Origin of the sequence: Kitasatospora sp. NPDC097643, assembly GCF_040302625.1 — a bacterium.
Taxonomy (GTDB): Bacteria; Actinomycetota; Actinomycetes; order Streptomycetales; family Streptomycetaceae; genus Kitasatospora.
On record NZ_JBEOSA010000019.1, the window covers coordinates 1 to 115,343 of the forward strand.

General features: G+C 75.1%; 61 protein-coding genes and 1 pseudogene (1 of these 62 running past the window's edge). 39 read left to right on the top strand and 23 right to left on the bottom strand.

The window, feature by feature from the left end:
• From ABTY15_RS14940 to ABTY15_RS14950, 3 genes and pseudogenes are all read left to right on the top strand, one after another.
• Window positions 1–572, top strand: a pseudogene (locus tag ABTY15_RS14940) (SCO0930 family lipoprotein); the annotation flags it as partial.
• Window positions 569–1,132, top strand: coding sequence for a hypothetical protein (locus ABTY15_RS14945; protein ID WP_350582580.1), 564 nt, complete (start codon window positions 569–571; stop codon window positions 1,130–1,132). The pseudogene ABTY15_RS14940 and the gene ABTY15_RS14945, both read left to right, overlap by 4 nt.
• A gap of 576 nt (window positions 1,133–1,708) precedes the next feature.
• On the top strand, window positions 1,709–2,554 hold the full coding sequence (locus ABTY15_RS14950; RefSeq protein ID WP_350582583.1) for an RNA polymerase sigma factor: 846 nt from the start codon (window positions 1,709–1,711) through the stop codon (window positions 2,552–2,554).
• Window positions 2,555–2,608: 54 nt separating this feature from the next.
• Here ABTY15_RS14950 and pdxR (ABTY15_RS14955) read toward each other — a convergent pair whose 3' ends face one another.
• Entirely contained in the window at window positions 2,609–4,009 is a 1,401-nt protein-coding gene (gene pdxR / locus ABTY15_RS14955) for a MocR-like pyridoxine biosynthesis transcription factor PdxR (protein WP_350582589.1), read from the bottom strand.
• A gap of 242 nt (window positions 4,010–4,251) precedes the next feature.
• Between pdxR (ABTY15_RS14955) and ABTY15_RS14960 the strand changes: the two genes are divergently transcribed.
• The 14 genes from ABTY15_RS14960 to ABTY15_RS15025 all read left to right on the top strand — a co-directional run bounded on the left by ABTY15_RS14960 (window position 4,252) and on the right by ABTY15_RS15025 (window position 18,675).
• A complete protein-coding gene (locus ABTY15_RS14960; protein ID WP_350582595.1) occupies window positions 4,252–5,766 on the top strand; it encodes an anthranilate synthase component I family protein in 1,515 nt (504 codons plus the stop codon).
• Complete coding sequence (locus ABTY15_RS14965) at window positions 5,763–6,350, top strand: anthranilate synthase component II (protein WP_350582599.1); 588 nt, start codon at window positions 5,763–5,765, stop codon at window positions 6,348–6,350. Before ABTY15_RS14960 ends, ABTY15_RS14965 begins: the two co-directional genes overlap by 4 nt.
• A 98-nt stretch (window positions 6,351–6,448) precedes the next feature.
• Window positions 6,449–7,870: a phenylacetate--CoA ligase family protein gene (locus ABTY15_RS14970; protein WP_350582608.1), complete on the top strand. Its 1,422-nt coding sequence runs from the start codon at window positions 6,449–6,451 to the stop codon at window positions 7,868–7,870.
• Window positions 7,860–8,468, top strand: a complete 609-nt coding sequence (locus ABTY15_RS14975; protein ID WP_350582612.1) for a hypothetical protein — start codon at window positions 7,860–7,862, stop codon at window positions 8,466–8,468. The genes ABTY15_RS14970 and ABTY15_RS14975 overlap by 11 nt, the downstream gene beginning before the upstream one ends.
• 57 nt (window positions 8,469–8,525) lie before the next feature.
• Window positions 8,526–9,815 carry an amidohydrolase family protein gene (locus ABTY15_RS14980; protein ID WP_350582619.1) on the top strand — a complete coding sequence of 430 codons (1,290 nt, stop codon included), beginning with the start codon at window positions 8,526–8,528 and terminating at the stop codon, window positions 9,813–9,815.
• Window positions 9,815–11,014 carry an MFS transporter gene (locus tag ABTY15_RS14985; RefSeq protein ID WP_350582648.1) on the top strand — a complete coding sequence of 400 codons (1,200 nt, stop codon included), beginning with the start codon at window positions 9,815–9,817 and terminating at the stop codon, window positions 11,012–11,014. Before ABTY15_RS14980 ends, ABTY15_RS14985 begins: the two co-directional genes overlap by 1 nt.
• Window positions 11,015–11,137: 123 nt before the next feature.
• A complete protein-coding gene (locus ABTY15_RS14990) occupies window positions 11,138–11,905 on the top strand; it encodes a B3/B4 domain-containing protein (RefSeq protein ID WP_350582659.1) in 768 nt (255 codons plus the stop codon).
• Window positions 11,906–11,937: 32 nt separating this feature from the next.
• The gene (locus tag ABTY15_RS14995) at window positions 11,938–13,155 is read left to right on the top strand and encodes an ATP-grasp domain-containing protein (protein WP_350582666.1); all 1,218 of its coding nucleotides are present in this window, start codon (window positions 11,938–11,940) and stop codon (window positions 13,153–13,155) included.
• A gap of 27 nt (window positions 13,156–13,182) precedes the next feature.
• Window positions 13,183–14,406: an MFS transporter gene (locus ABTY15_RS15000; protein ID WP_350582716.1), complete on the top strand. Its 1,224-nt coding sequence runs from the start codon at window positions 13,183–13,185 to the stop codon at window positions 14,404–14,406.
• Between the two features lie 57 nt (window positions 14,407–14,463).
• Window positions 14,464–15,768 (top strand): TrpB-like pyridoxal phosphate-dependent enzyme, encoded by a 1,305-nt coding sequence (locus ABTY15_RS15005; protein ID WP_350582725.1) that lies wholly within the window; start codon window positions 14,464–14,466, stop codon window positions 15,766–15,768.
• A gap of 73 nt (window positions 15,769–15,841) precedes the next feature.
• On the top strand, window positions 15,842–16,525 hold the full coding sequence (locus tag ABTY15_RS15010; protein ID WP_350582751.1) for a flavodoxin family protein: 684 nt from the start codon (window positions 15,842–15,844) through the stop codon (window positions 16,523–16,525).
• A 28-nt stretch (window positions 16,526–16,553) separates the two neighbouring features.
• Window positions 16,554–16,904, top strand: coding sequence for a cupin domain-containing protein (locus ABTY15_RS15015; RefSeq protein WP_350582772.1), 351 nt, complete (start codon window positions 16,554–16,556; stop codon window positions 16,902–16,904).
• The gene (locus ABTY15_RS15020) at window positions 16,901–17,197 is read left to right on the top strand and encodes a chorismate mutase (protein ID WP_350582813.1); all 297 of its coding nucleotides are present in this window, start codon (window positions 16,901–16,903) and stop codon (window positions 17,195–17,197) included. The genes ABTY15_RS15015 and ABTY15_RS15020 overlap by 4 nt, the downstream gene beginning before the upstream one ends.
• Window positions 17,194–18,675: a UbiD family decarboxylase gene (locus ABTY15_RS15025; protein ID WP_350582847.1), complete on the top strand. Its 1,482-nt coding sequence runs from the start codon at window positions 17,194–17,196 to the stop codon at window positions 18,673–18,675. The genes ABTY15_RS15020 and ABTY15_RS15025 overlap by 4 nt, the downstream gene beginning before the upstream one ends.
• Here ABTY15_RS15025 and pdxR (ABTY15_RS15030) read toward each other — a convergent pair.
• Window positions 18,599–20,137, bottom strand: a complete 1,539-nt coding sequence (gene pdxR / locus ABTY15_RS15030) for a MocR-like pyridoxine biosynthesis transcription factor PdxR (RefSeq protein ID WP_350582871.1) — start codon at window positions 20,135–20,137, stop codon at window positions 18,599–18,601. The genes ABTY15_RS15025 and pdxR (ABTY15_RS15030) overlap by 77 nt on opposite strands.
• A 446-nt stretch (window positions 20,138–20,583) precedes the next feature.
• On the opposite strand from pdxR (ABTY15_RS15030), the gene ABTY15_RS15035 reads away from it, so the two are divergent.
• The 3 genes from ABTY15_RS15035 to ABTY15_RS15045 all read left to right on the top strand — a co-directional run bounded on the left by ABTY15_RS15035 (window position 20,584) and on the right by ABTY15_RS15045 (window position 27,884).
• Window positions 20,584–26,796: a DNRLRE domain-containing protein gene (locus tag ABTY15_RS15035; protein WP_350582931.1), complete on the top strand. Its 6,213-nt coding sequence runs from the start codon at window positions 20,584–20,586 to the stop codon at window positions 26,794–26,796.
• Window positions 26,797–26,908: 112 nt separating this feature from the next.
• Window positions 26,909–27,148 carry a hypothetical protein gene (locus tag ABTY15_RS15040; RefSeq protein ID WP_350582953.1) on the top strand — a complete coding sequence of 80 codons (240 nt, stop codon included), beginning with the start codon at window positions 26,909–26,911 and terminating at the stop codon, window positions 27,146–27,148.
• Window positions 27,149–27,242: 94 nt separating this feature from the next.
• Window positions 27,243–27,884, top strand: coding sequence for a DUF4360 domain-containing protein (locus ABTY15_RS15045; RefSeq protein ID WP_350582963.1), 642 nt, complete (start codon window positions 27,243–27,245; stop codon window positions 27,882–27,884).
• Here the strand turns inward: ABTY15_RS15045 and ABTY15_RS15050 are convergent.
• The 9 genes from ABTY15_RS15050 to ABTY15_RS15090 all read right to left on the bottom strand — a co-directional run bounded on the left by ABTY15_RS15050 (window position 27,844) and on the right by ABTY15_RS15090 (window position 38,022).
• Entirely contained in the window at window positions 27,844–28,263 is a 420-nt protein-coding gene (locus ABTY15_RS15050) for a hypothetical protein (RefSeq protein WP_350582971.1), read from the bottom strand. The two genes, ABTY15_RS15045 and ABTY15_RS15050, sit on opposite strands and share 41 nt — an antisense overlap.
• A gap of 139 nt (window positions 28,264–28,402) precedes the next feature.
• A complete protein-coding gene (locus ABTY15_RS15055; RefSeq protein WP_350582977.1) occupies window positions 28,403–28,807 on the bottom strand; it encodes a hypothetical protein in 405 nt (134 codons plus the stop codon).
• Window positions 28,759–30,192 (bottom strand): vWA domain-containing protein, encoded by a 1,434-nt coding sequence (locus ABTY15_RS15060; RefSeq protein ID WP_350582986.1) that lies wholly within the window; start codon window positions 30,190–30,192, stop codon window positions 28,759–28,761. Before ABTY15_RS15060 ends, ABTY15_RS15055 begins: the two co-directional genes overlap by 49 nt.
• Complete coding sequence (locus ABTY15_RS15065; RefSeq protein WP_350582995.1) at window positions 30,189–31,640, bottom strand: hypothetical protein; 1,452 nt, start codon at window positions 31,638–31,640, stop codon at window positions 30,189–30,191. Before ABTY15_RS15065 ends, ABTY15_RS15060 begins: the two co-directional genes overlap by 4 nt.
• A 64-nt stretch (window positions 31,641–31,704) precedes the next feature.
• Window positions 31,705–34,341: a hypothetical protein gene (locus ABTY15_RS15070; RefSeq protein WP_350583001.1), complete on the bottom strand. Its 2,637-nt coding sequence runs from the start codon at window positions 34,339–34,341 to the stop codon at window positions 31,705–31,707.
• Window positions 34,338–35,513, bottom strand: coding sequence for a hypothetical protein (locus tag ABTY15_RS15075; protein WP_350583014.1), 1,176 nt, complete (start codon window positions 35,511–35,513; stop codon window positions 34,338–34,340). The genes ABTY15_RS15070 and ABTY15_RS15075 overlap by 4 nt, the downstream gene beginning before the upstream one ends.
• Before the next feature lie 26 nt (window positions 35,514–35,539).
• A complete protein-coding gene (locus ABTY15_RS15080; RefSeq protein ID WP_350583027.1) occupies window positions 35,540–37,324 on the bottom strand; it encodes a hypothetical protein in 1,785 nt (594 codons plus the stop codon).
• 264 nt (window positions 37,325–37,588) lie between these two features.
• Window positions 37,589–37,750: a hypothetical protein gene (locus ABTY15_RS15085; protein ID WP_350583036.1), complete on the bottom strand. Its 162-nt coding sequence runs from the start codon at window positions 37,748–37,750 to the stop codon at window positions 37,589–37,591.
• Window positions 37,751–37,770: 20 nt separating this feature from the next.
• Complete coding sequence (locus tag ABTY15_RS15090; RefSeq protein ID WP_350583041.1) at window positions 37,771–38,022, bottom strand: hypothetical protein; 252 nt, start codon at window positions 38,020–38,022, stop codon at window positions 37,771–37,773.
• A gap of 615 nt (window positions 38,023–38,637) precedes the next feature.
• On the opposite strand from ABTY15_RS15090, the gene sbnA reads away from it, so the two are divergent.
• From sbnA to ABTY15_RS15175, 17 genes are all read left to right on the top strand, one after another.
• Window positions 38,638–39,711, top strand: a complete 1,074-nt coding sequence (gene sbnA, locus ABTY15_RS15095) for a 2,3-diaminopropionate biosynthesis protein SbnA (protein WP_350583050.1) — start codon at window positions 38,638–38,640, stop codon at window positions 39,709–39,711.
• A 19-nt stretch (window positions 39,712–39,730) separates the two neighbouring features.
• Window positions 39,731–42,874 carry a non-ribosomal peptide synthetase gene (locus ABTY15_RS15100; protein ID WP_350583057.1) on the top strand — a complete coding sequence of 1,048 codons (3,144 nt, stop codon included), beginning with the start codon at window positions 39,731–39,733 and terminating at the stop codon, window positions 42,872–42,874.
• Between the two features lie 62 nt (window positions 42,875–42,936).
• Window positions 42,937–43,254, top strand: coding sequence for an AzlD domain-containing protein (locus ABTY15_RS15105; RefSeq protein WP_350583069.1), 318 nt, complete (start codon window positions 42,937–42,939; stop codon window positions 43,252–43,254).
• A gap of 34 nt (window positions 43,255–43,288) precedes the next feature.
• A complete protein-coding gene (locus tag ABTY15_RS15110) occupies window positions 43,289–44,116 on the top strand; it encodes an AzlC family ABC transporter permease (RefSeq protein WP_350583089.1) in 828 nt (275 codons plus the stop codon).
• 144 nt (window positions 44,117–44,260) lie between these two features.
• Entirely contained in the window at window positions 44,261–50,761 is a 6,501-nt protein-coding gene (locus tag ABTY15_RS15115; RefSeq protein WP_350583096.1) for a non-ribosomal peptide synthetase, read from the top strand.
• Between the two features lie 116 nt (window positions 50,762–50,877).
• The gene (locus ABTY15_RS15120) at window positions 50,878–52,425 is read left to right on the top strand and encodes an argininosuccinate lyase (RefSeq protein ID WP_350583101.1); all 1,548 of its coding nucleotides are present in this window, start codon (window positions 50,878–50,880) and stop codon (window positions 52,423–52,425) included.
• The gene (locus ABTY15_RS15125) at window positions 52,422–53,348 is read left to right on the top strand and encodes a GHMP family kinase ATP-binding protein (protein ID WP_350583110.1); all 927 of its coding nucleotides are present in this window, start codon (window positions 52,422–52,424) and stop codon (window positions 53,346–53,348) included. Before ABTY15_RS15120 ends, ABTY15_RS15125 begins: the two co-directional genes overlap by 4 nt.
• 56 nt (window positions 53,349–53,404) lie before the next feature.
• A complete protein-coding gene (locus tag ABTY15_RS15130; RefSeq protein WP_350583116.1) occupies window positions 53,405–55,666 on the top strand; it encodes a pyridoxal-phosphate dependent enzyme in 2,262 nt (753 codons plus the stop codon).
• Between the two features lie 67 nt (window positions 55,667–55,733).
• Complete coding sequence (locus ABTY15_RS15135) at window positions 55,734–56,909, top strand: hypothetical protein (RefSeq protein ID WP_350583122.1); 1,176 nt, start codon at window positions 55,734–55,736, stop codon at window positions 56,907–56,909.
• A complete protein-coding gene (locus ABTY15_RS15140; RefSeq protein ID WP_350583129.1) occupies window positions 56,909–58,231 on the top strand; it encodes an ATP-grasp domain-containing protein in 1,323 nt (440 codons plus the stop codon). Before ABTY15_RS15135 ends, ABTY15_RS15140 begins: the two co-directional genes overlap by 1 nt.
• Window positions 58,232–58,300: 69 nt before the next feature.
• Window positions 58,301–59,329 (top strand): dipeptide epimerase, encoded by a 1,029-nt coding sequence (locus ABTY15_RS15145; RefSeq protein WP_350583136.1) that lies wholly within the window; start codon window positions 58,301–58,303, stop codon window positions 59,327–59,329.
• Window positions 59,326–60,621, top strand: coding sequence for an MFS transporter (locus ABTY15_RS15150; protein WP_350583143.1), 1,296 nt, complete (start codon window positions 59,326–59,328; stop codon window positions 60,619–60,621). The genes ABTY15_RS15145 and ABTY15_RS15150 overlap by 4 nt, the downstream gene beginning before the upstream one ends.
• 69 nt (window positions 60,622–60,690) lie before the next feature.
• A complete protein-coding gene (locus ABTY15_RS15155) occupies window positions 60,691–61,923 on the top strand; it encodes an ATP-grasp domain-containing protein (protein ID WP_350583153.1) in 1,233 nt (410 codons plus the stop codon).
• Window positions 61,924–61,975: 52 nt separating this feature from the next.
• On the top strand, window positions 61,976–62,998 hold the full coding sequence (gene sbnB / locus ABTY15_RS15160) for a 2,3-diaminopropionate biosynthesis protein SbnB (RefSeq protein WP_350583163.1): 1,023 nt from the start codon (window positions 61,976–61,978) through the stop codon (window positions 62,996–62,998).
• A 72-nt stretch (window positions 62,999–63,070) separates the two neighbouring features.
• On the top strand, window positions 63,071–63,997 hold the full coding sequence (locus ABTY15_RS15165; protein WP_350583175.1) for a hydroxyacid dehydrogenase: 927 nt from the start codon (window positions 63,071–63,073) through the stop codon (window positions 63,995–63,997).
• A gap of 138 nt (window positions 63,998–64,135) precedes the next feature.
• Entirely contained in the window at window positions 64,136–65,935 is a 1,800-nt protein-coding gene (locus tag ABTY15_RS15170) for an HSP90 family protein (protein WP_350583188.1), read from the top strand.
• A complete protein-coding gene (locus tag ABTY15_RS15175; RefSeq protein WP_350583194.1) occupies window positions 65,932–68,055 on the top strand; it encodes a hypothetical protein in 2,124 nt (707 codons plus the stop codon). Before ABTY15_RS15170 ends, ABTY15_RS15175 begins: the two co-directional genes overlap by 4 nt.
• Before the next feature lie 67 nt (window positions 68,056–68,122).
• Here the strand turns inward: ABTY15_RS15175 and ABTY15_RS15180 are convergent, their stop codons facing one another.
• The 6 genes from ABTY15_RS15180 to ABTY15_RS15205 all read right to left on the bottom strand — a co-directional run bounded on the left by ABTY15_RS15180 (window position 68,123) and on the right by ABTY15_RS15205 (window position 71,553).
• Window positions 68,123–69,100, bottom strand: a complete 978-nt coding sequence (locus ABTY15_RS15180; protein ID WP_350583204.1) for a pirin family protein — start codon at window positions 69,098–69,100, stop codon at window positions 68,123–68,125.
• Window positions 69,093–69,596 carry an OsmC family protein gene (locus ABTY15_RS15185; RefSeq protein ID WP_350583213.1) on the bottom strand — a complete coding sequence of 168 codons (504 nt, stop codon included), beginning with the start codon at window positions 69,594–69,596 and terminating at the stop codon, window positions 69,093–69,095. Before ABTY15_RS15185 ends, ABTY15_RS15180 begins: the two co-directional genes overlap by 8 nt.
• Window positions 69,593–69,898, bottom strand: coding sequence for a GNAT family N-acetyltransferase (locus ABTY15_RS15190; protein WP_350583223.1), 306 nt, complete (start codon window positions 69,896–69,898; stop codon window positions 69,593–69,595). Before ABTY15_RS15190 ends, ABTY15_RS15185 begins: the two co-directional genes overlap by 4 nt.
• A 216-nt stretch (window positions 69,899–70,114) precedes the next feature.
• Complete coding sequence (locus tag ABTY15_RS15195; RefSeq protein WP_350583230.1) at window positions 70,115–70,486, bottom strand: hypothetical protein; 372 nt, start codon at window positions 70,484–70,486, stop codon at window positions 70,115–70,117.
• A 190-nt stretch (window positions 70,487–70,676) separates the two neighbouring features.
• On the bottom strand, window positions 70,677–70,910 hold the full coding sequence (locus tag ABTY15_RS15200; RefSeq protein WP_350583242.1) for a heavy-metal-associated domain-containing protein: 234 nt from the start codon (window positions 70,908–70,910) through the stop codon (window positions 70,677–70,679).
• 295 nt (window positions 70,911–71,205) lie between these two features.
• Entirely contained in the window at window positions 71,206–71,553 is a 348-nt protein-coding gene (locus ABTY15_RS15205) for an XRE family transcriptional regulator (protein WP_350583248.1), read from the bottom strand.
• Window positions 71,554–72,050: 497 nt separating this feature from the next.
• On the opposite strand from ABTY15_RS15205, the gene ABTY15_RS15210 reads away from it, so the two are divergent.
• Together ABTY15_RS15210 and ABTY15_RS15215 are read left to right on the top strand one after the other, a co-directional pair.
• Entirely contained in the window at window positions 72,051–72,881 is an 831-nt protein-coding gene (locus ABTY15_RS15210) for a DUF8686 domain-containing protein (RefSeq protein WP_350583256.1), read from the top strand.
• A gap of 129 nt (window positions 72,882–73,010) precedes the next feature.
• Window positions 73,011–74,357, top strand: a complete 1,347-nt coding sequence (locus tag ABTY15_RS15215) for a DUF2254 domain-containing protein (RefSeq protein ID WP_350583265.1) — start codon at window positions 73,011–73,013, stop codon at window positions 74,355–74,357.
• A 36-nt stretch (window positions 74,358–74,393) separates the two neighbouring features.
• On the opposite strand, the gene ABTY15_RS15220 is transcribed toward ABTY15_RS15215, so the two are convergent.
• From ABTY15_RS15220 to ABTY15_RS15245, 6 genes are all read right to left on the bottom strand, one after another.
• On the bottom strand, window positions 74,394–74,897 hold the full coding sequence (locus ABTY15_RS15220) for a nuclear transport factor 2 family protein (RefSeq protein WP_350583274.1): 504 nt from the start codon (window positions 74,895–74,897) through the stop codon (window positions 74,394–74,396).
• Window positions 74,894–86,542 (bottom strand): SDR family NAD(P)-dependent oxidoreductase, encoded by an 11,649-nt coding sequence (locus ABTY15_RS15225; protein ID WP_350583282.1) that lies wholly within the window; start codon window positions 86,540–86,542, stop codon window positions 74,894–74,896. Before ABTY15_RS15225 ends, ABTY15_RS15220 begins: the two co-directional genes overlap by 4 nt.
• Complete coding sequence (locus tag ABTY15_RS15230) at window positions 86,542–96,318, bottom strand: type I polyketide synthase (RefSeq protein WP_350583295.1); 9,777 nt, start codon at window positions 96,316–96,318, stop codon at window positions 86,542–86,544. The genes ABTY15_RS15225 and ABTY15_RS15230 overlap by 1 nt, the downstream gene beginning before the upstream one ends.
• Before the next feature lie 38 nt (window positions 96,319–96,356).
• Entirely contained in the window at window positions 96,357–113,519 is a 17,163-nt protein-coding gene (locus ABTY15_RS15235) for an SDR family NAD(P)-dependent oxidoreductase (RefSeq protein WP_350583304.1), read from the bottom strand.
• 216 nt (window positions 113,520–113,735) lie between these two features.
• Window positions 113,736–114,440 (bottom strand): SDR family oxidoreductase, encoded by a 705-nt coding sequence (locus ABTY15_RS15240; protein WP_350583309.1) that lies wholly within the window; start codon window positions 114,438–114,440, stop codon window positions 113,736–113,738.
• A 103-nt stretch (window positions 114,441–114,543) separates the two neighbouring features.
• Window positions 114,544–115,343, bottom strand: the 3' portion of a protein-coding gene (locus ABTY15_RS15245; protein ID WP_350583315.1) for a ketoacyl-ACP synthase III family protein. Its footprint extends 250 nt past the window's final position; the window shows 800 of its 1,050 coding nt (coding positions 251–1,050); its start codon lies off the right edge, out of view — the gene reads right to left on this strand; its stop codon occupies window positions 114,544–114,546.

Below are 115,343 nucleotides of genomic sequence, written 5' to 3' on the forward strand. Positions count from 1 at the left end.
GCTACGCGCAGGACACCGCGGCCGGTGACACCAAGGGCCAGGGCGTCGGCGGCATCTGGTTCGCCGTGGCGCCCGACGGCAAGAAGGCGGCCGCCGCCGGTGCCGCCGCGACCGCCGGTGCCACCGGTGCGTCCGGCTACCCGTCGGAGCCGTCGACCGGTGCGGCGACCGGTGCGGCGCCGATGCCCCAGCCGGCGCAGCCCGCCCCGGGCGGGGCCCAGGTCTCCGTGACCACCAACCCGCAGCTCGGTCAGATCGTGGTGGACGCGCACGGCACGGCGCTGTACCAGTACGCCAAGGACCCGTCCTGGCCGATGCGTTCGCTCTGCGAGGGCCAGTGCGCGATGACCTGGAAGCCGGTGCCGGCGGTCGACGCGAGCCAGGTCAAGGGCGTGGACCCGAAGCTGATCGGCAAGGTGCAGCGCTCCGACGGCAGCTGGCAGCTGTCCGTCAACTGCAAGCCCGTCTACACCTACACGGGCGACAGCGCCCCCGGTGACGCCAACGGGAACGGCAAGGACAACCTGTGGTCGGCCATCAACCCCGCAGGGAAGCCGGTGGGCGGTAAGTGACGGCCGGGGGCGCCGTCGTGGCGGCCGCGCGGCCGCGGCGGACCGTCCGCCGCAGGCTCCAGTGGCTCGCGCTGACCGTCCTGCTCGTCCTGGGCGTCGTCGAACTGCTCGGCGGGGCGGGAGGGTTGATCGCCCCGACGCGGACGTCGACGGGCGCCGCCCGGACCTCGGTGGAGGACCTGGCCCAGCGGATCGGCTGTGCGGTGGACATCACCGCCGACACCACGGACCTCCGCCAGGGGCTCTGCACCCTCGGTGAGGACGAGGTCTGGATCGCCACCTTCCCGACCACCGGGGCCCAGACGGCCTGGACGTCGGACGCCGAGGCCTACGGAGGGTCGTACCTGGTGGGTGACCGCTGGGTGGTCGTCCTGTCCGACACCACGGCGGACCTGCTGCACGCGAAGCTGGGCGGGGTGATCACGAGCGGCGCCGACCACACCAGGCACGCCGATCACGGCGGGCACGGCGACCCCAGTGGGCCCGCCGACCCCGGCGGGCACGGTGAGCACGCCCCCGGGGCCGGTGGCACCGGCCACGATCCGTCCGGGGCCGGCTGACCTCGGCGGGCGTTCGACCGACACGGCGGTGGCGTCGCCACGGAACTCCCCGGGCCTGGGCCCGGGAGGGTCTCCGTGGCGACGCCACCGCCGTTCGTGCTTCTCGGGCGTGCCCCGCGGTGGCTGTCGTTCGTCCGTCACGGTGTCAGCGGTTGCGCTGCGCTGCCGATTCGGGACATACCAAACCCGAATCGGCATTTCTGTTACGCCCGCGGCGCCGGTGGTGCGCCTGGGACTGATGGGGCCAGTGGGGTCTGCGCAGACGCGGGCCGCCGGGCGGCCCGGTACCCGTACGCCCCGCCCGACGGGCGCCGCCCGCTATTCGGTTTGGGAATGGGAGGCCGGCCGGCGGGCCGGGAGGCGATTGCCCGAACGCCGTCAGGCTGGTGTGCTGTGGACCACCCTCCACCGCCGCCCGACGGCCCGGCAGCCGTCCGCCACCGGTGTCGCCCGACCCGGGCAGGCAGGCAGAGGGCATCGACAGACGGCACGCCCCGCGACCGGGCGCCCCCCGCCCCCTGGTGCACGCCACCTTCCCGTCCCGGGGCAAGCAGACCTGAGGAGACCACATTGACCGTGCGTTCCGACCATTACGGACCGGGTCTGAGCACCTTGAGCGACGTCGAGCTCTCCGCGGTCCTTCCCGCCGCGACCGCCACCGACACCTCCCGGATCGGAGAGGTGATGGCCGAGGTCTTCGCCCGCTACCACGGCGCGGTGCTGGCCTACGCGCGCGGCTACTGCCGCGACCCGCAGACCGCGCAGGACCTCGCCGCCGAGGCCTACGCCCGTACCTACGTGTCGGTGGCCCGCGGCCACGGACCGCGCCACGCCTGGCGCCCCTACCTGATGGCCTGCGTCCGCCGCACCGCGATGGAGTGGAGCAGGAGCTTCACCCGTCGGGTGCTGCTGCCGGAGGACTTCGAGACCTGGGTGGAACACCTCGCCGGGGACGCGGAGACCGAGGCCGCGCTGCTCGCCACCGAGGAGAACGCTCTGGTCGTCAAGGCCTACCGCTCGCTTCCCGAACGGTGGCAGGCGCTGCTCTGGCTCACGGTCGTGGAGGGGGAGCCGGCGGCCGCCGTCGCGCAACGGATGGGGATGACCCCCAGCGGGGTGCGCTCGCTCGCCGCACGGGCTCGGGAGGGGCTGCGCGAGGCCTACCTGCGCGAGGACGTGGACGAGGCGGCCGCGCCGGCCTGCCGCTACTTCACCGCCCGGCTGGCCAACGCCATCCGGCGCCCCGGGCGGCGGCGCGGCCCCGACCTGGCCCGGCACCTGGCGGACTGCGAGGGCTGCGCCCGGGTGGCCCGGGAGGTCGAGCACGCCAACCACCGCGCGGTGGAGGCGGCGGCTGAGGCGATGGCCGCCGCCCCCGGCCCCGAGGCCGCACGGCGACGCCGGCGCCCGGCGCGGCGGTGAGCGGCCGCCCTCGACCGGGTCGCCCGCGTCAGCCCCGCATCGTCCGACGATCAGTCAGCGCAGCAACTCGCGGTAGGCGGTGCCGATTTCGGCGAGGCTACGGGCCAGGCCGGCGCAGCCGACGGTCGCGTAGCTGACCACCAGGGCGGGGGGCCTGGTGGTGTCGGTGAGGGTGTAGAAGCGGCCGCCGCGGACCAGGACGGAGCGGGAGCGGGCGGCCCGGACGAGGGCCTCCTCGTCGATGCCGTCGGGGAGTTGGAGGTAGGCCTGGAGGCCGCCCTCGCCGCCGAGGAGCCGGGCGCCGGGGAGGTGGAGTGCGGTCTGCTCGCGGACGACCTCGCGGCGTTTGTGGAACTCGGCGCGCAGCCTGCGCTGGTGGCGGTCGAGGGCGCCGCTGTCGATGAAGCGGGCGAAGGCGAGCTGTTCGAGGCCGGAACAGCCGATGTCCCAGCCGGCGCGGACGTGTTCGACCGAGGCCATCAGCTCGGAGGGGGTGGCGAGCCAGCCCAGCCGCAGGGCGGGGGCGAGCACCTTGCTGGCGCTGCCCGCGTAGACCACGCGGTCGGGGGCCAGGCTCTGCAGGGCGGGCAGTTGGCCGGTCCGGCGGAGGTAGGCGTTGTCGTAGTCGTCCTCGATCAGGTAGCCGTCCACCGCGCGGGCCCAGGCGATCAGGCGTTCGCGGCGGGCCTGGCTGAGCCGGGCGCCGGTCGGGAAGTGGTGGCCGGGGGTGGTGAGGACGGCCCGGGCCCCGCTGGCCTCCAGGAGGTCGACCCGCAGGCCGTCCGCGTCCACCGGGATGCCGACCGGGACCAGGCCGGCGCTGGCGATGAACTCCCACTCGCCGGGGTGGCCCGGGTCCTCGACGGCCAGGGTGCGGTGGCCGCGGTCGCGCAGCACCCGGCACAGCAGGGCGAGGCCCTGGGCGAAGCCGGAGGTGACCATCACGTCCTCGGGGCGGGTGCGCACGCCCCGGACCCGGCCGAGGTAGCCGGCCAGCAGCTGCCTGGTCACCGGGACCCCGGCGGGCGGGGAGTAACCGAGGTCCTGGCGGCCGGCGTCGTTCAGCGCGGCGGTGACGCAGCGGATCCACTCCTGGCGCGGGAAGGCCTGCACGTTGGAGGTGCCGGTGCGCAGGTCCCAGGCCGCCTCTGCGGGTTCGTGGTCGACGAGGGTGAGGGCGGAGCCGACCGCGGCGGCGGGCTGGGCGCACTCGGCGACGGTGGTGCCGGAGCCGCGCCGGGTGGCCAGGTAGCCCTCGGCCGACAGCTGCTCGTACGCCTCCACGACCACGCTGCGCGACACCGCGAGGTCGGCGGCGAGCTGCCGGCTGGAGGGGATCCGGGTGGCGGGCCGGAGCGCCCCCTCCTCGATCAGGCGGCGCAGCGAGTCGCGCACCTGGACGGCGAGCGGCACCCGCGACTCCCGATCGACGCTCAGGGCCAGGTGCCAGGTCAAGTGGTCTTCTCTCCGGGAGCCGAAGTGGCATGGACCATACATTCAAACATTTGGTGGACTCCTATCGCACAGGCATTCGCCGCGCGGGGGGATCGCGAGGGGGGACGGGGCGCCGCGATGGAGCGGTCGGCCGCGTCCGCGGATGCGGAGTCAGGGCAGGTGCGTCCACACTGCATCAGGCCCGTTGACATGCGTTCACCTGACGCGCCGACGGCTCAGGTGGACCGGAAAGGCCCAAGCCCGTGTCTACGACAGCAGCATCGAGCATTCCCGTACGGGTCCGGGTGACCGCGACCGGCCTTCCGCCGGTCGATCCACTGCGGCTGTACCAGGCCCTGGCGCGCACCCGGGCCCAGCGCGACCTCTACCTGATGGAGAGCCTGGACGGGCCGGACGCGGACCGCCACTCGGCCGTCGTCGGCTGGGGCCTCCTCGCCGAACTGCGCTTCTTCGCGGACCGGGTGGAGCTGACCGCGGACGGGGAACTGGGCGCCGCCCTGGCGGCCGCCGTCTCGACCGCCGCCGGCCGGGCCGGCACCGCGGCGCGCGGCACCACCCGGGTCTGGGAGACGCCGGAGCCGGAAACCCTCTGGCGGGTGCTGCGCGCCGTCCAGGGGGCGTTCACCGTGGACACCGAGGTGCCGACCGACACCTTCGCCTTCGGCTTCCTGACCACGCTGGCCTACGAGGCGGCCTGGTCGATGGAGCAACTCCCGCAGCACCAGACCGAGTCGGAGCAGCCGCGCGGCACCCTGGCGCTGTTCCGGGACACCGCCTGGTACGACCTGCGCAACGGCGAGGTGCGCCATCTGACCGCGCACGGCGAGCAGTTGCCGGCCGGACCGGCCGGCCTGCCGGCCGAGGTGCTCGCCGAGGCGACGGCACCCGGGTACCGGGCCGTGGTGCCCGAGGCGCCCGCGCCGCGCGCCGTCCGCGACAACGTGGACGAGGAGACCTTCAGCACCCGGGTGAAGCGCTGTCTCGGGCACATCGAGGTGGGCGACAGCTACCAGATCCAGATCGGCCACCGGATCGACGTCGAGAGCGAGTTGACGCCGCTGGAGGTGTACCGGCGGCTGCGGCACCGCAACCCCTCCCCGTACATGTACCTGGCGCCCTGGGCCGGCCACACCGTGATCGGCGCCAGCCCCGAGCTGTTCGTGCGGATCCAGGACGGCCGGATCTCCATGCGGCCGATCGCCGGCACCGCGCCCCGCGCCGCCGACCCGGCCGAGGACGCCCTCCGGGTGGAGGGACTGCGCGAGAGCGCCAAGGAGCAGGCCGAGCACGTGATGCTGGTCGACCTGTGCCGCAACGACATCGGGCGGGTCTGCGTGCCCGGCACGCTGTCGGTGGACACCATGATGGAGGTCGAGCCCTTCGCCTACGTCCACCACCTGGTCTCCACCGTGTCCGGCGAGGTCAGGGACGGTACGGACGTCTGGGCGGCGATCTGCGCCACCTTCCCGGCCGGCACCATGACCGGCGCGCCGAAGCTGCGGGCGATGGAGATCATCAACGAGATCGAGGACAGCCCGCGCGGCATCTACGCCGGCGCGCTCGGGCTGGTCGACGTCCGCGGCTTCGCCGTCCTGGCGCTGTGCATCCGCACCGCCGTGTACGACGGCGAGCGGTACACCACCCAGGCCTCGGCCGGCGTGGTCGCCGACTCGACGCCCGCCGCCGAGTGGCGGGAGACGCTGGCCAAGATGAGCGCCACCTACTGGGCGCTCACCGGTGAGGAGCTGCTGCCGTGAAGGTCCTGTTGGTCGACGCGTACGACAGCTTCAGCCACATCATCGACCAGTACCTGCTCACCCTCGGGGCCGAGACCGAGGTGGTGCGCTCGCGCACCCGCTCGGTGGAGCAGCTGCTGGACTCCGCCCCCGACGCGGTGGTGCTCGGCCCCGGCCCCGGGCACCCGGCCGCCTCCGGACACGTCGAGCTGGTGCACGCCTTCGCGGGCCGGGTCCCGCTGCTCGGCGTCTGCCTCGGCCACCAGGCGATCGGACTGGCCTACGGGGGCCGGATCGCCGTCGCCAAGCACCTGATGCACGGCAAGACCAGCCCGGTCGAGCACGACGGGGCGGGGCTCTTCGAGGGCGTCGCCGCGCCGCTGACCGTCACCCGCTACCACTCCCTGATCGTCACCGAGCCCGTGCCGGCCGAGCTGGTGGTCACCGCGACCTCGCTGGACGACGGCTACGTGATGGGCGTACGACACCGCACGCTCGACGTCGAGGGCGTGCAGTTCCACCCGGAGAGCGTGATGACCGAGCACGGCCTGCGGCTCTTCGACAACTTCCTCGGCCGGGTGCGGACCCGGGCCGCCGCGCACTGATCACGGATCGCGCACCGATCACCGATCGCGCACCGATCACCGGTCGCGCACCGATCACCGATTCACCGATGAACGACCCCGAGAGGACCCTCGCGCCCATGTGGCTGCCCACTCACGGCCCCGCGGCGGAGTTCGCCGCGCGCTACCTCGAACTCCACCGCTCGTTCTACGACCGCACGCTCACCCAGGACCGGCTCGACGGCTGGCGGGAGGGCCAGCTGCGCACCGTGCTCGACCAGGTCAGCAGCGGATCCCCGTTCTACGCACGGCACCTGAAGGAGGTCGAGCTCGCCGCCGTCACCCCTGACACGCTGGAGCTGCTGCCCTTCACCACCAAGGCCGACCTGCGCCGCGAGATGCTCGACGTGCTCAGCCGCCCGCTGGCCGACGCCGTCTTCTTCTACGAGACCACCGGCACCACCGGACCGGCCACGCCCTGCCCGCGCGACGGCCGCGAGGTGGTCGCCAGCAACGCGCACATCACCGAGTCCTGGGCGTCGATCTTCCGGCACCACTTCGGCACCCACGCCCCCCGGATCGGGCTGATGGGCCCCACCGAGGTGCACTCCTTCGGCGACACCCTCGGCGACGTCGCCCGCAACACCGGCTCGATGAACGCCAAGATCTGGCCGTACTCCCCGGTCATCGGCTTCGCCAAGGCGCTCCAGCTGATGAAGGAGCTGGAGCTGGAGGTGATCTGCTGCACGCCCGGCGTCGCCCTGACCCTGGCCAAGGCCGCCGAGCACTTCGGCTACGACCTGCGCCGCGACTTCGCGGTCAAGCTGCTCTTCGTCACCGGCGAGATGTGCACCCCGGCGCTGGCCCGGAACCTGGAGACGGTCTGGGGCGCGGACGTCTACAACATCCTGTACGGCTCGCAGGAGGCGTTCGTGATCGCCACCGCCTGCCGCAACAAGCGGATGCACCTCTCCCAGACCAACTACCTGTTCGAGGTGGTGGACCCGGAGACCGGCGAGTCCCACGGGCCGCGCGGCAGCGGCGAGTTGACCGTCACCATGCTGGTCGACGGGGTCAAGCCGCTGGTCCGCTACCGCACCGGCGACGCGGTGGTCGTCGAGCCGTCCGACTGCGGCTGCGAGCTGCCCGGCGACCTGGTCCGGATCGTCGGCCGCACCCTGGACCGGCTGGAGCTCGGCGGGCGGCGCTTCACCGCGGGCCAGATCGAGACCGCCGTGCTGACCGGGGTCACCGGCTCGGCCGGCTACCAGGTCGTCATCGAGCAGGACGAGGCCGGCCAGGACCGGCTGACGGTACGGCTGGAACTGCTCCAGGGCCTGGTCGAGGACCCGGCCGCGCTCGCCGCGGCCGTCCGGGAGCGGGCCGCCGCGGAGCTCGGCGTCCCCGTCGAGGTGGAGCTCAGCAGCGGCCTCGACCCGATCGTCTCCACCGGCGCCTTCGTCAGCTGGAAGGCGGCCCGGATCGTCGACCGGCGCACCGACCCCGACCACGAGACCCAGGTGGCCCAGAAGATGGCGGCGAACCGTGGGTATGAGCGCTGACACCCTCACCGAGGAGTACACCGCGCGCTGGCGCGACCTGGCCGACCGCTGGGCCGAACGGCCCGGCACCACCCTCGGCACCCTCGGCCCGCTCGGCACCTCCAGCCACCTGGCCGCGAACTTCCTCGCGGAGCGGCACGGACTGCGGGTCGAGCTGTTCGCCAGCTTCGACCAGGTGCTCGCCGAACTGGTCGAGCGCCGGGTGGAGTTCGCCCTGGTGCCGAGCGCGTACAAGGGGCTGACCTCCTTCCACTGGCACCGCGACCTGCGGCTGTCGGCCTACTTCTCGCAGGCCACCCCCGAGTACGGGATCGCGGCCCCGAAGGAGGACGGCGCCCCCGACGGCGCCGGGCCGGTCGAGGTCGCGGCCATGTGGGAGGTCCGCCGGATCTACGCCGAGGTGGCCCCGCCCGCGCTGAGCGGCCGGGAGGTGCGCTGGGTGGACGCCACCTCCACCCAGCACGCCGCCGAGCTGCTGGCCGACGGCCACGCCGACCTCGCCGTCACCAACGCCCCCGGCGTCCGGGCCCACAACCTCCACTGGGTGGCCACCCGCCCCGGCGCCGAGATCCTCTGGACCCTCTTCGGCCACGCGTAGCGCGTGCCCCGCACGCCCGCCAGGCCGTCCACCGAACCAACCGGAGCACCTTTCGCCATGCCACGGAAAACCCTGTTGCACCGCGTCACCGTCCAGGAAGGGCTGGGCCGGGCCTCGTTGCCGCACCGCAGCCTGCTGCTGGACGGCGACCGGATCGAGGCCGTCCTGCCCGAGGCCGAAGCGCCGCTGAACTCGCCCGGGATCGACGTCCTCGACCTGGCCGGCCGCACCGTGATGCCCGGCATGACCCTCGGGCACACCCACATCGCCTACCTGAACGTGCTCGACGGCCGGGAGATGCTCTTCAAGCACTCCGTCCCCGAGGTCACCCTGGCCGCCGCCGAGAACGCCACCAACCTGCTCGCGCTCGGCTACACCGCCTTCGTCGGCGCCGGCTCGGTCGCCGGGATCGACATGGCGCTGCGCCGGGCCGTCGACTCCGGGCGGCTGCGCGGCCCCCGGATCACCCCGTGCAGCCGCGACCTGATGGTCTCCGGGCCGCCCGAGCGGCGCAACCCGGAGGTGCGCAAGCGCATCCCGTCCGACCTGATGCGGCTGGCCGACACCCCGGAGGAGATGGCCGAGTACGTCGCCAAGGAGATCGCCGAGGGCGCCGAGATCGTCAAGGTCTTCTCCTCCGGCGACGACACCTTCCCCAACGGCCGGTCGCACGAACTCCTCTTCACCGCCGAGGAGTTGGTCGTCGCCGCCCGGACGGCGCACGAGCACGGCGCCAAGGTCCGGGCGCACTCCCGCGGCCTCGCCGGGATCCGCAACGCGATCGCCGCCGGGGTCGACGTCATCGACCACGCCACCTACGCCGACGACGCGGCACTGGACGCCATCGCCGAGCGCGGCATCTTCGTGGTGCCGAGCCTGCACCAGCCGCACCGGCTGCTGACCCGCGGCGTCGAACACGGCAAGACCCCGGAGTACCTGGAGACCCTGGAGTTCCAGGCCGAGATCGAGAACACCCTGCGGATCCTGCCGCTGATGGTCGAGCTGGGCATCCCGGTGGTGGCCGGGGACGACTTCGGCTTCGCCTGGACGCCGCACGGCAGTTACGCGGAGGAGCTGGAGACCTACGTGACCATGGCGGGCATCCCCGCCCCCGTCGTGCTGACCTGGGCCACCGCCAACGGCGCCCGGCTGGCCGGGCGCGGCGACGACGCCGGGACGGTGCAGCCGGGCCGGCTCGCCGACCTGGTGGTCACCGACGGCGACCCGGCCGCGGACATCACCGTGCTCAGCCGCCCCGGCGCGATCGAACTGGTACTGCTCGGCGGCGAGTTCGTCGCCGGCGAGCCCGACCGCCACCGTACCCGCACCCCGATCGGAGCCGTGTGATGGCACAGACCGGAGCCAGGCTCCCCGTCCTCCCGGTGCTCGCCCTCGGAGCGTTCGCGATCGGCACCGACACCTTCGTGGTGGCCGGCGTGCTGCCCGAGGTGGCCGGCGACCTGAAGGCGGACTACGCCGACGTCGGCTGGGTGTCCACCTTGTTCGCCCTCACCTACGCGGTCTTCGCGCCCGTGCTCGGCGCGCTCACCGGCCGGCTGGAGCGCCGGACCGTGCTGGTGATCTCGCTGCTGGGCTTCACCGCGGGCAACGTCGCCTCCGCGCTCGCGCCCGGTCTCGGACTGCTGCTGCTGGCCCGGGTGTTCACCGCCGCGAGCGCGGCGATGTACATCCCGGCGGCCTCCGCCTGCGCCGGGGCGCTGAGCGCGCCCGAGCGGCGAGGCCGGGCGCTGGCCGTGGTGCTCGGCGGGCTGTCGGCGGCGACCGTCGTCGGGGTGCCGTTCGGCACCTGGCTGGCCGCCGACCTCGAATGGCGGGCGACGTTCTGGCTGGTCGCCGGGCTCGGCCTGCTCTGCGCCGGCGCGGTGGCCTTCGGTCTGCCGGAGGTGCGGCTGCCCGCCGCGCCCGGGCTGGCCGCCCGGCTCGCCCCGGCCCGGGACGCCCGGGTGCTGTTCACCGTGCTGACCACGCTGCTCTTCATGACCGGCGGCTACCTGGTGCTCACCTACATCGGCGCGGTGCTCGCCCCGGCCACCGACGGCAACGGCACCACGCTGGCGCTGCTCCTGCTGGTCTTCGGCGTGACGGCGGTCGCCGGCACCACCCTGGGCGGGCGGGCCACCGACCGCTGGGGGCCCGTCCCGGTGCTGGTCGGCTCGGTGGCCGGGCTGGCCGTCGTGCTGGCGGTGCTGCCGCTCACCCGTGACCGGCTGGTGCCCGCCGCCGTCACCATGGCGGTCTGGGGCCTGGCCGCGATGGCCACCCAACCGCCCCAGCAGCACCGGCTGTTCGCCATCGCGCCGACCTCCGGACCGCTGCTGCTCTCGCTGAACTCCTCGGCCACCTTCGCCGGGATCTCGCTCGGCGGCTTCCTCGGCGGCCGGGTGATCGACCACGGCGGCGCGGACGCCCTGGACACGCTCGGCCTGGTCGGCGCCGCCCTGGCGGCACTGGCGCTGGTCACGGTCGCGGCGGCGGTCCGCACCGAACGCGCCCGGGCCGCCACCCTCGCCGCCGAGACCGGCTGAGGGCCGGCCCGCGAAGTGGCACCACGAGATCGTCGGGAATTGGCCACAGCCGGGCCCCGGTCACCTCGCTAGCGTCGGACGGGTCATCAGCCGTCCCCGATCCCAGGCACGAAGGACACGAACATGGACCGGACCACCAGCACCGTGGACACCCTCACGGTCACCATCGACGACGGGCTCCTGGAGCGGGTGCCCGGCTATGTCCTCGGTCTGATCGCCGTGCCGGAGATCGAGGTCGGCAAGGACGACGCCGCCGTCGACGCGCTGCTCACCGCCGCCGAGGACGAGCTGCACCGGGCCTCGCTCGGCAAGGCCGAGGTCTCCGCGCTGCCGGCCATCGCCGGCTGGCGGGACGCCTACCGGGCCGTGGAGGTCAACCCCAACAAGTTCCCCTGCGCGGCCGAATCGGTGCTGCGCCGGGTGGCCAAGGGGGACCGGCTGCCGCGGATCAACTCCCTGGTGGACCTCTGCAACGGGGTGTCGCTCGGCAGCCGGCTGCCGGTCGCCTCCTGCGACGTGGGCGACATCGCCGGCGAGCTGACGGTGCGGTTCGCCGACGGCGGCGAGACCTACCTGCCGCTCGGCGCCCCCGAGGCGCCGGAGCACCCCGAGCCGGGCGAGGTCGTCTACGCCGACGGCAGCGGCCGGGCGCACTCGCGGCGCTGGAACTGGCGGCAGAGCGACGTCATCAAGACCGACGTCGGCCGGCGGCGGCTGCTGATCACCGTCGAGGCGGTGCACGCCGACGGCCGCGCGGTGGTGGAGCAGGCGCTCGCCCGCCTCGCCGAGGCGCTGGACGGCCTCGGTGCGGACCGGAGGTCGCCGGTGCTGCTGGACGCCGCCACCCGCCGCGCCGAGCTCTTCGCCGCCCAGCCGGCCGCCGCGCGTTGAGCAGCCCGATCGCCACTTCCGAGGAGACCCCCATGACCCGCTCGATCCTCATCGTCTACCGCCCGGCCGCGGGCCGCTACCTCGCCCAGTTCCGGAGCGTGGTCGCGGCCGCGACCGACCTCGGCGTCCAGCCGGTCGTCCTGCTGCCGAGCGGGCAGGAGGCGCCCGAGGCCGACGGGCTGCCCGTCTTCCAGGCGGACCTGGAGGACACCGCGGCCTTCCGCGCCGCCGTCGACGCGATCGTCGCCGAGCACCCGATCGAGCGGATCTTCCCGCTCTTCGAGGGGGACGTGCTCCCCGCCAGCCGGGCCCGCCGGGACCACGGCATCCCCGGGCTGACCCCGGACCAGGCGCTCAACTTCCGAGACAAGAACGTGATGCACCGCCGGGCCGAGGAACTCGGGGTCCGGGTGGCGCGCTCCTGCCGCCCCGACACCCTCGGCGCCGTCGAGGAGTTCGCCGGCCAGGTCGGCTACCCCGTGGTGATCAAGCCGTACGCGGGCTGGGCCTGCGGCAGCACCTACCGCGTCGACGGGCCGGCCGAACTGGCCGAGGTCTGGGCGGAGATGGGCGACGACCGGCACGAGTACCGGGTGGAGGAGTTCATCCGCGGCACGGAGTTCCACGTCGACTCGCTGCTGCGCGACGGCGAGGTGGTCTTCGAACAGCTCTCCCAGTACACCTACTCGGTGCTGGAGTACCGCGACGAGCCGGGCGGCACCATCTCCCGCAAGCACCACCTCAGCCCGCAGGAGCAGCGGATCCTGGAGCTGAGCGCGGACGTGCTGCGCGGCTTCGGGATGAGCACCGGGGTCGCCCACGCGGAGTACTTCCTGCTGGACGACGGCGAGGTGGTCTTCGGCGAGGCCGGCGCGCGCGCCGGCGGCGGCTCGATCGTGCCGGCCGTCCAGGCCGGGCGCGGCATCAACCTGGCCGGCGAGTGGGCCCGCCTGGAGCTCGACCCGGACCACCGGACGGCCGCCCGGCTCGGCCCGGAGATCGGCACCGAGTACCTGTCCTCCGGCAAGTACGGGCGGATCACCGACATCAGCACGCCCGAGGACCTCAAGGCGCTCGACGCGGTGCTGGACGCGGACGTCTGGAAGAGCGTCGGCGAGGTGCTGGCCCCGCCGGTCGCCTCCAACGACGTGCTCGGCTGGTACGTCTGCGAGGGCACCGACTTCGACGACGTGCTCGCCCGCTTCAAGACCGTCCGCGACGCCTTCCGGGTCGAGACCGAGCAGGGCTGACGAGCCGTCGGAGAGGAGGCCGGCCCGATGTGGCTGACCCGGTTCAAGGAACTTCCGCTTCCCCTGCGCGTGCTCTTCCTCGCGTCCTTCATCAACCGCGCGGGCATGTTCGTCTTCCCGCTGCTCGCCGTCTACCTGGTGCGCGGCAAGGGGCTCAGCACCGGGGAGGCCGGCCTGCTGATCTCGATCGGCAGCACCGGCCTGCTGGTCGGCAGCCTGCTCAGCGGTCCGCTGTGCGACCTGCGCGGCCGCCGCACCGCGCTGGTCTCGGCCCTGCTGCTCAACGCCGCCGGCTACCTCGGCCTGGCGGCGCTGGACGGGCCGCCGTGGACGTACGCGGTGCTGCTCTTCGTCGCGCTGGTCGGGATGGGCATGTTCAGCCCGGCGGCCAACACCCTGATCGCCGACCTGGCCACGCCCGAGCAGCGGCCGTTCTCCTACACGGTCAGTTACATCGGCAACAACCTGGGAATGGGCATCGGCCCGCTGCTGGGCGGGCTGGCGGCCGCGTACTCGACCACGGTGATGTTCGCCGGCAACATCCTGGTCGGGCTGGTGTGCGCCGCCATGATCTGGATCTGGGTGCCGCGGGACGCCCGGGCCGGCGGCGCCGAGCGCAAGGCCGCCGGCGGCACCGGGCCGCTCGGCCACGGCCACGTGCTGCTGCTGGTGCTGGCCTCGTTCTTCTACGTGGCGCCGCTGATCGGCCTGGAGTACTCGCTGCCGCTGGCCGTCACCACCGTGCTGAACGAGTCGGCGGGCCTGGTCGGCGTGGTCTACACGGTGAACAGCGTGGTGGTGGTCAGCCTCGGCCTGCTGGTCGAGAAGCGCATCGCCGCGTACGGGACCAGGGCGATGCTGCTGGTGGCCGGCGCGCTGTGGGCACTCGGGCTGGCAGTGCTCGACTTCGCCTTCTCGCTGACCGCCGTGCTGCTCTCCACCGTGGTCTGGACGCTCGGCGAGATCATCGCCTCGGTCGTGGTGCCCACCTACATCGCCGACCACGTCGACGAGCGCCGGGTCGGCCGGTTCATGGCGCTCAACGGCTTCGTGCTCGGCCTGGCCCGGCTGGTCGTGCCGGTCGGGCTGGGCCTCATCTGGGAGGCGCACGGCGACCGGCCGGTCTTCCACACCATGCTGATCACCCCGCTGATCGGCATCGCCGCCTTCGCGCTGCTGCGCATCCGGGCCTCGGCCCCGAGCGCGGCCGGCGCCGCAGCCGAGGAGCCGGCCGACGCCGTCCGCTCCTGAGGCACCGTCACACCTCCTCTCCTCATGTGCACCCGCAATCCCAACAGGAAGTGCTCAATGCCCACCACGAAGTTCCTGCTGCCCGAGGACCGCATCCCCACCACCTGGTACAACGTGGTCGCGGATCTGCCGAAGCCGCTGCCGCCGATGCTGCACCCGGGGACCCGGGAGCCGATCACCGAGGCCGACCTGGAGCCGCTGTTCCCGCCGGAGCTGATCAAGCAGGAGCTCAGCACCGAGACCGAGATCGACATCCCCGGCGCCGTGCTCGACGTCTACCGCCAGTGGCGGCCGGCGCCGCTGATCCGGGCCCGGCGCCTGGAGAAGGCGCTGGACACCCCGGCCCGGATCTACTTCAAGTACGAGGGCGTCAGCCCGGCCGGCAGCCACAAGCCCAACACGGCCATACCGCAGGCGTACTACAACAAGCAGGCCGGGGTGGAGAAGCTCACCACCGAGACCGGCGCCGGCCAGTGGGGCAGCTCGCTGTCGCTCGCCTGCTCGTACTTCGGGCTGGAGTGCGAGGTCTACATGGTCAAGGTGAGCTACCAGCAGAAGCCCTACCGTCGCGGCCTGATGGAGACCTTCGGCGCCTCGGTCGCGGCCAGCCCCAGCGAGCTCACCGAGGTCGGCCGGGCCGCGCTCGCGGCCGACCCGAACGCCACCGGCAGCCTCGGGCTCGCCATCTCCGAGGCGATCGAGGCCGCCCTGAGCAGCGGCGGCCGGGCCAAGTACGCGCTGGGCTCGGTGCTCAACCACGTGCTGATGCACCAGACCATCATCGGCCAGGAGGCCATCCTCCAGATGGAGTTGGCCGAGGACTACCCGGACATCGTGATCGGTGCGGCGGGCGGCGGCTCCAACTTCGGCGGCCTCGCGCTGCCGTTCCTGCGCGAGCAGCTGGGCGGCGGCCGGTCGGTGCGCGCCATCGCCGTCGAGCCCTCGTCCTGCCCCACGCTGACCCAGGGCTCGTACGACTACGACTTCGGCGACACGGCGGGCCTGACCCCGCTCTCCCTGATGCACACCCTCGGCCACGACTTCGTGCCGCCGAGCATCCACGCGGGCGGGCTGCGCTACCACGGCATGGCGCCGATCATCAGCGCGCTCAAGGAGTCCGACCTGCTGGAGGCCCGCGCCGTCCCGCAGACCGCCTGCTTCGAGGCGGGCGTGCAGTTCGCGCGGAGCGAGGGCATCGTGCCGGCGCCCGAGTCCACCCACGCGGTTCGGGTGGCCATCGACGAGGCGCTGGCCTGCCGGGAGAGCGGCGAGGCGAAGTCCATCCTGTTCACCCTGTCCGGCCACGGCCACTTCGACATGCAGGCGTACATCGACTACTTCGCCGGCAAGCTCCAGGACTGAACGACCGCGCCGGGGCGGGCCGACGGCCACCCGCCCGGCCCGCCCCGGCGCGCCGACCACCATTGGGGGGAACATGCAAGGAGCACAACCGATCATCCTCGGCATATCCGGCTCCGAGCGGGCCGGCGGCAACACCGACCTGGCCCTCGAGTACGCCGGGCGGCTGGTCCACGAGCGGGGTGCCGAGTTCCGCACCATCCACCTGCGCGACCACCGGATCTCGCCGTGCAGCCCGTGCGGCGACTGCAACAGCCGGCTCACCCCCTGCGAGCTGCGGGACGACATGCCGGCCATCGTCGAGCGGATGAAGCAGGCCGACGGCATCATCTACGCGGCGCCGGTGCACGGCTTCGGCCTGGCCCACCTGATGCAGATCTTCATCGAACGGGCCGGCGTGGGCTTCCTGCGCTTCGAACGGCCGCTCGCCAACAAGGTCGGCGGCATCATCGTCACCGGCCGCCGCTACAGCGAAGCCTCGGTGCACAACCAGCTCGTCGACAACCTGCTGCTGAACCGGATGATCCTGGTCGGCAGCGGCTTCCCCGCCCTGCTGCGCAACACCGGCCCGGAGCCCCGGCTCCAGGACACCGAAGGCCTGGAGGCACTGGAGCGGATGGTCCACCGGATGCTGGACATGACCCTCCTGCTGCGCCGCCACCAGGCCGCCACCGGCGAGCCGGTCCTGCCGCTGGACGACCGCAACGAGCGCGTCGCCCGCCCGCCGCGCGAACTGACTCCCGCCGTCAACACCCCTTGATCCACGACCTGTTGAGGAGATTCACCAGATGACCACCGAGACCGACGCCCCCGCCCTGGTCGGCATCGACTTCGACTCGATCCCCTGGGAGAAGTGGCAGAAGCCCGGTGCCGAGGGCCGGGTGAAGATCGCCTACACCGGCGGGCTGCGGGTGCGCCTGATGGAGCTGCCGGCCGGCTTCGACGAGCACGAGTGGTGCCTGCGCGGCCACCAGGGCTACGTCCTCCAGGGCGAGTTCACCATCCACTTCGAGGACCGCTCGGTGCCCTGCCGCCCCGGCATGGGCTTCATCATCCCGGACGGCGACCCGCACCGCTCGCAGGGCGCCGACGGCGAGCCCACCGTCGTCTACGTGATCGACCAGGTGCTCCCGGCGTGATCGACGAACTGCGCCTGTCCATCGACGCCCTGGACCGGCAGATCGTGGCCCTGCTCGCGGAGCGCACCCGGGTGGTGCGGGAGCTGACCGAGTACAAGCGCGACGAGGAGCAGGTCCGCTCCACCGGCCGGGTCGAGCAGGTGATCGACAAGGTGCGCGGCCTGGCCGGGGAGCACGGCATGCCGCCCGGCATCGCCGAGGCCACCTACCGCACCCTGATCGACCAGTTGACCCGGATGCAGCTGGACCGGCTGGCCGAGCGGCAGGCGGTCTCGCCCGGGGACGGCCGGTGACCCGCCGCCGCCCGGCCGACCTGCGGACCACGCTCGCCGCGCTCGATCTGATGCCCGGCGAGCTGGTGCGGGTCCGGGAGGAGGTCCCGGCCCGGTTCGGGGTCTCCTCCCGCTACGCCAAGTGGGCCGGGACGCCCGCCCCGCCGCCGACCGGACCGGGCCCGGCCGTGCTCTTCGAGCAGGTCGTGCCCGAGGCCGGCGAGGCCCGGGCGGTGCTGATGGGCCTCTACGGGACGCGTCACCGGGCCGCCGCGCTGCTCGGCGCCACCCCGGCGGAACTGCCCTACCGGCTGCTCGACGCGGTGGCCGCGCCGGTACCGCCGGTGCGCGCCACCGACGAGGGCCGCTGGGCGCGCAGCGCGTACCCGCCCGACCTGACCGCGCTGCCGGTGCCCGTGCTCACCGAGGAGGACGCGGGGCCGTACCTGACCCTGGGCGCGGTGCTCGCCACCGATCCGGAGACCGGCGTGCGGAACCTGTCGATCCACCGGATGTGCGTGCGCGGACCCGACCTGCTCACCATCTGGATGGTGCCGGGCCGGGACCTGGAGCTCGCCCACCGGTCGGCGCTGCGGCTGGGGCGGCCGCTGCCGGTGGCGATCCACCTGGGCCTCGGCCCGGCCGTGCTGCTGGCCTCCTGCTGCCCGACCTCGCTGGTGCCGACCGAGCTGGACGAGCTGGCGGTGGCCGGGGCGCTGGGCGGCGCGCCGGTGGAGCTGCTGCCCTGCAAGACGGTCGACGCGGAGTACATCGCGCACGCCGAGTACGTGCTGGAGGGCGAGCTGCTGCCCGAGCTGCGGCCGGAGAACCCCGAAGGCCCGGCCGCCACCCCGGAGTTCCTCGGCTACCAGGGCCGTGCGCACCCCGCGCTGCCGACCGTCCGGGTCACCGGGATCACCGCCCGGGAGGGCGCGATCCTCCAGGCCGTGTCCGGGCCCGGCTACGAGCAGTCGGTGCTGCTCGGCTTCGGCATGGAGGCCGCGGTGCTCGACCGGCTGCGGCGGCGCGGGGCGCCGATCCGGGCGGTGCACTGCCACACGGCGGGCGGCGGCCAGCTGATGGTGGTGCTCCAGTGGGAGCGCAAGCGCTCGGCCGCCGACGACGCGGCGGTGCGCGAGGGCTCGCAGGCGGTGCTGGAGGAGTTCCGGATGGCCAAACTGGTCGTCTCGGTGGACGAGGACGTCGACCCGGAGTCCGACCAGGACCTGTGGTGGGCGATGACCACCCGGCTCCAGGCCGACCAGGACGTCGTGGTGCTCCCCGACCGGGAGGGCTTCCCGCTCGACCCGACGCAGTCCCCGGCCTACTCCCCGGCGCTCTCGGCGGAGGGCCGGACGGCCAAGGCGGTGTTCGACTGCACGGTGCCGTACGCGCAGCTCGACCGCTTCCGCCGGCCGCGCTTCACGGATGTGTCGCCGTCGGACGCGCCGCCGTCGACTCCCGGACCGCCGCCGCCAGCAGCGCCACCCCTTCGGTGATCCGCGCGGCGGGCAGCGCGGCGTAGCCCATCAGGAAGGTCGGTTCGGCCGGCGGGTCCTGCACGAAGTACCCCGACGCGGCGTAGATCCGCACGCCCCGGGCCGCCGCCCGGCGGACGATCTCGTCCTCGCCGGCACCGCGCGCCCCGGTGAGGGTGACCAGGACGTGCAGGCCCGCCGCCGCCCCGGAGATCCGCACCCCGGCGCCGAAGTGCTCGTAGAGGCCGTCCAGCAGGCGGCCCCGGCGCTGGCGGTAGAGCCGGGTCATCCGGCTGATGTGGCGGGCGTACGCGCCGGTGGCGATGAAGTCCGCGAGTGCGTCCTGGGTGACCGTCGGGGTCAGCCGGTCGGTGATCCACTTGATGCCGAGGAAGGGCTGCACCAGGCGGGGCGGCAGGACGGCGTAGCCGATCCGCAGCGCCGGGAAGAGGGTCTTGCTGAAGCTGCCGACGTAGACCACGGTGTCCCGGTGGCGGTCGGCGGCCAGGGCGGGCAGCCGCTCGGCGGCGAAGGTGAACTCGTTGTGGTAGTCGTCCTCCAGGACGGTCGCCCCGCGCTCGTACGCCCAGGCGAGCAGGGCGCGCCGGCGCGCCTCGGACATGATGAAGCCGGTCGGGAACTGGTGCGAGGGGGTCACGTACACCACCTTGACCCTGGCCGGGTCCTGACCGTGCGCCCGGACCCGGGCGTCGATGTCCGCGACCCGCAGGCCCTCCTCGTCCACCGGCACGGGCACCACGGTGGCCTGGGAGCAGCCGAAGACCTGGCGGAGCACGGTGTGGCTCGGGTCCTCGATCACCACCACGTCGCCCGGGCCGACCAGTAGCCGGACCAGGATGTCCAGGGCCTGGGTGGCGCCGCTGGTGACCAGGATCCGATCCGGCGTCGCGGTCAGGGCGCGGCTCTGCCGGACCAGGGTGGCGATCTGCGCGCGCAGCGCGGGCGAGCCCTCGGCCGGACCGTAGCCGAGCGCGGCGGCGTCGGCCCGGGCGTACGCCTCGTGCATCGACTGGCGCCAGCGGGAGACCGGGAAGTTGGCGAGGGCCGGGGTGCCGTGCCGGAAGTCCAGGGCCACGCCCGGGTGGTGGGTCGGCGGTGGCTCCCAGGGCTGCCAGAGCGCGTCGCCGCCGTCGGTGGCCCGGGGCGGCTGCGGCCGCTGGTGCTCCCGGGCCGGGCGCGGCCGGGCGGGCTGGGCCGGCGGGGCCTCGGCCTGCTCGGCCACCCGGGTGCCGGATCCCCGGCGGGCGGTCAGCACGCCGTGGGTGCAGAGGAGTTCGTAGGCGCGCAGGATGACCGTGCGGGAGACGCCGAGCTGCTGGGCCAGCTCGCGGGAGGCGGGCACCGCCTCACCGGGCCGCAGTCGGCCCGAGCGCACCAGCGCGGCGATCCCGTCGCACACCTGCTGCTGCAACGGCGTCGAGCTGTCCCGGTCCAGCACGACCAGCAGTTCCGACGATCCCACGGCGCCTCCCCTTCGCTCCCCGATCCGCCGAGTCTCGCACGGTCGCGCCCGGAACCTTCACAGCTGCGGCACGGCTCGTTCAGCCACGAAGTTCACCGCCGCGACCGTCGACATATCGATCTGGTGACGTTCGGATCACCGTGCGGCGCGGTCCTGTGGTGGTGTTGTGTGCCTGGTCACGGACGGTGACCGGGTGGTCGATGCGGCATCTAGATCGTTTGAGCCCCGATCATTTTCTGATGGAGCGTCGGCGAATCGTCGCACGTCAGAAGGGGTGTGGGTGCGGCTCTGACGGGTCGGCGGAGGATCTAGGTTCTTCCAGCATCTCGGACGTCAGTCCGAGGTGTGAACCGAGGAGAACCTGCATGAAGCCAAGAGCGGGCCGCTTCCCCAGCGGCTCTTCTGGCGGTGCCGCACGGCGCCGAATCGCGAGGATCGCGGGTGCCGTGGCACTCGTCCTGGCGGCGGAGACGGCGGTGACGCTCGCCGTCACCGGTCAGGCCGTGGCCGTCGGGGGCAAGAGCGACAAGGGCGCGGCGAACCAGAGCAAGCAGCCCGGCGCGCCGCTGACGGCGCCCGACGTGCCGTCCGCGATCGCGACGGCCCGGCTGCACAAGGCCAAGGTCGAGGTGCTCGACCAGGGCACCGAGCAGACCAAGACCTGGGCCAACCCGGACGGGACGCTCACCACCGACTCCTACGCGCTGCCGTTCCGCTTCAAGCGCGACGGCAAGTGGGTCGACGTGGACACCTCGCTCCAGGAGGCGGCGGACCACTCCGTGACGCCGAAGGGGCACGTCCGGGGCCTGAAGCTGGCCGGCGGCGGGCACAACCCGACCCTGGCCGCGCAGGGCGACGGCGACCGCCAGGTCTCGATCGGCTGGCAGGGCGACCTGCCCAAGCCGTCCCTCAAGGGCGACACCGCGACCTACGCCGACGTCACCCCGGGTGCGGACCTGACCGTCCAGGCGACCCGCAGCGGCTTCGAGCAGAACGTCGTGCTCAGGACGCGTCCGGCGGCGGGCTACCGGGTGACCGTCCCGGTGACCGCCAAGGGCCTGACCGCCAAGCAGGACGCGGACGGCACCGTCACCTTCACCGACAGCAACGGCAAGCCGGCCGGCAGCATCCCGGCGCCGTTCATGTGGGACGCCACGGTCGACGCCAAGTCGCTGGAGCACACCCACAAGGCGCCGGTGGCGATGACCATGACGCAGTCCGGGGACACGGTGAACCTCACCCTGACCCCGGACGAGAAGTTCCTGGCCGACCCGGCGACCAAGTACCCGGTGACGGTCGACCCGTCCGTCAGCTTGTCGCCGGTGCTCGACACCTTCGCGCAGACCAGCTACACCACCCCGCAGTACACCTCCACCGACCTCAAGCTCGGCACCTACAACGGTGGCGGCGACGTCGCGCGGTCGTTCCTGCAGTTCCCGGTGCAGCAGCTGGCCAACACCAAGATCCTCTCCTCCTCGCTCAACCTGTACGAGTACTGGTCGGCCAACTGCGTCCAGAACTCCTGGGAGCTGTGGCAGACCAACGCGGCGAGCACCTCCACGGTGTGGACCAACCAGCCGTCGTGGATGACGAAGTACGCCACCACCACGCAGACCAAGGGCTACCCGTCCTCCTGCGGTGGCTCGATCGCCCCGGGCTGGGTGTCGATCGACCCCAGCTCGTTCCTGCAGTACGCCGGTGACCACGGCTACAACTACGCCAACATCGGCCTGCGGGCGACCAGTGAGACCGACTCCAACAGCTGGAAGCGGTTCTACTCGGCCAACAACGGCAGCAACGTCCCGGTCCTCACGGTGACGTACAACTCGTACCCGATGAGCACCGCCCCCGCGGTCGCCCCGGGCGTCTCCTCGGTGGCCGGCTCGACCACCACGCTGTACACCAACACGGCCACGCCGGAGCTCCAGGCGACCGTCACGGACGCCGACGGCGGAAACGTGATGGCGCAGTGGAACGTCTACGACACCACCGGCGGCGGCAACACCCAGGTCATCTCCAACCTGAACGGCTCCTGGACGGCGTCGGGCGGCGTCTCCGGCGCCACCGTGCCGGCCGGCAAGCTGCTCGACGGCCACCAGTACACCGCGTGGCCCTGGGGCTACGACGGTTCGCTGTGGTCGCGGCAGACCGTGCCCAGCGGCCTGGTCTTCACCGTGAAGACCAGCACGCCCGGTGCGCCGACCGTCAGCTCCACCGACTACCCGTCCGGCGGCTGGGCGCTCGGCGCCGGCCGGACCGGCAACATCACCGTGACCCCGCCGGCCGGCGGCACGGACACCGCCGGCATCGTCTGGCAGCTGGACGCCGGGACCCAGACCACGGTGGCCACCACCGGGTCCGCGGTCACCGTGCCGGTCACCCCGGCCACCGACGGCCCGCACACCCTCACGGTGTTCACCGTCAACGTGGCCGGGAGCCTCTCGAACCCCGTCACCTACGCGTTCAACGCCGGTGGCGGCGCCGTCACCTCGCCCAGGCTGGGCGACCGCACCTCGCGCCGCTTCTCGCTGACCGCGGCCGGCCCGTCGAGCTCGACCGCCGTGAAGTTCCAGTACCGGCGCGCCGATTCGGACGCCTGGACCGACGTCCCGGTCGCCAACGTCACCAACGGCGGCAACGCGCTGTCGGCCTGGCCGGTGGCGATGAGCGGCGGCACCTCCCCGACCCTGGTCTGGGACGCCGCCAGCACCCTCACCGATGACGGATCCGTGCAGCTGCGCGGCGAGTTCACCACCGCCACCACGCCGTACGACTCCTCGGCCGTGACCGCGACCGTGGACCGCAAGTCCTCCGGCGCGGCCACCACGCAGGTCGGCCCGGGCACGCTCAACCTGTCCACCGGTGACTACCAGCTGTCCGCCACCGACGCCTCGGTGCTCGGGCTGGTCGTGTCGCGCACGGTCTCCTCGCGGAACCCGAGCGGTGCCGCGGCGGCCGGCCAGGTCGCGCCGTTCGGCCCGCAGTGGGCCTTCGGCGGTCTGTCGGCGCAGTCGTCCACCGACTACACCGAGATCCGTCCGGTGACCTCCACCGCCGTCCAGCTGGTGCTCGCCAGCGGCGCCGAGGTGGCCTTCACCAAGAACGCCGACGGCAGCTGGGCGCCCGAGCCGGGTGCGAAGCAGTTCGCGCTCGCCTACGACGGCACCGCCGACCAGTACACCCTGACCGACCTCAACGGCACCGTCACGGTGTTCACCAAGTCGGGTGCCACCGCGGGCATCTGGACGGTCGCCTCGACCACCTCCAGCGGCGTCGGCAACACCGCCCGGTACCGCTTCGACACGGTCACCACGGGCGGCACCAGCTCGGCCCGACTGGTCCGGATGGCGGCCCCGACGTCGGCGATCTCCGACCTCGGCGCCTCCTGCCTGACCCCGGCCACCCCGGCCGTCGGCTGCCGCGTGCTGGAGCTCGGCTACGCCGACACCACCACCGCGAACGGCAGCACGTTCGGCGACTACGCCGGCCGGGCCGCCAAGGTCACGCTGTGGGCCACGGACCCGGCCACCGGCACCGAGACCTCGACCGTCATCGCCCAGTACGGCTACGACACGTCCGGTCTGCTCCGCACCGAGTGGGACCCGCGGATCACGCCCAACCTCGTCACGTCCTACGGCTACGACGCGGCGGGCCGGGTCACCTCGATCACCCCGCCCGGCCAGCTGGCCTGGACCTTCGCCTACGGCACGGCCGGCACCGACGGTGACACCAACGCCGGTCGCCTGCTGAACGTCTCCCGCGCCACCCTCACCCCGGGCTCGGCCTCGCAGACCAACGGCACCGCCACCAGCACCGTGGTCTACGGCGTCCCGCTCACCACGGCGGCCGGCGGCCCCTACGCCATGGGCGGCTCCGACGTCGCCGGCTGGGCGCAGACCGACATGCCCACCGACGCCACGGCGGTCTTCCCCGCCGACCAGGTGCCCTCGGCCAACACCGGCGCGGGCAACCTGACCTCCACCTCCTACAACCGGGCCCAGGTCTACTACCTGGACGTGACCGGCCGTCAGGTCAACACGGCCACGCCGGGCGGGCACATCACCACCAGCGAGTACGACGGCCTCGGCAACACCGTCCGGGAGCTGACCGCGGCCAACCGTGAGCTGGCCCTGGCCGGCAGCACCAACGCCGAGCTCAACGCCCTCGGCGTCGCCGCGATGTCGACCGCGCAGCGCGCCACGCTGCTGTCGACGCAGAACGTCTACGACGTCGCCGGCCTGATCAAGACCGACACCTACGGCCCGCTGCACAAGACCACGCTGGAGCACGCGCTCGCCGCGTCCGGCACGTCCGCCGCGCTCGCCGCGGGCGCCGTGGTCAACGCCCGGACCCACGTCCACACCAGCTTCGACGAGAACCGTCCCACCGACGGCTCGGCGAAGACCGCGGACCTGGCCACCACCTCGGTGACCGGCGCGGCGATCAGCGGCTACGCCACCGACGCCGACACCCGCACCGTCCAGACCGTCTACGACTGGACGATCGGCAAGCCGACCCGGAAGGTCATCGACCCGGCGGGTCTGGCGATCACCACGGTGACCGCCTACAACCAGGCCGGCCAGGTCACCGCCACCTCCCAGCCCGCCTCCAACGGGGCGGACGCCGGGACCGTCACCACCGCCTACTACACCGCGACCGGTTCGGCGCCCTGCGGCGGGCACCCCGAGTGGGCCGACATGCTCTGCCAGACCGCCCCGGCCGGGGCGATCACCGGCGGCGGCTCGAACCCGTCCCAGCTGGGCACCACCACGACCACGTACAACCGCTACGGGACCGTGGCCGCGGTGACGGAGGCCGCCAACGGCAGCACCCGCACCGTCACCACCAGCTACGACGGCGCGGGCCGCAAGGCCCAGCTCGCGGTCACCGGCGGCATCGGCCAGGCCGTTCAGACCAGCACGGTCGGCTACGACTCGGCCACCGGTCTGCTCGCCACCGCGTCCACCCCGGACGGCAAGACGGTCACCCGGGCCTACGACCAGCTCGGCCGCCAGATCTCGTACACGGACGCCGACGGCAACACCGCCGCCACCCAGTACGACACGCTGAACCGGCCGACCCAGGTCACCAACTCGGCGCCGTCCACCACCACCTACACCTACGACACCAGCAAGGACCCGCGCGGTCTCGCCACCTCGAAGACCGACTCCAGCGCCGGCACCTTCGGCGTCACCTACGACGCCAACGGCACCCCGGTCACCGAGACCCTGCCCGGCTCGGTCACGCTGACCGAGAGCGTCGACGAGGCCGGCCAGCACACGGCCCGCGTCTACACCGACGCCGGCGGCAACATCCTGGTCTCCGACCAGGCCGGTTACTCCGCCGTCGGACAGCGGGTCACCCGGGCCCTGTCCACCTCCGGTGGTCTGGGCGTCAACGACAGCTACGGCTACGACGCCCGGGGTCGCCTGACCACGGCGAACGAGACCGTCATCCAGAACCAGGCGAAGACCTGCACCGCGCGTTCCTACGGCTTCGACCGGGACACCAACCGGACCAGCCAGAACACCGCGGTCAGCGCCACCACCCTGGACGGCACGACCCCGTCCTGCCCGACCAGTGGTGGCACCACCGTCAACCACACCTACGACAGCGCCGACCGCCTGGTCGACAGCGGCTACAGCTACGACGCCTTCGGCCGCACCACGGCCGAGGCCAACGGCACCACCACCGCCTACTACGCCAACGACCTGGCCTACCAGCAGGTCTCCGGCACCAACCGCACCACCTGGCAGCTCGACCCGACCGGCCGGTTCCGCGCCGCCACCACGGAGGCCAACTCCGGTGGCACCTGGACCCAGACCTCGTCCCGGGTCAACCACTACGACGGTGCCGGCGACTCCCCGTCCTGGATCGTCGAGAACACCGGCACCAACGCGTACACCCGTAACGTCGTGGACATCGCCGGGGACCTGGGGGCCACCTACAGCTCCGCCAACGGCGACGTCGTCCTCCAGCTGACCAACCTGCACAGCGACGTCACCATGGCCCTGCCGATCAACGGCTCCACGACGCCGGTCACCGTGCTGGCGACCGACGAGTACGGCATCGCGCTCGCCGGTACCGGCACCGCCCGGTACGACTACCTGGGCGGCAAGGAGCGCTCCAGCGAGACGCCCACCGGTGACGTCCTCATGGGCGCCCGTCTGTACAACCCCTCGCTCGGGCGTTTCCTGTCGATCGACCCGATCCGCGGCGCCAACGCCAACGCGTACGACTACACCTACGGCGACCCGATCAACCGGGTCGACCTCGACGGTCGGTCGAGCGCACGCAGCTGCGGCTGGGGCTGCCAGTCGATGTTCTGGTCGCTCGACTGGGCCGGCGGCCTGGCACTCGAGTGGGCCTGCGGCATCGCCGGCTACGTCTGCAGCGCCATCTGGTCCGGCCTGCTCGCGGTCGCGAAGTACGCCTACCAGTGCCTGAACCGCTGCTGGAGCTGGGGCACGGCGGGGTGGAAGTTCGCTGTCGCCTTCGCCTACGGCATCGCTTCCGGTCAGGCCATCAACTGGGCGCTGAGAACGTACGCCTTCGAGATCAGGTACCTTCTCACCTACGCGCGCGGCCCGATTGTGAAATACCTCGGGTGGAGCTACTGGAATTACATCGACAACGCCGTCTACGGGATTCTGTACTAGTCCGTAACCCGTAGTCCGTAATCCCCAGTCCGATCCGAGTCGAATGGAGCGCGCCGATTCCGGCGCGCTCCATTCGGCGCACCTCCCCGAAGTACCGTGCGAGGAAGACCCGATGACCGACACAAAGACCTTCTGGCAGCAGCTCACCTTTGCGCGTCCAGGGAATTCATGGTTTGCGCTGGTGCTCAACCTGGCCTTCTGGCTGCTGCTCTACGCGGCCAATCTGGTCATGGTGTTCGGCGGATACACGACCAACTGGCGTGCCGCGGCCGGCGTCCTGGTGTTCCTGCTCCCGATCATGCACGGCCTCGCCGTGGCGAGGCGCAAGATCAGGCTCCGTCGGCGGTTCTGACGCCCGTCCATCACGGTGGGTCACCCCCTGTACACGGATGCGGGAGTGTGCTGACATGGATATGTCAAATCCGCCGCGCTCGAAGGGGAAGCCCATGCTGCTCCGCACGCTGGCCGTCGCGACCACCGTCTCCGCCTCACTGCTCGGCTCGTCGGCCTTCGGGGTCGACGCGCTGCCGACCCCGCCGGACCGGATCGTCATCGACATCGCGACGGTCAACGGGTCCGGCTGCCCGGCGGGGACGACCGCAGTGGCCGTCTCGCCGGACAACACCGCGTTCACCGTGACCTACAGCAGTTACCTCGCCCAGGTCGGGGTGGGGTCCAAGCCGACCGACTTCCGGAAGAACTGTCAGCTGAACCTGCGCGTGCACGTCCCGCAGGGCTTCACCTACGCGATCGCCTCCGCCGACTACCGCGGCTACGCCCACCTGGAGAAGGGGGCGAGCGGCACCCAGCGGGCCGGCTACTACTTCCAGGGGCAGCCCGGGACCACCTGGGCGAGCCACCGCTTCGACGGGCCGCGCGACGACAACTGGCAGGTGACCGACACCGTCGACGTCGCCGCCCTGGTCTGGGCCCCCTGCGGGGAGGAGCGCAACTTCAACATCAACACCGAACTGCGGGTCGGCGCGGGCGGATCGGACCCGACCCGCACCACCAGCTTCATGACCATGGACTCCACGGACGGCGACATCAACACCGTCTACCACCTCGCCTGGAAGCACTGCCCCTGACCGCGGGCGGGCCCCGGCCCGAGGTGCGGCCCCGGCGAGGCTCCCGGCCTCGCCGGGGCCGTTCGGCATCGGCGGTCAGACGGATCCGGCGCGGGCGCGCCAGTAGTCGGCTTCCAGCGGATCGCCCTCGGCCTCGGCGAGTTCGGCGAGCAGCAGGAGCGCCGAGGCCGGGAGGGTGGCGGGGCGGAACCTCCGCCGTGGCGGCGGGAGTCGGCGGGGGCGGGGTCGGCTCGGGCGGTGCCGGGGAGGCCGTGCTGAGGACCTCCCGGGCGCCGGACAGCGTCAGGCCGATCACCAGGGGGTCCGCCAGCAGTTCGGCGGCCAGGTCGTCGGGGGCGACCGCGCGGGCCGGCCGGTCCGGGATCCAGCCCGGGGACATGCACCCGGGGCAGGAGAAGGGGCAGCCCTGCACCCAGACCACCGAGCGCAGCCCCGTCCCCGATCCGCCCGGGTGCCGACCCGGACGGCGGCGACGTTCACCGGTGGCCCGGCGAGGACCTCCGGAGCCTCGGCCGGGGTCACGGCCGCCACCCGGGCGGATCGGGGACGGGGCCGGGCGGGTTCGGGGCGTGTCGGGGCGGGTTCGGCACCGGGCCGCGCGGGTACGGGACGGCGCCGAAGGAGTCCGGGGCGGGGCGGGGCGGGTTCCCGGCGGGGCGGGGCTGGTACCCGGGGCGGGGCGGGTTCCCGATGGGGGCGGGGCGTTCGTCGGGGCCGGGGTGTCCGGTCGGGCCGGGGCGTCCGGTCGGCGCAGGCCGTCCGCTGGGGTCGAGCCGGTAGAGGAACGCGGTGCCGGCGACCACCACCCGGTCCTCGGGGGCGCAGGTGACGGCAGCCGCGCGCTCGGACGAGCCGTCCGGGGTGTAGCGGATCCTCAGGTCGATCCGGGAACCCTGCCCGCTCCGCCGGTGCCGGCCGTGCACCAGCCCCGAACCGCCCACCGCCGGGCGTAGCCGGACCCGGCGGCCGGAGAGCGTGAGCTGTTCCGGGATCTGCCCGCCGAACGCCGGCTCGACCAGCAGGACGCCGCCGAGCGCCGGCCGGTGGACCCGCAGCCACGCCAGCCGAGCACCAGCAGGACCAGCAGCGGCACGCCGATCAGCAGCGGCAGGGCGGCCGCCGAGCCGACCGGTGCGGAGATCCGCACCGGGAGGTCCGGGTGGGTCAGCGTGCCCGGCACGCCGAGCTGGAGGTCCGGGGCGAGGGCGGGCTGCCAGGGCGAGCCGACCGTCCCGGTCAGGTGCAGGACGGCGCTCGCGTGCTCGACGTGGCGCGGGGTCAGCGGACCGTCGTCGAACCCGCCGCTGATCCGCACCGGCACCGGCACGGCCTTTCCGGGCTCCAGGGCGAGCGAGCCGGGCAGGCCGGACACCTGGAAACCCCCGCCGGACACCGAGACGCCGAGGCCGTCGACGGTGAGCGGGAGGTAGGCGGTGCGGGAGGTGAAGGTGATCGTGCCGGCCGCGTCCCCGTGTGCGAGGTCCAACTCGTCGGGCCCGGTCCAGGACGCCTCGACGCCCTGGCCCTGGTCCTTGACCAGCATCCGGCGCGCCTGCCGCAGCCGGGTGTCGTCGCCCGCGCGTTGCAGGTAGGCGCCGAGGTCCTGGATGCTGCCGGGGACCAGCTCCCGGGTGTCGCTCACGACCCGCCGGAGCAGCTGGGCACCGGTGGCGCCGGTGGCCAGCGGGAGCGTGTAGCCGACCAGGTCGGTGTGGCCGGCCAGCTTGGCGGCGCGCTCGTGCAGGGCCGCCGTCCAGGCGTTGGTGGTGGCGACCGGGTACGAGGTGCCGGCCGCCGGGGCGTTCTCACCGTCCGTCATCAGCACGACCGAGGCGATCGGCAGGGCGTCACCGCGTTCGAGTTCGGCGAGGGCCGCGTTCAGGGCCGCGCCGATGTCGGTGTCGCCGTTCGGCCCGACGGTGCCGGGCAGCCGGGCCAGGACGGCCGCCGGGTCCCCGGCGGCGCCGATGTAGCGGGCGACCACGGTGGTGTCGAAGGTGTACAGCGCGACGTGGTCGGCGGGCGTCAGCCCGGCCAGGAAGGTGCGCAGCGTCTGCCGGACCGTCTCGTAGCGGCCCTGCTGGGCCATCGACGGGGAGGTGTCGACCAGCACGACGTAGTCGGCGGGCTGGTGCTGGAGGCCCAGGGCCTGGTAGATCTCGCCGCGCGTCGGGCCGGTGCTCGCGGCGGCGGGTGTGGTGGCGGGCGTGGCGGCGGCTGCGGTGGCGGGCGTGGCTGCGGGCGCGGCCGTCGGTGGGAGCAGGGCCAGCAGCAGGAGGCTCAGCAGCAGGGCCAGGGGACGCTTCAACGGGTCTCTCCCTCAAGGACGCCCGGCAGTTCGCCGAGCGGGTACTCGTGCGGCTCGCCGTGGCCGCCCACCGGCCGGAGCACGAGCCTGGTCCGGCCGTCGGCGGCCATCGCGACCCCGACGTGGAACCGCTCGCCGGCCGCGCTCGCCGGCAGGGCCACCGCGCCGACCCGGACCGTCGGGCCGCCCGTTGCGTCCCGGACCCGGACCTCGGCCTCCCGCGGCCGCCCGCCCGCGCCGCCGACGGCGAGCCGGCGGCCGTCCCGCTCGGCGAAGACCGTGGCACCGCCCGGGACGAGGCGGCCCGGCCCGCACAGGGTCAACTCACTCGCGGCGAGCCGGCCGTGGCGGACGTACCGGGCGCCGAGCAGCACCTCGAACGGGTAGCGGTCGGCGGGATCGACCCGCCCCGCGGCCACCAGGGCGGCGCCCAGGACGGCGGCGAGGGCCGGGTCCGTCCCGGCGGGCAGGGCGGTCTCCCGACCGGCCCCGGCGGCCGCGCGGCGGATCGCGGGCAGCCGGGCCGGGCCGCCCACGGCGACGACCGGCAGGCCGTCCAGACCGGATTCGGCCGCCGCCTCGCCGACCTGCTCGCGCAGCGCGGCGACGGCCCGCCGGGCGGTGCCGGCCGACACCTCCCGCCCGGCGAGCCAGAGGACGGGCGTGTCGTCGTACCGCGCCGGGTGCCGCTCGGCCCGGGCCACGGCCTGTTCCCACCGCTCGGCGGCCCCGGGCAGCGCCCGGGCCGCCCGCAGCGCCTCCAACCCGGCGCCCTCGGCCGGGGCGGCGGGGTGGTGGCCGGTGCGTGGGGCGTGGCGTGGCGGGGTGTTGCTGCCGAAGTGGCCGCTGGCCGCGCCTCCGGGGCGGTGGCCGGTGCGTGGGGCGTTGCTGTGCGGGGTGCCGCCCTGGTGGCCGCTGTGCGGGCCGTTCGGTGTGGGGCTTCCGGTGCCCGGGCGGGTGCCGTGGAGGAGGGCGGTGTCGAAGGCTGCGCCGAGGCCCCCGGCGGGGGTGTGTCGGACGAAGCGGCGGATGCCGACGCTGCGCGGGGCGACGACGCACACGGTGACCTCGACGGTCGTGGTGCCGAGCGCGCAGACGGCCCAGGTGCCCTCGACGGCTTCGCCGTGGCGCCGGAGCAGGGCGAGGACGGCTGCGGCGGGCCGCAGTTCGCGGACCGGGGTCGGGTCGCCGAAGGCTTCGACGACCCGGTGCAGGTGGCCGGGCGGCATCGCCTCGGGTGCCACCAGGACCACCCGGGCGGGGTGTCCGTGGAGTGCCCGGTAGGCCGCGCAGGCGGCGACCAGCACCTGGGCCGGGTCCTGCCCGGGCGGTACGGGCAGGCCCTCGCCGGCCACCGTGCCGGGCAGGTCGGCGAGGGCGGGGTGCCCGTCCGGCCCGACCAGGGCGAGCCGGACGAAGCGCGTGCCGACGTCGATGGCCAGGGTCACTCGCCACGCTCCGGGCGGGCGGTCAGGCCTGGGCGCCGCACTGCCGGTCTCAGCACTGCCGGTCTCATTTGCGGCGCCTCCAGGACAGGAGTCCGCGGCGGTCGGTCGGTGGCTGGTCCGCCGGCTGGGTGGCGGCGGGCGCGGTCGCGGGCTGCCAGCCGTCGTAGCCCAGGACGTCGTAGGCGTACTGGAGTCGCTGGAGCTCCTGGTGGCCGTGCTGGAGCAGGGCGACGCGCAGCTGCGCGGCCTCCCGGGTGCGCAGCAGATCCGGGTACAGCTGTTTCGCCAACGGCTGGGCGAGGTACCAGAGTTCGGCGGCGAGCCGGTCCACCTGCCGGGGTGTCCACCGGGCCACCGCGGGCACCACCTCGGTGGGCAGGTCGGTGGTGTACCGGCCGTGGTAGGCCTCGGCGAGCGCGGCGGCGAGGCCGTCGGGGTCGGCCGGGCCCTGGGCGATGTGGCGGATCTGGGCGAGGAGCAGGATCCAGCGGCGGCCGGGCCGCTGGTCGAGGGCCGCGACCACCCGCGGTGGCAGGTCGAGCTCGAACCAGGCCGGGTCGCCGGTGAGCAGCCGCTGGTCGAGGGCCTTCACCAGTGCCTCCTCGGCCCGCGGCTGACGTTCCACCAGCCGCCGCAGCACCGGCGAGCGGGCGGGGTCGGGGTGGCTGCCGAGCACCTGCTCCACGACGCGCTGCACCAGCGCCTCGGAGGCCGCGCCGGTCATCCGTTCGGTGAGCTGCCGGGCGTAGGAGTCGACCCAGCCGGTGTCCCGGCCCGGCGCCGGCGCGCGGTGGCCCGGCACGCGGTGGGCCGGTGCGGTCGGCCCCTGGGCGAGCAGCCGTTCCAGCCCGGCGAACGGGACGTCCTGGCCGCGGGTCGCGACCAGCCGCAGCAGGTCCAGCTCCGCCGCGCAGACCGCGCGGGCCGACCCGGCGTCCTCCTCCAGGACCTCGGCGCACCCGCTCAGCACCGCCGCGAGCTCCGGGCCCTTCGGACCGGCCGCGACCTCCCAGTACGAGGCCCACAGGTAGGACACCGCGTTCGGCCGGCGGTGCCGCACGGCCAGGTCGAGGATCTCCCGCCAGCACTCGCCCGGGAGGCCGCGCCCGAAGTCCGCCGGGTCGGTGGCGCGTACCAGGTGGTGTTCGTCGAGGACCCCGCACAGGTAGGCGGTGAAGCGCAGCCACCCGGTGGTGCTGGTGAGGCGTTCCCCGGCCGCGACGTGCAGCAGCCGGGCGAGCGCGTCGGGGGCCGGGCCGCCGTGGCCGAACGCGGTGTGCACCCAGGCGCGGCCGCAGTCCGGGTACCGGATCAGGACGAGGTCGACCGGTTCGGCCTCGGCGCCGAACCGCTGCTGGGCCTTGAACGCGACGGCGCCGACCCAGTCCTGCCGCGACAGGGCGCCGGCGGCGGGCCGGTCCGGGTCGGCCACGGCGGCGAGCATCCCGGTGAACGCGGCGGAGCCGGGGCCGTGCAGTTCCCGGAGCAGGTCGAGCCAGACGAAGCACTGGTCGAACCCGTGGGCGACGTCGGGGTCCGCGAGCGCGGCCGCGGCCAGCCAGCGCGGGAGTTCGGCCGGCCAGTGCGTGTGCAGCAGGCCGACGGCGCGCTCGTCGCGCGGGGCGGTGCCGGCGGACGTGCCGGCGGGTGTGGCCACCCGGGCGAGGAAGACGAAGAGGTCGCGCCGGCCGTCGGGGTCGAGCCGGGCGAGGCCGGGCGACCGGAGCACCCGCGCGACGTCCTCGACCCGGCCGCGGCCCTCGCGGATCTGGGCGAGGACGGCGTCGACGACGTCCACCTCGCGCAGGGACCGCAGCATCTCGGGGCCGTCGGCCCGCCGCAGCGGGGCGGTGGCGGCGAGCAGGTGGGTGACCAGTTCGACGGTGGGCAGCCCCTTGGCGTGCAGCCGGCGGAGCTCGGCCAGGTAGGCGGCGGCCCCCTGGCCGGTCGGCTGCGCGGTGGGCGCGCCGTAGCGGACGGCGGTGCGACCGCTGCGGGCGGTCTCGGCGAAGGTGAGCTGCACCCAGTGTTCGGCCTCGCCGGTCCAGTTGGCGGCGCTGAGCCAGCTGCGGCAGCCGTACGGCAGCAGTGCGGCGATGGCGTCGACGATCCGCACCCGCCGTTCCGGGGTGGGCAGGTCGCGGGTGCCGGCGGTGAGGGTGACCCGGTGGCCGTCGGTGAGCAGGGCGGCGACGCAGGCGGCCCAGTCGAAGCCCACGTCGTCGATCACGGCGGCGAGTTCGGCGGGGGAGGCGGGGGCGAGGTCGAGGCGCAGCGGCCCGGCCGGGCCGTCGCCCGGGTCCGGCCAGCGAAGTCCGGTGGCGGCGTCGGCGAGCGCGGACCAGCTGATGCCGGCCCCCACGGCCTGCGGCCATTCGAGCAGGAGCAGGCGGGAGGTGATGATCGGCGCGCCGGTGCCGTCCCGGCTGGTGCCGTCCCAGTCCTGTTCGACCATGGCGCAGGCCGCGGTCCGTTCGCCCTCGACGCCGCTGAGGAAGATCCGCCAGGGCCGCCCGCCGGTCTCCTCGGGGTGGCGGACGTTCGGGGTGCCGGTCTGCGCGCCCCACAGGTAACGCCGGGCGCGGTCCTCGTCGAGGCTGGTGCCGAGGACTTCGTAGCCCATCGCCCGGCCGGGGTGCTTGCCGAGGATGGCCCAGTGCACGGTGGCGGGGGCGGCGGTGGGCTGCTGCATGTCGGTCACCGCACCTTGATCCTGCGGGTGCGGATCCGGCGCTCCAGGTCGATCAGCGGCTCCAGCACGTTGATCGGGTGCGGGGCGGTGGCGATCTGCGGCTGGCCGCCGACGTCCTGGACGTTGGCGAAGAAGCGGTAGTCGAAGATGCCGTCGGGGTTGAGGCGGAAGCCGATGGCGGAGGTGGCGTAGTAGGTGATGCGGTTCGGGTGGAAGTAGGTGTGCAGGGCGTCCCGCACCAGCGCGGCGGTGGAGCCCCGGAAGGTGTCGCAGATCCAGGCGAAGTAGCCGGCGGCGTGCTCGGCCGGGACGCGCGGGATCCGGGCGCCGACGCCGTCCTGGGTGACCCAGTGGGCCTCCACGGAGGGCCGGAAGAGCTCCGGGTCGTCGAACTTGGCGACGCACACCGCGACGTGGTGCGGCAGCCGGCCGCCGGCCATCCCGCGCCGGTCGCGGACCTGGCTGGTGATCGCGTTCAGGGTGGCGTAGAAGAACTCCAGGCTCTGGGTGGCGCGTTCGCGGTCCAGCAGCGGGTCGAAGAGGTAGACGATCCCGCCGGCGGCGGCCAGCTGGCTCACGATCATGGCGTGCTGGGGGTGTTCGGGGAGGAAGGACTCGCCGCTGACGTCGTGGATGTCGAGCACGAAGCCGACCTGGCGGGTGCCGCCGATCATGCGTGGCTCCTCGCCCTGGAACGACCAGCTCATGCCCTGCACGCCGACCGTGGCGTCGGGGAAGCCGCGGTCCACGGCGAGCAGCCGGACGCCGCGGTTGAGGTAGTCGTTGGCCTCCGGGGTCATGCCGCTGATGACCCAGCTGCCCTTGCCGTGCCGGGCGTGCTGGATGGCGGCGATCGGCAGCGAGGAGAGGAAGGTGGTCTTGCCCGAGCGCGGCGCCCCCCACAGGCCGATCCGGACGGTGCCGGACCTCTCGGGGCCGCCCGGGCCGGTCGGGCCGGGGGGCGTGGGCAGCGGCAGCGGGGGCAGGTTGCCGTCCTGGGACATGTAGGAGACGCGGGGCAGGGCGGGGTAGCCGTCCACGACGGTCGGCGGCGGCCCGCCGGACGGGCCGTAGCCGTGCCCGCCCGGCGGGCCGGCGGCGTGCGGGCTCTCCCAGGCCGGGCCGTCCGGGTCGGACGCGGCGCGGTCGTCGCGTACGGGGTCGGTCGGGCGGTCGGACATCGGCGGTCTCCTCGGCGGTGCGGCGGTCAGAGCAGGGGGCGGGCGAGGGCCAGTGGGCAGGGCGGCCCGTCGACGTGCCAGGTCGGGATCAGGTCGAGTGCGGTCGTGCCGGCCGGCTGTCCGGGCGTCAGGGTGCCGCCGGCGCTCAGGGTGTGCCAGGCCTGTTCGGTGTAGTCCCACAGGGCCTGCCGGGCCCGGTCGGCGGGCCGGGCGCCGGTCGGGCCGTCGCGTCGGGTCAGCACCCGGACCCCGGCGCCGCGCAGGGCGGTGAGTTCGGCGCGCCAGTCGACGCCGAGCGGGCAGGCGGGCACCCGGCCGCGCTGGGCGGGCTCGCCCGGGGGCCGGGCGGCGAGGACGAGGGCGGTGCGCTGCGGGCCCGGCCGGCCGGGCGGGGCCCAGCGCGGTGAGGCGGTCAGCTGGCGGACCGCCTTCAGCGCGTCCTCCAGGGCCGAGGCGGTGTCCTGGCCGCGGCGCAGCGGGCGCCACCGGTCGAGCGTGGCGAGGGCGGTGGCCGGCGGGCCGGGCGGCAGGGTCTCCAGCAGGGTGGGCCGGGGCGCGAAGGAGCTCTCGCGGACGTGGTGGTCGTAGTAGCCGACGAGGGCGATGTCCACGCCGGTGCCGGAGCCCTGCGGGCCGGTGAGGGCGGTGATGAGCTCCCGCGCGTACTGGAGGCGGGCGGCGGTCTCGTCGGGCGAGGTCGCGTAGCAGAGTTCGACGGCGAGGTGGAGTTGCAGCCGGGGCGGCCGGGCGAGGCGGCGGGGGAGGGCCGCGATCAGCGTGTCGAGGTCGGCGCGGACGCGTTCGGCGGCGGAGCCGTCGGGCAGCAGCACCTCCACCTCGCCGGGGCCGTGCAGGACGAAGGTCAGCTTCGCGGAGCGCAGCGCGGGCAGCCGGACGCCGTGGGCGGAGACGGCGTCGTGCGGGGTGCCGTGGCCGGCGGTCACCACCGGCAGGGTGATCAGGGTGTCCGCCTCGACGCCGCCGTGCACCGTGACCGGCACGCTGATGGGTTCGCCGGGGCGCACCCGGGCGCCGGCCGGGAACAGCAGTCTGGCCTCGGTCCGGACGGCGCCGCTGAGCGCGTCGACCTCGGCCAGCACCAGGGCGTGGTCCTGGCGCAGCGGTGCGCCGCGCAGCAGCCGGCGCACCCCGGCGAGGCCGCCGGGGGCGGGCCCGAGCTCGGTGACCGGGGTGCGGAGCGTGCGGGCGGCCGCCGCGGCCCGGGCGAGCAGCGGCCAGTCGGGGCGCTGGGTGAGCAGGACGGTGCGGTGGCGCGGCCCGGACGGCAGCAGGGTGGTGAGCAGCTGCCGGACGGCCGCGTCGAGGGCGGTGCGGCCGACCGGGGGGCGGGGGCCGATGCCGCCGGCGAGCTGGACGGCGCGCAGCTTGTGCCCCTCGGCGAAGGCCGGGTCGAGGGTGGTCCAGTCGGCGCCGCCCGCGTCCTCGGCGTGCGGGATGCCGTTGCGGTCCGCCTCGGCCCTGATCAACCCCACGCGCTCGGCGGTGAGTTCGACGAACCACAGGACGGTGCCGGGGCGTTCGACGAGCTCCTCCAGCAGGCGGTCCCACGGCTCGCCGGGCTCCGGGCCGGGTTCGGGCCCGGCGGTGGCGAGGGCGGCGGCGCGTTCGTCCCAGCTGCTGCGGGCCGCGGTCAGGGCCTCCTCCTCGCGGCGCAGGTCGTCCGGCGTGGGCTCGCCGAGGAAGACCTCGCCGGTGAGGTGCCACCGGCAGCAGGGGCAGAACTCGCCGCCGTCGTCCGGGCCGTGACAGACCGGGCACGCCTGGTCGGCGCCGTGCGAGCCCCCGATCACTCCTCTTGACCCCCAGCTCGACGCCTTCGACCCCCGAACGGACACCGGCCGAAATCAGCCGTTCGGGGCCTCATGGTGGCACAACACCCAGGCGTGGAGCGGATGTTCAGGCAAAGGCCGGGAGCGAAATCGAGCCGCCGAGCGCCCCCCGAAAACCACCCCGCGCCGATCTCACGCCGGTCGCGCTCCGGTCGCGCGCCGGTCCGGCCCGGATGGCCGACCACCGCCGGTGCCGGGAGAGCCGGCGCCGGCGGTGGCGGGTGTTCATCGGGGGGCCGCCACGCGGGTCGGGGCGGGAGCGCCGTTCCTGGACGTGGACGTGTTGTCGGAGGCGCCGTTCCAGACCACTGCTCCGACGACGACCAGGAGCAGGAGCAGGGCCAGGACAGCCAGGAGCACCTTGATCAGGCGGGAGACGGAACCCATCGCCCCTCCTTCGGGGTGGGTCAGACGTTCTTCAGGTAACCGCTCTTGAAACCGTCGGCGTCGGCGACGACGTGGTGGCGCTTGTCGATCTCGATGCCGAAGCCCTTGTAGATGATCGAACCCTCCGAGATCACCTCGCCGTTGGCCTCTCCACCGTACAGCGAGGCCTTCGGGACGCTGTGGCTGATCGAGACGGCGGCGTTGAAGTTGCGCTTGGCGCAGTCGGCGTGGTCGACCTTGGTGATGCGGTGGCCGTTGGTGTAGTAGTCCACCCACAGGCTGAACTTGGTGACCGTGACGCCGAGGATCTTCTGCTTGACGGTGTAGGTGGGGCTGAACTCCCGTTCGGTGCGGCCGACTTGCGAGATCAGTGAAGCAGCGCGGGGCGATCTTGATCCTCAAGGAAAGCTCAGAGTTTCGAGCTGTACTCGACATGTCCGGCTCTGGGGCGAATCAGGTGCGATGCCCGACCCGTGAGGTATGTGACGGTCCGTCAAAGGTGAACCGGGTGGGGCCCGATGGGCGTTCTCCGGTAAAGATCGGGTTCCGTGAACGCGATATTGCGGTATTGACGTTACGTCAGCTGTCGAGGTGTCAACATCCTTGACGGGGCGGCCGCATGAGAATTTCGACGCGGATCGAAGAAGCGTTTCCTCAACATTCCGTTGAGGTTTCGTCCGGATCTCGGACGGGGAGCGTGATTGCCGTCACTCTACGCGAGTAGGCAGTGTTGTCATGGTGGGATCAGCCGGAGCAAAAGGGGCGAACCGGACGAATCAAAGTCTTGATGAACATGATCAAACCTGGAATGCTGGCACTCGGCGTTGCGCTTGGCATTTCCAACGAGGAAACATATCTGCGGCTCACCATCGGATTACCCTCCATCGGTGCCGCGGCGGACAATTTGGGGAATTCTCCGTATGGCTTCGCATGGGTCTGGTCATGGTATTGGAGCTGGCGAAACGGTAGGGGTCGGGGCGCCGCACGACCTCCTCCTGGACGAGATTTTCGTCGACCTTTTCCCGGCGCTCGGGCGCACCTTGTCGCTGAAGTGCGAGGGGTTCAACTTCGCCGGGTCGGTGAAGGCGAAGGCGGCCGCCGGAATGGTCCGGGCGGCAGAGGATGCGGGGCGGCTGCGGCCGGGATCGACCATCATCGAGTCGTCCTCCGGCAGTCTCGGGATCGCCCTCGCCATGATCGCCGCGCACAGCGGCTACCGGTTCGTGTGCGTCACCGACCTGCGCTGCAACGAGCGGAACATCCAGCTCATGAGGTCGCTCGGAGCCGAGGTGGTGATCATCTCGGAGCCCGACGAGAACGGCGGCTTCCTCGGCAGTCGGATCCGCTACGTCAAGGAGGCGTGTGCGGCCGACCCGGCGCTGCTCTGGCTCAACCAGTACGCGAACGAGGACAACTGGCGGGCCCACTACCGCACCACCGCGCCGTCGATCGTCCGGAACTTCCCCGATCTGGAGTTCCTTTTCATCGGGGCCGGCACCACCGGGACGCTGACCGGCTGCGGGCGTTTCCTCAAGGAGATCGGGCACCCGGCACGGGTCGTCGCGGTCGACGCCGTCGGATCGATCACCTTCAACCGGCCGTCCGGTCGGCGGCTCATTCCGGGGCTCGGTTCCAGCCACCGGCCGGATATCGTCGACGAGGGTGTGATCGACGAGATCGTGATGGTCGAGGAGGCCGACACGATTCGCATGTGCCGGTACCTGGCCGGGCGCGGCTTCCTTTTCGGCGGGTCCACCGGTACGGTCGTTTCGGGCGCGTACGACCGGCTCCGGGGGGAGCGGCCGGAGGTGCGCGCGGTCGCCATTTCCCCGGATTTCGGTGAGCGGTACCTCGACACCGTCTACAGCGACAGCTGGGTCCTTGAGCACTTCGGTGACATAGGCCGTTTCGACCCGTTGCAGGAGCCGGTGTCCGCGACCGTCGAGCTCGCTCGTGGATAAGGAACAGGGAATACAGGGAATGTCGCACGGTAATCTCGCCACCGCCCGTCTCGACGAACTGTTCACGGCCCAGGTCCGGCGCACGCCGGACGCGCTCGCCCTGGTGTACGGGCAGGAGCGGCTGACCTACCAGCAGCTGCACGCCCGGGCCACCGCGGTCGCGGAGCGGCTGACCGCGCTGGGCGTCCGGGAGGAGTCGCTGGTCACGCTGGCCTTCCACCGCTCGGCGGAGGCCGTCGTCGCGATCCTCGGCACCGTGCTGGCCGGGGCCGCCTACCTGCCGGTGAGCCCGGCCTATCCGCGCGAGCGGATCGCCGGGATCCTGGAGGACTCCGGCTCGTCAATCCTACTGTGCGGCACCGGCATTGAGACCGGCATCGCGGACGCGGTGCCGGCCGGCGTCGCGGTCCGGGAGCTCCCCGCGCTGCTCGCCGGCGAGCCGGGTCGGACGGACGGGCCGGCGCCCGAGCGGCGTACCGAGGCCCGCGCGGCCGACGGGGCGCACAACTCGCCGCTGGCGTACGTGATGTACACCTCCGGCAGCACCGGCCGCCCCAAGGGCGTGATGGTCGAGCACGCGGGCGTGGTCCGACTCGTCCGGGACACCGACTACTTCGACTTCGCGCCGACCGAGCGCTACCTCCAGACCGGCGCCCTGGAGTTCGACGCCGCCACCTTCGAGATCTGGGGCGCGCTGCTCAGCGGCGCCGTCCTGCACCTCGTCGACCAGGAGACGCTGCTGACGCCGGCCCTGCTGAAGCAGGCGCTGCGCGAGGCGGACACCACCGTGCTCTGGCTGACCTCGCCGCTGTTCAACCAGCTGGTCGACGAGGACGTCACCCTCTTCGCCGGGCTGCGCACCCTGATCGTCGGCGGCGACGTGCTCTCCTGCCGTCACGTCAACCTGGTCCGCGAGGCCTGCCCGGAGCTGCGGGTGCTCAACGGCTACGGTCCGACCGAGAACACCACCTTCACCACGATCTTCCCGGTCGAGAAGCGCTACGAGTCCGCCATCCCGATCGGCCGCCCGATCCGCGGCACCGGCGTCGCCGTGCTGGACGCCGAGCAGCGGCCCGTCCCGGTCGGCGGGATCGGCGAGCTGTACACCAGCGGCACCGGCCTGGCCCGCGGATACCTCAACAATCCCGGGCTCACCGCCGAGAAGTTCGTCTTCGTCGACGGCGTGCGCTACTACCGGACGGGCGACCTGGTCAGCAGCGACCCGGACGGGCTGCTCGCCTTCCACGGCCGGGTCGACAACCAGGTCAAGGTCCGCGGCCACCGGATCGAGCTCGGCGAGATCGACAACGCGCTGCTGGAGATCCCCGGCACGGTCGACAGCCACACCCTGGTCGCCACCGGGCCGACCGGCGTCAAGCAGCTGGTGAGCTACGCCGTCCTGGCCGGGGGCCGGAGCACCCAGGAGGTGCTGACCGCGCTGCGCCGCCGACTGCCCGCCTACATGTGCCCCGACGTGCTGGTGGCGATGGACCGCCTGCCGCTGAACGCCAACGGCAAGGTGGACCGGGCGAAGCTGCCCGCGCCCGAGGCGCCGCGCGGCGCCGGCGCCGCACCGGGCACCCCGACCGAGCGGGCGCTGGCCGCCCTGTGGGCCGAGGTGCTGCACGTCGACGCGGACGGCCTCGGGCTGGACGACGACTTCTTCCTGCTGGGCGGGAGCTCCATCACCGCGGGTGTGCTGATCGGCCGGCTGGCCCGCGACCCCGGGGTGACGCTCGGCTTCGCCGAGCTCTTCGCGACCCGCACGCTCGGCGCGATGGCCAAGGCCGTGGACGGCGCCGAGGCGACCGCCCTGCGGCCCGTCCCGCCGGCCACCGGCAGCGGCGTCCTGCACCCGCAGCAGCGGGCGATGTACGCGCTCTGGCAGATGGACCGGGAGAGCCTGGTCTACAACATCCCGGTCCGGGTGGCGGTGAGCGGTTCGCTCGACCCGGAGCGGCTGCGCGAGGCGCTGGCCGCGATGACGGCCCGGCACGACGCGCTGCGCACCCGCTTCACCACCACCGGCGAGGACGTGCGCCGGGTGGTCGAGCCCGCCGTGCCGGTCGAGCTGGAGGTGCGGACGGCCGACGGCGCACCGGACGACGGGCGCCCGCTCGCCCTCGCCCCGTTCGACCTGGAGACCGCCCCGCTGATGCGCGCCGTGCTGGTGCGCGGCGCCGCCGGCCCGGGCGCGCCCGGCGGCGACGTGCTCCACCTGGACTTCCACCACATCGTCTTCGACGGCATCTCGCTGCGCGTCTTCGTGGACGAGCTCTTCGACTGCTACACCGGCCAGACCCCGCCCGCCGCGCCGGTGGACTACGCGGCCGCCGCCGAGTGGGCGTCGGAGCGGCTGACCGGCGAGGCGCCGGCGGCGGACGAGCGGTACTGGCTGGAGCGGTTCGCCGAGCCGGTGCCCGCGCTCGCCCTGCCGACCGACCGGCCGCGCCCGGCGCTGCGCAGCACCGTCGGCACCGTCGCGGCCCGCGAGCTGTCGGCCGAGGACGTCGAGCGGGTGCAGACGGTGGCCGTGCGCCACGGGTCGACCCCGTTCGTCGTCCTGCTGACCGCCTGGACGGCCACCCTGGCCAGGCTCTGCGGGCAGCGGGACCTGACCGTCGGCAGCCCGATGGGCGGCCGGCCGCACCCCGACCTCGAGAACGTGCTGGGGATGTTCGTCAACACCGTGGTGCTGCGGGCCGGGCTGCGGCCGGGTGGGAGCCTCGGCGAGCTGCTGGCCGACCTCGGCACCGAGCACGGCCGGGCCCTGGACCACCAGGAGTACCCGTTCGCCTCCCTGGTCCAGCGGCTGGGCGTGCCGCGGGACCTCAGCCGCAACGCGCTCTTCGACGCCTTCTTCGCCCTGCAGAACATCGAGTTCCACGACTTCCGCAAGGACGGCCGGCGGATCACGGTGTCGCTCCCGCACGCGGGCACCTGCCGGTTCGACCTCAACCTTCAGGCGTACCAGAAGCCTTCGGGCCTGCTGCTGGAACTGGAGTACTCCACGGCGCTGTTCGACCGGGGCTCCGCGGAGTTCCTGCTCGACCGGGTCGTCGAGACCCTGCGCGAGCTGGACCTCGACCCCGGGGGTACGGTCCTGCCGGAGGCCGGTCAGGGGACGGCCGCGCCGGTCGAAGCCGCTGATTTCGCCTTCTGATCCACGCTTCCGACCGATCCAAGCTTCCGACTGATCCACGCTTCTGATCCAAGGCGAGGCCAATGACCACACTGACGATCATCCTGTGCGGAGCGGTGACCTTCGCGGTCCGGTACGCGCTGTTCGGGCCGATCGGGCCGGAGCACCTGCCGGCCCGGATCCGCAGCACCCTGCCCTACGTGATGCCGGCAGTGCTCATGGCGATCATCGTGCCGTCCGTCCTGATGCCGGACGGTGCCGGTGGTGATCTGACGGCGGTGGCGCCCTACCTCGGCGGGGCGGTCTGCGGCTTCGCGGTCGGCGCCTTCCGGAAGAACGCCTTCTTCCTGGTGTTCGCCGTCTCGATGGCCGGATTCGTCCTCACCAAGCTTGCGGTCTGAGCGCCGCCCGACCACGCCCCGGAAAGAGGTCGAAGTGAAGTTTCCCCGACACAGTCGTGGCGGAGAGGCGGCGCAGGGAGTCCTGTCCGTCATCCCGGTCGTGCTCGGCGCGGTGCCGTTCGGGCTGCTGTTCGGCGCGCTCGCCCAGGAGCGCGGTCTCGGGCTCGTCCTGGCCATGCTGATGAGCCTGCTGATCAGCGCCGGCTCCGCGCAGATCATCGGGCTCGGCATGATCACGGCCGGCGCCGCCTGGCCGCTGACCGTGCTGACCGTGCTGCTGATCAACCTGCGGCACGTCTTCTACTCCGCCGCGCTGGCGCCGTACGTCCGGCCGATGTCGTTCTGGTGGCGGTTCGCGATCGCCTTCGGCATGACCGACGCGGTCTACGCGCTGGCCGCCAAGAAGTTCGGCGAGCCGGCGCCGGAGCAGGGGCCGGACCACCGCCGCTGGTACGTGCTGAGCGGCTCGGTCGTGATCTACCTGGCCTGGAACCTCAGCACGCTGTGCGGCTGGATCTTCGGCAGCAGCCTCTCCTCGTTCGGTGAGTGGGGGCTGGACTTCGCGGTCTGCGCCACCTACATCGGCCTGGTGGTCTCGACGTTCACCTCCGTGCGCGCCCTGGCGGTCGGCCTGGTCTCCGGCGTCGGCGCCCTGGTGCTCCAGCACCTGCCCTACCAGAGCGGCCTGTTCACGGCCACGCTGGTGGGCACCGGGCTGGCGGCCTTCCTGGAGAGCCGGGAGCGGGTCGCCGCGGACCCGGTGCCGGCGGCCCAACCGGGGGAGCAGCAGCGGGAGCAGGAGCCGGCGGGGGAGCGGGAGGCCGCGCCCGACCTCGCCGAGGTGCCCGGGGCCAAGGAGTAGCGGTACAGGGGCAAGCGCGACGCGTCGGGGGCATGCCGCACCGGTCCGGACCGGACCGGGCGTAGGCCGACGCGTCCGGCAAAGAGTCAATTCATTCGCACCGGGGGTGGCTTCGCCATGCCCCCACGCCGATACGGAACTTCGATGACGAGTACTTTCCAGCTTCAGCAGGCCCTCAACTCCCACCCCGCGCAGGCGGAGTACTGGAACGCCCGGAAGCCCTTCTGGGCCGAGCCGACCGTGGTGATCCGCGACCACGTCCGGCAGGGCGAGCCCGCCGCCCGGGTCACGGCCGCCCTGGCCGCCGGAACGGTCGAGGCGGTCCGCCGGATCTCCAAGGACGACGCCTTCCTGAACACCGTGGTCGGCACCACCGTGCTGGCCCTGCTGGGCGCGCGCAGCGCCGACCTGGCCACCGTCACCCTCTTCGTCCCGGTGAGCGGGGGCACCGACCGCGCCGTCCCGGTCACCGTCGAGGTGACCGGGCAGGTGACCGGCCGCGAGCTGCTGACCGCCGTCCGGGCCGCCTGCCTGGAGGCCTCGGCCAACCTGGACGTCCCGGTCCGGCAGCTGCTCGCCCAGGCCGGCGCCCAGCCCAGCGACCTGATGTTCGCGCTGGCCGGCGGGCTCACCGGCGAGGACGCCCGGGCGGCCGGCAGCACCCTGCTGTTCGACCTCCACCTGGCGGCCGACGGCGGCGCGCGGGTCGAGCTGGAGTACGACGCCGGGCTGTTCACCGCCACGACCGCCGAGCGGCTGGCGGCCGGCTACGCCCGGCTGCTGGACGCCCTGGTCGCCGACCCGGCGGCGCCGGTCGCCCCGCTGCTGGGCCCGGACGAGCGGGAACTGGCCCTGCTCACCGAGGACTTCAACGACACCGCGGTGCCCTTCCCGGACCAGCGCCTGCTCCAGAGCTTCCTGGAGGAGCGGGCCGCGGCCGAGCCGGACCGGGTCGCCGTGGTCGACGACGGCACCACCTACGGCGAGCTGAACGCCGCGGCGAACCGGCTGGCCCGGACCCTGCGCGAGGCCGGGGTCGAGCCCGGCGAGGCGGTCGCGGTCTGCGTCCCGCGCTCGGCCGACCTGCTGGTGGCGATCTACGGCGTGCTGAAGGCGGGCGGCGCCTACCTGCCGGTCGACCCGACCCTGCCGCGCAACCGCATCGACTACCTGCTGGAGCACAGCCGCACCCGCCTGGTGCTGGCCGTCGAGGGCACCGCCGCGGTCGCCGACGGGCACCGGGTGCTGCGCCTGGACGACCCGGCGATCGCCGCCCAGCCCGCCGGGGACCTGGAGCCGGTGAACACCGCCGAGGACCTCGCGTACGTCATCTACACCTCCGGCTCGACCGGCCGCCCCAAGGGCGTGATGATCGAGCACCGGGCGATCGTCAACCGCCTCTGGTGGATGCAGAGCGCCTACCCGCTCGGCACCGAGGACGTGATCCTGCACAAGACGCCGTTCACCTTCGACGTGTCGGTGTGGGAGATCTTCTGGTGGTCCATCGCCGGCGCCGCCGTCGCCACCCTGCCCAACGGCGACGAGCGCGACCCGGAGCGGATCATCGCCCGGATCGAGCAGAGCGGGGCCACCACCCTGCACTTCGTACCGTCCATGCTGCACGCCTTCCTCGGCTTCGTCGCCGCCACCGGCGAGCAGGGCCGGCTCGACTCGATCCGCCGGGTCTTCGCCAGCGGTGAGGCGCTGGCCGTCGACCAGGTCCGGCTGTTCGGCGAACTCCTCGGCGACCGGCGCGAGCTGGTCAACCTGTACGGCCCGACCGAGGCCGCGGTGGACGTCACCCACCAGCCCTGCACCGACCTGGACACCAGCCGCTCGGTGCCGATCGGCCGCCCGATCAGCAACATCCGGCTGAGCGTACGCACCCGCTCCGGCGAGCTCGCCCCGATCGGCACCCCGGGCGAGCTGTGCATCGCCGGCACCGGTCTGGCCCGCGGCTACCTGCACGCCCCGGAGCTGACCGAGGAGCGCTTCGTCACCGGCACCGACGGCGAACGGCGCTACCGCACCGGCGACCTGGCGCGCTGGCTGCCGAACGGCGTCATCGAGTACCTGGGCCGACTGGACACCCAGGTCAAGATCCGCGGCTTCCGGATCGAGCTCGGCGAGATCGAGCACGTGGCGCAGCAGGTCGCGGGCGTGCTCCAGTGCGCCGTCGCGGCCCGCAAGTTCGACTCCGGCGACGCGCTGGTGGCCTACGTGGTCGCCGGCGAGGGCTACCAGGAGGACGCGCTGCGCGCCGCACTGGCCGCCGAACTGCCCTCCTACATGGTCCCGCAGCACTTCGTCGAGGTGCCCGCGATCCCGACCAGCCACAACGGCAAGCGCGACGTGTCGGGCCTGCCGGTGCCGCTCCAGGACGCCGCCCCGGCCGCGGCCGCCGACCACCGCGCCCCCAGCGGCCCGGTCGAGGAGCAGCTGGCCGCGATCTGGGCCTCCGTCCTGGGCGTCGAGCCGATCGGGGTGGACGACAACTTCTTCTCCCTCGGCGGCGACTCGATCAAGTTCATCACGGTGCTGGCCCGCGCCCGCGCCGCCGGGCTGGACTTCACCTTCCAGGAGCTGTTCGGCCACCCGACCATCGCCGGCCTGGCCGCGTACGTCGCCGAGCGGACCGACGCCCCGGCCGCGGCCGCCGCCGAGCCCACCGCCGAGCCGTTCGCGCTGGTCTCCGCCGAGGACCGGGCGCTGCTGCCGGCCGACCTCGCCGATGCCTACCCGATGTCGCAGCTCCAGATCGGCCTCATCTACGAGGCGCTGCGCGGCGGCACCGAGGGCATGTACCACGACATCCTCAGCTACCGCATCCACGACGTCGTGGACGTCGAGGTCTTCGAGCAGGCCGTCGCCTCGGTGGTGCGCCGGCACGCGCTGCTGCGCACCTCCTTCCACCTGAAGGGCTACAGCGAGCCGCTCCAGCTGGTGCACCGGACCGCGCCCTCGCCGCTGCGGGTGTTCGACCTGCGCGGCCGCTCCGCCGAGGAGCAGGCCGAGGACCTGCGGCTGTTCGCCGAGCTGGAGCTGCGCGGCGGCTTCCGCTACGGCAGCACCGACCTGGTCCGGGTCTACCTGCACCTGCTCGGCGACGACGAGTACCAGTACTCGCTGAGCTACCACGACGCCGCGCTGGACGGCTGGAGCGTCAACACCGTCCACCGCGACGTGTTCTCCGCCTACTTCGACCTGCTGGACGGCGAGCAGCCGCACGGCGGCGTCGAACTCACCATGTCGCACCGCCAGTACGTCGAGCTGGAGCGCGCGGCCGTCGCCTCCGCCGAGCAGCGCGCCTTCTGGCTGGACGTGATGGACGGCGCGGAGAGCACCCGGGTCGTCCCGGACACCGATCCCGAGCCGGAGTTCGGCGGGGTGGGCATCCACGACGTGGTCTTCCCGGCGGAGCTCTCGGACGGCCTGGTGGCCGCCGCCCGCCGGCTGAAGGTCCCGGTCAAGGCGGTGCTGCTGGCCGCCCACGTCGGGGTGCTCGGCTTCGTCGCCGACACCTCGGACGTCGTCACCGGCTACGAGCACTCCGGCCGCCCGGAGGTCGAGGGCGGCCAGGACATCGCCGGGCTGTTCCTGAACTCGCTGCCGTTCCGGGTCCGCGACCTGGGCCGCAACTGGGAGGACCTGGTCCGCGCGGTCTACGCGGCGGAGGCCGGGCTGCTGCCGCACCGCCGCTTCCCGATGGCGGAGATCAAGCGCGCCGTCGGCAGCCGCGACACCCTGTTCGAGACGGTCTTCAACTTCACCCACTTCCACGTGCTGAAGAGCCTCACCGAACGGGACGGCTTCGAGCTGGTCCGCTCGATCGTCAACGTGCAGAGCGAGTTCCCGCTGCGGGCCGAGTTCTCCCAGGACGCGGTCAGCGACGAGGTCATGCTGAGCCTGCACTTCCACACCTCGATCTACACCGAGGAGCAGATCCGGCGGGTCGGCGGCTACTACCTGCGCGCCCTCCAGGCGCTGGCCGGGGACGTCACGGCCGACCGGGTCGGCACCGACCTGCTCGGCGCCGAGGAGCGGGAGCGGCTGAGGGCGCTGTCCACCGGTCCCGAGCACCCGCTGCCCGAGGGGACCTTCCTGGACCTGCTCGCCGAGCAGACCGCCCGCACCCCGCAGGCGATCGCGCTGGAGCACGGCGACGAGCGGCTCGACTACGCCACCCTGGCCGAGGCCTCCGACCGGTACGCGGCCCAGCTGCTGGCCGCCGGGGTCAGGCCCGGCGACGTGGTCACCACCGTGCTGCCGCGCGGCGTCCGCTGGGCGCTCACCATGCTCGCCCTGCTGAAGATCGGCGCGGTCTACCTGCCGCAGGACCGGGCCTTCCCGCTGGACCGGGTCGCCTCGGTGCTGCGCCGCAGCGGCTCCCGGCACCTGATCGCCGAGGCGGCCGACGCCGAGCCGGTCGGCGGGGCGCTGCGCGAGCGCGTGCCGGACCTCACCGTGATCGTCCTGGACGACGCGGCGGACACCACCGCCGTCGAGCTGCCCGCCCGCCCGGCGCCGGCCGACACCGCGTACATCATCTTCACCTCCGGCTCGACCGGTGAGCCCAAGGGCGCCACCGTGCGCCACTCCGGGATGCTTAACCACCTGCTGTCCAAGGTGGTGGACCTGGAGCTGACCGAGGCCGACCGGGTCGCCCAGATCAGCACCCAGTGCTTCGACATCTCGGTCTGGCAGCTGCTGGTCGCCTGGCTGGCCGGCGGCCGGACGGTCATCTACGACCACGACACCGTGGTCGACCTGCCGGCCTTCCTCACCGCCCTGGTGGACGACGGGATCACCATCCTGGAGACCGTCCCCTCGTACACCGACGCGCTGCTGACCGAGGTCGAGCAGCGGCCGGTCGCGCTGCCCGCGCTGCGGTACAACATCATCAACGGCGAGGCGCTGCCCCCGGCACTGACCCGCCGCTGGTTCGCGACGTACGGCGGGATCCCGGCGATCAACGCCTACGGCCCGACCGAGTGCTCCGACGACGTCACCCACTTCTTCATGACGGAGGGCCAGGACGTCAGCCGGGTGCCGATCGGCCGGCCGATCATCAACACCAGCCTGCACGTGGTCGGTTCGGACGGCCGTCCGCGCCCGATCGGCAGCTACGGCGAGATCTGCGTCACCGGCGCCGGCGTCGGCCTCGGCTACATCAACGACCCCGAGCGCACCGCCGCCGCGTTCGCCCCCAACACCCTGGACGACCGCTCCGAACTGCTCTACCGCACCGGCGACATCGGCCGCTGGCTGCCGAACGGCCTGCTCGACTGCGCCGGCCGCCGGGACGGCCAGGTCAAGATCCGCGGCTACCGGATCGAACTGTCCGAGGTGGACGGGGCGTTGGACAAGCTGCCCGGGGTGGAGACCGCGGTGACCCTGGCCCGCGACATCGTCGGCGAGAAGCGCCTGGTCGCCTTCTACACCGGCAGCGCCGAGCCGGACCGCACCGAGTTCAAGCGCCGGCTCGCCGAGCTGATCCCGGACTACATGCACCCGGAGATCCTGGTCCGGCTGGACGCCTTCCCGCTCAACTCCAACGGCAAGATCGACCGCAAGGTGCTCGCCGCGCGGCCGCTCGCCGTGGACGGCGACAGCCACCGGGAGCCGCCCGCCAACGCCGACGAGGAGTTCGTCCAGGGCCTGTTCGCCGCGGTGCTCGGCGTCGCGCCGGCCGAGATCGGCGTCACCGACAACTTCTTCGAGATCGGCGGCCACTCCATCGCGGCGATGAAGGTCGCCGCCACCTCGCAGGGCCGGATAGCGCTGCGCGACCTGCTGGTGCGGCCCACCGCCCGGCTGATCGCGGCCAGCTTCGGCGAGCGGGCGGGCGCCCGCCGCGACCTGCTGGTGGACCTCACCGCCGCCTCCGGCGCCAAGCTCGACACCGCCGAGGCCGTCCTGGTCTGCATCCCGTTCGCGGGCGGCAGCGCGGTCAGCTACGTCCCGCTGGCCCGCCAGCTCGCCGACCGGGGCTCGGCCGTCCGCGTCCTCGGCACCGAACTCCCCGGCCGCACGCTGGCCGACGACCGCCCGATGGTCGCGGTGGACGTGCTCGCCGAGCAGCTCGCCGACGAGGTGGTCCGGGAGGCCGGCGGCCGGCCGGTCCTGGTGCTCGGCCACTGCGCGGGCTCCTCGCACGCGCTGCACCTCATCCGCACCCTGGAGCAGCGCGGCCAGCAGGTCGGCCGGCTGATCGTGGTGGCCAAGCTGCTGCGCTCGGTGGACCCGGCCGACCACGCCGCCAACGAGGTGGTGCACATGAACGAGCAGCAGATCATGGACTGGATGGCCGACAACACCGGCCTGGACGAGGTCCACCGACTGTCCGCCGCCGAACGCGCCGACCTGGCCCGGGCGTTCCGCTACGACACGGTGGAGGCCACGCACGGCTTCCACCTCGCGCTCGGCGACCTCGACCGCTGCACCCTGAACGCCCCCGCCACGGTGGTGTTCGCCGAGGACGACGTGCTGATGGCCGACCACGCGTCGGCGCTCGGCAACTGGAAGCTGTTCGTCCCCGACACCCGGGTGGTCGTCACCGCCGACGGCGGCCACTACCTCAACACCAGCCGGCCGGAGCTGCTGGCCGGGGCCGTCCTGGACGACCTCGCGACCCTGCACCGGTAGCACGAGCCCGGGTGGCGGCGCCGACCCCCCTCCGGGGCCGCCACCCGTTCCCCCTCGGCACGGTCCGCGCCGGACCACCCCCGGCGGAACCCGCACCCCCACCAATCGGAGTGACCATGAGCGCATCGCCAGACCCGGAGCCCACCGCGGCCGCCGGCCGGCTGACCGGACGCATCACCGGCTCGCCCAGCACACTCCTGCACGAGGAGGTGCTCCAGCCCCAGTTCGTCTACGAGGCCGAGCACCTCCTGCCCTGGTACGCCGCGGCCGAGAAGGTGCTCGCCCTGGAGTACCGCCGGATGGGCCTGATCTCGGCGGGCGAGGCCGCCGAGATCGGCCGCCGCCTGCACGAGCTGAGCCGGGACCGGATCCAGGCCGACCCCGAGGGCAACATGTCCGACCTCGCCTTCGCGCTGGAACAGCACGTCGAGCGCGGGCTGAGCGCCCCGGTGACCGCCTGGCACGTCGACCGCAGCCGCAACGACCTCCAGGCCACCGCCCAGCTGCTGTTCGGCCGCGAGCTGCTGCTCGACGGGGCCGAGGCCGTCCTGGAGTTCGGCCGCGCCGCGCACCGGCTGGCGGTGCGCACCGCCGACCTGCCGATGGTCGGCCAGACCCACCTCCAGGCCGCCCAGACCATCACCCCCGGCTTCTACTTCGCCGCCGTCTCCGAACAGGTCCAGCACACCCTGCGCCGGCTGCTCGCCACCTACGACGGGATCGACCGCTGCCCGCTCGGCTCCGGGGCGATGACCGGCCAGGAACTGCCCTGGGACCGCGCCCTGATGGCCGACCTGCTCGGCTTCGCCGGCCCCGGCCGGCACGCCCTGGCCGGGGTCGCCTCCCGCGCCTGGGTGCTCGAACTGGCCGCCGAGATCTCGCTGTTCGGCTCCGCGCTGAGCCGCTTCACCAGCGACCTGATGGACTGGGGCAGCGGCCCGTACGGCTTCCTGGAGCTGCCCGACGAGCTGTCCGGGATCTCCTCGGCGATGCCGCAGAAGAAGAACTACCCGATCCTGGAACGGATCCGCGGTAAGTCCGCGCACCTGAGCGCCTACTACTTCGACATGCTGCTGGCCCAACGGGCCACCCCGTTCAGCAACATGGTCGAGGTGTCCAAGGAGGCCGGCGCCAACCTGCGGCCGATGTTCGCCACCCTCGGCACCACGCTGCGGCTGTTCACCGTGGTCGTCGACCGCGCGCGGTTCGTTGAGGACCGGATGCGGGAGGCCGTCGACCGCGAGTTCACCGGCGCCCTCACCCTCGCCAACCAGCTCACCCTGCGCGAGTCGGTGCCCTGGCGCCGCGCCCAGGTCATCGCCGGGCGGTACGTGCTGGCCGCGCACGCCGCCGGGCTGCGCCCCCGGCAGACCGAACCGGACCTGCTGCGCGCCGCCGCCGAGGAGCAGGGCTTCACCCTGAAGGAGCCGGGGGAACTGCTGGCCGCGGCCTTCCACGGCGACGGCGAGCTGCACCACAAGACCTCCGCCGGCTCGGCGCACCCCGAGGCGGTGCGGGCACTGCTCGCCGACCAGGACGCCGAGTACGAGCGGCTGGCCGCGGTCTGGGCCGGGCACCGGGAGCGGGTGGCCGCCGGGCTGGCCCGGATCGACGAGCAGCTCGGCCTGGCGGACGAGGCGCCCGCCGCGCGGGAGCGCGGATGAGCGGCCCCGGCGGTGGCGCGCCGGCCGGGACCGCCCTGCACGTCGGCGGTGTCACGACGGGCACCGGCACCGCCCCCGGGACCTTCGGCGAACTGCTCCAGGGCGTCACCGCCCGGGACGGGATCGACTTCCTGGTGACCCTGCCGATCGACTCCGGGGCGACCGCGACCTTCACCGCCGAGCCCGGCACCGACACCGTCACCGTGCACCCCCCGCACAAGCACCGCGCCCGCCGGCTGGTCCGCCTGATGCTGGACGCGTACGGCTTCGCCGGGGGCGGGCGGCTGCGGCTGTGCGGCGAACTCCCGGAGGGCCGGGGCCTGGCCAGCTCCTCCGCCGACCTGGTCGCCACCGCCCGCGCGGTGGGGCAGGCCCTGGGCGTCCCGATGGGCCCGGAGACGATCGAGGACTTCCTGCGCCGGATCGAGCCCACCGACGGCGTGATGTACCCGGGGGTGGTGTCCTTCCACCACCGGCAGGTGCGGCTGCGGGAGTTCCTCGGGCCGCTCGCCCCGCTGACGATCGTCGGGGTCGAGGAGGGCGGCGCGGTCGACACCCTGGAGTTCAACCGGCAGCCCAAGCCCTTCACGGCGGCCGAGCGGCGGGAGTACGACGACCTGCTGGAACGCGTCTCGCACGCCGTCCGGACCGGCGACCTGCGCACCGTCGGCCAGGTCGCCACCCGCAGCGCGCAGCTGAACGAGCGGCTGCGGCCCAAGCGGCTGCTGCACCGGATGATCTCCCTCGCCGAGGAGTTCGACGCCCTCGGGGTGGCGGTCGCGCACAGCGGCACCGCGGTGGGCGTGCTGGTCGCCGACTCCGACCCCGAGGCCGCGGCCAAGCTGGCCGGGCTCCGGGAGCGGGCCGCGGCGCTGGCCGGGAACGCCACGCTCTACCGCTCCGAACGCCACCCGGCCGCCTGAGCCCTGACCCTGACGGTCGAGTCTCCCGACTCCCCTTCTCCGAACCGGATGTGATCATGCGTTACGAGAGCGTCGTCGACGCCATCGGGCACACCCCGCTGGTCCGCCTCGCCCTGGACCTGCCCCACCAGGTGGAGGTCTACGGGAAGCTGGAGCTCCAGAACCTGTACGGCATGAAGGACCGGGTCGCCCGCCAGGCCGTCCTGGAGGCCCGCCGCACCGGCGCGCTCGCCGAGGGCGCGCCGATCATCGAGAGCTCCTCCGGCACCATGGCCCTCGGCCTCGCCCTGGTCGGCGCCCAGCTGGGCCACCCGGTGCACATCGTCACCGACCCGCGGATCGACCCGATCACCCTCGCCAAGCTCCGCGCCCTGGGCTGCCAGGTGCACGTGGTGGCGGCGATGAGCGGCGCGGGCTGGCAGAGCGCCCGGCTGGAACGCCTCGACGAACTGATCCGCGACCTCCCCGGCGCCTTCTGGCCCCGCCAGTACAGCAACCCCGACAACCCCGGCGCCTACCGCGCCCTGGCCGAGGAGCTGCTCGCCGACCTCGGCGGCCGGATCGACGTCCTGGTGGCCTCGGTCGGCAGCGGCGGCTCGCTGTCCGGGACGGCCCGGGTGCTCCGGCAGACCCTGCCCGACCTGCGGGTGATCGGGGTGGACTGCGTGGGCAGCGTGCTGTTCGACCAGCCGGACCGCCCCACCCGGCTCCAGGGCGGCCTCGGCAACAGCCTCGTCCCGGCGAACCTGGACCGCACCCTGATCGACGAGGCGCACTGGCTCAACGACCACGAGGCCTTCCAGGCCACCCGCGAACTCGCCGCGGAACAGGGCCTGTTCGCCGGGAACACCTCCGGCTCGGTGTACCGGGTGCTGAAGGACGTCGCCCGCCGCGCCGCACCGGGCACCCGGATCGTCGGCATCCTCCCCGACCGGGGCGACCGCTACGCCGACAGCGTCCACGACGACGCCTACTGGGAGCGGCACGGCGTCCGGGCGCTGCCGGCCGCCACCGCCCCGGCCGAGGTCCCGGCCGGCACCGAGGTCGCCACCTGGTCGTACGCCGCGCAGACCGGCGCGGTCCGGCCGCGCCGCCGGCTGCTGTTCGTCGAGGCGAACACCTCCGGCACCGGCGTGCTCGCCCTCGACCTGACCCGGCGGCTCGGCCTGGAGCCGGTCCTGCTCACCGACAACCCCGGGCGCTACGCCGGGGCGGCGGAGTCCGGCTGCGAGATCGTGGTCTGCGACACCTCGACCGAGCGGGCGCTGCGCGAGGTGATCGGCTCCCGCTTCGCCCGCCAGGAGCTCGCCGGGATCACCACCACCAGCGACTTCTACCTGCCCGTGGTGGCCCGCCTGGCCCGGTGGCTGGAACTGCTGGGCAACCCCCCGCAGGCGATGGCCGACGGCCGGAACAAGGCCCGGACCCGCGAGCTGCTGGCCGCGGCCGGCGTCGGCCAGCCCCGGTTCGCCGCCGTCCGCTCGGTGGCCGAGGCCGAGGCGGCCCTCGACCGGGTCGGGCTGCCCTGCGTGGTCAAGCCCGCCGACGACTCCGGCTCCAACGACGTACTGCTCTGCCACACCGCCGAGCAGGTGCGGGCGCACGTCGCCCACGTGCTGGCGGTGGAGCTGAACGTGCGCGGCCTGCCCACCGCGCGCACCGCGCTGCTGGAGGAGTTCGTCCAGGGGCCCGAGTTCAGCGTCGAGATGTTCGGCACCGGCGGCACCCAGGAGTGCGTCGGCATCACCGCCAAGACCGTCTCGGACGGCCCGTACTTCGTGGAGCGCCGGCACCTGTTCCCGGCCGTGCTCGACCGGACGGACGAGCAGGCGCTGCGAAGCACGGTGGCCGCCGCACTGGACGCGCTCGGCCTCGAACTGGGCGCCACCCACACCGAGGTGCGGCTCTCCGCCCGCGGCCCGCTGATCGTCGAGGTCAACGCCCGGCTGGCCGGCGGCATGATCCCCGAGCTGATCCGGCTCGCCACCGGCGCCGACCTGCTGGAGCAGCAGCTGCGCGCCGCCTGCGGGCAGCCGGTCGAACTCGCGGGCGGGCGCACCGGGTTCGCCGGCATCCGGTTCCTGACGGCCGAGCGCGAGGGCGTGCTCGCCGGGATCGCCGGGGTCGAGGAGGCCGGCCGGATCGGCGGCGTCCACCGGGTGGTGCTCACCGCCGCGCCCGGCCGGGCCGTCCGGCCGCCGCAGAACGCCTACGACCGGCTGGGCTTCGTGATCGCCGAGGGCGCCACCCCGGAGGCCGTCGCCAAGAGCCTGGACGAGGCCGTCGGGGCGCTGACCGTCCGGCTCGACCCCGCCTGAGCAGTCCGTACGAACCTGACCACCCCTGCCCGACCCCTGCCCGACCCCCGAGAGAGAAGGCGCGCCAATGCCACCGCAGAGCCCGTCCCCCCGCGCCGTCTCGGCCTCCATGGAGCAGCTCCGCCAGGAGTACGCCGAGCGGTTCCCGGGCTGGACCCAGCAGTTCATCACCCTGTTCTCCGGCAAGGCCGCCGCCGGGCAGCGGCCGCCGTGGTGGATCACCCCGCCGATCGTCAACTGGTTCCTGACACTGCTCCAGCTGCTCGTCGCCGTGCTCGGCAGCGTGTACGCGGTGCGGCTGCTCGGCTGGTTCTCGCTCGCCGTGCTGCCGGTCACCTGGCTGATGACCGTCAACGCGACGCGCAAGCTGCAGATCACCTGGAGCCACCACGCGGTGCACAAGGAGGTCTCCGGCAACCGGCACGTGGACAAGGTTGTCCAGGTGGTGTCCAGCGCCGTCGCGCTGACCTCCAACTACGAGGACATCTTCGAGGACCACGTCCGCAAGCACCACAGCCGCAAGGTCTTCACCACGATCACCGACCCCGACTCCGGGTACCTGATCTTCCTGGGGTTCCGCCCCGGGACGCCGGTCGAGGAGCTGCGCGGCCGGCTGCGTCGGACGCCGCTGTCGCCCCGGTTGCACCTGCCCTCGCTGGTCTACCGGGTCCGGACCAACTTCATCACCGCCACCTGGACCAGGCGGATCGCCTCGACCGTCTGGGTCGGCCTGCTGGTCGTCCTCGGCGTGCTGATGGACGGGGTCGAGTACACCGCCGCGTTCCTGATCCCGTGGTTCGTGCTGTTCCACTGGGCGGCGCTGTTCCAGACCATCTCCGAGCACCCGTACCTGTCCTTCGACGGCCCGCCCGCCAGCCGCGCCGACTACGTGGCGCGCACCTGGGGCCGGTTCTGCCTGGAGCCGCTGCCCGAGCGCGGCGCGCCGGCCGGCCGGCGGCTCGGCCAGTGGGCGCGCTGGCTGGCCCGGATGGTGTTCGTGCAGACCCCGGCCCGGTTCGCCGTCCTGGCCTCCGACCTGCCCGCGCACGACCTGCACCACGTGGTGCCCGCCGACCACGCCTGGCACCTGGCCTTCTGGCACCGGCAGATCCACATCGACCAGGCCCACGAGAGCCGGATGGACCAGCGCGAGCTGACCCTCGCCGAGGCGATCCGACAGGTGCTGGAGGGCATCAGCCACTCCCCGCTGGCCACCGCCGAGCCGCAGGCCGGAACCGCCTGATGAGCCTGCGCCACCTCATTCCGCTCGTCTCCCACCCGCCGGAGGACCGCCCGATGCCCGACACCCCCGTACGGCCCGAGCCCGCCCCCCGGGGCCGGCTGCTGGTGCTCGAACCGATGTCCTCCGGACTGACCCTGCTCGGCACCGCCCGCGAACTCGGCCTGGAAACCCTGGTGTTCTCGCACGACGCCGCCGACCGGGTGGTGCCCGAGACGGCCCGCGCCGACGTCGACCGGCTCGTCGTGGTCGACACCAACGACTCCGCGGCGCTGGCCGAGGCCGCCGCCCGGGAACACGCCCGCTCGCCGCTGAGCGGCGTCGTCTCCGGCTCGGAGTTCTACACCGACGCGGCGGCCCGGATCGCCCACCGGCTCGGCCTGCCCGGGCTGCCGCTGGACACCGCGGAGGCCGTCCGGGACAAGACCCGGATGCGAGCGATCCTGGAGAAGGCCGGGCTGCGCATCCCCCGGTACGCCCCGGTCGACGGCGCGGACGAACTCGACGCCGCGGCGGCCCAGGTGGGCTTCCCGTGCGTGCTGAAGCCGGCCGCCGGCTCCGGCAGCATCCAGGTCAGCCGGGTCGAGGACCACGCGCAGCTGCGGGCCGCCTACCGGGCGATCGCCGAGGACGCCCAGTACGTCTTCGACCAGCCCGAGGACGGCCGGGCCCTGCTGGAGGAGTACCTCGACGGGCCCGAGTACTCCGTCGAGGGGTACGTCCACCGCGGTGCGGTCGTGGTCGTCTCGGTGACCCGTAAACTGCTCGGCGCCGAACCGTACTTCGTCGAGCTCGGCCACGTCGTCCAGGCGGACCTCGCCCCCGACGTCCGGGCCGGAGTCGTCGCCTACACCGCGGACGCGATCACCGCGCTCGGCATCACCCTCGGCCTCTTCCACGCCGAGGTGCGGATCACCGCCGACGGTCCGGTGCTGATCGAGGTCGGGGCCCGGTTGGCCGGCGACCGGATCGCCGAACTCATCCACCTCGCCACCGGGGTGTCGCTGCGGCACATCGCCGTGGCCGCGCACGCCGGGCTCGACCGGGAGCCCGCCGAGGCCGTCGGCCGGCCGGTGGCCCGCTACGCCGGGATCCACTTCTTCACCGCGCCCGGTCTGGAGGTGTTCCAGCGGGCCGAGGGCCTGGCGGAGGTCGAACGGCACCCCCGGGTGACCGAACTGCGGACGTACTACCAGCCCGGTGACGCCGTCCCCCCGGCCCGGGACCTCCGGTGCCGACTGGGCCACGTGATCTACACGGCGGAGTCGGCGGAGGAGGAGGCCGAGCTGCGGGCCGGGTTCGCGGCGGCCGTCCGGTTCAGCTGACGAGTCGTCAATTCAGCGGTGCCGCCCGGAGGTTCTGCTCGGGCGGAAGAGCAACGGGGGAGAGGGACCATGGAACTGGTACTGCACGAGGTGGACCTGCCGCTGCGGCACCCGTTCGGGACGGTGCACGCCACGGTGGCCGTGCAGCAGAGCCTGATCGTCGAGCTGCGGGACGGCGAGCACCGGGGCTTCGGCGAGGCCGCCGGGTTCACCTTCTTCGGGCTGTCGCTGTCGGACGTCCGGGGATCGCTGGAGCGGGCCCGGTCGGCCATCGAGGCCGACCGGGTGGACGATCCGGCGGCCTTCTGGAGCCGGGTGTCGAAGCTGCTGGACAACAGCTTCTCGCTCTGCGCCCTGGACCAGGCCGCCCACGACCTGTGGGGGAAGCGCCTGGGCGCGCCGGTCTGGCGGCTCTGGGGGCTGACCGCGGACCGGCTCCCGGTCAGCGACTACTCGATCGGCATCGACACCGTCGACCGCATGGTCGCCAAGATGAACGAGTTCCCCGGCTGGCCGGTCTACAAGATCAAGCTCGGCACGCCCGACGACATCGAGATCGTCCGCGCCCTGCGCCGGCACACCGACGCGGTCTTCCGGGTCGACGCCAACACCGGCTGGACCGCCGAGCAGACCATCCGGAACTCTGCCGAACTGCGCAAGCTGGGCGTCGAGTTCATCGAGCAGCCGCTCCCGGTCGAGCAGTGGGAGGAGCAGCGGCAGGTCCACCGGGAGTCCGAGCTCCCGGTGGTCGCGGACGAGAGCTGCCTGACCGAGGACGACGTCGAGCGCTGCGCCGAGGTCTTCCACGGGGTGAACATCAAGCTGGCCAAGTGCGGCGGCCTGACGCCCGCCCGGCGGATGATCGCGAAGGCGCGGGAGTCGGGCCTCACGGTGATGGCCGGCTGCATGGCCGAATCGACCGTCGGCATCTCCGCCATCGCCCAACTGCTGCCGCTGCTCGACCACGCGGACCTGGACGGCGCGCTGCTGCTCGCCCGGGACGTCGCGGACGGCGTCCGGCTGGACCGCGGGCGGGCCGTGCTGCCCGCGGAGAACGGCACCGGCGTCACCTGGCTCGGCGCCGGGGTGCCGAGTTGACCCGGACCACCGGCGCCGCCGCCGACTCCACCACGGAACCGGCCCCGGCCCCGACCCCGGCCGCAGCAGGCCGGTCGGGTCGCTGGGGCATGCCGTCGATCGCCGGGCGTGGCCGGCTGCTGGCCGCCTCCGCCGTGGACGCCACCGGGAACGGGCTGTTCCTCGCCTTCGAGGTCGTCTACTTCCTGCGGCAGACCGGCCTCCCGCTGACCCAGGTGGGTCTCGCCCTGACCCTGACGCACGTGCTCTCCCTCCCGGTGCCGACCCTGGTCGGCTCCCTGGTGGACCGCTTCGACCCGCGCCGGGTGGCGGTGCTCGGGAACGCCGTCTCGGCCCTCGGCTTCGCGGGCTGCCTGGCCGCGCACTCCTTCTGGCAGGTGGTCGCGGCCGGCCTGGTGGTCCAGATCGGCATCAACAGCTACTGGACCTGTAGCGGCTCGCTCGTCGCGCTGGCCGCCGGGCCGGGCGAGCGGACCAGGTGGTTCGGCCTGATCAGGGCGCTGCGCAACGCCGGGATCGGCCTCGGCGGAGCCGTGTCGGCCCTCGCCGTCGGCCTCGGCGGAGCCGGATCGGTGCGGTGGCTGGTGGTGGCGAACATCGCCAGCTTCCTCGCCTCGGCGGTCCTGATCGCCGGCTGGCGGCCGCCGGCCGGCGGCCCGGTCACCGCGGCGGACGCCGAACCGGAGGCCGCCGGCGGCTATCTGACGGTCCTCCGGGACCGCACCTTCCTGGGCGTGCTGGCCGCCAACCTGGTCTTCGTGCTCGCCGCGCTGGTCCTGAACGTGCTGCTCGCCGTCTTCCTGGTGCGGGGGCTGCACCAGCCCGCCTGGATGGCGGCCCTGCTGCTCACCTGCAACACCCTGGTCGTCACCCTGCTCCAGACCGCGGTGGCCGGGCGGGCCGAGAGCCTGCCACGGGCCCGGGTGATCCGCGCGGCGGCGCTGCTGTACGCGCTGGCCTTCGGCGGCTTCGGCGGACTGCTCGCCGCCCCGGGCTGGGCGGTGCTGCCCGGACTGCTGCTCGCGATCCTGGTCTACACGCTGGCGGAGATGCTCCAGTCCCCGCTGATGACCGAGCTCGCCGTGGCCCTGGCGCCGGAGCGGCTCCGCGGGCGGTACCTGGCCCTGGTCCAGTCGACGTGGAGCCTCGGGGGCGCCGCGGCCCCGGTGCTGTTCTCCGTCCTGATGGCCCGGGGGCCGTGGTGGCCCTGGGTGTCGCTGGTGGTCCTGAACCTGCTGGTGCCGGCCGCCCTGGCCGGCCTCGACCGCCGCGTCGCCCCCGAGCCGACCTGACCCTGAAGCCCTGAAGCCCTGAAAGTCCTGAAGCCCCGAAGTCCTGAAAGCCCTGAAGGAAGACCCACCATGAAGAAGCTGTTGCTGATCGAAGGCAACGGGGTGGCCGGTGAGGACCTCATCGACGCCGCCCGGGAGCACGGCGCCGAGGTCCACGTCGCGACGCACCAGGACCTCTACGAGAAGTACCGCCCCGAGCTGATCGCGAAGACCGCGGGCGTGGTGCTGACGGACTTCTCCGCGCCCGAGGCCGCCGTCGCGCAGCTGGCCGGGTACTGCGCCGACACCGGCATCTCCGGCGTCATCTGCGGCTGGGAGTTCCTCTCGCCGGTCGCCACCAAGCTGGCGGCCGCCGCCGGGCTGCCCGGCAACGACCCGGCGCGGGCGGACGCCTGCCGCAACAAGCGCCTGATGAGCCTGGCCTTCGAGGAATACGGCGTCCCCGCGCCCGCCACCCTGGTGGTCGACTCGCTGGACTCCGCGCTCGACCGGATCGCCGAACGCGGGTTCGCCTTCCCCCTGGTGGTCAAGCCCGCGGAGAACGCCGGATCGGTGGGCGTCACGGTGGTCGAGGCCGCCGACGGCCTCGCCGCGGCCTTCCGGCTGGCCACGAGCCAGCCGATGGAGATTCCGCACCGGATCGCCCTGGAGACCACCGTCGTCATCCAGGAGTACGTCGAGGGGCGGGAGTTCAGCGTCGAGACGATCGTCTTCGAGGGGAAGTTCCACCACCTCGCCGTCACCGAGAAGTTCACCACCACCGGCGCGACCCGGGCCGAAATCGGGCACACCACGCCGGCCGACCTCGACCCGGCCGACCGGGACGCCCTGGTCGGAGCGGCCGAACAGGCGCTGGTGGCGCTCGGCTTCCACAACGGCGTCGCCCACGCCGAGATCAAGCTCACCCCGGGCGGCCGGGCCAAGGTGATCGAGGTCGGCGCGCGGCCGCCGGGCGACCACATCCTGAAACTGGTCCGCCACGCCACCGGCGTGAGCGAGGCCCGTGCCTACGTCCAGGTCGCGCTGGGCGAGGAACCCACCGTCGACGGCGACCGGTCCGCGGCCGCCGCGATCCGGTTCCTGGCCCCCGACCGGGCCGGCACCGTCCGGCGGATCGGCCCCGTGCCGGACTCGCCCGCGGTGCTGGCCAGCACCTGGTACGTCGGCGTCGGCGACCAGGTCGACCACGCGCTCGACAACGCCACCAGGCTCGGCTTCGTCATGCTGACCGCCGCCACCGCCGCCGAGGTCAACGCCCTCGCCGACGAGATCGTCCACGCCGTCCAGGTGGAGATCGGCTAGCCGCCCGGCGACCCGGCCCACCCGTTTCACCCCCTCTCCCAAGGAGCAACCCATGTCCACCGCACCCCAGTTCTCCGTCATCGGCGGCGGCGTCGTCAACGAGGTCCTCGACGACCCGAAGACCATCGTCGACATCGTCCGCCGCGCCTACATCGCGCACGGCGAGCAGCAGAGCGTCAACCCGCCGAGCTACTTCCTGCGCTTCCCGGACCGCCCGGACTCGCGGATCATCGCCCTCCCGGCCTCCATCGGCGGCGACTTCGGCGTCGACGGGATCAAGTGGATCTCCAGCTTCCCCGGCAACATCACCTCCGGCCTGCCCCGTGCCTCGGCCGTCCTGATCCTCAACGACCACGAGACCGGCTACCCGTTCGCCTGCCTGGAGAGCTCGATCATCTCCGCGACCCGCACCGCCGCCTCGGCCGCGCTGGCCGCCGCCGAGCTGCACGCCGGCCGGGACACGCCGCGCACCGTCACCTTCTTCGGCACCGGCCTGATCGCCCGGTACATCGAGAAGTACCTGCACGGCAGCGGCTTCACCTTCGACCAGGTGACCATCTTCGACACCGACGCCCGCTACGCCGAGGGCTTCCGCAGCTACCTCACCGGCCAGGGCCGGGAGGGCGAGATCGGCATCGCCGAGACCGCCGAGGAGGCCGTCCGCGCCTCCGACCTGGTGGTCTTCGCCACCACGGCGGGCACCCCGCACGTGCACGAGCTCTCCTGGTTCGCGCACAACCCGGTGGTGCTGCACATCTCGCTGCGTGACCTCTCGCCGGAGATCATCCTCGGCTCCACCAACATCGTCGACGACGTCGAGCACTGCCTGAAGGCCGACACCTCGCCGCACCTGGCCGAACAGGCCACCGGCAACCGCGAGTTCATCGCCGGCACGCTCTACGACGTGCTCCAGGGCACGGTCGAGCTGCCGACCGACCGGCCGCTGGTCTTCTCGCCGTTCGGCCTCGGCGTCCTCGACCTCGCGGTCGGCAGCACCGTCTACCGCGAGGCCCTGCGCCGCGGCCTGGCCGCCCCGGTGGAGAACTTCTTCCACGACCTCAGCCGCTACGCCTGAGCCGTAGGGCACCGCACCAGCACCAGTAACAGCACCAGAACGCACCGCACGAACAGAACGAGAAACACGAACGTGAACACCGAGTCCCAGCCCGTCGTCCTGATCGCGGACCCACTGCCCGCCGAGACCGTCGCCGGGCTCGGCCCCGGCTTCGACGTGCGGCACTGCGTCGGGGCGGACCGCGAGGAACTGCTCGCGGCCGTCCCGGCCGCCGACGCCCTGATCATCCGCAGCGCCACCCGGGTCGACCGGGAGGTGCTGGCCGCCGCGCCCCGGCTGCGGATCGTCGCCCGTGCGGGCGTCGGCCTCGACAACGTCGACGTCGCGGCCGCGGCCGAGGCCGGGGTCGCCGTCGCCAACGCGCCGGAGTCCAACATCACCAGCGTGGCCGAGCTGACCGTCGGTCTGATCATCGCCGCGCTGCGCCGGATCCCGGCCGCGGACGCCTCCGTCCGGGCCGGCGCCTGGCAGCGCTCCGCCTTCACCGGCTCGGAGCTCGCCGGCAAGACCGCCGGCATCCTCGGCTTCGGGCGGATCGGCCGGCTGGTCGCCCGCCGGCTGGCCGCCTTCGACATGCGGATCGAGTGCCACGACCCGTACGTGACCGCCGAGGCCGCCGCCGAGCACGGCGCCCGCAGCGTCCCGCTGGACGAGCTGATGCGCGGCGCCGACGTGCTCACCGTCCACCTGCCGCGCACCCCGGAGACCGTCGGCATCGTCGGCGAGGCCGAACTGCGGCTGGCCAAGCCCACCCTGCTGCTGGTCAACACCGCGCGCGGCGGCATCGTCGACGAGACCGCGCTCGCCGCGGCGCTCAAGGAGCAGCGGATCGGCGGCGCCGCGCTGGACGTCTTCGGGATCGAGCCGCCGCTCGGCTCGCCGCTGGTCGGGCTGGACAACGTCCTGACCACCCCGCACATCGGCGCCGGGACGCGCGAGGCGCAGCTGCGGGCCGGCCAGGACGCCGTCCGCGCCGTCCGGGACGCCCTGCTCGGCTAGAGCTTGTCCGGCCAGGCCCCGTCGCCCCGGCCCGCACGGCCGGGGCGACGGGGGTCCTCGCTCTGGTGCGCGATATTCGCTGCCCCCTGTCGGTGTTCGCCCCTAAGGTGCATCCCAGCCGACCTGGGAGAAGAATTCGTGAGCCAGACCTTTCGCGTCGATCTGCGGGGGATCGTCGACCTGCTGAGCCATCACCTGTACACCAGCCCGCAGGTGTACGTCCGTGAGCTGCTGCAGAACGCCGTCGACGCGATCACCGCCGCCCGGCACGGCGAGGAGGGCTCCACGCCGGTCGGCCGGATCGCGATCTCCTCCGGCGAGGCCGCCGGCGACGGCTCCCTGACGATCAGCGACAACGGCATCGGCCTCGGCGAGGCGCAGGTGCACGAGCTGCTCGCGACCATCGGGCGCAGCTCCAAGCGGGACGACCTGGGCTTCGCCCGGCACGAGTTCATGGGCCAGTTCGGCATCGGGCTGCTCTCCTGCTTCATGGTCTCCGACGCCATCGAGGTGGTCACCCGCCGGGCGGGGGAGCCGACCGTGCTCTGGCACGGCCGCTCCGACGGCAGCTACACGGTGGCGCCCGCGCCCGCCGACCAGCAGCGCCCGGAGGCCGGGACGACGGTCACACTGCGCCCCCGCCCGGGGTGCGAGCACCTGCTGACCCGCCGCGCGGTGACCGAACTGGTCGCCCACTACGGCGCCCGGCTGCCCCAGCCCGTCACCGTGGACGGCGAGCTCGTCACCGGCGGCCCGGCGCCCTGGGACCGTCCGGACGAGGAGAGCGGGGCCGAGCGGCGGGCCCGGCTGGAGGCGTACTGCGCGGAGGTCTTCGGCTTCACGCCCTTCGACGTGCTCGACGTCGCCACCGCGGAGGCCGGTCTGCGCGGCGTCGCGTTCGTCCTGCCGATGCCGGCCAACCCGGCCGTCCCGGCGGCGCACCGGGTCTACCTGAAGCAGATGCTGCTGGCCGAGGGGGCGGAGCGGCTGCTGCCGGAGTGGGCCTTCTTCGTGCGCTGCGTGGTGGACACCGCGGAGCTGCGGCCCACCGCCAGCCGCGAGGCGCTGTACGAGGACTCCCTGCTGGCGGCGACCCGCGACGCGCTCGGCGACCAACTGCGCGGCTGGCTGGTCCGGTTGAGCGTGCAGGAGCCGGCCCGGCTGCGGGCCTTCCTGCGGGTGCACCACCTGGGCGTGAAGGCGCTGGCCCTGCACGACGACGAGATGCTGCGGCTGGTCGCCGAGTTCTGGCCGATGGAGACCAACGTCGGACCGCTCACCCTGGCCGAGTTCACCGCCCGGTACGGGCTGCTGCGCTACACCCCGCAGCTGGACGAGTTCCGCCAGCTGGCGCCGGTGGCCGCCGCGCAGGGGCTCGCCGTGGTCAACGCGGGCTACGTCTACGACGCCGAGCTGATCGACCGGTTCGCCGGCGTGGAGCGGGAGGTGGAGGTCGAGCAGCTGCGCGCCGGGGACCTCACCACCCACCTCCAGCGGCTGGACCCGGCCGAGGAGCAGGCGCTGGTGCCGTTCCTGGCGGTGGCCGACCGGGTGCTGTCCCGGCTGGGCTGCGACCTGCTGGTGCGCTCCTTCGAGCCGGCCGGCCTGCCCGCGCTGTACCTGCTGGACGACGACACCGCCTTCCAGCTGGACGTCCGCGCCACCCGGGAGCAGGTCGACGACACCTGGGCGGCGATCCTCGACACCTTCCGCAGCGAGGTCGAGCCCCGGCCCCGCCTCGTCCTCAACCACCGCAACCCGCTGGCCCGGCAGGTGCTCGCGCTGGCCGAACCGGAGCTCCAGGCGATGTGCCTGGAAGGCCTGTACGTGCAGGCCCTGCTGCTCGGCCACCACCCGCTGCGCCCGGCCGACACCGCGGCGCTCAACCAGTCCTTCCTCGGCCTGATCGGCCGGGCCGTCTCCGGGGGCGTGCAGTGAGCCGTACCGAGCAGCAGGTCCGCGAGCTCTACCGCAACGTCCGGGGCATGCCGGCCGGCCAGGCGAAGTTCGCCGCCCTGGAGGAGGTGATCCGGCACGCCGACGCCCTCGGCCTGGTCGAGTTCGCCTTCGACGTGCGGATGGAGGCCACCCGGGTGTTCGTGCACGGCGGGGTGCCGGCCAAGGCCTTCCTCACCTTCTCCTGGTGCCTGGCCGCCTACGACCGCGAGCCGGGGCGCTTCGCCGGGCACCACGAGCACTCGCTGCTCTGGCAGTTCAAGTGGATGATCTACAACGCCTACCAGTTCCCGGAGATCCCGCTGGCCCGGACGGCGGAGCTGATGGACGACATGGAGCGGCGGTACCGGCGGGGCGGCCACAGCATGCACGCCGTCCTCCAGCACCGCGGGCTGCTGGCGGAGAGCCTGGGCCGGCTGGAGGAGGCCCAGGAGTACTACCAGCAGATGGCGCTCACCTCGCGGGACTCGCTCTCCGACTGCTCCGGCTGCGTCCCGAGCAGCCAGGTCCGCGCCCTGGTCGCGCTCGGGCGGGACGAGGAGGCGATCCGGGTCGGCGAGCCGGCCCGCCGTTCGGGCTGCTCCGAGCAGCCGCAGTGGGTCAACTCCGAGCTGCTGCTGCCCTACCTGCGGACCGGCCGCGGCACCCAGGCGGTCGAGGCGCACCGGGTGGCGTACCGGTGCGTCCGCGACCGGCCGCACCACCTGGGCGAGCTGGCGCTGAACGTGCGGTTCTGCGCGCAGAGCGGGAACCCGGGGCGCGGGCTCGACCTGATCGAGCGCCACCTGAGCTGGCTGGAGCGGCCGCGCAGCCCGCTGAGCGAGATGGAGTTCGCGGCGGCGGCCGTGGCGGTGCTGGCCGAGGTCGAGGCCCGGGGCGAGGGCGGGCGGCTGCTGCGCTTCCCGACCGTCGACGGCGGGCGGCGCCCGGACACCCGGGTGGACCAGCTGGCCGCGGAGCTCCGGGTGCGGGCGCTGGCGACGGCGGCCCGGTTCGACGCCCGCAACGGCAGCGGCTACCAGAGCGACCGGATCCGGGAGTGGATGAGCGCCGGGCCGATCGGCGAGCCGGTGTCGCTCTCCCCGGCCGATCGGGACCTGACCGTGGGCGCCGACGAGCGGATCCGCCACCTGTTCGCGCAGGTCGGGGCGCACCTCTCGGCCGGGCGGCCGGTCGAGGCGGCCCGCGCCCGGGCGGTGGTGGCCGCGGAGCTGCTGGAGGAGGAACGGTTCGCCGAGGCGGTGGAGGCGGCCGAGGAGGCGGTCCGCGAGCTGGACCGGCTGGAGCTGGCGGCCGATGCCGCGGCCTGCCGCTGGCTGCTGGCCCGCGCCTACCGGGAAGTCGGTGAATGGCGGGCGGCCACTGCGGCGCTGCGGGAGCTGCTGGAGTCCGCGGCGGCCAAGACGTCCTGGGCGTCCTGGGCGTCCGCGGCCTCGTCGGCCGGGGGCGCTGGGCTCCCGCCGCGGCCCGAGCTGGAGGCCCGGTTCGGCAAGTGGCTGGGCTGGGGCTCGACCGAGGCACCGGTCTGGTTCCTGTCCGCGGCCCGGGGCTTCGCCGCCGCCGGGCGCACCGCTGACCGGCTGACCGCCCTCGCCGACGCGTTGAACCGTCAGCCGAGCGCCGATCCCGAGCCCGACTCCGGGCCGTTCGCGGAGCTGCTGGCCGAGATCCGCACCGCCCTGGACGGACTCCTCGGCGACGGGCCCGCGGCGGTCGACGACGGCCTCGTGCAGCCGGCCGCCGCCCTCCTGCGCGCCTACGCCTGCCACCTGGACTGCATCGACCGCCACCAGGAGACCGTCGACCGGCTGCGGACGGCCCGCACCCTCCTGGAGCGGCGGCCGTTCGCCGAGGCAGCCGGGGAGCTCGGCAACATCCTCACCGAACTCGCCGAGGCCCACCTGGCGCTCGACGCCCCCGAGGCCGCCGAGGAGGCGGCCCGGGCGGCGATAGCCCTGCTGGGCGACCCCCAGAAGGCCTGGACCGAGGCGATCGTCCTGGTCCGCGCCCTCCGGGCCCGTGGCGCGGACGAGGAGGCCGCCGAGGCGATGGAGCTGTACGAGGTGGACGAGGACGACCTGGGCGAGGACGGGGACGACTGACGCCCCTGGGGAGGCTGCCCGGTGCGGCCTCCCCGGCGGGCTCAACGCTCCCGTTCAGCGTTCCCGTTCAGCGCACCCGGCCGCGCGCCTTCAGCGGCGTGGCCGGGAGCGCGGGGGCGGGCACCCGGGCGCCGGCGTAGCCGTGGACGGTGCCGAAGCGGTCGCTGGTCATCCAGTCCGCACGAGCTCGGGCGATGTCCTCGTTCGACCGGCCGATGAAGTTCCACCACATGACGATCTTCTCGTCGAAGGGTTCCCCGCCGAGCAGCAGCAGCGAGCCGTCGGTCAGGGCACGCAGCGGCAGCTCGCGCCGCCCGCTGCCCAGGTAGAGCATCGAGCCCGGTTCGAGCCGGACGCCGTCCACCTCGGTGAGGCCGGCCATGGTGAGCACGGCGTACTCGAAGTCCGGTTCGACCGGGACGCGGGCCGAGCTGCCCTCGCGCAGCGTCAGGTCGACCCCGACCAGCGGGGTGTGGACGGTGCCGGGGGAGGTGGCGCCGTCGACGGTGCCGAGGATGACGGTGCCGTGCAGGCCGTCGGCGGTCACCACCGGCAGGTCCGGGTGGTGCTCGAAGCGGGGCTCGGTGTGCCGGTGGGCGTCGGGCAGGGCGACCCAGAGCTGCGCGCCGTGCAGCAGACGGGCGTGCGGGCGGGGGGACTCCTCGGAGTGCGAGATGGCCCGGCCGGAGGTCATCAGGCCCAGTTCCCGCGCGCGGACGGTCTGCAGGCTGCCGAGGCTGTCGCGGTGCAGCACCGAGCCCTCGTGCAGCCAGCTGACCGTCTGGAGGCCCATGTGCGGGTGCGGCGGGACCTGCATACCGGGCTCGTCGGCGATGTCGTCCGGGCCGTAGTGGTCGACGAAACACCAGGCGCCGACCATCCGGCGGCCCAGGTTGGGCAGCAGCCGGCGCACCACGGTGTTGCCGCCGAGCGCGGTCTCGCGGGGTTCCAGCAGCTCCCGGACGGGGCCGCCCGGGACGTCCGCGCGTCCGCCGCGCAGGGTGGCGGGGACGGCCTCGGGGGCGGGCGGGGCGAGGTCACTCATGACGGGCGGACTCCTCTGCGCTGGACGGGCCGGTGCTCCTGTCGGCGGGGCGTGCCGGATGGCGGTCCGCGGGGACGATCGGGGTGTTGCCGGACACCGCCCGGGTGACCGGGGTGCGCTCGGCGATGTCCAGCAGCCGGGCGCGCTGGGCGTCGTCCAGGTCGCCGAGCAGGTCGATGCGCCGGGTGATCCGGGCGGCGTGGTCGGCGCCCTTCTCGTAGCCGAGGTGCACCCGGACGGTCTCCAGCCGCCACTGCTTGCGCTGGGCGTACATCCGCAGGGTGATCGCGGTGCACGAGCCGAGCGCGGAGAGCAGCAGGCCGACCGGGGTGGTCGCGGTGTCCGCGCCACCGGCCGAGGCCGGTTCGTCGGCGGTGAGGCGGTGGCGGCCGGAGCGGATGTCGACCCGGTAGTCCTCGGCGGTGCTGGTGGCGACCACGGCGGCGGACCGGACGTACCCCTCGGCGACCGCCGGGGCGGCCGGGTCGGCGCTCACAGGCCGAACCGGGTGCGCTGCGCCTGCGGCACCAGCTCGGCGTACTCGGGGTGCTTGCCGATCCAGCCCCGGATGAACGGGCAGTAGGGGAGGACGGCGAGGCCCTGCTCCCGGGCGCTGTCGAGGGCGGAGCGGGCCAGGGTGCCGGCCAGGCCGCGGCCGCCGAAGGCCGGGTCGATCTCGGTGTGGATGAACGCGATCTCGTTCTCGTAGCGGTGGTACTCGGCGAAGCCGGCGAGGGCGCCGTCCTCGGTGATCTCGAACCGCGACTGCTCGGGGTTGTCGGTCACAGTGGTCGTCATCGTTACCTCCGGGTGTCCGGGCCGCGGGTGGTGGCCCGCTGTCGACATTAGTTTATCCTTCAACTAGATGTCGATCAACCCTCCCCCGATCATGCCCGCAGGTGGGCCGGCGCCGCGAGGACCCCTCGCCACGGAAGGCCCGGAATCCGCCCTCGATGGGCGGATTCCGGGCAGGTGGGGTCGGAGCTCGGCACGGCCGTTCCGGCCGGCTGCTCCTTACGGTGCGGTCGCGTAGCAGAAGAAGTGGGCCTGCCGGGTGGTGGTCGCGCCGGTGCCCAGGTCGGTCACGGTCACCTGCACGCTGGCTGCGTAGTTGATGCGACACTTGCCGTCGGCGGAGTCGGTGGTGGTGCCGGAGACGAAGCCGGCGTTCTGCACCGCCGTCCAGTTGTAGCCGTAACTCCCGCTGCCACCACTGGCGATGGCGCCACAGGAGAACGTGCCGTAGCCGGAGTCGCAGAACGCGGTGACGCTCGGCGCGGTGGCCGCCTGCGCGGGGGTGGCCAGACCGAGGGTGGCCAGCGCGAGCAGCGGCGCCGCGAGGGCCGCCAGCCGGCGGGCCCGGGGCTGGAGTGCGGACCTGATCATCGAACCTCCTGGGAACGGGTGTTCACTTTCGGGGCGGTCCGACTGTGCAGTGATCACCGAGGGGCCCACAAGCCCAAGGTTGACGGAGCCTGGACAAGCTACGTCCGGATCAGTAGTGCCGCACCGGCAGTTCGGCGTGGTCGGGGCGAACTGCCGGTGACAACACCGGGGTCCACCCCGACGGCCCGGTTCAGATCCGGCCGAGGAAGGCGAAGCCGGCCTCGGTGACGGCCTGGCGCACCTGCTCCTCGTCGAGTTCGCGCCCGGTGGCCAGGGTCAGGGTGACCCGGCCGGCCTTGGCGTCGGCCGCCGCCTCGGTGACGCCGGGCAGGCCCGACAGTCCGGCGCTGACCGTCCGCTCGCAGTGGCCGCAGCTCATGCCGTCGACGGCGAAGGTGGTGGTGGGCTCGGTGGTGGTGGACATGCGGGTGCCTCCGGTGCGGGGGTGGATCGACGTGATCAGCCCACGACAGCGCACGGGCGGGGCGCCGGCCCAGCGGCACGCCGTCCGGGTGACACCATCGAGTGGACCCGGGAACCGATCGGGCCGCCCGCCCGACTACGCGCCGGAGACCGAGGCGGCGGCACCAACGCTCCCCGGTTCGGGCCGTTGGCCGTTGAATGAAGCCGCACCGAATTCTCCAGGATATTTCTGGCTTGTGGGCCTCGCGTCGTCCATCGACGCGAGGCCCACAAGATGCTGAGGACAGTGACGTCAGTCAACGGATGACCATCGACTCGTCACCGAAATCTGCGATTATCTTGAGACGTCCCCCGAGAGCGGCGACATAGGCCGCGAGAGTGCTGATCTCGCTGCGCTCCAAGTCGCCCTTCTCGATGACGGAAACTCGCGACTGGCTGACCCCCATGTGAGCGGCGAGCGCAGCCTGTGTGAGGTGCTGGCGCTTGCGGATCTCGGCCAGCCGATACGCGCGAACCTCGGCTCGCAGGACCTCGGTGCGCTCGTCAATGTCGCGCTGTTCCTCGTCGCTGAAGTCGAGTAGGCCCTTCAGCTCCTCCCAGGAACTGGTTTCTGGATCTCCTTGTGGCGTCTGGTGGCGGGACATGAGCGTCACCTCTGATGTGTGGATCTTCGCGGCTGGTCAGACCTGTGGGTCGGCATTGGCGGGGATAGCCGTGACGTGTTGCGCGTGGCGTTGGCAAGTCAATCTAGCTGGCTCATGACTTGAGCCGGTTGAGGTGTTCCTCGTAGACGGAGTCGGCGAGCGGCACATTGGCCTTGTACCACCCGTCCCAGTCTCCTGCCTTAGCGACTCCGGCCCGTTGGTGTGCTCCGGGTGGCGTAGTGGGGGGACGCTCGGGAGGGTTGTGGGCGGGGGTGTGGCTTGCGGGGGGTGAGTGGGGATCGGGAGGGTGGGGGGTCCCCGTTGTCGTGGTCCGAAAGCGGGTCTCCATGCCCTCCCCGTTGCCCCGGGGCGCCGAGCGGCGTCCCCGTCTGCGTGTCCGGCCCGTTCGGCGGGTGCCGGTTCCGCGGCCGACGAGTCGGCGCCGTGAGGAGGTTGCGGGGGCGCAGGCCTGGATCGGGGGGAGCCGGTGGCGGCTGGTGGTGCAGGTGGTGGTGATCGCCGCGATCTGTGCGGCGGGCATCGGGCTGTACCTCAACGAGCGGACCAGCCGGGAGCGGGAGCAGTTCGCCGGGCCGGCGGCCGGGGCGGACTACCTGCTGCTGGAGGTGGTCGTGCAGCGGGTCGATCCGGGGGGACTGTCGATGGCGACGAAGGTGCTGGCCCAGCCGCAGGGGGCGTTGGCCGCGCCGGACAGTCCGTTGGCCCCGGCCGTGGACCTCCAGGTGGAGACGACCTCGCTGGAGCACGCGGCGCTGAGGTTCCCGGCCCGGCAGCGGATCGGGGTGGAGAACGTGCCGTTCAGCCTGCTGACCGGGCGGGTCTCGGACTACCCCTTCGACCGCTACCAGTCGCTGGTCGGCTTCGTGGCCACCGCCGGGGACCGCCCGGTGCCGGTGCGGCTGGAGCTGATCAACGCCGATCCGTTCTTCGTGCTGCGCAACGGCGGCGAACAGGCCGAGGAGGGCTCGGTCCTGGTGACGGAGCGGCTGAGCCGCTCGCGCAGCACCTTCATCCTCGCCTGGTTCATGATCGTGGCGATGTGGGCGCTGGCGCTGGCCGTCCTGACGGCCGCCTGGCTGATCACGGCGCAGCGCCGCGGGCTGGTCTGGCCGGCCCTGGGGTGGATGGCGGCGACGCTGTTCGCGCTGGTGGGGATGCGCAACGCGGCGCCCGGGAACCCGCCGATCGGCTCGCTGCTGGACTACGCGGCGTTCTTCTGGGCCGAGGCGTTGATCGCGGTCGCGCTGACCGCGGTCGTGGTGCGCGGCTCCCGGGTCGAACTGCGGAAGAGCCGGGCGCCGCGCTGACGCTCAGCCCTGCCCGGCGACCCGCTGAGCCGAACGGGTGAGGGCGGGGCCGGTGGGCGGCTCCAGCGGTCGCGGGCGGGGGCCGTGGGCGGCATGATCGACCGGGCCGAGGGACGGGAGGTGGGCGACGTGATCCGTGGGGTCCACCTGGAGGCCCAGTGGCGGCGGGAGGCGCTGCGGACCAACCTGTGGGTCGTGCCGATCCTGGAGGTGGTGCTCGCCGGGGCGCTGTTCGCGGTCACCTGCACGCTCGACCGGGCCGACTACCACGGGGACATCGACCTGCCGGCCTGGGTGATCAGCGGCACCGCCGACACCGCCCGGCAGATCCTCGCCGCGATCGCGGCCGCGCTGATCACCGTGGTCGGCGTGGTGTTCTCGATCATGATCGTGACGCTGACGCTGGCCTCCACCCAGTTCGGGCCCCGGATGCTGCGCACCTTCATCCGGGACCGCCCCACCCAACTGACCCTGGGCACCTTCGTCGGCACCTTCGTCTACGCGATCCTCTCGCTGGTGGTGATCGGACCGGACAAGCACGGCGACTTCGTCCCGCACCTGTCCATCACCGTCTGCATGGCGCTGGTACTGGCCGACCTGGCGGTGCTGATCTACTTCATCCACCACATCGCCACCTCCATCCAGCTGCCCCGGGTGATCGCGAGCATCGCGGCGGAGCTCTCCGAGGCGATCGAGGCGGGCGCGGGCGAGCCGGAGTCACCGGGCGGGGTGGCGGCGGGGCCGTCCGCGGCCGAGCTGCACGCCCGGCTGGACACCGCGGGCGCGGCCGTTCCGGCGCCGGCCAGCGGCTACCTCCAGTTCGTCCGGCACGGGACGCTGGTGCGGATGGCCACCGAGCTCGACGCGGTGATCCGGCTGGACCACCGGCCGGGGCACTTCCTGGTCCAGGGCCACCAGCTGGCCACCGTCTGGCCCGCCGAAGCGGCGCCCGAGGTGGCGCGCAGCTTCGCCCGGGCCCACGTCACCGGCTCGACCCGCACGCTCGCCCAGGACATCGCCTTCGCCGTCGACCAGCTGGTCGAGATCGCCATCCGGGCGCTCTCGACCGCCGTCAACGACACCTTCACCGCCCTGACCTGCATCGACTGGCTCGGCGAGGGCCTGTGTCGGATCGCCGCAAGCTGGCACCCGGACCCGGTGCACCGGGACGCGGCCGGACACATCCGGGTGATGACCGCGCCGGTGAGCTACGAACGGCTGGTCCAGCGGGCCTTCGAGAAGATCCGCCAGGCCGCCGCCGGCATGCCGGCCGTACTGATCCGCCAGCTGGACGCGCTCGCCGAGATCATGGCGGAGACCAGGACCGAGGAGCAGCGCCCGGTGCTGCTGGCCCAGGCCGAGATGATCGAACGCCTCAACCGGGAGTCGGTGCCCGAGGCGGCCGACCGCGCGGACGTCCACCGTCGCTACCTGGCCGTGCTGGCCGCCCACGCGGCGATGACCGGACGGGGCTGAGGGCCGGCCGGTGGGCGGACCGGCCCTCGGCGCCGCTCAGACGTAGCGGCGGTTGCCCTCGCCGTCGAGCGGGGACCACCACTGGTCGTAGTTGGTGGAGCCGTCCCCGAAGAAGCCCGCGTGGCCCTCGACGATCAGGCCGTCCTCCCAGCGGAAGACCTGGACGCCGCGGGCGTCCAGGACGTCGTACGGGGAGGTGCTGCCCTCGGGGGCGCCGGGGCGGACGGCGCGCACCTGGACGACGTCCATGTTCTCGTTGCCGCTGATCATCGAGGTGACCAGCTCGACCTCGAAGTTGCCGCCGGCGGCCGCGGTGAGGGCGCGGCGGAAGGCGAGCAGCGCGTCCAGGCCGACGTGCCGGCCGGCCTGCGCGTGGCGGCCGGGGACGGAGAAGCGGACGTCCTCGGACCAGTACTGGGCGGCCTCGGTGCGGTCGCAGGAGATCAGGGCGAGATAGGCCTTCTCGACCAGCTCGGGGGTGAGGTCGGGGGTGGGGTCGGTCATGGCTTCCGTGATGGGGTCGGTCGTGGCATCGGTCATGGCGTCGGCTCCGGTTCGTCGGACAGCAGGCCGGTCAGCCAGCTGTGTACGGCTTGGGCGGTGGGGTCGGCGTGCTCCTCCAGCAGCGAGAAGTGGTCGCCGGGGGTCTCCCGCACGGTGGCGGCGCCGAGCCAGGACGGTGCCGGGGGCGTGGTGCCGGGCAGCGGGTCGCCGGCGCGCAGGAAGAGGGTGGGGGCGGTGACGGTTCCGGGGGTCCAGTCCTCGAAGACCCGGAAGTAGCCGCCCATCGCGGTGAGCGAGTGCCCGTCGGCGGCCCCGGCGGCTTCGGCCAGCTCGCCGCGGCGGGCGAACAGGCCGTCGGTGAAGGCGGTCGCCAAGGCCTCGTCGGTGTCCTGTTGCCGGTAGGTGTCCAGCAGCACCAGGGCCCGCGGGCGGTGGCCGGCGGCCTCCAGCCGGGCGGCCACCGCGTGGGCGACCCAGCCGCCGGAGGAGTAGCCGAGCAGGGCGACGGGCGCGCCGCCGCCGGCCCGCAGGACGGCGGCGGTCTGGACCGCGACGACGGCCTCCAGGTCGGCCGGGAGCGGTTCGCCCGGCAGGAAGCCCGGGTTCGGCAGCGCCACCACCTCGCGCCGGCCGCGCAGCGCGCCCGCGAACCGGGCGAACTGGTGCGGTCCGGAGTGGGCGACGACGGCGGGCAGGCAGAGCAGCGCGGGGCCGCCCGGGCCTGACCCGGGGTCGGTCCCAGGGCCGGTCCGGGGCCCGGCCGCCAGCCGGACCGGCTGCGGGGGCCGGGCCAGGTCGGCGGAGGTGCGGAAGGACGGCAGGAAGCGGGAGGCCAGGCGCAGCAGCTCGATGCCCTCCAGGGTGCGGCCGGCCGCGCGGGCCTGGGTGAAGAGGGCGTGGACGGTCTGGGCCTGCGGGTCGGTCCGGGCCTGCCGGTCGGGTCGGGCGGGTTGGGCGAGTTGGCCGGTGCCGGGCGGGGGCGTGCGGTCGAGTTCGGTGCGCAGGTGGTCGACCAGCGCCGGGAGGGTGGGGTGGTCGAAGACCACGGTCGCGGCCAGCCGCAGGCCGGTGGCCGCGTCGAGGCGGTTGCGCAGTTCGACGGCGGTGAGCGAGTCGAGGCCCAGTTCGGGGAGCGAGTGGTGCTCGTCGACCGTCTCGGGGGAGGGGAACCCGAGCACCGCGGCGACCTCGGTGCGCACCAGGGCGGGCAGGTCGAGGCGTCCGTCGGGTGCCGGGGCGGCTGCCGGGGAGGGCGGGGACGGTTTCCAGGCCTGGTCCGGGCGGTGGACGAGCGGATGGACGACTGGGTGGACGACTGGGTGGACGAGCGGGCGGAGGAGCTCCGGGAGCGGCTGCTCCCCGGTGCCGGGCGCGGCCGGACCGGTACGGAGCGGGACCACCACCGCCTCGGGGCCGGCCAGCGCCGCGTCGAGCAGGGCGAGGCCCTCCGCGGGGGTGACCGCCCGGACACCGCCGCGGGCGGATCGCCGCAGCTCGGCCGGGCCGGCCATGCCGCCGCCGGCCTGGTCCCAGGGGCCCCAGGCGAGGGCGTGGGCAGGAAGGCCGAGGTGGCGGCGGTGCTGGGCGAGGGCATCCAGGAAGGTGTTGGCGGCGGCGTAGTTGGCCTGACCGGGGGCGCCGAGGACCCCGGCGGCGGAGGAGAACAGCACGAAGGCGGCGAGCTCCTGGTGCTCGGTCAGCTCGTGCAGGTGCCAGGCGGCCAGGGCCTTGGCGTGCAGGGTGCGGGCGAGCCGCTCCGGGGTCAGGTCGGCCACCAGGCCGTCGTCCAGGACGCCCGCGCAGTGGACCACGGCGGTCAGCGGGTGGTGCGCCGGGACGGTGGCCAGCAGACGCGCCAGGGCGGCGCGGTCGCCGACGTCGCAGCCGGCGACGGCGGCGGTGGCGCCGAGCTCTGCCAGGTCGGCGGCCAGCGCGGTCAACCGCGGGTCGTCGGCACGGCGGCCGACCAGCAGCAGGTGCCGCGCGCCGTGCACGGCGGCCAGGTGCCGGGCGGTCAGGCCGCCGAGGGCACCGGCGGCGCCGGTGACCAGCACGGTGCCCGCGGGGGAGAGGACCGGTGCGCCGCCGGGCGTGTGGGCACCAGGTGCGGGTGCGGGGGCCGGGGCGACGGGCTCCAGCCCGGGGGCGCGGGTCGCGCCGTCGCGGATCGCCAGCTGGGTGGCTCCCGCGGCGACCGCCGTCGGCAGCGCCTGCCAGGAGGCCTCGGTGCCGTCCACGTCCACCAGGGCGAAGCGGCCGGGGTGTTCGGCGGCGGCCGACCGCAGCAGGCCCCAGAGCGGGGCGTGCGCGAGGTCCGGGACGTCCTCGGTGGGCGCGGCCGCGACGGCCCGCCGGGTGAGCACGACCAGCCGGGAGTTCTTCCACCGGGGATCGGCCAGCCACGTCCGGACCAGCTCCAGTGCCCGCTCGACCGGGGCCCGGTCGTCGGGCCGGTGCGCGGCCAGGAACGGGGCGAGGACGACCGAGTCGGCCTCACCGGGCACGGCGGCCAGTTCGGCGGCCCGGCGGTAGGGCCCGGGCGGCGGGGTGTCGGCGGGGCCGAGCACCGTCCAGACGTGCACGTCCGGGGCGTCGGGCGTGGCGTCGAGCGGCGCCCAGGCGACCCGCAGCAGGGCGCGGGCGGCGGCGACCACCGGGGCGGCGGCCGGGCGCAGGGTCAGCGCCTCGACGGTGGCGACCGGCGCGCCGGCCGGGTCGGTCAGCTCGACGGCCACCGTGTCGGCGCCGTGCGGGGTCAGCCGGACCCGCAGCGCCCGGGCGCCGGTGCGGTGCAGCCGGACGCCACGCCAGGCGAACGGCAGCACCGCCGGCGCGGGCCGGCCGTCCCGGGGCAGCCCGAGGGCGTGCAGAGCCGCGTCGAGCAGGACGGGGTGGAGGGCGAAGGCACCGGGGTCGGCGGTGTCCTCGGGCAGGGCGACCTCGGCGAACAGTTCGTCACCGGCGCGCCAGGCGGCCCGTAGGCCCCGGAAGGCCGGCCCGTACGTCAGCCCGGCCTCGGCCGGGTGGCGGTAGGCGTCGGTGAGGTCGACCGGCCGGGCGTCTGCGGGCGGCCAGGCGGCGGCCGCACTGGTCCGCAGCTGGTCGGTGGTCGGCCCTGCGGTCGGTGCGGGGGTCGGGCCCGCGGTCGGCCCGGCGTTCGGTTCGGCGTTCGGTTCGGCGGGGGCCAGGGTGCCGGTGGCGTACCGGGTCCAGGCACCGTGCGCGGAGTCGGTGCGGGCGAAGAGGGTGAAGGCGCGTCGGCCGCCCGCCGCCGGCTCCCGGACGGAGAGCCGCACCGGCACCGCAGCCGGGCCGGTCACCGGGAGCGGGGCCTCGACGACCAGCTCGTCCAGGACGGGGCAGCCGAGTTCGCCGCCCGCGTGCAGGGCCAGCTCGACGAGCGCGGCGCCGGGCAGGACGGCGGTGCCGTCGATCCGGTGCTCGGTCAGCCACGGCAGGGCGCGCCCGTCCAGCGTGCCGGTGAACACCGTGCCGTCGAGGTCCGGGGCGGAGACGGCGGCGCCGAGGCCGGGGTGTTCCTGGCCGTCCGGCCGGGGGTCCGCGGCCAACCAGTAGCGGCGGCGCTGGAAGGCGTAGGTCGGCAGCGGCACCCGGCGGGCACCCGAACCGGCGTGCACGGCGGCCCAGTCGACGGCGACGCCGCGCACGTGCAGCTCGGCGACGGCGGCGGCCAGCGCCTCGGGCTCCGCCGTGCCGGGCCGCAGCAGTGCCACGGCGGCGCGCTCGCGGTCGTCCAGGCAGTCCCGGACCAGCGCGGTGAGGGTGGAGCCGGCGCCTAGCTCGACGAAGGCCGTCACGCCGTCGGCCTCCAGCCGGCGCACCGCGTCCCGGAACCGCACCGGCTGCCGCAGCTGACGCACCCAGTACCCGGGCGAGCGCAGCTCGGCGGCGGTGGCGAGCCGGCCGGTCACGGTGGAGACCACCGGCAGCGACGGCTCCCGGAAGGTCAGCCCGGCGGCGATCCGCCCGAACTCGTCGAGCACGCCGTCCATCCGCGGGGAGTGGAAGGCGTGGCTCACCCGCAGCGGGCGGCTGCGGCGGCCGGCTGCGGTGAGCCGGGCGAGCACCTCCCGGAGCGCGTCGGCGTCACCGGACAGCACGACGGAGCACGGGCCGTTCACGGCGGCCAGGGCCACCCGGTCGGTCAGCAGCGGCAGGACGTCCTCCTCCGCTGCCTCGACCGCCGCCATCGCCCCGCCGGCGGGTAGCGCCTGCATCAGCCGGCCGCGCGCGGCGACCAGGGTGGCCGCGTCACCGAGGTCGAGGACGCCGGCCGCGTGGGCGGCCGTGAGCTCGCCGATCGAGTGCCCGGCCAGCACGTCCGGCCGGATCCCCCAGGCCGCGAGCCGACGCAGCAGGGCCGTCCCCACCGCGAACAGCGCCGGCTGGGTGTACTGCGTCTCGTCCAGCAGGGCGGCCGTCAGGGTGCCGGGGTCGGCGGTGAGCACCTCACGCAGGGGCCGGTCGAGCAGCGGGTCGAAGGCGGCGCACACCTCGTCCAGGACGGCGGCGAACTCGTCGTCGACGGCGGACAGTTCGCGGCCCATGGCGGCGCGCTGGCTGCCCTGGCCGCTGAACAGGAAGGCCGTCCGGCCACTGTGGGCCCGGCCGGTCAGCACGCTCGGGGTCGGCCGCTTCAGGGTGGCCCGTTGGCTGCTGTCGGCTTGCTGGGTCGGCGCGCCTGGGGCGAAACCCTGCCCGGCCAGCGACTCCAGGGCGGCCAGTCGGCCGGCCCGGTCGGCGGCGAGCACGGCCGCGCGGTGCGGGAACGCGGATCGGGTGACCGCCAGGCTGAACGCGAGGTCGGCATCGGCGATGTCGGGCCGGGCCCGGACATGGTCCAGCAGACGCCGGGCCTGGCCGCGCAGGGCCTGCTCGGTCCGGGCCGACAGCAGCCACGGCGCGGCGGCCCCGGTGACGGTGGCCCCGGTGGGGGTGGGTGTGGCGGGGGTGGCCTCGGTGACGGGCATGCCGCCGATGCCCGCCCGGCCACCGGCCGCCCCCGCGGGCGTCGCGCCCGGGGTGACCTCGGCCGGCCTGTCGTCGGGGGCCTGTTCGAGGATCGCGTGGGCGTTGGTGCCGCTGATGCCGAAGGAGGAGACCCCGGCCCGGCGGGGTGCGCCGGTGGCCGGCCACGGGGTGGCCTCGGTCAGCAGTTGCACGCCGCCGTCGGTCCAGTCCACGTGCGGGGTGGGCCGGTCGACGTGCAGGGTGCGGGGGAGGGTGCCGTGCCGCATCGCCTGGACCATCTTGATGATCCCGCCGACCCCGGCGGCGGCCTGTGCGTGGCCGAGGTTGGACTTGAGGGAGCCGAGCCAGAGCGGCCGGTCCGAGGTGTGCTCGCGGCCGTACGTGTCGAGCAGTGCCTGCGCCTCGATCGGGTCGCCGAGCCGGGTGCCGGTGCCGTGCGCCTCGACCGCGTCGACCTGGCCCGCCGTCAGCCCGGCGGCGGCCAGGGCCCGGCGGATCACCCGCTGCTGGGCCGGGCCGCTGGGGGCGGTGAGGCCGTTGCTGGCGCCGTCCTGGTTGACGGCGGTGCCGCGGACCACGGCGAGCACGGGGTGGCCGTGGCGGCGGGCGTCGGAGAGCCGCTCGACCAGCAGCACCGCGACGCCCTCGGCCCAGCCGGTGCCGTCGGCGGCTGCCGCGAAGGACTTGCACCGCCCGTCCGGGGCGAGCCCGCGTTGGCGGCTGAACTCGACGAACGGGCCCGGGGTGGCCATCACGGTGGCGCCGCCGGCCAGCGCCAGCGTGCACTCGCCGGCCCGCAGGGCCTGGGCGGCGAGGTGCAGCGCGACCAGCGAGGAGGAGCAGGCGGTGTCGACCGTGACGGCCGGGCCCTCCAGGCCGAGCGCGTAGGCGACCCGGCCGGAGGCGACGCTGCCGGCGGTGCCCGCGCCGAGGTAGCCCTCGACGTCCTCGGGGGTGCGCCGGGCCCAGGAGCCGTAGTCGTGGTACATCACCCCGGTGAAGACCCCGGTGTCGCTGCCGCGCAGCGCGAGCGGGTCGAGGCCGGCGCGCTCGAACACCTCCCAGGAGACCTCCAGCAGCAGCCGCTGCTGCGGGTCCATGGCGAGGGCCTCGCGCGGGCTGATGCCGAAGAATCCGGGGTCGAAGTCGGCGGCGTCGGCGAGGAATCCGCCGCGGCGGGTGGAGAAGGTGCCGCGCGGGCCGGGTTCGGGATGGTAGAGCCCGTCGATGTCCCAGCCCCGGTCGCGGGGCATCTCGGTGGTGGCGTCCCGCCCGGCCAGCACGAGCTCCCAGAGGTCGTCGGGGGAGGCGATCCCGCCGGGGTAGCGGCAGGCCATGCCGACGATCGCGATCGGTTCGTCGGCGGCGCCGACGGGGGTAGTGGGCGCGGCCGGGGCGGCGGGGGTGGCGGCGCCGGGCAGCAGGGCGTGCAGCCGGGCGGCGAGCGCCCCGGGGGTGGGGTGGTCGAACACCGCGGTGGTCGGCAGCCGCAGGCCGGTGGCGGCGCCGAGCCGGTTGCGCAGGTCGACGGCCGCGAGCGAGTCGAAGCCGAGCTCGGAGAACGCGCGGTCGTCGGGGACGGCCTGCGGGCCGCGGTGGCCGAGCACGGCGGCGGCCTCGGCCCGGACCAGTTCGGCGAGTTCGCGCAGCCGCTCGGCCTCGGGCAGGGCGGCGAGGCGCCCGGCGAGACCGGTGTGGTCGGCGCGCGCGGGGGCCGCGGCGCGGCGGCGCTGCCGACGGGGCCGGACCAGTCCGCGCAGCAGTGCGGGCACCGCCTCGCCGTCGAGTCCGCGCGGGTCCAGGTGGAGCGGTGCGACGACCGGCTCGGTGCCGGCCAGGGCCGCGTCGAACAGGGCCAGCCCCTCGGCGGCGGGGATCGGGCGCATGCCGAGCGCGGCGAGCCGGCGCCGGGAGGCGTCGTCGACGCCGGCGACCATGCCGGCGGCGCCCTCCCAGAGGCCCCAGGCCAGCGACCGCGCGGGCAGTCCGGCGGCGCTGCGGTGCTGGGCCAGGGCGTCCAGGAAGCCGTTGGCAGCGGCGTAGTTGGCCTGGCCGGGGGCACCGAGCAGCCCGGCCGCCGAGGAGAACAGGACGAAGGCGGCGAGGTTGTGATGCTGGGTCAGTTCGTGGAGGTGCCAGGCGCCGTGGGCTTTGGGGCGGAGGACGTGGTCGAGGCGTTCGGGGGTGAGGGAGTCGAGGATGCCGTCGTCGAGGACGCCGGCGGTGTGGATGACGGCGGTGAGGGGGTGGTCGGTGGGGATGTCGGCGAGGAGGGTGGTGAGGGCAGCGCGGTCGGCGGTGTCGCAGGCGGTGATGGTGACGTGGGCGCCGGTGGCGCGTAGTTCGGTGGCGAGGGTGTCGGCGCCGTCGGCGGTGGGGCCGCGGCGGCTGGTGAGCAGCAGGTGGCGGACGCCGTGGGTGGTGACCAGGTGGCGGGCGAGGAGCGCGCCGAGCGCCCCGGTCCCGCCGGTGATCAGCACCGTGCCGTTCGGGTCCAGCACGGGCGCGGGGGCGTCGGGGGCAGTGGCGGCGGGGGTGAGCCGGGGCACCAGCAGCCGGCCGCCGCGCAGGGCGACGCTCGGCTCGTCCGTGCCGAGCGCCCGGGCCAGTTCCTCGGGCCGGACGTCCGGTTCGTCGGTGTCCACCAGGACGATCCGGCCGGGGTGTTCGGACTGGGCAGAGCGCAGCAGCCCCCGGTCGGCGGCGCGGGCCAGGTCGCGGACGGGCTCGCCCGGTGCGACGGCCACCGCGCCGCTGGTGACGACGGCCAGCCGGGTGTCGGCGAACCGCTCGTCGGCGAGCCAGGCCTGCACCAGGCCGAGGGTCCGGGCCGTGGACTCGCCGGCCGCGCGGGCGGGGTCCGGCGCGGTCGGGGCGTCGAGCAGCGGGAGCACCAGGAGCGACGGCGGCACGGTGGCAGAGGCGAGCGCCTCGGTGAGCAGGCCGGTCCGGACGGGCTCCGCCGGGGCGGCCGGCGGGGTCTGCGGTTCGGCCCAGACCAGGTGGAGCAGCGGTTCGCGGACCGCGCCCCCGGCGGTGGCGAGTGCACCGGCGGGCCGCAGCAGCAGCGACTCCACGGCGAGGACGGGCCGGCCGGCGGCGTCGGCGGCCTCGATGGCGATCCCGCCCGGCCCGGCCGGGGTGAGCCGGACCCGCAGCTGGGCGGCGCCGGCGCCGTGCAGGGTGACGCCGTGCCAGGCGAACGGCAGGCTCGCCGGGCCGGGGGCACCGAGCCCGAGGGTGTGCAGCGCGGCGTCCAGCAGGGCGGGGTGCAGACCGAACGCGCCTGCCGCGTCGCCGGGTTCGGCCTCCAGTGCGACCTCGGCGAACAGTTCGTCGCCGCGTCGCCAGGCGGCCCGCAGGCCCTGGAAGGCGGGGCCGTAGCGCAGCCCGTCGGCGGCGAGGCGCCCGTACAGGCCGTCCAGGTCGAGCGGGTCGGTGCCGGGCGGCGGCCAGGCGGCGGCCGTGGTCTCCTCGGCGGCGCCCCCGACCGACAGGAACCCCGCGGCGTGCCGCGTCCAGGGCCGCCCGGGCAGGGCGTCCTCCACCCGCGAGTACACCTCGACCGGCCGGCGGCCCGACTCGTCGGGCGCGCCGAGCCGGATCTGGAGCGCCACCGAGCCCTCGGCCGGGACGACCAGCGGGGCGGTCAGGGTGAGCTCGTCGAGCCGGTCGACGTCGGCCTGCTCGCCCGCGCGCAGGGCGAGTTCGACGAAGGCGGTGCCGGGCAGCAGGACGGCGTCGCCGACGACGTGGTCGGCCAGCCACGGCTGGGTGCGCAGGTCAAGCCGGCCGGTGAACAGGAACTCCTCGGAGTCCGCGACCACGATGCTGGCGCCGAGCAGGGGGTGGTCGGGGAAGCCGAGCCCGGCCGGGGTGACGTCGAGCCGGCTCCCCGGCGGGGCCTCCAGCCAGTGCCGCTCCCGCTGGAAGGCGTACGTGGGCAGCTCGACCCGGCGGGGGCCCCCGCCCTGCTGGAAGGCGCCTTGCTGGAAGGCGTCCCGCTGGAAGGCGCCCCGGTGGTAGGCGGCCCGGTCGATGGCGATCCCCCGCGCGTGCAGTCGGCCGAGGGCCTCGGCGGCCTCGGTGGCCTGGTCGCGGTCGGCGCGCTGGGCGGGCACGGCGGCCGAGCCGGTGGCGGCGAAGCAGGCCTCGGCCATCGGGGTGAGGGCGGCCTCGGGCCCGAGTTCGAGGAAGGTGCGGGTGCCCGCGGCCTCCAGGTGCCGGACGGCGTCGGCGAACCGGACCGGCTGACGGGCGTTGCGCACCCAGTACTCGGGGGTGCAGAGCTCCCGGGCGTCGGCGGGTTCGCCGGTGACGGTGGAGACGAAGCCGAGCCGCGGCGGGTGCAGCTCCAGGGCGGCGGCGACCTGCCGGAACTCGGCGAGCATCGGGTCGACCCGGGCCGAGTGGGAGGCGTAACTGACGTTCAGCCGGCGGGTCTTGCGCCCGAGGGCGGCGAAGTGGGCGGCGAGGGCGAGGACGGGCGCCGCGTCCCCGGAGAGGACCACCGCGTCCGGGCTGTTGACCGCGGCGATCTCGGCGCCCGAGGTCAGCAGCGGCCGGACCTCGGCCTCGCCGGCGGCGACCGCGACCATGGCCCCGCCCGGGGCGAGCGCCGCCGTGAGTCGGCCGCGTGCGGCGACCAGGGCGGCCGCGTCCGGCAGCGAGAGCACGCCCGCGACGTGTGCGGCGGCGAGTTCGCCGCCCGAGTGCCCGAGGACGTGGTCGGGCTCGACGCCCCAGGAGGCGAACAGGTGGAACAGCGCCACCTCGACGGCGAACAGCGCGGGTTGGGCGTAGGCCTGCCCGGCGAGCGGCCCGGGGGCGCCCTCGGCGGGCGCGTCGAAGACGGCCGGGCGCAGCGGCGCGGGCAGGTGCCGGTCCAGTTCGACGCAGACCGCGTCGAAGGCCTCCGTGAAGGCGGGCTGGGCCGCATACAACTCCCGCCCCATGCCGGGGCGTTGGCTGCCGCCGCCGGTGAACATGACGGCCAGGCCGCCGGTGCCGGCGCGCTCCTGGAGGAGGCCGGCGGTGGGCCGCCCGGCGGCGAAGGCCTCCAGGTCGTCCAGCAGCGCGCCCCGGTCGCGCCCGGCCAGCACCGCCCGGTGGGCGAGGGCGGCGCGGGTGGTGAGCAGGGCGTGGCCGACCTCGGCCGGGCTCGGCGCCGGGTCGCGGCGCAGCCGGTCGGCGAGCCGCCCGGCCTGGGCACGCAGCGCGGGCTCGGTGGCGGCGGACAGTGTCCACAGCGCGGCCGGCGAGGTGGCGGCGGGCGAGAGCGCGGGAACGGGCGCGGGAACAGGCGAGGGCGCCTCCTCGACGATGGCGTGCGCGTTGGTGCCGCTGAACCCGAAGGAGGACACCCCGGCGCGGCGCGGGGTGTCGCGGCGCGGCCACGGCTGCGGTTCGGTGAGCAGCTCCACCGCCCCGGCGGACCAGTCGACGTGCGGGGTGGGCTCGTCGACGTGCAGGGTCCGGGGGAGTTCGCCGTGGCGCAGGGCGAGGACCATCTTGATGATCCCGCCGACCCCGGCGGCGGCCTGGGTGTGGCCGAGGTTGGACTTGAGCGAGCCGAGCCGCAGCGGCCGGTCGGCGGCGCGGCCCTGCCCGTACGCGGCGAGCAGCGCCTGCGCCTCGATCGGGTCGCCCAGCTTGGTGCCGGTGCCGTGCGCCTCGACCGCGTCGACGTCGGCCGGGGTGAGGCCGGCGTCGGCCAGCGCCTGGCGGATCACTCGCTGCTGGGCCGGACCGTTCGGGGCGGTGAGGCCGTTGCTGGCGCCGTCCTGGTTGACGGCGGTGCCGCGGACCACGGCGAGCACGGGGTGGCCGTGGCGGCGGGCGTCGGAGAGCCGCTCCAGCAGGAGCATGCCGGCGCCCTCGGCCCAGCCGGTGCCGTCGGCGGCGGCGGCGAAGGACTTGCAGCGGCCGTCGGAGGACAGGCCCTCCTGGCGGCTGAAGTCGACGAAGGGCAGCGGGGAGGCCATCACGGTGGCGCCGCCGGCCAGCGCCAGCGTGCACTCGCCGGCCCGCAGGGCCTGGACGGCGAGGTGCAGCGCGACCAGGGAGGACGAGCAGGCGGTGTCGATGGTGACGGCCGGGCCCTCCAGGCCGAAGGTGTAGGCGATCCGGCCGGAGGCGATGCTGCCCGAGGTGCCGGTGCCGAGGTAGCCCATCACGTCCTCGGGCAGCTCGCGCAGCCTGGCCGCGTAGTCGTGGTACATGATCCCGGCGTAGACCCCGGTGCGGCTGCCGCGCAGCGCGGCCGGGTCGAGGCCGGCCTGTTCGAAGGCCTCCCAGGAGGTCTCCAGCAGCAGGCGCTGCTGCGGGTCCATCGCGGTGGCCTCGCGCGGGCTGATGCCGAACGGCGCCGGGTCGAAGTCGGCGACGTCATAGAGGAATCCGCCTGCCTGCGCGGCGCTGCTGCCGGCCGCGTCGTCCGGGCCGCGCAGGGTGTCGAGGTCCCAGTCGCGGTCGGTGGGGAAGGCGGAGACGGCGTCCCGACCCTGGGAGACCAGCCGCCAGAGCTCGTCCGGGGTACGGACGCCGCCGGGGTAGCGGCAGGCCATGCCGATGACGGCGATGGGCTCGTGGGCGGCGTCCTCGGTCTCCCGCAGCTTCCGCCTGGTCTGCCGCAGCTCGGCGGTGAGCCGCTTGAGCGAGTCCAGGACCTTCTCGTCGGTGCCCGTCATCAGGCGTCCCCCAGTTCCTCGTCGATGATGGCGAGAAGTTCGTCGATGCCGGCGGCGTCGAGGTCGTCCCCGTCCGCGCCGTCGTGCGTGGTGCCGTCCCGTTCGGCGGTCGCCTGGTCGGCGGTGGCCTGCTCCCAGGCGGCGAGCAGGGCCTTGAGCCGCAGCCGGACCTGTTCGGCGGTGTCCTGGTCGCCGGCCAGGCCGGGGACGGCCTCGCGCAGCCGGTCGAGGTCGGCGAGGGCGGCCTCGGCGGGGCTCGGCGCGGCCGGGACGAGGAGGTCCCGCAGGTGGGCGGCGAGCCCGGCGGGCGTCGGGTGGTCGAAGACCGTGGTGGCGGGCAGTCGGACGCCGGTGGCGGCGTCGAGCCGGCCGCGGATCTCCACGGCGGCGAGCGAGTCCAGCCCGGATTCGGTGAACGGCCGGTCCGGGGCGACGGCCTGCGGCGAGCTGTGGCCCAGCACGGTCGCGGCCTGGGTGAGCACGAGGTCGAGCAGCAGGCTCTCGCGCCCGGCGGCGTCCAACGGGAGCAGCCGGTCGACGAGCGATCCGGGCGAGCCGGGCGAGCCGGCCGATCCGGGGGAGCCGGGCGAGCCGGCGGCGGTCCGGACGGGCCCGGCGGCGGGCCGGGTACCGGCCGGGCGCACCAGGGCGCGCAGTACCGCCGGGAAGTCCGGGTCACCGCTGCGGGGTTGGAGCAACGGCAGGTCGAACCGGGCCGGGACGAGCAGGGGTTCGGGCCGGCCGAGGGCGGCGTCGAACAGGGCCAGCCCGGCGGCGGGGGCGATCGCCCCGAAGCCGGCGCGGGTGATCCGGCCGCGTTCGGCCGCGGTGAGGCCGCCCGCCATGCCGCCGTCGCTCTGGTCCCACAGTCCCCAGGCCAGCGAGGTGGCGGGCAGTCCGGCGGCGGTGCGGTGCTGGGCGAGGCCGTCCAGGTAGCCGTTGGCGGCGGCGTAGGCGCTCTGCCCGGCGGCGCCGAGGACTCCGGCGGCGGAGGAGAACAGGACGAAGGCGGTGAGGTTGTGATGCTGGGTCAGTTCGTGGAGGTGCCAGGCGCCGTGGGCTTTGGGGCGGAGGACGTGGTCGAGGCGTTCGGGGGTGAGGGAGTCGAGGATGCCGTCGTCGAGGACTCCGGCGGTGTGGATGACGGCGGTGAGGGGGTGGTGGGTGGGGATGTCGGCGAGGAGGGTGGTGAGGGCAGCGCGGTCGGCGGTGTCGCAGGCGGTGATGGTGACGTGGGCGCCGGTGGCGCGTAGTTCGGTGGCGAGGGTGTCGGCGCCGTCGGCGGTGGGGCCGCGGCGGCTGGTGAGCAGCAGGTGGCGGACGCCGTGGGTGGTGACCAGGTGGCGGGCGAGCAGCGCGCCGAGGTCGCCGGTGCCGCCGGTGATCAGCACCGTGCCGTTCGGGTCCAGCACGGGTGCGGGGGTGTCGGGGGTGGTCGGGGCCAGTCGGGGGACGAGCAACCGGCCGTCGCGCAGCGCGAGTTGGGGCTCGTCCCCGGCGAGGGCGGCGGGCAGGGCGCGCCAGGAGGCCTCGGCGCCGTCCAGGTCCGCGAGCACGATCCGGCCGGGGTACTCCGCCTGGGCGGCGCGCACCAGGCCCCAGACGGCGGACTGCGCCGGGTCGACGGGGGCCGGGTCGACGGGGGCCGACTGGTCCGGCGGGCAGCCGACGGCGTTCCGGGTGAGCAGGGCCAGCCGGCCCCGGGTGGAGCGGTCGTCGGCCAGCCAGCCGCGCACCGCGGTGAGCGCCCGGGTCACGGCCGCCCGGGCGGCGGCCGGGTCGGCACCGCCGTCGACCGCGACCGGGACGAGTGCGACCGGGACGAGGGCGGCGGCCCGGTCCCCGGCGGCGGCGAGGGCGAGGGCCGCGGGTGGCGCGTCGGTGCCGAGCCAGCTGAGTGCGGCCGGTTCCGTCGCCTCGGCGGGGCCCGGCACCCAGTCGAGCCGGTACAGCGCGGCGGCATCGGCCGGCCCAGCGGCCCCGGCTGACCCGGCGCCGAGGTCCCGGGCCTGCGCCCGGCGGGCGGTCAGCCGCTCGACGTCGGCCACCGGGTCGCCCCGGCCGTCGGCGACCGCCATGGTGACGGCGTCCGGCCCGGCCGGTGCGATCCGCACCCGCAGCCGGGTGGCCCCGGCGGCGTGCACCCGGACCCCCGACCAGGAGAACGGCACCGCCGCGCCCGTGTCGGAGCCCAGCCCGTCCATCGCGGCCGGGTGCTGGGCGGCGTCCCACAGCGCCGGGTGCAGGGCGAAGGACTGCGGGTCGGCGCCGTCCGGCAGTGCCACCTCGGCGAACAGCACCTCGCCGGCCCGCCAGGCGGCGCGGACGCCCCGGAACAGCGGGCCGTACGCCACCCCCTGGGCGGCGAAGGCCGGGTACAGGCCGTCCACCGGGACGGGTTCGGCGTCGACGGGCGGCCAGCTGCGCAGGTCGGGGCCGGGCGCCGCGGCCTCGCCGGTGGCCAGCGAGCCGCTCGCGTGCAGCGTCCACGGCGCCGCGCCGTCGGGCCCGGCCGGGCGCGCGTACAGCCGCAGCGCGCGGGTGCCGTCGGCGTCGGGTTCCTCGGCCAGCAGCTGGAGTTCGACCTCCTCCCGCTCGCCGAGGACCAGCGGGGCGTGCAGGGTCAGCTCGCGCACCTCCGGGCAGCCCAGGGCCTCGGCGGCCTGCGCCGCCAGCTCGACGTGCAGGGTGCCGGGCACCACCGTGGTGTCGAACAGCCGGTGCTCGGCCAGCCAGGGCGCGGTGTCGGCGGAGAGCCGGCCGGTGCCGAGGAAGCGGTCGCCGTCGCCCAGCCGCACCACCGCGTCGAGCACCGGGTGCCCGCCACCGCCCGGGCCGCGCCGCGCGGCGAGGGCGCGCTGCGGCCAGTAGCGGCTGCGCTGGAAGGCGTACGTGGGCAGCTCCACCGTGCGCGCGCCGCGCCCGGCGAACACCGCCCGCCAGTCCACCGGGACGCCCCGGGCGTGCAGTTCGGCGGCGGCGAGCAGCAGCGCGGCCTCCTGCGGCCGGTTCCGGCGCTGCGCCGCCACGACCGTGCCGCGGCCGGCCAGGGTCTCGGCGGCCAACGGGCCGAGCGCGCCCTGCGGGCCCAGTTCCAGGAACACCGTCGCACCCGCCTCGGCCAGGCTGGCCACGGCGTCGTGGAACAGCACGGCCTCCCGGGCGTGCCGGACCCAGTGTTCGGGCGCGGCGAGCTCCTCGGCGGTCACCAGTCGCCCGGTGCGGGTGGAGACCAGCGGGATCCGCGGGGCGTGGTAGCTCAGCCCCCGCGCGACCTGCTCGAACGCGGCGAGCATCGGGTCCATCAGCGGGGAGTGGAAGGCGTGGCTGACCCGCAGCCAGGAGACCCGGCGGCCGCGCTCGCGCAGCCCGTCGACCACCCCGGTGAGCGCCGCGCGCTCGCCGGACAGCACGGTCGCCCGCGGCCCGTTCACCGCCGCGACGGTGACGCCGTCCAGCCCGGCCAGCAGTGCGGCGACCTCGGCCGGCTCCGCGTCGACCGCGGCCATCGCCCCGCCGGCCGGCAGCGCCTGCATCAGCCGGCCCCGGGCGGCGACCAGTTCGGCCGCATCGGCGAGTGGGAGCACGCCCGCGACCTGCGCGGCCGCGATCTCCCCGACCGAGTGCCCGGCCAGCAGGTCCGGGGCGACGCCCCAGGACTCCAGCAGCCGGAACAGCGCCACCTCGAAGGCGAACAGCGCGGGCTGCGCGTACTCCGTCCGGTCGATCAGCGCCGCGGCCTCCTCGTCCGCCGGCCCGGCCAGCACGACCTCGCGCAGCGGCCGCTCCAGGTGCCCGGCCACATGGGGGTCGAGGGCCGCGCAGGCCGCGTCGAAGGCGGCGGCGAAGACCGGGTACCCGGCGTGCAGCTCGCGCCCCATGCCGGCGGCCTGGCTGCCCTGGCCGGCGAACAGGAACGCCGTGCGCTGCCCCTCCCGGGCCTGGCCCCGCACCACCCCGGCGGCGTCCCGGCCCGCGTGCAGCGCGGCGAGCGCGGCCAGCGCCTGCGGGCGGTCCTCGGCCAGCACGACGGCGCGGTGCCGCAGGGCGGCGCGGGTGGTCGCCAGCGACCAGGCCACGTCCAGCGGCCGGGCGTCCGGGTGGGCCGTCAGGTGCTCGGCCAGCCGGCCGGCCTGGCCGCGCAGCGCCTCGGGGCTGTGCGCGGACAGCGTCCAGGGGACGGCCCGGCCGTCCGGCGCGCCGGACGACGGCTCCGGCGACGGCTCCTGCGCCGGCTCGGGCCCGGCGGCCGGGGGCTCCTCGACGAGGACGTGCGCATTGGTGCCGCTGATCCCGAACGAGGACACCCCGGCGCGCCGGGGCCGGTCGGTGCGCGGCCACGGCTGCGGCTCGGCGAGCAGCTCCACCGCCCCGGCGGACCAGTCGACGTGCGGGGTCGGCTCGGTCAGGTGGACGGTCCGCGGCAGCCGCTCGTGGCGCAGCGCCTCGACCAGCTTGATGATGCCGGCCAGGCCCGAGGCGGCCTGGGTGTGGCCGAGGTTGGACTTCAGCGAACCCAGCCGCAGTGGCCGGTCGGCCGGGCGCCGCGCGCCGTAGGTGGCGATCAGCGCCTGCGCCTCGATCGGGTCGCCCAGCTTGGTGCCGGTGCCGTGCGCCTCCACCGCGTCCACGTCCTCGGGGGTCAGCCCGGCGGCGGCGAGGGCACGGCGGATCACCCGCTCCTGGGCCGGGCCGTTGGGCGCGGTGAGGCCGTTGCTGGCGCCGTCCGAGTTGATCGCGGAGCCGCGCACCAGGGCCAGCACCCGGTGGCCCCTGCGGCGGGCGTCGGAGAGCCGCTCCACCAGCAGGACGGCGACCCCCTCGCTCCAGCTGGTGCCGTCCGCGTCGGCGGAGAAGGAGCGGCACCGGCCGCCGGGGGACAGCACCCGCTGCCGGTTGAACTCGGTGAACAGCAGCGGACTGGTCATCAGGGTGACGCCGCCCACCAGCGCCAGCTCGCAGTCGCCGCGCCGCAGCGCCTGGCCGGCCCAGTGCAGCGCCACCAGGGACGAGGAGCAGGCGGTGTCGACGGTGACCGCCGGCCCGCCGAAGCCGAAGGCGTACGCCAGGCGGCCGGACAGCACGCTCGCGGTGTTGCCCGTCCCGATGTACCCCTCCAGATCCTCCCGGCCGGTGGCCAGCACCCGGGGGTAGTCCTGGCCGTTGGTGCCGACGAAGACGCCCACCGGGCCGTCGGCGGCGGCCGCCACGGGGTCGATGCCGCCCCGTTCGAAGGCCTCCCAGGAGGTCTCCAGCAGCAGGCGCTGCTGCGGGTCCATGGCCAGCGCCTCGCGCGGGGAGATGCCGAAGAAGGCCGCGTCGAAGTCGGCGACGGTGTCGATGAAGCCGCCCTGGCGGGCGTAGGTGGTGCCGGGCCGGTCGGGGTCGGGGTGGTGCAGCCCGGCGAAGTCCCAGCCGCGGTCGGTGGGGAAGTCACCGATGACGTCGGCGCCGGTGTCCAGCAGCTCCCAGAGCTGCTCGGGGGAGCGGACGTCGCCGGGGAAGCGGCAGGCCATCGCGACGATCGCGAGCGGCTCGGCGTCGGCGTCGCCGGTCGGGGCCGACGGGGTTTCGGGGCCCGCGTCGGCCGGTGCCCCGGTCAGGGTGAGGACGTGGTCGACGACCGCCCGCGGGGTGGGGTGGTCGAACACCAGGGTCGCGGTGAGCCGCAGCCCGGTCGCCGCACCCAGCCGGTTGCGCAGCTGGACGGCGGTGAGCGAGTCGAGCCCGAGCTCCTGGAAGCGCTGGTCGGTGCCGATCGCCCGGGCGTCCGGGTGGCCGAGGACGGCGGCGATCTCGGTCCGGACGAGGTCGAGCAGCGCCTCCCGGCGCGCGGCCGGGTCGAGGCCGTGCAGCGGGCCGCCGGTGGCGTCCGTGGCGGCCGGGTCGGTGGCCGGGTCGGTGGCCGGGGCGGCGGTGGGGAGCGGACCGGGGGCGGACGGCAGGGTGAGCACCGCCTGGCCCGCGTGCCGGGCCCGGCCCAGGTGCTCGAACGCCTCGGCGGCCTGCCCGACCTCCCGGACCGGGACGTCCGGCGGCGGCAGCGTGCCGTCCGCGAACAGCACGGCCAGCTCGGCGAGGGCGGCCCGGATCCGCTCCGGCCCGGCCTCGGCCAGGTCGGCCACCAGGTAGCGCACGCCCGGGTGGTCGGCGGCGACCCGCGCGGGCTCGCGGCGGTCGGTCCGGCCGGTCTCCACGAACCGCCCGCCGTCCGCCAGCAGCCGCAGTGAGGCGTCGACGGACTCCCCGGCCAGGCAGTTCAGCACGACGTCGACGCCGCGCCCGGCGGTGGCCGCCAGCAGTCGCGGCGCGAACTCCGGGCCGGTCGAGGAGGCGAGCCGCTCCTCCGGCAGGCCCAGCTCCCGCAGCGCCTGCTGCCGCTCGGGCAGGTCGGTGGCGAGGACGGACGCCCCCCGGTGGCGGGCCAGCCGGACGGCCGCCAGGCCGGTGCCGCCGCTCGCGGCGTGCACCAGCACCGTCTCCCCGGCCCGCAGCCCGGCCAGCCCGAACAGGGCGTGCTGGGCGGTCAGCGCGGCCAGCGGCGCGGCGGCCCCCTGCTCGAAGGTCCAGCCCTCGGGGAGGGCGCAGGCCAACCGGTGGTCGGTGACCGCGACCGGGCCGGCCGCGCCGTCCGGGAACAGGCCCATCACCCGGTCGCCCACGGCGAGGCCGGTGACCCCGGGGCCCGCCGCCAGGACCACGCCCGCCGCCTCCACGCCCACCGGCGTCGGCGCGTCGTCGGTGCCGTCGTCGGTCCCGGCCCCGTCCCCGGTGCCGGCGTGCCGGGTCAGGCCGAGGCCGACCAGGACGTCGCCGAAGTGCAGGCCGACGGCGCGCACCGCGACCCGTAGCTCGCCCGGGCCGAGCGGGCGCCGCGCCTCGGGCGCGGGCACCGGCGCGAGGGTGGCCAGGTCACCCGGCTCGGTGACGGCCAGGCGCCAGGCCTGCTCGGTGGTGGCCACGGCGGCGGCCGGGGTGTCGTCGGCGGGCAGCCAGTAGCGGCTGCGCCGGAAGGCGTAGGTGGGCAGGTCGACGCGGTGCGCCGGGCCGAAGTAGCGGTCGGCGTCCAGCCGGGCGCCGCCCGCCACCGCCGCGGCGACCGCGTCGGCGAAGCGGTCCGGGCCGCCGTCGCCGCGGTGCAGCGAGCCGACCACGACGGCCTCGGTGGCGGCCTCCTCGACGGTCTCCTGGAGGGCCTGGACGAGCACCGGGTGCGGGCTGCACTCGATGAAGAGGTCGAAGCCGTCCGCGAGCATGGCCCGGGTGGCCCGTTCGAACTCCACCGGCTGCCGCAGGCTCCGGTACCAGAACCCGGCGTCCTGGCCACCCGGTTCGAGCAGCCCGCCGGTGGTCGGCGAGTACACCGGGATCCTGGGGTGGTGCACCGTCACCGGGCCGAGCGCGGCGGTCAGTTCCGCCCGGACCGTCTCCACCTGCGGGGAGTGCGAGGCGTACTCCAACGGCACCCGACGGGCCCAGACGCCGTCCGCCTCGCAGCGGGCGCGCAGCCCGTCCAGCGCCGCGACCGGTCCGGCGACCACCACCGACCGCGGGCCGTTCACCGCCGCGATGGTCAACTCGCCTTCCCAGTCGGCCAGTTGCTCGCGGATCCGGGCGGGCGTGTCGGCCACCGCGAGGAGGCCGCCGCCGAGCCCGCCGAGCGTCACCAGGGCTCGGGCGCGCAGCGCGACCACCCGGGCGGCGTCCGGCAGCGACAGCGCGCCGCTGACGGCGGCCGCGGCGATCTCGCCCTGCGAGTGGCCCAGCACCCCGGACACCTCGATGCCGCAGGCTTCCCAGAGGGCGGCGAGCGAGACCATCACCGCCCAGAGCGCGGGCTGGACGACGTCGGTGCGTTCCAGCGTCGGCGCGCCGGGGGCGCCGCGCAGGACGTCGGGGAGCGACCAGTCCACGTACGGGCGCAGTGCCTCGGCGCACTCGGCCAGCCGGTCGGCGAACACGGGGGAGGAGTCGAGCAGTTCGGCGGCCATGCCGGCCCACTGGCTGCCGGTGCCGGGGAACACCAGGGCGGCCCGGCCGGAGCCGGCCGTCGCCCGGGCGACCCGGGCGGCGGGGGTGCCGCTCGCCAACGCGTCCAGCCCGGCCAGGAGTTCGGCCCGGTCGCGGCCGGTCACGGTGGCCCGGTGCGGGAAGGCGGTCCGGGTCCGGGCGAGTGACCAGCCGATGTCCCTGGGGTCGGGGCCCGCCCCGGGCCCGGGTTCGGGCTCGCCGCGCAGCCGGGCGGCCAGCCGCTCGGCCTGGGCGGGCAGCGCCTCGGCGCTCCGGGCGGAGAGCAGCCACAGCGGGGGCAGCCCGGTGGACTGCCGGTCGGTGGGGGCCGTTTCGGAGGTGTCCGGGGCGTCCGGGGCCTGTTCGAGCAGGACGTGCGCGTTGGTGCCGCTGATCCCGAAGGCGGAGACGCCTGCCCGTCGCGGCTCGCCGGAGTCCGGCCACGGGCGGGCCTCGGTGAGCAGTTCCAGCGGCCCGTCCTGCCAGTCCACGTGCGGGGACGGCCGGTCGGCGTGCAGGGTGCGCGGCAGGACGCCGTGACGCATCGCCAGCACCGTCTTGATCACCCCGGCGACGCCCGCCGCGGCCTGGGTGTGCCCGAGGTTGGACTTGAGCGAGCCCAGCCAGAGCGGCCGGCCGGCCTCCCGGTCCTCCCGGAACACCGCCTGGAGGGCCTGGGCCTCGATCGGGTCGCCGAGGGTGGTGCCGGTGCCGTGCGCCTCGATCGCGTCGATCTGCCCGGGCCGCAGCCGGGCGTTCGCCAGCGCCTGCCGGATCACCCGCTGCTGGGCGGGCCCGTTGGGCGCGGTCAGCGCGCCGCTGGCGCCGTCCTGGTTGACCGCGCTGCCGCGGATCAGCGCGAGCACCGGGTGGCCGTTGGCCCGGGCGGCGGAGAGCCGTTCGAGCAGCAGCAGGCCGGCCCCCTCGGACCAGCCGGTGCCGTCCGCGTCCGCCCCGAAGGCCTTGCACCGGCCGTCGGCCGCCAGACCGCGCTGCCGGCTGAAGCCGACGAAGGTCGCCGGGGTCGCCATCAGGGACACCCCGCCGGCCAGGGCGAGGTCGCAGTCGCCCTGGCGCAGCGCCTGGGCGGCGAGGTGCAGGGCGACCAGGGAGGAGGAGCAGGCGGTGTCGAGGGTGACGGCCGGGCCCTCCAGCCCGAAGGTGTAGGCGACCCGGCCGGAGGCGATGCTGCCCGCGCTGCCCGTGCCCAGGTACCCCTCGGTGGACTCGTCGGGGCGGCGGATCCGGCCGCCGTAGTCGTGGTACATCACGCCGGCGAAGACGCCGGTCCGGCTGCCGCGCAGCTGCTCGGCGGGCAGGCCGGCCCGTTCGAAGGCCTCCCAGGCGACTTCGAGCAGCAGCCGCTGCTGCGGGTCCATGGCGAGGGCCTCGCGCGGGCTGATGCCGAAGAAGGCGGGGTCGAAGTCGGCGTAGCCGTCGACGAATCCGCCGTGCCGGGTGGTGGACGTGCCGGGGTGGTCCGGATCCGGGTGGTAGAGCGCGTCGAGGTCCCAGCCCCGGTCGGTCGGGAAGCCGGAGACGGCGTCGGTGCCGTCGGCGACCAGCCGCCACAGCTCCTCGGGCGAGCGGACGCCGCCGGGCAGGCGGCAGCTCATCGCCACGACGGCGATCGGCTCGTGGGCGGCCTCCTCGATCTCGTCCAGGCGCCGGCGGGTCTGCTGGAGGTCGCCCGCCATCCACCGGAGGTAGTCGACGAGCTTCTCGTCCTTCTCGTCGTCGGCCATCGGAACCTCACTCGTCGTCATGTCGTGGGGGTGCTCGGGGTGGTGGGGGGTGCGGCGGTTCAGGGCCGGCGGAGGTGCTCGTCGATGAAGGCGAGCAGCTCGTCCCGGCCGAGCCCGGTCAGGGCGGCGCCGGCGGGCGCCTGGTCCGGGACGGGTGCCGGGCCCGGGACGGGTACCGGGTCGTCTGCCAGGACGGGTCCGGTGGCCGCGTCCCGGTCGTCGGCGAGCCGTTGCCGCAGGTGGGCGGCCAGGCCCGCCGGGGTGGGGTGGTCGAAGACCAGGGTGGTCGGCAGCGGGAGGCCGCAGAGCTCGCCCAGCCGGTTGCGCAGCTCGACGGCGGTGAGCGAGTCGAAGCCCAGGTCGAGCAGCCGGTCGTGGGCCGCGACGGCGGCGTGGGACGGCCGGCCCAGGACCCTGGCCACCTCCTTGCGCACCAGGTCGAGCAACAGCTGCTCGTGCTGCGCGGGGGCGGTGGTCCGCAGCCGCTCCCGCCAGACCGGGGCGGGCGCCGGGCGGGCGGCGGCCCGGCGGCGGACCGGTCGGATCGGGCGGACCGGTCGGACCTCGGGGGCCTCGGGGGCCTCGGGAGACTGCGGAGCCCCGGAGGCGGCCAGCTCGTGCAGGACCGGGGCCAGCACGCCCTGGTCGGCCCGGGCCCGCAGCACGGCCGGGTCCAGCCGGACCGGGGCGAGCGCCGCCGCGTCCCGGTCGAGCGCGGCGTCGAACAGGGCGAGCGCCTCGGCCGGCTCCAGGGCGGCGACGCCGACCCGGGCCAGCCGGGCCCGGTCGGCACCGTCGAGCGCGCCGGCCATGCCCGCCGGGCCGCCCCACCAGCCCCAGGCGAGCGTGGTGGCGGGCAGGCCGAGGCTGCGGCGGTGGAGCGCCAGGGCGTCCAGGAAGGCGTTGGCGGCCGCGTAGTTGCCCTGTCCGGCGGAGCCGAGCGTGCCGGCGACGGAGGAGAAGAGCACGAAGGCCGCGGGCTTGTGGTCCCTGGTCAGCTCGTGCAGGTGCCAGGCCGCGTCGGCCTTGGGGCGCAGCACCTGGTCGACCCGCTCGGGGGTGAGCGATTCGAGCACGCCGTCGTCGAGCGTGCCGGCGCAGTGCACCACCCCGGTGAGCGGCTGGTCGCCGGGCAGGGTGTCGAGGAGCCGCGCGAGGGCGGCCCGGTCGGCCACGTCGCAGGCGGCGATCCGGACCTGCGCGCCCAGTCGGCCGAGCTCCTCGGCCAGCGGCCCGGCCCCAGGCGCGGCCGGGCCGCGCCGGCCGACCAGCAGCAGCGAACGGACGCCGTACCGGGTGACCAGGTGGCGGGCGACCAGCGCGCCCAGGCCGCCGGTGCCGCCGGTGACCAGCACGGTGCCCTCGGGCCCGAACACCGGGGCGGCGGACGGGCCGGAGTGCTCGGGCGCCGCCGTGAGCCGGGGCACGCTGACGGCTCCGGCGCGGACGGCGAGCTGCGGCTCGTCGGAGCCGACGGCGGCGGGCAGGGCGGCGGGATCGGTCTCGGTGTCGGCGTTGGGGCCGGCCGCGGCCTCGGTGTCGGTGTCGGTGTCGAGGAGGACGACCCGGCCCGGGTGCTCGCTCTGGACGGACCGCACCAGCCCCCACACCGCGGCGGCGGCCGGGTCGACCGTCTCGTCCCCGGGCCCGGTGGCCACGGCGTGCCGGGTCAGCAGCACCAGCCGGGTGGCATCCAGCCGCTGGTCGGCGGTCCAGGAACGGAGCAGGGCGGCGGTGCGGTTGAGGACGGCCCGGGTGCGCTCCGGCAGGGGGTCGCCCGCCGCGCCGGTACTCACCCGCAGGTAGACGACGTCGGGCGCCTGGCAGCCCCGGTCGAGGCCGGCGAACAGCGCGTCGAGGTCGGTGTAGCGCAGCGCACGGGCGCCGACCGGGGCGTCCGGCGTGTCCGGCCCGATCGCCGCCCAGCTCTGCGCGACGGGCGCCGCTGCGGCGGGCAGCGGGCGCCAGCTCAGTTGGTACAGCGGCCGGTCGACGGGGGCGTCGGGGGCGTCGGGCGCGCCCGGGGCGGCGGGGCCCGCCGGGCGCAGCAGCAGCGAGCCGACCGTGGCGACGGGGGCGCCGGTGGCGTCCGCGAGGTGGAGCGCGAGGGTGTCGCCGTCGACGTCGATCCGCACCCGCAGCCGGTCCGCGCCGGTCGCGTGCAGGGTGACGTCGCTCCAGAGGAAAGGCAACCGGGGTGCGGTGGCGGCCGGGTCGGGGTCCGGGCCGGGGTCCGGGGTGAGCAGGGCGGCAGCGTGCAGTGCGGCGTCCAGCAGGGCGGGGTGCAGGCCGAATTGATCAGCCGAGGCCGGCATGGGCAGGGCCACCTCGGCGAGCAGCCGGCCGTCGTGGGTCCAGGCCGCGGTCAGGCCCTGGAACGTCGGGCCGTACGCCACCCCGGTGGCGGCCAGCCGCTCGTACAGGCCGTCGACCGGGACGGCGACGGCGCCGGGCGGGGGCCACGCGGTGTCGGCTGCAGCTGAGGTCTCGGCCCCGGCCCCGGCGTCGACCTCGGCCTCGGCCAGGAGGCCGGTGGCGTGCAGGGTCCACGGGGTGCCGCGCCCGGCGCCCTCGGGGCGGGCGTGCACCGACAGCGGTCGGTGCCCGTCGGCATCGGGCCCGGCGACCCGGACGCGCAGCTGGACGCCCTCCTGTTCCCGCGCGGGCAGCACCAGCGGGCTGCGCAGGGTGAGTTCGGCCAGCCGCTCGCAGCCGAGCCGGCCGCCGGCCTCCAGGGCGAGCTCCACGAACGCGGCGCCGGGCAGCAGCACCTGGCCGCGTACGGCGTGGTCGGCCAGCCAGGGGTGGGTGGCCAGCGCGAGCCGACCGGTGCCCAACAGCTCCTCGCCGTCGGGCAGGTCGACCCAGGCGCCGAGCAGCGGGTGGGCCGACGGGCCGAGCCCGGCGTCCGCCAGCTGCGCCCCGGCGGGGCCGGCCGTCTCGGGGCCCGCCGTCTCGGGGGTGACCGGCAGCCAGTAGTGCTCCGGCTGGAAGGCGTACGTCGGCAGGTCGATCCGGCGGGCGCCGGAGCCGGCGAAGTAGGCCGCCCAGTCGACCGGCACGCCGTGGACGTGCAGGCGGCCGAGGGCGTCGGCCAGCGCGTCCGGTTCGGGCCGGTCGCGGCGCAGCGCGGCCACGGCGGCCACGACCGGACCGGTGTCACCACTGTCGGCCCGCTCGCCACCCGGCTGGGCGGCGAGGGCGGCGAGGGTGGCGAGCGAACCGTCGGGCCCGAGGTCCAGCACGGTGCGCACGCCGTCCTCGGCCAGACGCAGTACGGCGTCGTGGAACCGGACGGGCCGGCGGACCTGCTCCGCCCAGTAGTCCGGCGAGCCGAGCTCCTCGGCGGTGGCCGGGCGGCCGGTCACCGTGGAGACGATCGGCAGGGTGGGCTGGTGGAACGTCAATCCGGCTGCCACCGAGCGCAGTTCGTCCAGCATCGGATCCATCAGCGGGGAGTGGAAGGCATGGCTGACCCGCAGCCGGGTGGTCCGACGGCCGCGTTCGCGCAGCTGCTCGGCGACCGCCAGCACCGCGTCCGTCCGGCCCGAGAGCACCACGGCGGACGGGCCGTTGACGGCGGCGAGGGCCGCGCCCTCGGTCAGCAGCGGCAGCACCTCGGCCTCGGCGGCGGCCACCGCCACCATCGCCCCGCCGGCCGGCAGGGCCTGCATCAGCCGGGCCCGGGCGGCCACCAGCACGGCCGCGTCGGCCAGGCTCAGCACCCCGGCGACGTGGACGGCGGCCAGTTCGCCGATGGAGTGGCCGGCCAGCACGTCCGGGCGCACACCCCAGGACTCCAGCAACCGGAAGAGCGCCACCTCGACCGCGAACAGCGCCGGTTGGGTGTACTCGGTCCGGTCGAGCAGCGCGGCCTCCTCGGTGTCCGGCCCGGCGTCGAGCACCTCCCGCAGCGGGCGCGGCAGGTGTCGGTCCAGCTCGGCGCAGACCTCGTCGAAGGCGGCGGCGAACACCGGGTGCCGGGCGCGGAGTCGGCGGCCCATGCCGAGCCGCTGGCTGCCCTGGCCGGCGAACAGGAAGGCCAGCCGCCCGCCGCCCGCCGGGTGCGGCCCGGCCTGCCCGGCCTGCCCGGTCTGCATGGTCTGCCCGGCCGGCGCGTCGGCCGGGCCGTCGGCGATCAGCTCGTCCAGCCGTTCCAGCAGGTCCTCGCGGGTCGTGGCCACCAGGGCGGCGCGGTGCCCGAAGGCCGACCGGCCGGTGGCCAGCGAGTAGGCGACGTCGAGCGGGCGCAGGTCGGGGCGCTGGTCGAGCCGCCCGCGCAGCCGGCGGGCCTGGGCGCGCAGCGCCTGCGGGTCGCGGCCGGACAGCAGCCACGGGACGGCCGAGCCGTCGGCGCCGCCGGCCGGCGCGGCGATCCGCGCCACGGACCGCTCCACCGGGGCCTGTTCGAGCAGGACGTGCGCGTTGGTGCCGCTGATCCCGAAGGAGGAGACGCCGGCCCGGCGCGGGCGGCCGGTGGCGGGCCACGGGCGGCTCTCGGTGAGCAGCGCCACCGCGCCGGAGCCCCAGTCCACGTGCGGGGTCGGCCGGTCCACGTGCAGGGTGCGGGGCAGTGCGCCGTGGCGCATCGCCATCACCATCTTGATCACCCCGGCGACGCCGGCGGCGGCCTGGGTGTGGCCGATGTTGGACTTGACCGACCCGAGGTGCAGCGGCCGGTCCGGCGCCCGGTCCGGCCCGTAGACCGCGAGCAGCGCCTCGGCCTCGATCGGGTCGCCCAGCGCGGTGCCGGTCCCGTGCGCCTCGACCGCGTCGACCTCCGCCGCGGTCAGCCCAGCGGCGGCCAGCGCCTGGCGGACCACCCGCTCCTGGGCCGGTCCGTTGGGGGCGGTGAGGCCGTTGCTGGCGCCGTCCTGGTTGACCGCCGAGCCGCGCAGCAGCGCCAGCACCGGGTGGCCGTGCCGTCGCGCGTCGGAGAGCCGTTCGAGCAGCAGGACGCCGACGCCCTCGCCCCAGCCGGTGCCGTCGGCCGCGGCGGCGAAGGGCTTGCAGCGGCCGTCCGGCGCCAGCCCGCGCTGCCGGGAGAACTCGATGAACGGGGTCGGCGTCGACATCACCGTCACGCCGCCGGCCAGCGCGAGGTCGCTCTCGCCGGAGCGCAGCGACTGCGCGGCCAGGTGCAGCGCCACCAGGGAGGAGGAGCAGGCGGTGTCGACCGAGACCGCCGGGCCCTCCAGTCCCAGCGCGTACGCGACCCGGCCGGACGCCACGCTGCCCGCCGTCCCGGAGCCGAGGTAGCCCTCGACCTCCACGGGCACCCGGCGCGCCCACGAGCCGTAGTCGTGGTACATCACGCCCGCGAAGACGCCGGTCCGGCTGCCGCGCAGGGTCGCGGGGTCGATCCCGGCCCGCTCGACCGCCTCCCAGCTGGTCTCCAGGAGGACGCGCTGCTGCGGGTCCATGGCGAGCGCCTCGCGCGGGTTGATCCCGAAGAACGCGGCGTCGAAGCCGGTCGCGCCGCGCAGGAACGCGCCGTGCCGGGCGTAGCTGGTGCCGGGGGTGGCCGGGTCCGGGTCGTACAGCCGGTCGAGGTCCCAGCCGCGGTCGGTGGGCAGCTCGCCGACGGCGTCGACGCCGTTGGCCACCAGCGCCCAGAGCGCCTCGGGGCTGTCCGCGTCGCCGGGGTAGCGGCAGGCCATCGCGACGATCGCGATCGGCTCGTCGGCGCCGGGGCGCGCGGCGGAGGAGGGGGTGGGCGCGGTCTCCGGCTCCGCCTCGGGGCCCCGGAGGCGGGACGCCAGGTACCCGGCCAGCTCCTGCGGGGTGGGCCGGTCGAAGACCAGGCCGGCGGGCAGGGTGAGACCGGTGGCGGCCCCGAGCCGGTTGCGCAGTTCGAGCGCGGTCAGCGAGTCCATGCCGAACTGGGCGAAGGCCCGGGTGTCCTGGCTCTCGTCCAGGGCGTCGAGCCCGAGGACGGCCGCGGCCTCGGCGCGCACCAGAGCGCCCAGTTCGCGCAGGCGTTCCGCCTCGTCGAGGGCCCGCACCCGGTCGGCCGGCGCGGTGGTGGGGGCGGTGGCCGACGCGGCGGTGGGGGCCGCCGGACGGGCCGCCCGGCGGGTCGGCTCGGGCCGGCGGAGGTCCCGCAGCAGGGGCGGGACCGCGCCGGGCCGGCCCTCCGCCGCGGGGGCATCCGTCGTCGGATCGGCTGGCTGGAGACGCACCGGTGCGAGGAGCGGTTCGTCGGCGGCCAGCGCCGCGTCCAGCAGGGCCAGCCCGTCGGCGGTGCCCAGCGGCAGCACGCCGATCCGGGCGAGCCGGCGCAGATCGGCCTCGCCGAGGCCGGCGGTCAGCCCGCTGCGCTCCGCCCAGAGGCCCCAGGCGAGCGCGGTGGCGGGCAGGCCGAGGCTGCGGCGGCGGAGCGCCAGGGCGTCCAGGAAGGCGTTGGCGGCCGCGTAGTTGCCCTGGCCGGCCGAACCGAGCAGCCCGGCGGCCGAGGAGAACAGGACGAAGGCCGACAGCGGCTGATGCTGCGTCAACTCATGCAGGTGTAGGGCAACATGGGCCTTCGGGAGGAAGGTGCGGGCGAGCCGTTCGGGGGTCAGTGAGCCGATCGCGCCGTCGTCCAGCACCCCGGCGGCGTGCACCACCGCGGTGAGCGGGTGCGCGGCGGGGACACCGGCCAGCAGCGCCGCCAGCGCCGCGCGGTCGGCGAGGTCGCAGCCCGCCACCGTGACCCGGGCGCCCAGCCCGGTCAGCTCGGCCCGCAACTCCGCGACGCCCGGCGCCCGTTCGCCGCGCCGACCGACCAGCAGCAGGTGCCGCGCGCCGTGCTCGGCCACCAGGTGACGGGCGACCAGCCGGCCGAGCAGGCCGGTGCCGCCGGTGATCAGCACGGTGCCGTCCGGGTCGAGCGGGCGGGCCGCCCGCTGCTCGGGGGCCTCGGCCCGGGCCAGCCGCGGCACCCGTACGGTGCCTGCCCGCAGGGCCAGTTGGGGCTCGGTGCCGGTCACCTCGGCCGCCGCGGCCGCCAGTGCGCGGGCCGAGGCGGGGGCGTCGTCGAGGTCGACGAGGACCAGCCGGCCGGGGTGCTCGGTCTGGGCGGAGCTCAGCAGCCCCCAGACGGCGGCCTCGGCGGGGTCCGGAGCCTCGCCCGGAGCCACGGCCACCGCGGACCGGGTGACCAGGACCAGCCGCGCCGGGGTCAGCCGCTCCTCGGCGAGGAACTCCTGGACCAGGGCGAGGGCCCGGGCCGTCGTGCCGAGCGCACGGTCCGCGACGGAACCGGCGTCCGGGTCGTCGTCCGGGTCGTCAGCCAGGCCGGACCGCGCGCCGTCCTCCGAGGCGCGTTCCGAGGCGCGTTCCGGGTCGCGTTCCGGGTCGCGCTCCGGGCGGGGCGGCGGGCCGGTGGTGGCGAACACCAGCGCGGGCACCGGCTCCCCGGCGTCGAGCGCGGTGCGCAGCCCGGCGAGGTCGGCACAGCGGAGCGCGGGCTCGCCGGGCAGCAGATCCGCCGCGCCGAGCACCGCCGCCCGCCCGGGCCGCTCCGGCGCCGCCGGGGCGGTCGGGTGGGGGACGGCCGTCCAGGTGAGGCGGAGGAGCCCGCTCTCCCCGGCGTCGGACCGGCCGGCCGCCAGGTCCGCCGGCGCCGGGCGCAGCACCACGGACCCGACGGCCGCCACCCGGCGCCCCTCCTGGTCGTCCACGGTGAGCGAGGCCTCGCCGGCCCCGGCCATGGTGAGCCGGACCCGCAGGGCGGTGGCGCCGCGCAGGTCCACCGTGACCCGCTGCCAGGCGAACGGCAGCACGGCCGGGGCCTCGCCGCCGTCGCCCCGGGCGGCCAGGTCGATGGTGTGCAGGGCCGCGTCCAGCAGCGCCGGGTGCACCGCGTACCGGTCGGCCTCGTCCTGCTCGGGGCCGGTCAGCGCGACCTCGGCGAGGACGTCCTCGCCGCTGCGCCAGGCCCGGACCAGGTTCCGGAACGCGGGCCCGTAGCCGTAGCCCCGGCGGGCCAGCCGCTGGTACAGGTCGTCGGTCTCGACCGGGACGGCGCCGGGCGGGGGCCAAGCGGCGGGTGACGGCGCGTCGGGCCGGTCCGGGGCGGGTGCCGACAGCGGCGCGAGCAGGCCGGCGGCATGCTGCGTCCACGGCTGGGCCGCCCCGGCGTGCTCGGCGCGGGAGAAGATCCGGACGGTCCGGCGGCCCGCCCCGTCGGCGGAGCCCACCGCCACCTGGAGCGCGACGCCACCGGCGGGCGGCGGGAGCAGCGGCGCGGTCAGGCCGAGCTCGTCGAGCCGCCCGCAGCCGACCTGCCGGCCGGCGCAGAGCGCGAGTTCGACGAAGGCGGTGCCGGGCAGCAGGACGGCGCCCGCGACCCGGTGGTCCCCGAGCCACGGCTGCGCCCGGTCGGCCAGCCGGCCGGTGAGCACGTACTCGTCGGTGCCCGCGAGGTGCAGCACCGAGGAGAGCAGCGGATGCTCCACCGGCCGCTGACCGGCGGTACGCGCGGCGGTGGCCGGGGCGGCGGGGGCGTCCAGCCAGTACCGGGTGCGCTGGAAGGGGTAGGTGGGCAGCTCGACGGCGGGGCCCTCGGCGCGGCCGAGGACGGCCGCCCAGTCCACCTCGGCGCCGGCCGTGAACTCCTCGGCCGCTGCGGCGGCGAGCCCGGTGGCGGCGGTGCCGAGCCCGATGGCGGCGGTGCCGACCACGTCCTCGGCGCCCGCGGCGACGGCTTCGAGTCCGGCGCGCAGCTCCGCCCGGCCGGCGCCCAGGACCACCGCGCGGTGCTCGAAGGCCGACCGGGTGGTGGCCAGGGCGCGGGCCACGGCCACCGGGTCGAGCTCGGGCCGGTCGGCCGTCAGGGCGAGCAGCTGCGCGGCGCGGGCCCGCAGCGCGCCGGGCGTCCGACCGGAGAGCACCCACGGGGTGGCGTCCTCCGCCGTGCCCGGGTGGGGTTCGGGCTGGTCCACCGGTTGCTCATCGGGCTGTTCGAGGATGACGTGGGCGTTGGTGCCGCTGATGCCGAACGAGGAGACGGCGGCCCGGCGCGGGCGGTGGCCGGCGGGCCAGGGGGTGTTCTCGGTGAGCAGGGCGACGGCGCCGGAGGACCAGTCCACGTACGGCGTCGGCTCGTCGAGGTGCAGGGTGCGGGGCAGCAGGCCGTGGCGCATCGCCATGACCATCTTGATCACTCCGGCGACGCCGGCGGCGGCCTGCGGGTGGCCGAGGTTGGACTTGACCGAGCCGAGGTGCAGCGGCTGGTCCTGCGGGCGGCCCTGCCCGTAGGTGGCGAGGACGGCCTGGGCCTCGATCGGGTCGCCCAGCCGGGTGCCGGTGCCGTGCGCCTCGACGGCGTCCACGTCGGCGGTGGTGAGCCCCGCGGCGGTCAGGGCCTGCCGGATCACCCGTTCCTGGGCGGGTCCGTTGGGGGCGGTGAGGCCGTTGCTGGCGCCGTCCTGGTTGATCGCCGAGCCGCGGACCACGGCGAGCACCCGGTGCCCGTTCCGACGCGCGTCGGACAGCCGCTCCAGCACCACCACGCCGACGCCCTCGCCCCAGCCGGTGCCGTCGGCCGCGGCGGCGAAGGGCTTGCAGCGGCCGTCGGGTGCCAGCCCGCGCTGCCGGGAGAACTCGACGAAGACACCCGGGCTCGACATGACCGTCACCCCGCCCGCCAGCGCGAGCGAGCACTCGCCCTGGCGCAGCGACTGCGCGGCCAGGTGCAGCGCCACCAGCGAGGTGGAGCAGGCGGTGTCGACCGAGACCGCCGGGCCCTCCAGCCCCAGGGCGTAGGCGAGCCGCCCGGAGGCCACGCTCGCGGCGCTGCCGGTCAGCACGTAGCCCTCGGCGCCGCCGCTCGGCTCCGCCAGCCGCGGGCCGTACTCGCCGTTGGACGCGCCGACGTACACCCCGGTGGCGCTGCCGCGCAGGGCGGCCGGGTCGATGCCGGCGCGTTCGACCGCCTCCCAGCCGGTCTCCAGCAACAGGCGCTGCTGCGGGTCCATGGCGAGCGCCTCGCGCGGGCTGATCCCGAAGAACGCCGCGTCGAACTCGCCCGCGTCGTACAGGAATCCGCCGTGCCGGCTGTACGTGGTGCCGGGTCGGCCGGGCTCCGGGTGGAACAGCCGGTCGAGGTCCCAGCCGCGGTCCCCGGGCAGCTCGCCGATCGCGTCGGTGCCCGAGACGACGAGGTCCCACAGGCCCTCCGGCGAGCTCACCCCACCGGGGTACCGGCAGGCCATGCCGACGATCGCGATCGGCTCGTCGGCCGTGGCCGGGAGAGCGGCCGGGAGAGCGGTGGCGGTGTCGGTGAGCCGGTCGTCCGCACCGGCGAGCCGGGCCAGCACCACCCCGGCCACCGCGCGGGGGGTGGGGTGGTCGTAGACCAGGGTCGGGGAGAGCCGCAGCCCGGTCGCCGCGTTCAGGCGGTTGCGCAGCTCCACCGCGCTCAGCGAGGTGAGGCCGAGCTCGGAGAAGACCCGGCCCTCCCGCACCTGCTCGGCGGAGGCGAACCCGAGGACGGTCGCGACGGCCCCGCGCACCAGCTCGGACACCGCCTGCGCGCGGTCCTCCGGGTCGAGCCCGGCCAGCCGCCGGGCCAGGTCCCCGCCGTCCGCGTCGGCGGCGGCCGGAGCGGCGGCGACCACCCGGCGCGCCTCGGGGACGGTGTCGAACAGCGGGTGCGGACGGGCCAGGGTGACGGCGGGGACCAGGACGTCCCAGTCGACCCGCGCCACCGTGACGCAGTCGTCCCCGGCGGTCAGCGCCCGCTCCAGCGCGGCCAGGCCCTGCCCGGGGTCGAGCCCGGCCAGGCCGAGCCGCCCGAGCTGCTCGGCGACGGCCGGACCGGCGGCCATCCCGGCGCCGGCCCACGGGCCCCAGGCGATCGAGGTGGCCGGCAGGCCCTCGGCCCGGCGGCGCTGCGCGAGCGCGTCGAGGTGGGCGTTGCCGGGGGCGTAGCCGCCCTGCCCGGGCAGACCCCAGGTGGCGGCAACGGAGGAGAACAGCACGAAGGCGGACAGCTCGGCGCCCCTGGTCAGCTCGTCCAGGTTCCGGGCGGCGGTGGCCTTGGCGCGCAGCGCGCGGTCCAGCCGCTCGGGGGTGAGGTCCTCGAGCAGCGCGTCGTCCAGCTGCCCGGCCGCGTGCACGACGGCCGTCAGCGGCAGGTCTTCCGGCAGCGCGGCGAGGACGGCGGCGAGCGCGTCGCGGTCGGCGGCGTCGCAGGCGGCGAGGGTGACCCGGGCGCCGAGCGCGGTCAGCTCGGCGCGCAGCCGCTCGGCGCCGGGGGCCTGCGCGCCGCGCCGGCTGACCAGCAGCAGGTGTTCGGCCCCGGCCTCGGCGAGCCGGCGGGCCACCAGGGCGCCGAGCGCCCCGGTGCCGCCGGTGACCAGCGCGGTCCCGTGGGTGCGCCACGGGCGGCCGGCGTACGGCGGCGCGGGGGCCCGCTCCAGCCGGCGGGCGAACACGCCGGACGGCCGGACCGCGAGCTGGTCCTCCGGGCCGTCGCCGGCCAGCACGGCGAGCAGGTGGTCGACGGAGGCCGCGTCGGCCTCGGCGGGCAGGTCGACCAGGCCGCCGCGGCGCTCGGGGTGCTCCAGGGCGACGATCCGCCCCAGACCCCAGAGCTGGGCCTGCTCCGGGTGCCGGACCGGATCCCCGACACCGGTGCCCACGGCGCCGCTGGTGGCGTGCCAGAGCGGGGCGGTGACCTCCAGCTCGCCGAGCGCCTGGGTCAGCGCGAGCGAGGCGGCCAGACCGGCGGGCACGGCCGGACGGCCGGGCAGCGCCCCCTCGGCCAGGGCGAGCAGCGAGAGCACGCCGGCCGGGCGGGCCCCCTCGAACGCGTCGCGCAGCAGCCCGCCGACCCGGTCCCGGTCGGCGGTCGGGTCGACGGCGAGCCGCCGAATCTCGACACCCCGAGCGGCCAGCGCCCGAACGGCCGCCTCCGCCCAGGGCCCGGCCGGGCTTGCGTCCGCCGGGACGACCACCAGCCAGCGGCCGGCGGGGGTGGTGGCGGGGGCGAGGCCGGCCGGGTGCCAGCGGACCCGGTAGCGCAGGGTGTCCAGCGCCGCGTCGGCCCGTCGGCGGTCGTGCCAGCGGGACAGCGCCGGCAGGGCCGCAGCCAGCGCCTTGGTGGTGGGGCCGTCCGGCTCGGCACCGGAATCCAGCTGGGCGGCGACGGCGGCGGCGTCACCCCGCTCCACCGCGGCCCAGAAGAGCTGCTCGCTCCCGCCGTCGGCGGGGCTTACGGCGGTGCCCGGGGCAGTGGCGCGGGCGTCCAGCCAGTAGCGCGTGCGCTGGAACGGGTAGGTGGGCAGCTCGACGACGCGGGCGCCGGTGTCGGCGAACACCACCGACCAGTCCACGGTGAGCCCCTGGACGAAGTCCTCGGCGGCGGCCGCGACGAGCCCGCCGGGCGCAGCGGGCGCGGGGGTGGTGGTGGGTCCGTCCGGTCCGGGAGCCGCAGCGGGCCCGGCGGCCGTGGTGCCCTCGGCCGGGACGGCGGCGTGGACCACGCCCTCGGCTCCGGCGGCGACGGCTTCCAGCCCGGCGCGCAGCTCCGCCCGGCCCGTGCCCAGGACCACCGCGCGGTGTTCGAAGGCGGTCCGGGTCGCGGCCAGGGTGTACGCGACGTCGACCGTGCGGTCCTGCGGCCGGGCCGTCAGGTGAAGACCGAGGTGCCGTGCCTGCTCGCGCAGCGCCTCGGGCGTACGTGCGGACAGCACCAGCGGCAGCGGTCGTTCGGGGGCGGCACCAGCATCAACGGAATCCGGCTCGGGCTCTTCGAGGATGACGTGGGCGTTGGTGCCGCTGATGCCGAACGAGGAGACGGCGGCCCGGCGCGGGCGGTGGCCGGCGGGCCAGGGGGTGTTCTCGGTGAGCAGGGCGACGACACCGGAGGACCAGTCCACCTCCGCGGTGGGCGCGTCCACGTGCAGGGTGCGGGGCAGCAGGCCGTGGCGCATCGCCATGACCATCTTGATCACCCCGGCGACGCCGGCGGCGGCCTGCGGGTGGCCGAGGTTGGACTTGACCGAGCCGAGCCACACCGGCTGGTCCTGGGACCGCCCCTGCCCGTAGGTGGCGAGCAGCGCCTGGGCCTCGATCGGGTCGCCCAGCCGGGTGCCGGTGCCGTGCGCCTCGACGGCGTCCACGTCGGCGGTGGTGAGCCCGGCGGCGGCCAGCGCCTGCCGGATCACCCGCTCCTGGGCCGGGCCGCTCGGTGCGGTGAGGCCGTTGCTGGCGCCGTCCTGGTTGATCGCCGAGCCGCGGACCACGGCCAGCACCCGGTGCCCGTTCCGGTGGGCGTCGGACAGCCGCTCGACGAGCAGGATGCCCACTCCCTCGCCCCAGCCGGTGCCGTCGGCGGCTGCGGCGAAAGCCTTGCAGCGCCCGTCCTCGGCGAGCCCGCGCTGGCGGCTGAACTCGACGAAGGTGCCCGGGGTCGACATCACCGTCACCCCGCCGACCAGGGCGAGCGAGCACTCGCCCTGGCGCAGCGACTGCGCGGCCAGGTGCAGCGCGACCAGCGAGGACGAGCAGGCGGTGTCGACCGAGACCGCCGGACCCTCCAGCCCGAAGACGTAGGCGAGCCGCCCGGAGGCCACGCTGCCGGCGCCGCCGGTCAGCAGGTAGCCGTCGGTGCCGTGCGCGGCCTCGTGCAGGCGCGGCCCGTAGTCGGAGGCCATCAGCCCGGTGAAGACGCCGGTGCGGCTGCCGCGCAGCGGGCCGGGGTCGATTCCGGCGCGTTCGAAGGCCTCCCAGGCGACTTCGAGCAGCAGCCGCTGCTGCGGGTCGGTGGCCAGGGCCTCGCGCGGTGCCAGGCCGAAGAACTCGGCGTCGAAGCGGTCGGCGTCGTGCAGGAAGCCGCCGCGCCGGGTGTAGCTGGTGCCCGGGTGCTGCGGGTCGGGGTGGTGGAGCGCGTCGAGGTCCCAGCCCCGGTTGTCGGGGAAGGGGCTGACGGCGTCGCGGCCCTCGGCGACCAGCCGCCACAGCTCCTCCGGGCCGGTGGCCCCGCCCGGGAACCGGCAGGCCATCCCGACGATCACCACCGGATCGTCCTCGGCGGCGGGAGCGTCGATGGCGGGGGCGTCGATGGTGGCGGCGTCGATGGTGGTCCGCGGTGCCGTCGTACCGTCCGGGCCGAGCAGCGCGGTGCGCAGGTGGGCGGCCAGCGCGCGGGGGGTGGGGTGGGCGAAGACGGCGGTGGTGGGCAGCCGCAGCCCGGTGGCCGCGTTCAGGCGGTTGCGCAGTTCGACGGCGGCGAGGGAGTCGAAGCCGGACTCCTTGAAGGCGCGGTCCGCGCCGACCGCGCCGCCGGAGTCGTGGCCGAGGACGGCGGCCGTCTGTTCCCGGACGAGCTCGACCAGCCGGGCGTCCCGGTCGGGCTCGGGCAGCGCGGCCAGCCGTTCGGCCAGCGACTGCGGCTCCCCGCCGGTCCGCGGAGCCCCCGCGACGGGGGCGGGGGCGGCGACAGGGGCGGGCGCGGGGAGTACCGCCGAGCCGGGCTCCGGCAGCCAGTAGGGCGTGCGCTGGAAGGCGTAGGTGGGCAGCTCGACCGGCCGGGTGCGGCCGAAGAAGGGGGTCCAGTCCACGGCGGCGCCGGCCACCTGGGCCTGGGCGAGCGAGGTGAGCAGCCTGGTCCGGCCGCCGTCCTCGCGCCGGAGCGTGCCGACGACGGTGGCCGGGTCCGCCGGGGTGGTGACCGGCTCGGCGGTCTCCTGGACGCCGACGACGAGCACGGGGTGCGGGCTGGACTCGACGAACAGCCGGGCCCCGTCGGCGAGCAGGCCGCGGACGGTCTCCTCGAACCGCACGGTCTGGCGCAGGTTCCGGTACCAGTAGCCGGCGTCCAGCGCCGTGGTGTCGGCGACCGGGCCGGCGGTGACGGTGGACCAGAAGGCGGCGTCGGTGGCCGGGCGGGGGGTGATGTCGGCGAGGGCGGCGAGCAGGTCGTCCCGGACGGCCTCGACGCCGGGGGAGTGCGAGGCGTAGTCGACGTCGATCCGTCGCGCCCGGACGTCCTCCGCCTGGTAGGCGGCGAGGAGTTGGTCGAGGACGGCGGTGTCGCCGGCGAGCACGGTGGCGGAGGGGCCGTTGACGGCGGCCACCGAGACCCGGTCGTGCCAGGGCGCGATGCGCTCGGCGACCTCGGCGACGGGCAGCGGCACGGAGACCATGCCGCCGGTCCCGGCGAGCCGGGCGAGGGCCCGGGAGCGCAGTGCGACGACCTTGGCCGCGTCCCGCAGCGACAGCACCCCGGCGACCTGGGCGGCGGCGATCTCGCCCTGGGAGTGGCCGACCACCGCGTCCGGGGTGACGCCGTGGGCCTGCCACACCGCGGCGAGCGAGACCATGACGGCCCACAGCGCGGGCTGGACGACGTCCACCCGTTCCAGGGACGGCGCGTCGGGTTCGCCGCGCAGCACGGCCTCGAGCGACCAGTCGACGAACTCGGCGAGCGCCTCCTCGCAGGCGGCGATCCGTTCGGCGAAGACCGCGCTGTCGGCCAGCAGTTCGCGGCCCATGGCCGCCCACTGGGAGCCCTGGCCGGGGAAGACCAGGACGGTGCGGCCCCGCCCGGCCGGGGCGGTGGACAGCACGGTGGTGCGGGCGGGCCGGTCCTCGGCGAGGGCGGTGAGCCCGGCGAGCAGCTCCGCGCGGTCGGCGCCGACCACCACCGCGCGGTGCTCGAAGACCGAGCGGGTGGTGGCCAGGGCGTGGCCGACGTCCGCCGGGTCGAGGTTCTGATGCTCCGTCACATACGAGGCGAGACGGGCGGCCTGGGCCCGCAGTGCCGCGCCACCGCGGGCGGACAGCGGCCACGGAACGGCGCCGGCGGCCGGTACCCGCTCCGCCGCCTCGTCCTCCGCCTCGGGTACGGGCGGCGGTTCGGCCAGCACCACATGGCAGTTGGTGCCGCCGAGGCCGAAGGAGCTGACGCCGGCGACCAGTTCGCGCTCCTCCTGCGGCCAGGGCGAGAGCTCGGTGTGGACGGCGAGGTTGAGGTCGTCCAGCGGGATGGCCGGGTGCGGGGTCCGGTAGTGCAGGCTCGGCGGGACGAGCCGGTGCCCGATGGCGAGGGCGGCCTTGACGAACCCGGCGATACCGGCCGCGCCTTCGAGGTGGCCGAGGTTGGTCTTCACCGACCCGACCCGCAGCGGCCCCTCGCCCGCCCGGCGCGCGCGGCCCACCGCGGCGCCGAGGGCGGCGGCCTCCACCGGGTCGCCGGCCCGGGTGCCGGTGCCGTGCAGTTCGACGTACTGGGCGTCGGCCGGGTCGGTGCCGGCGCGCTGGTAGGCCTGCCGGATCACCGCCTCCTGGGCCTGCGGGTTGGGCGCGGTCAGGCCGGTGCCGCCGCCGTCGTTGTTGACCGCGCTGCCGCGGATCACGCAGAGCACCGGGGCCCCGGCCGCGAGCGCGTCGTCGAGCCGCTGGAGTACCACCAGGGCGCCGCCCTCGCCGCGCACGTAGCCGTTGGCCCGGGCGTCGAAGGTGTGGCAGCGGCCGTCCGGGGAGAGGCCGCCGAGCTTGGCGGCGGTGACGGCGCTCTCCACCGCGAGGTCCAGGTTCACCCCGCCGGCCAGGGCGAGCGTGCTCTCGCCGCGCCGCAGGCTCTCGCAGGCCAGGTGCACCGCGACCAGGGAGGAGGACTGGGCGGTGTCCACCACCAGGCTCGGCCCGGCCAGGCCGAGGGCGTGCGAGAGGCGGTTGGCGATGATGCCGCGTTGCAGTCCGGCCGCCCAGTGCCGGGTGGTCCCCGTGGCGCCGCCGCGGCGCAGCAGGGTGGCGTAGTCGTCCCAGATCGCGCCGACGAAGACGCCGGTCGTGCTGCCGGCCAGCGCCGCGGGGACCAGGCGGGCGTACTCCAGGGCCTCCCAGCCGAGTTCCAGCATCAGCCGTTGCTGCGGGTCGGTGGCGGCGGCCTCGCGCGGGCCGATGCCGAAGAACTCGGCGTCGAAGCCGGTGACGGTGGGCCAGTCCAGGAAGCCGCCGTGCCGCAGGTCGGCCCGGCCGGGGGCGTCCAGGTCGCCGTCGCCGTACCAGGCGGCGGCGTCCCAGCGCTCGGGCGGGGTCGGGACGACGGCGTCGCGGCCTTCGCTCAGCAGCTGCCAGAACGCCTCGGGCGAGGACGCGCCGGGGAAACGACAGGCCAGACCGATCACCGCGATCGGGGCGTCCACCGCGGTCGGGGCGCCCACCGCGATCGGGGCGTCTGGTGCTCCCGGCTCCGGGCGGGGCTGCGCGGTGGGCGGCTGGTCCATCGGTTCCGTCTCCCTCGTTCCGAGCGGGGAAGCCGGCCGGCTCCCGGGGCGGGTGCGGGAGGCGGCCGGCGGGTCGCGGCGCATGACGAATTTCCCGGTCCGGGCGGGACGTTGGGCATCGACGCCGGGGCAGACGGGTGCCTGCCCCGGTCGCTGCCCGGACCGGGAGTCCTGGGGCCTGTCCGGCGGATCCCGCCGGGGAAGGGGGTGCTGGCGTCAGATGCCCATGCCGATGCCGCCGCCGACCGGGAGGACGGCGCCGGTGATGTAACTGGCCTCCTCGCTGGCCAGGAAGCGCACGGCGGCGGCCACCTCGCGGTCGGTGCCGGGGCGGCCGAGCGGGGTCATCTTCATGGTGTCGCGCATCCGGCGGTCGGACAGCGACTTGGTCATGTCGGTTTCGATGATGCCGGGGGCGACGAGGTTGACGGTGATCCCGCGCGGCCCCAACTCCCAGGCCAGCGACCGGGCGAAGCCCAGCAGCGCGGTCTTGGTGGCCGCGTAGTTGGTCTGGCCGGGGGAGCCGAGGAAGCCGAGCGCGGAGGAGAGCAGCACGATCCGGCCGCGCCGCTCGGCGAGCATGGTGGCGGCCGCGGCGCGCACCGTCCGGAACACGCCCCGCAGGTTGACGTCCAGCACCTCGTCGAAGGCCTTGTCGTCCATCCGCAGCAGCAGGGTGTCGCGGGTGATGCCGGCGTTGGCGACCAGCACCTCGACCGGGCCCTGCTCGCGGGCGACGGTCTCCAGCGCCTCCTCCACCGAGGTCTGGTCGGTGACCTCGCAGCGCACGCCGAGGAAGCCCTCGGGGACGTCGCCCCCGCGGTGGCCGACCGCGACCCGGTCGCCGTCGGCCGCCATCGCGCGGGCCACCGCCAGTCCGATGCCGCGGTTGGCGCCGGTGATGAAGACGGAGCGTGACATGGTTCGTGTGTCGCCTTTCGTGGGGGGTGGTCGTTCGCCGCGGTGGAGCCCTTCCGGGCGGCGCACCGCCCGTGGAACGGTCAGCGCACCGCCCGTGGAACGGTCAGCGCTCCGGGGCCTGGACGAGCAGGCAGGACCAGGTGAACCCGGCGCCCGCGCTGAACACCAGGGCGGCCTCGCCGGGGGCCAGCACGTCCGCGTCCAGCAGGTCCGCGAGGCCGGCCACCGCGTCGCCGGCGCCCAGGTGGCCGGTGGCGCGGCCGAAGTCCAGCGGCTCGGCGGAGGTCTCCTCGGCGAGGATGGCGAGCCAGGACTCCTGGAGGGTCTTGCGGCCGAAGCGGGGCAGCACCGCGTAGCGCAGCCGGGGGTCGCGCGGGTGCATCCCGGCGCCGTCCAGGGCGTCGGCGATGATCGTGCGGATGCTGCGCCGGTTGACCTCGACGAACCGCTCGTTGCCGTGTTCGCGCAGGTAGGCGCGCTTGGTGACGCGCATGTCGACCCGGTCGCGCACCCCGCGGGAGACCGGTGCGAAGGGGTCGACGCCGCGGTGCATGGCCTCCAGCTCGGCGGCGGCGGTGCTGGCCGTCGAGCGCAGCAGCAGCCCGTCCTCGGTGTCCGCGCCGGGGCCGCTGAGCACGACCGCCGTCCCGCCGTCGCCGTAGGCCACCCCGTAGTCGCTGGCCCAGCGGTCGAAGCCGGGCGCGGTGAAGCGGTCGGCGGTGGTGACCAGGGCGCGCCGGGGCGTGCCCGCGGGGCCGGCCGCGGTCAGGTACGTCGAGGCGAGCTGGACGGCGGTGCTGCCGCCGTTGCACACCTGCTGGATGCCGATGGGCAGGGCGCGGTCGGCGCCGATCCGGTGCGCGATGTAGTGGGCGGGCGACCACAGGTCGTGCCCCTGGTAGT

What these genes read in the sequence shown, in the direction of transcription:
- ABTY15_RS15010 (WP_350582751.1), top strand. Translation starts at nt 15,842, where the DNA reads ATGCAAGGAGCACAACCGATCATCCTCGGCATATCCGGCTCCGAGCGG.
- ABTY15_RS15075 (WP_350583014.1), bottom strand. Translation starts at nt 35,513, where the DNA reads ATGTCCGACCGCCCGACCGACCCCGTACGCGACGACCGCGCCGCGTCC.
- ABTY15_RS14995 (WP_350582666.1), top strand. Translation starts at nt 11,938, where the DNA reads ATGACCCGCTCGATCCTCATCGTCTACCGCCCGGCCGCGGGCCGCTAC.
- ABTY15_RS15015 (WP_350582772.1), top strand. Translation starts at nt 16,554, where the DNA reads ATGACCACCGAGACCGACGCCCCCGCCCTGGTCGGCATCGACTTCGAC.
- ABTY15_RS15235 (WP_350583304.1), bottom strand. Translation starts at nt 113,519, where the DNA reads ATGGACCAGCCGCCCACCGCGCAGCCCCGCCCGGAGCCGGGAGCACCA.
- ABTY15_RS15045 (WP_350582963.1), top strand. Translation starts at nt 27,243, where the DNA reads ATGCTGCTCCGCACGCTGGCCGTCGCGACCACCGTCTCCGCCTCACTG.
- ABTY15_RS14975 (WP_350582612.1), top strand. Translation starts at nt 7,860, where the DNA reads ATGAGCGCTGACACCCTCACCGAGGAGTACACCGCGCGCTGGCGCGAC.
- ABTY15_RS15040 (WP_350582953.1), top strand. Translation starts at nt 26,909, where the DNA reads ATGACCGACACAAAGACCTTCTGGCAGCAGCTCACCTTTGCGCGTCCA.
- ABTY15_RS15050 (WP_350582971.1), bottom strand. Translation starts at nt 28,263, where the DNA reads ATGTCCCCGGGCTGGATCCCGGACCGGCCGGCCCGCGCGGTCGCCCCC.
- ABTY15_RS15135 (WP_350583122.1), top strand. Translation starts at nt 55,734, where the DNA reads ATGCCACCGCAGAGCCCGTCCCCCCGCGCCGTCTCGGCCTCCATGGAG.
- ABTY15_RS14990 (WP_350582659.1), top strand. Translation starts at nt 11,138, where the DNA reads ATGGACCGGACCACCAGCACCGTGGACACCCTCACGGTCACCATCGAC.
- ABTY15_RS15125 (WP_350583110.1), top strand. Translation starts at nt 52,422, where the DNA reads ATGAGCGGCCCCGGCGGTGGCGCGCCGGCCGGGACCGCCCTGCACGTC.
- ABTY15_RS15225 (WP_350583282.1), bottom strand. Translation starts at nt 86,542, where the DNA reads ATGACGGGCACCGACGAGAAGGTCCTGGACTCGCTCAAGCGGCTCACC.
- ABTY15_RS14985 (WP_350582648.1), top strand. Translation starts at nt 9,815, where the DNA reads ATGGCACAGACCGGAGCCAGGCTCCCCGTCCTCCCGGTGCTCGCCCTC.
- ABTY15_RS14970 (WP_350582608.1), top strand. Translation starts at nt 6,449, where the DNA reads ATGTGGCTGCCCACTCACGGCCCCGCGGCGGAGTTCGCCGCGCGCTAC.
- ABTY15_RS15195 (WP_350583230.1), bottom strand. Translation starts at nt 70,486, where the DNA reads ATGATCAGGTCCGCACTCCAGCCCCGGGCCCGCCGGCTGGCGGCCCTC.
- ABTY15_RS14980 (WP_350582619.1), top strand. Translation starts at nt 8,526, where the DNA reads ATGCCACGGAAAACCCTGTTGCACCGCGTCACCGTCCAGGAAGGGCTG.
- ABTY15_RS15190 (WP_350583223.1), bottom strand. Translation starts at nt 69,898, where the DNA reads ATGACGACCACTGTGACCGACAACCCCGAGCAGTCGCGGTTCGAGATC.
- ABTY15_RS15200 (WP_350583242.1), bottom strand. Translation starts at nt 70,910, where the DNA reads ATGTCCACCACCACCGAGCCCACCACCACCTTCGCCGTCGACGGCATG.
- ABTY15_RS15205 (WP_350583248.1), bottom strand. Translation starts at nt 71,553, where the DNA reads ATGTCCCGCCACCAGACGCCACAAGGAGATCCAGAAACCAGTTCCTGG.
- ABTY15_RS15100 (WP_350583057.1), top strand. Translation starts at nt 39,731, where the DNA reads ATGTCGCACGGTAATCTCGCCACCGCCCGTCTCGACGAACTGTTCACG.
- ABTY15_RS15220 (WP_350583274.1), bottom strand. Translation starts at nt 74,897, where the DNA reads ATGACCGATGCCACGACCGACCCCATCACGGAAGCCATGACCGACCCC.
- ABTY15_RS15120 (WP_350583101.1), top strand. Translation starts at nt 50,878, where the DNA reads ATGAGCGCATCGCCAGACCCGGAGCCCACCGCGGCCGCCGGCCGGCTG.
- ABTY15_RS15155 (WP_350583153.1), top strand. Translation starts at nt 60,691, where the DNA reads ATGAAGAAGCTGTTGCTGATCGAAGGCAACGGGGTGGCCGGTGAGGAC.
- ABTY15_RS15085 (WP_350583036.1), bottom strand. Translation starts at nt 37,750, where the DNA reads ATGGGTTCCGTCTCCCGCCTGATCAAGGTGCTCCTGGCTGTCCTGGCC.
- ABTY15_RS15230 (WP_350583295.1), bottom strand. Translation starts at nt 96,318, where the DNA reads ATGACGACGAGTGAGGTTCCGATGGCCGACGACGAGAAGGACGAGAAG.
- ABTY15_RS15145 (WP_350583136.1), top strand. Translation starts at nt 58,301, where the DNA reads ATGGAACTGGTACTGCACGAGGTGGACCTGCCGCTGCGGCACCCGTTC.
- ABTY15_RS15000 (WP_350582716.1), top strand. Translation starts at nt 13,183, where the DNA reads ATGTGGCTGACCCGGTTCAAGGAACTTCCGCTTCCCCTGCGCGTGCTC.
- ABTY15_RS15130 (WP_350583116.1), top strand. Translation starts at nt 53,405, where the DNA reads ATGCGTTACGAGAGCGTCGTCGACGCCATCGGGCACACCCCGCTGGTC.
- ABTY15_RS15115 (WP_350583096.1), top strand. Translation starts at nt 44,261, where the DNA reads ATGACGAGTACTTTCCAGCTTCAGCAGGCCCTCAACTCCCACCCCGCG.
- ABTY15_RS15180 (WP_350583204.1), bottom strand. Translation starts at nt 69,100, where the DNA reads ATGAGTGACCTCGCCCCGCCCGCCCCCGAGGCCGTCCCCGCCACCCTG.
- ABTY15_RS15005 (WP_350582725.1), top strand. Translation starts at nt 14,464, where the DNA reads ATGCCCACCACGAAGTTCCTGCTGCCCGAGGACCGCATCCCCACCACC.
- ABTY15_RS15105 (WP_350583069.1), top strand. Translation starts at nt 42,937, where the DNA reads ATGACCACACTGACGATCATCCTGTGCGGAGCGGTGACCTTCGCGGTC.
- ABTY15_RS15140 (WP_350583129.1), top strand. Translation starts at nt 56,909, where the DNA reads ATGAGCCTGCGCCACCTCATTCCGCTCGTCTCCCACCCGCCGGAGGAC.
- sbnB (WP_350583163.1), top strand. Translation starts at nt 61,976, where the DNA reads ATGTCCACCGCACCCCAGTTCTCCGTCATCGGCGGCGGCGTCGTCAAC.
- ABTY15_RS15240 (WP_350583309.1), bottom strand. Translation starts at nt 114,440, where the DNA reads ATGTCACGCTCCGTCTTCATCACCGGCGCCAACCGCGGCATCGGACTG.